Source organism: Streptomyces sp. BRA346, from assembly GCF_052851135.1.
The window spans coordinates 1-112,912 of the sequence record NZ_JAIWIH010000016.1 but is presented as its reverse complement, the minus strand read 5'-3'; the positions used below and the strand labels follow the sequence as shown (position 1 = coordinate 112,912).

Annotated in this window: 117 protein-coding genes and 2 pseudogenes; 73 read left to right on the top strand and 46 right to left on the bottom strand. The window is 69.5% G+C overall.

Annotated features, from left to right (window positions below):
- Positions 1–162 precede the first annotated feature (162 nt).
- Together LCH29_RS20650 and LCH29_RS20645 are read left to right on the top strand one after the other, a co-directional pair.
- Entirely contained in the window at positions 163–471 is a 309-nt protein-coding gene (locus LCH29_RS20650; RefSeq protein WP_446463224.1) for a transposase, read from the top strand.
- Positions 468–1,388 (top strand): IS3 family transposase, encoded by a 921-nt coding sequence (locus tag LCH29_RS20645; RefSeq protein ID WP_446463223.1) that lies wholly within the window; start codon positions 468–470, stop codon positions 1,386–1,388. The genes LCH29_RS20650 and LCH29_RS20645 overlap by 4 nt, the downstream gene beginning before the upstream one ends.
- 243 nt (positions 1,389–1,631) lie before the next feature.
- On the opposite strand, the gene LCH29_RS20640 is transcribed toward LCH29_RS20645, so the two are convergent.
- Positions 1,632–1,898: a hypothetical protein gene (locus LCH29_RS20640; RefSeq protein WP_446463222.1), complete on the bottom strand. Its 267-nt coding sequence runs from the start codon at positions 1,896–1,898 to the stop codon at positions 1,632–1,634.
- Between the two features lie 261 nt (positions 1,899–2,159).
- On the opposite strand from LCH29_RS20640, the gene LCH29_RS20635 reads away from it, so the two are divergent.
- Complete coding sequence (locus LCH29_RS20635) at positions 2,160–2,429, top strand: hypothetical protein (RefSeq protein ID WP_446463221.1); 270 nt, start codon at positions 2,160–2,162, stop codon at positions 2,427–2,429.
- A gap of 453 nt (positions 2,430–2,882) precedes the next feature.
- Positions 2,883–4,430 carry a PIN domain-containing protein gene (locus LCH29_RS20630; protein ID WP_446463220.1) on the top strand — a complete coding sequence of 516 codons (1,548 nt, stop codon included), beginning with the start codon at positions 2,883–2,885 and terminating at the stop codon, positions 4,428–4,430.
- A gap of 68 nt (positions 4,431–4,498) precedes the next feature.
- Here LCH29_RS20630 and LCH29_RS20625 read toward each other — a convergent pair whose 3' ends face one another.
- The 12 genes from LCH29_RS20625 to LCH29_RS20570 form a co-directional block, all read right to left on the bottom strand.
- Positions 4,499–5,161: a hypothetical protein gene (locus LCH29_RS20625; protein ID WP_446463219.1), complete on the bottom strand. Its 663-nt coding sequence runs from the start codon at positions 5,159–5,161 to the stop codon at positions 4,499–4,501.
- Positions 5,162–5,300: 139 nt separating this feature from the next.
- Positions 5,301–5,720: a hypothetical protein gene (locus LCH29_RS20620; RefSeq protein WP_446463218.1), complete on the bottom strand. Its 420-nt coding sequence runs from the start codon at positions 5,718–5,720 to the stop codon at positions 5,301–5,303.
- Positions 5,721–6,178: 458 nt separating this feature from the next.
- Positions 6,179–6,667, bottom strand: a complete 489-nt coding sequence (locus LCH29_RS20615; RefSeq protein WP_446463217.1) for a GNAT family N-acetyltransferase — start codon at positions 6,665–6,667, stop codon at positions 6,179–6,181.
- Positions 6,661–7,545 carry a protein kinase domain-containing protein gene (locus tag LCH29_RS20610; protein WP_446463216.1) on the bottom strand — a complete coding sequence of 295 codons (885 nt, stop codon included), beginning with the start codon at positions 7,543–7,545 and terminating at the stop codon, positions 6,661–6,663. The genes LCH29_RS20615 and LCH29_RS20610 overlap by 7 nt, the downstream gene beginning before the upstream one ends.
- Positions 7,461–8,159, bottom strand: a complete 699-nt coding sequence (locus LCH29_RS20605; protein ID WP_446463215.1) for a DUF6875 domain-containing protein — start codon at positions 8,157–8,159, stop codon at positions 7,461–7,463. Before LCH29_RS20605 ends, LCH29_RS20610 begins: the two co-directional genes overlap by 85 nt.
- Positions 8,156–8,563 (bottom strand): hypothetical protein, encoded by a 408-nt coding sequence (locus LCH29_RS20600; protein WP_446463214.1) that lies wholly within the window; start codon positions 8,561–8,563, stop codon positions 8,156–8,158. The genes LCH29_RS20605 and LCH29_RS20600 overlap by 4 nt, the downstream gene beginning before the upstream one ends.
- Before the next feature lie 78 nt (positions 8,564–8,641).
- Positions 8,642–9,094, bottom strand: a complete 453-nt coding sequence (locus tag LCH29_RS20595; protein ID WP_446463213.1) for a restriction endonuclease — start codon at positions 9,092–9,094, stop codon at positions 8,642–8,644.
- Between the two features lie 97 nt (positions 9,095–9,191).
- Positions 9,192–10,040 carry a helix-turn-helix domain-containing protein gene (locus tag LCH29_RS20590; RefSeq protein WP_446463212.1) on the bottom strand — a complete coding sequence of 283 codons (849 nt, stop codon included), beginning with the start codon at positions 10,038–10,040 and terminating at the stop codon, positions 9,192–9,194.
- A gap of 15 nt (positions 10,041–10,055) precedes the next feature.
- A complete protein-coding gene (locus LCH29_RS20585; protein WP_446463211.1) occupies positions 10,056–10,586 on the bottom strand; it encodes a DUF6879 family protein in 531 nt (176 codons plus the stop codon).
- Positions 10,558–10,821, bottom strand: a complete 264-nt coding sequence (locus LCH29_RS20580; RefSeq protein ID WP_446463210.1) for a hypothetical protein — start codon at positions 10,819–10,821, stop codon at positions 10,558–10,560. The genes LCH29_RS20585 and LCH29_RS20580 overlap by 29 nt, the downstream gene beginning before the upstream one ends.
- A 756-nt stretch (positions 10,822–11,577) precedes the next feature.
- Positions 11,578–12,387 carry a conjugal transfer protein gene (locus LCH29_RS20575; RefSeq protein WP_446463209.1) on the bottom strand — a complete coding sequence of 270 codons (810 nt, stop codon included), beginning with the start codon at positions 12,385–12,387 and terminating at the stop codon, positions 11,578–11,580.
- A gap of 660 nt (positions 12,388–13,047) precedes the next feature.
- Entirely contained in the window at positions 13,048–13,323 is a 276-nt protein-coding gene (locus LCH29_RS20570; protein ID WP_446463208.1) for a hypothetical protein, read from the bottom strand.
- Positions 13,324–13,561: 238 nt separating this feature from the next.
- On the opposite strand from LCH29_RS20570, the gene LCH29_RS20565 reads away from it, so the two are divergent.
- The 4 genes from LCH29_RS20565 to LCH29_RS20550 all read left to right on the top strand — a co-directional run bounded on the left by LCH29_RS20565 (position 13,562) and on the right by LCH29_RS20550 (position 16,509).
- Positions 13,562–15,106 carry a helix-turn-helix transcriptional regulator gene (locus tag LCH29_RS20565; RefSeq protein WP_446463207.1) on the top strand — a complete coding sequence of 515 codons (1,545 nt, stop codon included), beginning with the start codon at positions 13,562–13,564 and terminating at the stop codon, positions 15,104–15,106.
- Positions 15,106–15,690: a transcriptional regulator gene (locus LCH29_RS20560; RefSeq protein WP_446463206.1), complete on the top strand. Its 585-nt coding sequence runs from the start codon at positions 15,106–15,108 to the stop codon at positions 15,688–15,690. Before LCH29_RS20565 ends, LCH29_RS20560 begins: the two co-directional genes overlap by 1 nt.
- A gap of 206 nt (positions 15,691–15,896) precedes the next feature.
- Entirely contained in the window at positions 15,897–16,184 is a 288-nt protein-coding gene (locus LCH29_RS20555) for a GNAT family N-acetyltransferase (protein WP_446463205.1), read from the top strand.
- Between the two features lie 121 nt (positions 16,185–16,305).
- Positions 16,306–16,509 (top strand): DUF6207 family protein, encoded by a 204-nt coding sequence (locus LCH29_RS20550; RefSeq protein ID WP_446463204.1) that lies wholly within the window; start codon positions 16,306–16,308, stop codon positions 16,507–16,509.
- A gap of 140 nt (positions 16,510–16,649) precedes the next feature.
- Here the strand turns inward: LCH29_RS20550 and LCH29_RS20545 are convergent, their stop codons facing one another.
- From LCH29_RS20545 to LCH29_RS20535, 3 genes are read right to left on the bottom strand one after another with little or no spacing between them, the layout of a single operon-like run.
- On the bottom strand, positions 16,650–17,051 hold the full coding sequence (locus LCH29_RS20545) for a DUF6009 family protein (protein WP_446463203.1): 402 nt from the start codon (positions 17,049–17,051) through the stop codon (positions 16,650–16,652).
- Complete coding sequence (locus LCH29_RS20540) at positions 17,048–18,562, bottom strand: DNA primase family protein (RefSeq protein ID WP_446463202.1); 1,515 nt, start codon at positions 18,560–18,562, stop codon at positions 17,048–17,050. The genes LCH29_RS20545 and LCH29_RS20540 overlap by 4 nt, the downstream gene beginning before the upstream one ends.
- Complete coding sequence (locus LCH29_RS20535) at positions 18,559–19,590, bottom strand: bifunctional DNA primase/polymerase (RefSeq protein WP_446463201.1); 1,032 nt, start codon at positions 19,588–19,590, stop codon at positions 18,559–18,561. Before LCH29_RS20535 ends, LCH29_RS20540 begins: the two co-directional genes overlap by 4 nt.
- A 653-nt stretch (positions 19,591–20,243) precedes the next feature.
- Between LCH29_RS20535 and LCH29_RS20530 the strand changes: the two genes are divergently transcribed.
- The 3 genes from LCH29_RS20530 (at position 20,244) to LCH29_RS20520 (ending at position 23,295) form a co-directional block, all read left to right on the top strand.
- A complete protein-coding gene (locus tag LCH29_RS20530) occupies positions 20,244–22,184 on the top strand; it encodes a UvrD-helicase domain-containing protein (protein ID WP_446463200.1) in 1,941 nt (646 codons plus the stop codon).
- A gap of 533 nt (positions 22,185–22,717) precedes the next feature.
- The gene (locus LCH29_RS20525) at positions 22,718–23,005 is read left to right on the top strand and encodes a hypothetical protein (protein WP_446463199.1); all 288 of its coding nucleotides are present in this window, start codon (positions 22,718–22,720) and stop codon (positions 23,003–23,005) included.
- Complete coding sequence (locus LCH29_RS20520) at positions 23,002–23,295, top strand: hypothetical protein (protein ID WP_446463198.1); 294 nt, start codon at positions 23,002–23,004, stop codon at positions 23,293–23,295. Before LCH29_RS20525 ends, LCH29_RS20520 begins: the two co-directional genes overlap by 4 nt.
- A 367-nt stretch (positions 23,296–23,662) precedes the next feature.
- Here LCH29_RS20520 and LCH29_RS20515 read toward each other — a convergent pair whose 3' ends face one another.
- Both LCH29_RS20515 and LCH29_RS20510 read right to left on the bottom strand, forming a co-directional pair.
- The gene (locus LCH29_RS20515; protein ID WP_446463197.1) at positions 23,663–24,787 is read right to left on the bottom strand and encodes a methyltransferase domain-containing protein; all 1,125 of its coding nucleotides are present in this window, start codon (positions 24,785–24,787) and stop codon (positions 23,663–23,665) included.
- Positions 24,788–25,078: 291 nt separating this feature from the next.
- Positions 25,079–26,353: an exonuclease domain-containing protein gene (locus LCH29_RS20510; protein ID WP_446463196.1), complete on the bottom strand. Its 1,275-nt coding sequence runs from the start codon at positions 26,351–26,353 to the stop codon at positions 25,079–25,081.
- A gap of 73 nt (positions 26,354–26,426) precedes the next feature.
- Between LCH29_RS20510 and LCH29_RS20505 the strand changes: the two genes are divergently transcribed.
- The 7 genes and pseudogenes from LCH29_RS20505 (at position 26,427) to LCH29_RS20475 (ending at position 32,865) form a co-directional block, all read left to right on the top strand.
- Entirely contained in the window at positions 26,427–26,951 is a 525-nt protein-coding gene (locus LCH29_RS20505; RefSeq protein WP_446463195.1) for a Tn3 family transposase, read from the top strand.
- 603 nt (positions 26,952–27,554) lie between these two features.
- Entirely contained in the window at positions 27,555–27,767 is a 213-nt protein-coding gene (locus tag LCH29_RS20500) for a hypothetical protein (RefSeq protein ID WP_446463194.1), read from the top strand.
- 266 nt (positions 27,768–28,033) lie between these two features.
- The gene (locus LCH29_RS20495; protein ID WP_446463193.1) at positions 28,034–28,687 is read left to right on the top strand and encodes a sigma-70 family RNA polymerase sigma factor; all 654 of its coding nucleotides are present in this window, start codon (positions 28,034–28,036) and stop codon (positions 28,685–28,687) included.
- The gene (locus LCH29_RS20490; protein WP_446463192.1) at positions 28,684–29,514 is read left to right on the top strand and encodes a hypothetical protein; all 831 of its coding nucleotides are present in this window, start codon (positions 28,684–28,686) and stop codon (positions 29,512–29,514) included. The genes LCH29_RS20495 and LCH29_RS20490 overlap by 4 nt, the downstream gene beginning before the upstream one ends.
- Positions 29,515–31,019: 1,505 nt before the next feature.
- Positions 31,020–31,730, top strand: a pseudogene (locus LCH29_RS20485) (PP2C family protein-serine/threonine phosphatase); the annotation flags it as partial.
- Positions 31,731–31,925: 195 nt separating this feature from the next.
- The gene (locus tag LCH29_RS20480) at positions 31,926–32,069 is read left to right on the top strand and encodes a hypothetical protein (RefSeq protein ID WP_446463191.1); all 144 of its coding nucleotides are present in this window, start codon (positions 31,926–31,928) and stop codon (positions 32,067–32,069) included.
- Positions 32,070–32,193: 124 nt separating this feature from the next.
- Positions 32,194–32,865 carry an HNH endonuclease family protein gene (locus LCH29_RS20475; protein WP_446463232.1) on the top strand — a complete coding sequence of 224 codons (672 nt, stop codon included), beginning with the start codon at positions 32,194–32,196 and terminating at the stop codon, positions 32,863–32,865.
- Positions 32,866–33,071: 206 nt separating this feature from the next.
- Here LCH29_RS20475 and LCH29_RS20470 read toward each other — a convergent pair whose 3' ends face one another.
- Complete coding sequence (locus tag LCH29_RS20470) at positions 33,072–34,496, bottom strand: transcriptional regulator (RefSeq protein WP_446463190.1); 1,425 nt, start codon at positions 34,494–34,496, stop codon at positions 33,072–33,074.
- A gap of 473 nt (positions 34,497–34,969) precedes the next feature.
- On the opposite strand from LCH29_RS20470, the gene LCH29_RS20465 reads away from it, so the two are divergent.
- The 7 genes from LCH29_RS20465 to LCH29_RS20435 all read left to right on the top strand — a co-directional run bounded on the left by LCH29_RS20465 (position 34,970) and on the right by LCH29_RS20435 (position 41,626).
- Entirely contained in the window at positions 34,970–36,289 is a 1,320-nt protein-coding gene (locus tag LCH29_RS20465; protein ID WP_446463189.1) for a UDP-N-acetylglucosamine 1-carboxyvinyltransferase, read from the top strand.
- The gene (locus LCH29_RS20460; RefSeq protein ID WP_446463188.1) at positions 36,286–37,506 is read left to right on the top strand and encodes a bifunctional metallophosphatase/5'-nucleotidase; all 1,221 of its coding nucleotides are present in this window, start codon (positions 36,286–36,288) and stop codon (positions 37,504–37,506) included. Before LCH29_RS20465 ends, LCH29_RS20460 begins: the two co-directional genes overlap by 4 nt.
- Positions 37,503–38,045 (top strand): dCTP deaminase, encoded by a 543-nt coding sequence (gene dcd, locus LCH29_RS20455; protein ID WP_446463187.1) that lies wholly within the window; start codon positions 37,503–37,505, stop codon positions 38,043–38,045. Before LCH29_RS20460 ends, dcd begins: the two co-directional genes overlap by 4 nt.
- Entirely contained in the window at positions 38,042–38,578 is a 537-nt protein-coding gene (locus LCH29_RS20450) for a dCTP deaminase (RefSeq protein WP_446463186.1), read from the top strand. Before dcd ends, LCH29_RS20450 begins: the two co-directional genes overlap by 4 nt.
- A complete protein-coding gene (locus LCH29_RS20445; protein ID WP_446463185.1) occupies positions 38,575–39,693 on the top strand; it encodes a glycosyltransferase family 4 protein in 1,119 nt (372 codons plus the stop codon). The genes LCH29_RS20450 and LCH29_RS20445 overlap by 4 nt, the downstream gene beginning before the upstream one ends.
- 172 nt (positions 39,694–39,865) lie before the next feature.
- Positions 39,866–40,909 carry a serine hydrolase domain-containing protein gene (locus tag LCH29_RS20440; protein WP_446463184.1) on the top strand — a complete coding sequence of 348 codons (1,044 nt, stop codon included), beginning with the start codon at positions 39,866–39,868 and terminating at the stop codon, positions 40,907–40,909.
- A gap of 81 nt (positions 40,910–40,990) precedes the next feature.
- Positions 40,991–41,626 (top strand): NUDIX domain-containing protein, encoded by a 636-nt coding sequence (locus LCH29_RS20435; protein WP_446463183.1) that lies wholly within the window; start codon positions 40,991–40,993, stop codon positions 41,624–41,626.
- Positions 41,627–41,899: 273 nt separating this feature from the next.
- Here LCH29_RS20435 and LCH29_RS20430 read toward each other — a convergent pair whose 3' ends face one another.
- The 3 genes from LCH29_RS20430 to LCH29_RS20420 form a co-directional block, all read right to left on the bottom strand.
- Positions 41,900–42,913: a transcriptional regulator gene (locus LCH29_RS20430; protein WP_446463182.1), complete on the bottom strand. Its 1,014-nt coding sequence runs from the start codon at positions 42,911–42,913 to the stop codon at positions 41,900–41,902.
- Positions 42,914–43,419: 506 nt separating this feature from the next.
- Positions 43,420–44,460 (bottom strand): NUDIX hydrolase, encoded by a 1,041-nt coding sequence (locus LCH29_RS20425; protein ID WP_446463181.1) that lies wholly within the window; start codon positions 44,458–44,460, stop codon positions 43,420–43,422.
- Complete coding sequence (locus LCH29_RS20420) at positions 44,457–44,861, bottom strand: hypothetical protein (protein ID WP_446463180.1); 405 nt, start codon at positions 44,859–44,861, stop codon at positions 44,457–44,459. Before LCH29_RS20420 ends, LCH29_RS20425 begins: the two co-directional genes overlap by 4 nt.
- A 195-nt stretch (positions 44,862–45,056) precedes the next feature.
- On the opposite strand from LCH29_RS20420, the gene LCH29_RS20415 reads away from it, so the two are divergent.
- Entirely contained in the window at positions 45,057–46,400 is a 1,344-nt protein-coding gene (locus LCH29_RS20415; protein ID WP_446463179.1) for a hypothetical protein, read from the top strand.
- A gap of 100 nt (positions 46,401–46,500) precedes the next feature.
- Here LCH29_RS20415 and LCH29_RS20410 read toward each other — a convergent pair whose 3' ends face one another.
- The 5 genes from LCH29_RS20410 to LCH29_RS20390 all read right to left on the bottom strand — a co-directional run bounded on the left by LCH29_RS20410 (position 46,501) and on the right by LCH29_RS20390 (position 54,016).
- Positions 46,501–47,733 (bottom strand): hypothetical protein, encoded by a 1,233-nt coding sequence (locus tag LCH29_RS20410; RefSeq protein WP_446463178.1) that lies wholly within the window; start codon positions 47,731–47,733, stop codon positions 46,501–46,503.
- Positions 47,733–51,965 (bottom strand): SNF2-related protein, encoded by a 4,233-nt coding sequence (locus LCH29_RS20405; protein ID WP_446463177.1) that lies wholly within the window; start codon positions 51,963–51,965, stop codon positions 47,733–47,735. The genes LCH29_RS20410 and LCH29_RS20405 overlap by 1 nt, the downstream gene beginning before the upstream one ends.
- A 96-nt stretch (positions 51,966–52,061) precedes the next feature.
- On the bottom strand, positions 52,062–52,889 hold the full coding sequence (locus LCH29_RS20400) for a DUF6042 family protein (protein WP_446463176.1): 828 nt from the start codon (positions 52,887–52,889) through the stop codon (positions 52,062–52,064).
- 260 nt (positions 52,890–53,149) lie between these two features.
- Complete coding sequence (locus LCH29_RS20395; RefSeq protein ID WP_446463175.1) at positions 53,150–53,488, bottom strand: DUF6247 family protein; 339 nt, start codon at positions 53,486–53,488, stop codon at positions 53,150–53,152.
- 372 nt (positions 53,489–53,860) lie between these two features.
- The gene (locus LCH29_RS20390; protein ID WP_446463174.1) at positions 53,861–54,016 is read right to left on the bottom strand and encodes a hypothetical protein; all 156 of its coding nucleotides are present in this window, start codon (positions 54,014–54,016) and stop codon (positions 53,861–53,863) included.
- A gap of 101 nt (positions 54,017–54,117) precedes the next feature.
- Between LCH29_RS20390 and LCH29_RS20385 the strand changes: the two genes are divergently transcribed.
- The 5 genes from LCH29_RS20385 (at position 54,118) to LCH29_RS20365 (ending at position 59,106) form a co-directional block, all read left to right on the top strand.
- A complete protein-coding gene (locus tag LCH29_RS20385; RefSeq protein ID WP_446463173.1) occupies positions 54,118–54,786 on the top strand; it encodes a hypothetical protein in 669 nt (222 codons plus the stop codon).
- Between the two features lie 112 nt (positions 54,787–54,898).
- The gene (locus tag LCH29_RS20380; RefSeq protein ID WP_446463172.1) at positions 54,899–55,807 is read left to right on the top strand and encodes a hypothetical protein; all 909 of its coding nucleotides are present in this window, start codon (positions 54,899–54,901) and stop codon (positions 55,805–55,807) included.
- Positions 55,808–55,989: 182 nt separating this feature from the next.
- The gene (locus tag LCH29_RS20375; RefSeq protein WP_446463171.1) at positions 55,990–56,307 is read left to right on the top strand and encodes a hypothetical protein; all 318 of its coding nucleotides are present in this window, start codon (positions 55,990–55,992) and stop codon (positions 56,305–56,307) included.
- 37 nt (positions 56,308–56,344) lie between these two features.
- Positions 56,345–57,541 carry a hypothetical protein gene (locus LCH29_RS20370; protein ID WP_446463170.1) on the top strand — a complete coding sequence of 399 codons (1,197 nt, stop codon included), beginning with the start codon at positions 56,345–56,347 and terminating at the stop codon, positions 57,539–57,541.
- A gap of 686 nt (positions 57,542–58,227) precedes the next feature.
- Entirely contained in the window at positions 58,228–59,106 is an 879-nt protein-coding gene (locus tag LCH29_RS20365; protein ID WP_446463169.1) for a nucleoside-diphosphate kinase, read from the top strand.
- Between the two features lie 8 nt (positions 59,107–59,114).
- Here the strand turns inward: LCH29_RS20365 and trpD are convergent, their stop codons facing one another.
- A complete protein-coding gene (trpD, locus tag LCH29_RS20360; protein ID WP_446463168.1) occupies positions 59,115–60,185 on the bottom strand; it encodes an anthranilate phosphoribosyltransferase in 1,071 nt (356 codons plus the stop codon).
- A 119-nt stretch (positions 60,186–60,304) separates the two neighbouring features.
- Between trpD and LCH29_RS20355 the strand changes: the two genes are divergently transcribed.
- The 6 genes from LCH29_RS20355 (at position 60,305) to LCH29_RS20330 (ending at position 66,553) form a co-directional block, all read left to right on the top strand.
- Positions 60,305–61,246: an ADP-dependent NAD(P)H-hydrate dehydratase gene (locus LCH29_RS20355; protein WP_446463167.1), complete on the top strand. Its 942-nt coding sequence runs from the start codon at positions 60,305–60,307 to the stop codon at positions 61,244–61,246.
- A 61-nt stretch (positions 61,247–61,307) separates the two neighbouring features.
- The gene (locus LCH29_RS20350) at positions 61,308–62,447 is read left to right on the top strand and encodes a hypothetical protein (RefSeq protein ID WP_446463166.1); all 1,140 of its coding nucleotides are present in this window, start codon (positions 61,308–61,310) and stop codon (positions 62,445–62,447) included.
- Complete coding sequence (locus LCH29_RS20345; RefSeq protein WP_446463165.1) at positions 62,447–63,994, top strand: AMP-binding protein; 1,548 nt, start codon at positions 62,447–62,449, stop codon at positions 63,992–63,994. Before LCH29_RS20350 ends, LCH29_RS20345 begins: the two co-directional genes overlap by 1 nt.
- Positions 63,981–64,613: a hypothetical protein gene (locus LCH29_RS20340; protein WP_446463164.1), complete on the top strand. Its 633-nt coding sequence runs from the start codon at positions 63,981–63,983 to the stop codon at positions 64,611–64,613. Before LCH29_RS20345 ends, LCH29_RS20340 begins: the two co-directional genes overlap by 14 nt.
- 39 nt (positions 64,614–64,652) lie before the next feature.
- Positions 64,653–65,564, top strand: coding sequence for an NAD-dependent epimerase/dehydratase family protein (locus LCH29_RS20335; protein ID WP_446463163.1), 912 nt, complete (start codon positions 64,653–64,655; stop codon positions 65,562–65,564).
- The gene (locus tag LCH29_RS20330; RefSeq protein WP_446463162.1) at positions 65,561–66,553 is read left to right on the top strand and encodes an aldo/keto reductase; all 993 of its coding nucleotides are present in this window, start codon (positions 65,561–65,563) and stop codon (positions 66,551–66,553) included. Before LCH29_RS20335 ends, LCH29_RS20330 begins: the two co-directional genes overlap by 4 nt.
- A 41-nt stretch (positions 66,554–66,594) precedes the next feature.
- On the opposite strand, the gene LCH29_RS20325 is transcribed toward LCH29_RS20330, so the two are convergent.
- Positions 66,595–67,668: a hypothetical protein gene (locus tag LCH29_RS20325; protein WP_446463161.1), complete on the bottom strand. Its 1,074-nt coding sequence runs from the start codon at positions 67,666–67,668 to the stop codon at positions 66,595–66,597.
- Between the two features lie 83 nt (positions 67,669–67,751).
- Between LCH29_RS20325 and LCH29_RS20320 the strand changes: the two genes are divergently transcribed.
- Positions 67,752–68,441 (top strand): PIG-L deacetylase family protein, encoded by a 690-nt coding sequence (locus LCH29_RS20320; protein ID WP_446463160.1) that lies wholly within the window; start codon positions 67,752–67,754, stop codon positions 68,439–68,441.
- Here LCH29_RS20320 and LCH29_RS20315 read toward each other — a convergent pair.
- Positions 68,428–68,907, bottom strand: coding sequence for an NUDIX hydrolase (locus LCH29_RS20315; RefSeq protein WP_446463159.1), 480 nt, complete (start codon positions 68,905–68,907; stop codon positions 68,428–68,430). The two genes, LCH29_RS20320 and LCH29_RS20315, sit on opposite strands and share 14 nt — an antisense overlap.
- Positions 68,908–69,119: 212 nt before the next feature.
- On the opposite strand from LCH29_RS20315, the gene LCH29_RS20310 reads away from it, so the two are divergent.
- A complete protein-coding gene (locus tag LCH29_RS20310; protein WP_446463158.1) occupies positions 69,120–70,535 on the top strand; it encodes a hypothetical protein in 1,416 nt (471 codons plus the stop codon).
- A complete protein-coding gene (locus tag LCH29_RS20305; RefSeq protein WP_446463157.1) occupies positions 70,532–71,041 on the top strand; it encodes a GNAT family N-acetyltransferase in 510 nt (169 codons plus the stop codon). Before LCH29_RS20310 ends, LCH29_RS20305 begins: the two co-directional genes overlap by 4 nt.
- A gap of 235 nt (positions 71,042–71,276) precedes the next feature.
- Here LCH29_RS20305 and LCH29_RS20300 read toward each other — a convergent pair whose 3' ends face one another.
- Positions 71,277–71,909 (bottom strand): hypothetical protein, encoded by a 633-nt coding sequence (locus LCH29_RS20300; RefSeq protein WP_446463156.1) that lies wholly within the window; start codon positions 71,907–71,909, stop codon positions 71,277–71,279.
- 122 nt (positions 71,910–72,031) lie between these two features.
- Between LCH29_RS20300 and LCH29_RS20295 the strand changes: the two genes are divergently transcribed.
- Both LCH29_RS20295 and LCH29_RS20290 read left to right on the top strand, forming a co-directional pair.
- Positions 72,032–72,890, top strand: a protein-coding gene (locus LCH29_RS20295; RefSeq protein WP_446463231.1) for an IS5 family transposase whose coding sequence is annotated in 2 segments (ribosomal slippage) — positions 72,032–72,385 and positions 72,387–72,890 — 858 coding nt in all. Because the reading frame shifts where the segments join, the coding sequence is not laid out codon by codon here.
- Positions 72,891–72,920: 30 nt separating this feature from the next.
- A complete protein-coding gene (locus LCH29_RS20290) occupies positions 72,921–73,595 on the top strand; it encodes a hypothetical protein (RefSeq protein WP_446463155.1) in 675 nt (224 codons plus the stop codon).
- A 78-nt stretch (positions 73,596–73,673) separates the two neighbouring features.
- Here the strand turns inward: LCH29_RS20290 and LCH29_RS20285 are convergent, their stop codons facing one another.
- The 3 genes from LCH29_RS20285 to ku form a co-directional block, all read right to left on the bottom strand.
- Positions 73,674–73,922, bottom strand: a complete 249-nt coding sequence (locus LCH29_RS20285; RefSeq protein ID WP_446463154.1) for a hypothetical protein — start codon at positions 73,920–73,922, stop codon at positions 73,674–73,676.
- Positions 73,923–74,104: 182 nt separating this feature from the next.
- On the bottom strand, positions 74,105–74,272 hold the full coding sequence (locus LCH29_RS20280) for a hypothetical protein (protein WP_446463153.1): 168 nt from the start codon (positions 74,270–74,272) through the stop codon (positions 74,105–74,107).
- Between the two features lie 148 nt (positions 74,273–74,420).
- Positions 74,421–75,314: a non-homologous end joining protein Ku gene (ku, locus tag LCH29_RS20275; RefSeq protein WP_446463152.1), complete on the bottom strand. Its 894-nt coding sequence runs from the start codon at positions 75,312–75,314 to the stop codon at positions 74,421–74,423.
- Between the two features lie 105 nt (positions 75,315–75,419).
- Here ku and LCH29_RS20270 point away from each other — a divergent pair, with 105 nt between their 5' ends.
- A complete protein-coding gene (locus tag LCH29_RS20270; protein ID WP_446463151.1) occupies positions 75,420–75,893 on the top strand; it encodes a DUF6233 domain-containing protein in 474 nt (157 codons plus the stop codon).
- Between the two features lie 297 nt (positions 75,894–76,190).
- Positions 76,191–76,397, top strand: coding sequence for a hypothetical protein (locus LCH29_RS20265; RefSeq protein WP_446463150.1), 207 nt, complete (start codon positions 76,191–76,193; stop codon positions 76,395–76,397).
- Between the two features lie 128 nt (positions 76,398–76,525).
- Here the strand turns inward: LCH29_RS20265 and LCH29_RS20260 are convergent, their stop codons facing one another.
- Positions 76,526–77,017 carry a hypothetical protein gene (locus LCH29_RS20260; RefSeq protein ID WP_446463149.1) on the bottom strand — a complete coding sequence of 164 codons (492 nt, stop codon included), beginning with the start codon at positions 77,015–77,017 and terminating at the stop codon, positions 76,526–76,528.
- A gap of 196 nt (positions 77,018–77,213) precedes the next feature.
- Between LCH29_RS20260 and LCH29_RS20255 the strand changes: the two genes are divergently transcribed.
- On the top strand, positions 77,214–77,840 hold the full coding sequence (locus LCH29_RS20255; protein ID WP_446463148.1) for a hypothetical protein: 627 nt from the start codon (positions 77,214–77,216) through the stop codon (positions 77,838–77,840).
- Positions 77,841–78,115: 275 nt separating this feature from the next.
- On the opposite strand, the gene LCH29_RS20250 is transcribed toward LCH29_RS20255, so the two are convergent.
- The 3 genes from LCH29_RS20250 to LCH29_RS20240 form a co-directional block, all read right to left on the bottom strand.
- Positions 78,116–78,814 carry a hypothetical protein gene (locus LCH29_RS20250; protein WP_446463147.1) on the bottom strand — a complete coding sequence of 233 codons (699 nt, stop codon included), beginning with the start codon at positions 78,812–78,814 and terminating at the stop codon, positions 78,116–78,118.
- Between the two features lie 117 nt (positions 78,815–78,931).
- The gene (locus tag LCH29_RS20245) at positions 78,932–79,618 is read right to left on the bottom strand and encodes a DciA family protein (RefSeq protein ID WP_446463146.1); all 687 of its coding nucleotides are present in this window, start codon (positions 79,616–79,618) and stop codon (positions 78,932–78,934) included.
- Positions 79,615–80,673, bottom strand: a complete 1,059-nt coding sequence (locus LCH29_RS20240; RefSeq protein ID WP_446463230.1) for a DUF6083 domain-containing protein — start codon at positions 80,671–80,673, stop codon at positions 79,615–79,617. Before LCH29_RS20240 ends, LCH29_RS20245 begins: the two co-directional genes overlap by 4 nt.
- 434 nt (positions 80,674–81,107) lie before the next feature.
- Between LCH29_RS20240 and LCH29_RS20235 the strand changes: the two are divergent.
- Positions 81,108–81,410, top strand: a pseudogene (locus tag LCH29_RS20235) (GntR family transcriptional regulator); the annotation flags it as partial.
- A gap of 180 nt (positions 81,411–81,590) precedes the next feature.
- On the opposite strand, the gene LCH29_RS20230 reads toward LCH29_RS20235, so the two are convergent.
- Positions 81,591–81,968: a fic family toxin-antitoxin system, toxin component gene (locus LCH29_RS20230; RefSeq protein ID WP_446463145.1), complete on the bottom strand. Its 378-nt coding sequence runs from the start codon at positions 81,966–81,968 to the stop codon at positions 81,591–81,593.
- Complete coding sequence (locus LCH29_RS20225; RefSeq protein WP_446463144.1) at positions 81,965–82,213, bottom strand: hypothetical protein; 249 nt, start codon at positions 82,211–82,213, stop codon at positions 81,965–81,967. Before LCH29_RS20225 ends, LCH29_RS20230 begins: the two co-directional genes overlap by 4 nt.
- A gap of 606 nt (positions 82,214–82,819) precedes the next feature.
- Between LCH29_RS20225 and tcmP the strand changes: the two genes are divergently transcribed.
- Positions 82,820–83,971, top strand: a complete 1,152-nt coding sequence (gene tcmP / locus LCH29_RS20220; RefSeq protein ID WP_446463143.1) for a three-Cys-motif partner protein TcmP — start codon at positions 82,820–82,822, stop codon at positions 83,969–83,971.
- Positions 83,972–84,017: 46 nt separating this feature from the next.
- Here tcmP and LCH29_RS20215 read toward each other — a convergent pair whose 3' ends face one another.
- From LCH29_RS20215 to LCH29_RS20205, 3 genes are all read right to left on the bottom strand, one after another.
- Positions 84,018–84,764, bottom strand: coding sequence for a DUF5131 family protein (locus LCH29_RS20215; RefSeq protein ID WP_446463142.1), 747 nt, complete (start codon positions 84,762–84,764; stop codon positions 84,018–84,020).
- A 144-nt stretch (positions 84,765–84,908) separates the two neighbouring features.
- Positions 84,909–85,760, bottom strand: coding sequence for a DciA family protein (locus tag LCH29_RS20210; protein ID WP_446463141.1), 852 nt, complete (start codon positions 85,758–85,760; stop codon positions 84,909–84,911).
- Between the two features lie 8 nt (positions 85,761–85,768).
- Positions 85,769–87,301, bottom strand: coding sequence for a transcriptional regulator (locus tag LCH29_RS20205; RefSeq protein WP_446463140.1), 1,533 nt, complete (start codon positions 87,299–87,301; stop codon positions 85,769–85,771).
- Between the two features lie 865 nt (positions 87,302–88,166).
- Here LCH29_RS20205 and LCH29_RS20200 point away from each other — a divergent pair.
- On the top strand, positions 88,167–88,805 hold the full coding sequence (locus LCH29_RS20200; protein ID WP_446463139.1) for a hypothetical protein: 639 nt from the start codon (positions 88,167–88,169) through the stop codon (positions 88,803–88,805).
- Positions 88,806–89,000: 195 nt separating this feature from the next.
- Here LCH29_RS20200 and LCH29_RS20195 read toward each other — a convergent pair whose 3' ends face one another.
- Both LCH29_RS20195 and LCH29_RS20190 read right to left on the bottom strand, forming a co-directional pair.
- The gene (locus LCH29_RS20195) at positions 89,001–90,176 is read right to left on the bottom strand and encodes a helix-turn-helix domain-containing protein (protein ID WP_446463138.1); all 1,176 of its coding nucleotides are present in this window, start codon (positions 90,174–90,176) and stop codon (positions 89,001–89,003) included.
- 35 nt (positions 90,177–90,211) lie between these two features.
- Entirely contained in the window at positions 90,212–91,645 is a 1,434-nt protein-coding gene (locus tag LCH29_RS20190; RefSeq protein ID WP_446463137.1) for a helix-turn-helix domain-containing protein, read from the bottom strand.
- 242 nt (positions 91,646–91,887) lie between these two features.
- Here LCH29_RS20190 and LCH29_RS20185 point away from each other — a divergent pair, with 242 nt between their 5' ends.
- Positions 91,888–92,142, top strand: a complete 255-nt coding sequence (locus LCH29_RS20185) for a hypothetical protein (RefSeq protein ID WP_446463136.1) — start codon at positions 91,888–91,890, stop codon at positions 92,140–92,142.
- 79 nt (positions 92,143–92,221) lie between these two features.
- Here LCH29_RS20185 and LCH29_RS20180 read toward each other — a convergent pair whose 3' ends face one another.
- On the bottom strand, positions 92,222–92,980 hold the full coding sequence (locus tag LCH29_RS20180) for a GntR family transcriptional regulator (protein WP_446463135.1): 759 nt from the start codon (positions 92,978–92,980) through the stop codon (positions 92,222–92,224).
- A gap of 495 nt (positions 92,981–93,475) precedes the next feature.
- On the opposite strand from LCH29_RS20180, the gene LCH29_RS20175 reads away from it, so the two are divergent.
- The 24 genes from LCH29_RS20175 (at position 93,476) to LCH29_RS20060 (ending at position 112,787) form a co-directional block, all read left to right on the top strand.
- Positions 93,476–94,156: a hypothetical protein gene (locus LCH29_RS20175; protein ID WP_446463134.1), complete on the top strand. Its 681-nt coding sequence runs from the start codon at positions 93,476–93,478 to the stop codon at positions 94,154–94,156.
- 221 nt (positions 94,157–94,377) lie between these two features.
- Positions 94,378–94,866 carry an ATP-binding protein gene (locus LCH29_RS20170; protein ID WP_446463133.1) on the top strand — a complete coding sequence of 163 codons (489 nt, stop codon included), beginning with the start codon at positions 94,378–94,380 and terminating at the stop codon, positions 94,864–94,866.
- 358 nt (positions 94,867–95,224) lie between these two features.
- A complete protein-coding gene (locus tag LCH29_RS20165; RefSeq protein ID WP_446463132.1) occupies positions 95,225–95,509 on the top strand; it encodes a hypothetical protein in 285 nt (94 codons plus the stop codon).
- Between the two features lie 283 nt (positions 95,510–95,792).
- Positions 95,793–96,050 (top strand): WhiB family transcriptional regulator, encoded by a 258-nt coding sequence (locus LCH29_RS20160; RefSeq protein ID WP_446463131.1) that lies wholly within the window; start codon positions 95,793–95,795, stop codon positions 96,048–96,050.
- 157 nt (positions 96,051–96,207) lie between these two features.
- Complete coding sequence (locus tag LCH29_RS20155; RefSeq protein ID WP_446463130.1) at positions 96,208–96,375, top strand: DUF5999 family protein; 168 nt, start codon at positions 96,208–96,210, stop codon at positions 96,373–96,375.
- A gap of 100 nt (positions 96,376–96,475) precedes the next feature.
- Positions 96,476–96,865, top strand: a complete 390-nt coding sequence (locus LCH29_RS20150; RefSeq protein WP_446463129.1) for a hypothetical protein — start codon at positions 96,476–96,478, stop codon at positions 96,863–96,865.
- A gap of 400 nt (positions 96,866–97,265) precedes the next feature.
- Positions 97,266–98,930 carry a DUF2637 domain-containing protein gene (locus tag LCH29_RS20145; RefSeq protein ID WP_446463128.1) on the top strand — a complete coding sequence of 555 codons (1,665 nt, stop codon included), beginning with the start codon at positions 97,266–97,268 and terminating at the stop codon, positions 98,928–98,930.
- A gap of 241 nt (positions 98,931–99,171) precedes the next feature.
- Entirely contained in the window at positions 99,172–99,543 is a 372-nt protein-coding gene (locus tag LCH29_RS20140) for a hypothetical protein (protein ID WP_446463127.1), read from the top strand.
- A 1,122-nt stretch (positions 99,544–100,665) separates the two neighbouring features.
- Positions 100,666–101,094 (top strand): hypothetical protein, encoded by a 429-nt coding sequence (locus LCH29_RS20135; RefSeq protein WP_446463126.1) that lies wholly within the window; start codon positions 100,666–100,668, stop codon positions 101,092–101,094.
- A 2-nt stretch (positions 101,095–101,096) separates the two neighbouring features.
- On the top strand, positions 101,097–101,489 hold the full coding sequence (locus LCH29_RS20130; RefSeq protein WP_446463125.1) for a hypothetical protein: 393 nt from the start codon (positions 101,097–101,099) through the stop codon (positions 101,487–101,489).
- Between the two features lie 84 nt (positions 101,490–101,573).
- Positions 101,574–104,150, top strand: a complete 2,577-nt coding sequence (locus tag LCH29_RS20125; protein ID WP_446463124.1) for a hypothetical protein — start codon at positions 101,574–101,576, stop codon at positions 104,148–104,150.
- A gap of 43 nt (positions 104,151–104,193) precedes the next feature.
- Positions 104,194–104,427, top strand: coding sequence for a hypothetical protein (locus LCH29_RS20120; RefSeq protein WP_446463123.1), 234 nt, complete (start codon positions 104,194–104,196; stop codon positions 104,425–104,427).
- 95 nt (positions 104,428–104,522) lie between these two features.
- A complete protein-coding gene (locus LCH29_RS20115) occupies positions 104,523–105,044 on the top strand; it encodes a hypothetical protein (RefSeq protein WP_446463122.1) in 522 nt (173 codons plus the stop codon).
- Positions 105,045–105,173: 129 nt separating this feature from the next.
- Positions 105,174–105,527 (top strand): hypothetical protein, encoded by a 354-nt coding sequence (locus tag LCH29_RS20110; protein ID WP_446463121.1) that lies wholly within the window; start codon positions 105,174–105,176, stop codon positions 105,525–105,527.
- Positions 105,520–105,864 carry a hypothetical protein gene (locus tag LCH29_RS20105; protein ID WP_446463120.1) on the top strand — a complete coding sequence of 115 codons (345 nt, stop codon included), beginning with the start codon at positions 105,520–105,522 and terminating at the stop codon, positions 105,862–105,864. Before LCH29_RS20110 ends, LCH29_RS20105 begins: the two co-directional genes overlap by 8 nt.
- A gap of 42 nt (positions 105,865–105,906) precedes the next feature.
- Complete coding sequence (locus LCH29_RS20100; protein WP_446463119.1) at positions 105,907–106,590, top strand: hypothetical protein; 684 nt, start codon at positions 105,907–105,909, stop codon at positions 106,588–106,590.
- A gap of 195 nt (positions 106,591–106,785) precedes the next feature.
- Entirely contained in the window at positions 106,786–107,136 is a 351-nt protein-coding gene (locus LCH29_RS20095) for a hypothetical protein (protein ID WP_446463118.1), read from the top strand.
- Positions 107,133–107,486: a hypothetical protein gene (locus tag LCH29_RS20090; RefSeq protein WP_446463117.1), complete on the top strand. Its 354-nt coding sequence runs from the start codon at positions 107,133–107,135 to the stop codon at positions 107,484–107,486. The genes LCH29_RS20095 and LCH29_RS20090 overlap by 4 nt, the downstream gene beginning before the upstream one ends.
- 44 nt (positions 107,487–107,530) lie before the next feature.
- Complete coding sequence (locus LCH29_RS20085) at positions 107,531–108,145, top strand: hypothetical protein (protein WP_446463116.1); 615 nt, start codon at positions 107,531–107,533, stop codon at positions 108,143–108,145.
- A 236-nt stretch (positions 108,146–108,381) separates the two neighbouring features.
- Positions 108,382–108,612, top strand: a complete 231-nt coding sequence (locus LCH29_RS20080; protein WP_446463115.1) for a hypothetical protein — start codon at positions 108,382–108,384, stop codon at positions 108,610–108,612.
- Positions 108,609–109,103, top strand: a complete 495-nt coding sequence (locus tag LCH29_RS20075; protein ID WP_446463114.1) for a Pycsar system effector family protein — start codon at positions 108,609–108,611, stop codon at positions 109,101–109,103. Before LCH29_RS20080 ends, LCH29_RS20075 begins: the two co-directional genes overlap by 4 nt.
- Before the next feature lie 88 nt (positions 109,104–109,191).
- Complete coding sequence (locus tag LCH29_RS20070; RefSeq protein WP_446463229.1) at positions 109,192–111,798, top strand: DNA translocase FtsK 4TM domain-containing protein; 2,607 nt, start codon at positions 109,192–109,194, stop codon at positions 111,796–111,798.
- Positions 111,799–111,885: 87 nt separating this feature from the next.
- Positions 111,886–112,269 carry a RapZ C-terminal domain-containing protein gene (locus LCH29_RS20065; protein ID WP_446463113.1) on the top strand — a complete coding sequence of 128 codons (384 nt, stop codon included), beginning with the start codon at positions 111,886–111,888 and terminating at the stop codon, positions 112,267–112,269.
- 104 nt (positions 112,270–112,373) lie between these two features.
- Entirely contained in the window at positions 112,374–112,787 is a 414-nt protein-coding gene (locus tag LCH29_RS20060) for a hypothetical protein (protein ID WP_446463112.1), read from the top strand.
- Positions 112,788–112,912 lie beyond the last annotated feature (125 nt).

The window sequence follows — 112,912 nt, the reverse complement described above, 5'->3', positions numbered from 1 at the left end:
CCAGTCGCTGATGCGCATATGCAGCGGGCCGCAGGCGGAGCGGTTGGGATCAAGGTCTGTGAGCGTCTTGTACGGGTTCCGGCTGTAGGCCCCTGAGCTTCCCCCGAGATGCGGGGAGTGGTGACAGCAGGTCAGATGGGTCGCACGAGAGGAGACCAGACGATGCCTGCCCCGAGGAAATATCCACTGGAGTTGCGCGACCGTGCGGTCCGCATGTATCGCGCCGCCGAGCCGAAGCCCGTCATCCGCCGTATGGCCGAGGAACTCGGGGTGCATCACGAGGCCCTGCGCAACTGGATCCGGCAGGCCGAGGCCGACGCCGGCGAACGGGAAGACCTGCTGACCACCGAGGAGAAGGAAGAGCTCGTGCAGTTGCGGCGCGAGGTGCGGGAACTACGCCGGGCGAACGAGGTCCTGCGGACAGCCTCGGCTTTTTTCGCGGCCCAGCTCGACCCGACCCGGCCCAGGTGAGAGCGCTCATCGACGAGCACCCGCACCTGGGGGTCGAGCCCGTACTCCGGGAACTGGACATCCCCTCCTCCACCTACTACCGCTGGCGACGCGCCGAGAAGGAGCCGTGCGAACGGCGCCGCCAGGACGCCGACCTGACAATCAGGATCCGTCAGGTTCACGCCGACTCCGGCGGCATCTACGGCTCACCACGCGTGCACGCCGTCCTCAAGCGTGAGGGCGTCCACGTCGGCAGGAAACGAGTCGAACGGCTCATGCGCCAGGCCGGCCTGACCGGGATCAGCCCCCGCGGAAGCAAGGGCTTCACCCGCCGCGACCCGGACGCCGACCTTGCTCCTGACCTGGTGCAACGCGACTTCACGGCGCCCGCGCCGAACCGATTGTGGGTGACCGACCTGACCATGATCCCCACCAAGGAGGGGCCCCTGTGGCTGTCGGCCATCCGGGACGCGTTCTCCCGCAGGGTCGTGGCCTGGGAGACCTCCGCCCACGCGGACGCAGACCTGGTCCTGTCGTCGCTGGAGTATGCCCTCACCAGCCGCGAGGTCGCCCCCGGCGAGCTCGTTCACCATGCCGACCACGGCACGCAATACACCTCCATCAAGCTCACGACACGCCTGGTCAGAGCAGGGATCCAGGCGTCCATGGGCTCGGTCGGCGACTCGTTCGACAACGCCCTGGCGGAGAACCTGTGGATACTGGTCAAAACCGAGTGCATCCGCGGCCGCGTCTTCGCGACCAGGGCCGAGGCGAACCTCGCGCTCTTCGAGTACATCGACGGCTTCTATAACCCCCGCCGCATCCAGAAACGGCTCGGCTACCTCAGCCCGATCGAGTTCGAGGAAAAGCACTACGCCGACCAGGCAGCGGCCGAACCAGTGAACCTGAAACCACGCCAACCCGCCCTGACCAGCTAATCAGCCACACCCGCACAGCGGGGGAATCTCACCTTCCCAGAGGCGCTCCAGAATGGTCACCAAGTTGTCGCCTGATACCTCGATGGTCTGCATCCCGTTGTCCTGCTTGGTGATGCGGCCAGGGGCGAGGTTGGGTTCCTTTGTGAACCCCGCCGACGTGGAGGGGCCGGGTAGCTCCGATTCGGAGACGCTGGTGAGCCACTCCGGTGACCATGTGCCAAAGGCCCTTCGGGCGAGGAACGTTTAGGTGTCCTCGTGGCAGGTCAGCGAGACGTAGGAGATGGTCGCGGCCTTCTGCATCACCCGCAGGTGGGCCTGGTAGATGGTGCGGTATGTCTCTTCGGAGCGCGCTGTTTCTGCCTCTTTCCTCTCTCGTTCTGCGGCTTCCCGTGCCCGGCTCTCTTGCCGGTCTTCCTCTCGCCATTGCTTCTCCTGTTCCCATCGTTCAGCCGCGATGGCTCGCTTCTGCTCCTGGTTTGCCTTCCACTGCTCAAGCAGAGTCTTGAACACTCCTGCCCTCCCATAGGGGGTGCGCGTCGATATTTCCGTCTCGTGACTGCTCAGCAGACCTGTTGAGGAAACTCCCGGGTTGAGTTCCGGCCATTCGACGGCATGGTTGTCTCAAATGAATGCCGGGACGCACCGCCACGACGCCCGTGTCCGCGGGTGCCGGGCCTTTAGCGTGCGGCTCATGGAATCCACCCCGATGCCCGAGCCGCTGCGGCGGGCGATTCACCAGCTGGTCTCCGAGCGGTACAGCACTGCCAGGAGGTGCTGCGCTACACCGAGCCCGACCAGGCGCACACGTGGAAATGGTGGCGCTCAGTGTCCCAGAGCGAGACCGGCCGCCACCGCGATGCTTCGGATCTTCCGGCGCATCATTCGCTCCCCTTTGCGTCAGCTGCCGTGGTTGTCCGTTGGCCCGCCAGAGCGCGGGAGCGCATCGGCCGCGCGGTGGACGTGCTGCTGCTGGAAGCCCCCGGCGACTGGCCGCCGCTGCAACGTGCCGCCCTGGTGCTAGCCCGGGTGTGGGATTGCTGACCTGATCATGTACGCGGCAGAGTTGTCCGCCGTGGACGCGCTCCCCGCCCCTTGGTTGTGGCAGGTGGCCGGAGCCGACCATCTCTGTGCCAGCGCGCGAGTCCCCGTTCCGGGATGCGACCTGCTGGTGTGGGCCAAGGTCGACCGGCGGCCGTTCGACGGGTGCCCGCTGTGGAGCCAGGCCGCGGCCGTCGGGCTGTGGGATGGTCGCTCGGCTGGCAACGCGCGGACGGCTCGCCCGTGCGCTACAAGGCAGGCCGTGCCGCGAGTACGGCCGCCGCACGCCGACAAGCCCAGCGGGCAGCGCAGAAGCTACTCGCCGACCCATATCGGGCCAAGAGCCCCGTGACGGGCGATCCGCTGATCACTCCACACTGAAAACGAGGGTGCCGAACGGACGGCCCCGTGTGCCTGGTTGAGATACTTCCTCCTCAATGAGACGGGGAGGCTCAATTGATCATCTTTGATACGAACGCAGTGCACCTTCTGCCGGCCGAGGGGCAGCGCGCTGACATCATCCGGAAGTTGCGGCAGTCGGGGCACCACAAGGTCGCCGTGCCGTGGATGGTGCTGGAGGAGATGGCCGCCCACCAGACGCGGTCGTACCCCGGCAAGTACGAGAAGGTCACGGAGGCTCTGGCGACGCTGCGTGATCTTGTTCCCTGGGAGCTGGAGAGCTCGCTGGAATCGCTGGACATGGAGCGTTTCCTTGATTACTGGCGAGGCGTCTACGAAGAGATCTTCGAGGTGATCGAGACCAGCGACGCCGCCCTCCGCAAGGGGTACCAGCGGGAGGCCCAGGCCCTTCCGCCCGCGAAGCGCTCCCGGGACCTGTCCGTGGGCGGGCGCGATGTGGCGATCTGGTTCTCCATCCTGGAGTTCCTCGAGCAGAACCCCGAGGAACACGTCTACTTCGTCACGAACAACACCAGCGACTTCGGCAACGGGTCCAGCTGGCCGTACCCGATGAACGAAGACATCCGCGGTCTGGAAGACCGGCTGACCCTGCTGACGGACTTCGAGCAGGTCGTCGCCCAGTTCACCACGGAGGTGTCCGGAAAGGACGCGGAGGACGCCGCAGCCGAGCTGCTGGCGTCGCCGTCCGTCCGGGACGGCGTGGCGGAGGCGGCGAGAGGACTGAGCACGCCCACCGGTTACGCCGGCCTCGGCGACGGCGACGTGCCGGAACGGTGGTGCGCGTGGTCCGGCACGCCCGAGGTCGAACTGCTCGCTGTCACAGACGTCACCGGCCACGCGATCGAGGGCGACGTCTGGTACACGGCCCACGCCCAGTGGCTGCTGTACGGCCTCGCGGTCGACGAGGTGGAGGCTCTTGCCGGGTACATCGCCTGCGTCTGGGAGACAAAGATCCTTTTCTCCGCGAGCGACGATAAGACGCTGACACTGCTCGCGTGGGGCGAGCCGACCGCTCCGGACGCTGGTGACGAGTCGTGCATGAAGATTCTGCAAGATCTCAGGAAGCGGGTAGCCGCCCTCGCGGCAGCCGCCAAGCGCAGCGTCCTCGCGGCCCGGACATCGGCAGAGCGCTTGGTCGCCAGCCAGCTCGCCCCTGCTCTCTCGGGGCTTGACGTGGCCAATGTCCGGCTCACCCGGCAGGCAGCGCTCATCGATGGACCGATGCAGGACCTCGCCCGCAAGATCGCCGCGGACCAATCGAAATTGCTCAACGGTCCCGTACAACAGATAGCACGACAGATCACGCAGCAGGTGGCAGCCAACCGCGTTGCTCTGGATGCAGTGTTCAACGCTCCCGGGCGGCGTCTCGCCCGGCAGATCGTTACTATGCCCCGGCTCGACATCGCCGTACCCCGACTCGACATCACCGGCTACACGCACCAGCCACGTCGTGGTGGTGAAGACGTGCGCAGGGACGGTGCTGGACAGGATGAGCAGTCGGAGGCCGCCGCCCCCGACACCCACGAAGCCGAGTCAGACGACATCGACGGAACAGCTGCGGACGATGGACGTCCGAGTGAGTGACCCAGGCGCCACCGGCCTGGCCTGTCAGTGCAGGCCGGTGGCGACAGCGCCGCGGGGTCGCATCTCGATCAGTCCAGGTCGGCGCTGGCCAGCGTGACCGCGAGCGCGATGTGGGGGACAGCGCTCAGGCAGAGCTCCGCCGCCGTGCTCGGATCGGACGCGGTGCGCGCCTCCTGTAACGCCAACAGACCGGTCAGCACCACGGAGTCGACCGCCTCGTCGAGAACCTCGTCCGCGGCGAGCTCGCCGCGGGCCACCAGCTCGCGCACCAAGGCGGCCGCCTCCTCCGGATCGGTCAGCCACTGCGCTGCGACCTCGTCGCCGGCGCTCACCAGGTCCGTCGCGGCGGACTGCTCCACCGTCGGCAGCGGCACACCACGCTCACCTGGCGGGCCGGCCTGCTCCGCGAGCTCCTGGGCCTCCGCCACCGCGCACCGCGCGGCGTACGTCCGCCGGGCCTCCTTCCCCTCCCACGCCACGGCGGTCGGCCACCGGGCATCGTCCTCGGCGCGGGCCCGGTCCAGCAGAGTGGCGGCAGTGAGGGTGACCTGGATGCACGGCAAGAGGGCCACCTCCACGGCCTCCTGGCCGGGTGGAGCAGCGGCGATCGGCTCGTACACCGCGCCCGCCGCTTCGGCACAGGCGCCAATCAGTCTCGTCAGGGCGGCGATCAACCGCGCGTGGCGGCGTCGGCGAGAGGGCAGGTCCAGGCAGTCCGGTGTCACGGTCACCCCCCGCACTATGCCGCGCGGCGGCCCGCGATGCGCCCAAGCGCGACCGCACTGGCGCACCAACCAGTGACGGACGCCCTCGCCCCCGACAGTGGCCTGCGCACGAGCTCACGCCGGTTCAGGGCCACCCATGGTGTGGCTATTCGGCGGTGTGGCCAGGGTCGGGGAGTTCTGGCGGGAAGTGCCGTTCCAGGATCTCCGCCCAGCGGTGCAGAGCGACGAAGCCGGTGAGGTTGTCCGCCTGAGCCTGGACCAGCTCGGTCAACGCGGCGACAAAGGGCTGAGCAGCGGTGTCGCCGGGCATTGCGGCGGCGGTTTGCTTGAGCCGCTCGTGGGCGGCAGGGAAGACGCCCTTGGCCCAGGCGTCCTGTTCCAGGACTCGCTGGTGCCCTTCCTCAAGGTTGATCTGCATGATCGTGAGCTCTGGACAGTCCGGCGTGTGCCAGGTCTCGTGAATCCCACCCTCTTTCATCACGTACGCGATGCGGGTGTTCTCGGGGTCCGGCTGGGCGAAGCAGTCGGTGCATTCCTTGCGTTCCGTCTCCGGCTTCTCGGTCATCGCGGCACTCCCCTCCTGGAGGCAGAGCCTGCCATCCGAGTCACCGGACGACCAGAGTTCCCTCGATCCAGACTGGGCCAAGCGGCAGCGCTCCGCTCACCCGGGTTTCTTCACCGCCCACCATCACGAGCCCGCCGCAGCGTGACAACGACGGGTGACGCCCGGTTTCAGACCCTGACGCGGCCCGTACCCTGGTCCTCGCCCGCGGCCCCATAGGCAGCGCCGACCTCGTGACGGTTCTCGCCGTCCAGGTGGGCATACTCGCCGGGGTCATCGCCGGACCGCTCAGCACCCCCGAGACTGTGTACACAAAGCTGGTCCGCGAACACGTCGACCATGCACGCCAGCAACGGGACGCGCGGAGAAACGCCTCCAAGTAGCCGGGCCCCGCGGGCCCGCTCAGACGACGGGCCCGGCCTCCGTGGGAGGCCGGGCCCGTGGCGTGCGCACTGCGGATTCTACGAGTGGTTCAAGGCGTACACCTGGAACGGCACGGCGGTTCCGTCCTCGCTGCGTCGATCGGATGTGCCGGTGCGGGTGAACCCGCTTTTGACCAGGACGCGGCCGGAGGCCGGGTTGGCGGGATGGTGCATGGCCTCCAGACGGGCCAGGTCGGCGGTACTGAAGGCGAACTGGACGACGCGGTTGGCGGCTTCGGTGGCGTAGCCGTTGCCCCAGGTGTCCTCGCGGAAGATGTAGCTGAGGCTGGCCACGACCGGGGCCCTTCGGCGCAGGGCGATCCGGCCGATCAGCTCGCCGTCGACGGCGATCCCCCACGTCCACTGCTGACAGGGGTTCTCGGCCGCCCTTGCGAGGGCCGTACGGATCTTGTCTTGGGCTTCGCCGAGCGTGCATGCCCTGCCGGTGGTGTAGCGGACCGAGCCGCCGCTGTAGATGCGCTGGAGAGCCGGGGCGTCCTCGAGGATCAGGTCTCGCAGGGTCACCATCCGGCGGCCAGTTCCTCGGCGGTGGGCCTGTCCGCGGGGTCTGCGGACAGGCAGGCGGTGATGGCTTCTTCGAAGGCGGGGAATGGCCACGGCCGGACATCGCTGATGGGCGTGGTACTGCCCTTGGCAATGGCACGCAGCTTCTGAAGCCGGTCGACGTCATCGTCGTAGTCGACGGGCCGGCGGCCGGTCCAGCACCAGAACAGGGAGGCGCCCAGGCTCCAGATGTCGGCGGCCGGCTGCGCCTGGATGTGGGTGTCCGAACCGGTGGTGAGGATGGCAGTGGCGATCTCGGGGGCGGTGGTGTGGGTGAGCGCGCCCCGGTACGGGACGCGGGGGCCGTCGTGGGGGCCGCAGGCGAGGGCGTAGTCGATGACCACGGCGCGGCCGTCGCCTGTGACGAGGGTGTTGGTGGGCTGGACGTCGGCGTGAGCCCAGCCGACGGTGTGCATCCGGGCGAGGTGCTCCGTCCAGGTGCGGGCGATTCCCAGGAGCCAGGGGCGTAGCGAAGCGCGGTCTCCTTCGGGTCCTCGGGCGAGGGCCAGGGCTCGCCACAGCGGCGTGCCGTCGACCCAGCGCACGGCCAGCCACTGGCCGCTCTCCCATGCCCCGGCATCGACTCGGTAGCCGGGGCTGAGGGCGCCCGCCTCGGTGAGACGGAGAAGGTGGTCGTCTTCCTGCGCCATCTCGGCGGCCTTGTCGCGGGCGTCGTCGCTGTCGGGGCTGTTGGCCTTCAGCGCGACCGCGCCCAGTGGCCCTTGGATTTTCCAGGCCCGCGAGCCGCGTCGGTCGCTCAGCAGCTGTGTCGAGGTGGGCTCACCGATCTGTGCGGTGAGGATGTCGATGGCTTCACCGGGGGGCGAAGGCGTCTGGCCCATGTGCGGATCTCCTTCCACTGGGCGGGGATGTGCTCGAACACGTCACGGCCGTCGTCGGCGGCCGCAGCGAGTGCGGCGGCCAGGTCCGGGGTCGCGCGCAGGAAGTGCGGATCGCGGCGAGGGACGGCGGCCCTCACGGGGAGGAACGAGGCGGGGGCGGCCGGGACCCGGGCGCCGACCTCGGTGACTTCCTCTTCTCCTGCGTAGAACTTGCCGAACATGACCCCGACCGGCCCATACAGGTGCTTCAGGGCCCAGTGCGGCCATGCCATCAACTCGCGGTGCCGTGCGTTGGGGACCTCGCTCAGGAGGACGATGTTCTCGCACCGCAGGAGGCCGTGCGGCCGGTTCAGCAAAGGCCGCAGCCACTCCGCGGCCTGGACGCCCGCGTGGAAGAGCTCCGCCTGGACTGCGTCGGCGTTGCCGTCGGCGCGGTAGACCGTCCAGGTCGTCAGGCCCTGGCGCAGTGACGGGGCGAGGTAGGGGCAGTGGGCGGTCATCTGCTGCGCGTAGTCGCTGATGTCGACGGTCGTCGGCCGGGTGGTGCTGGCTTCGACGAGGCGAAACGCCCCGGCGGTGGGCCGGGGCGCTGCCGTGGTGCGTGGAGTGGTCACCGGCGGCCGGTCTCCGGCCGGTCGGGCGCGACTTCGTCGCCGTCCCCGCCGGCGTCCGGGGAGCAGTCCCACTCGGCCACCACCGTGCCGGTGGAGCGGTAGCGGGCGATCGCCTCCTGGTCGACGTTGCCCTCGGCGTCGGTGAACCAGATCTGCGGCAGCGGTCCGTACGCCTCCTCGTAGGCGGTCACCCAGGCGATCGGGCCGTGGCCGTTGTTGGCAACGTGGCCGATCATCTGGCCGGCGGTCTCCTGGCAAAGGGCCGCGTACTGGGGGGTGCCGAGCATCTCGTGCCAGGCCGCGTCCACGGCCGGAGAGAACATCTCCGGCACGGACTGGCCGTTCTTCAGGCGCTGGCCGGTGATCGTCAGGAATCGGCGCAGCTCGGTCGTTGCGGTGCTCACGATGGTGCCCCTCTCGGTGTCGAGTGGTGCTGCTCCGCGAACCCAGGGACCGTGGTCGTGTCCGGGTACGCGGCCGTTTCACGAAGCGCCGACGGCAGTGGGCGAGGCTTGCGTGAGGCGGTCCAGCCGCCCGTACAGCTCCCGCACCAGCTGGGCGCGGTTCTTCGCGCACTGGGCGGTTGCCTCCAGCGGGACGGACAGCCGCTGCTCGGCCTGGTCGAGGAAGACTTCGGCGAGGGCTCGGCGGCCGTTGTCCTTGGCCAGGTGGGCGGCGCGGCGCTGGATGTCGGCGGCCACCGCGCGGGCGTGGCCGGTCAGTTGCAGGGCGATCTGTGCGTAGTCGCAGGGCTGAAGCTTGGGGGCCTTCCAGGCGAGCACGGCCGTGACGAGTGCCTCGTAGGGGGCGCGGTCCAGTGGGAGGGTCGCCTCGATCCGGCCCTGGGGGTCGTACAGGGTCGTGTGCGTGCTGGGCTGGAGGCCGGGCTTGTCCGGCTCGGTGCCGGCCGTGGAGATGTTCGCGGGTGCGCCCATGGGGACTGGCCCCTCCCCTGCTGGTGGCGTCGGTGGTCTTTGACGCTACGGACGGCCGGTCAGAGCGCTCAACGAAATTGCGGAGTATTGCGCGGATTCACTCCAAGGCGTCGATCGCGGAGTGGATGAGCGCGCGGGCGGTGTCGCCGTGGACGGCCATCGCCGACAAGCCGGTGAAGGCTCGGGTGTAGTCGGCGATCTCGCGGGGCTGGCGGACGTTGATGCCGGCGGTCAGGGTCTCGATCACCGTGTGCTGGTCGTCGTAGAGGTAGAACGCCTCCAGCGGCCACACGGTGCGGGGGGTGGTCAGGGGGATGATGCCGAGGGAGACCGAGGGCAGGGGCATCACGGTGAGCAGGTGGGCGAGCTGGCCGGCCATCGTCTCGGCCGTGCCGATCCGGGAGCGCAGCACCCATTCCTCGATCAGGACGACGAAGCGGTGGTTGCCCTCGTACAGGAAGCGGCTGCGGGCCAGGCGTGCGATGACCGCTTCGGGGATGTCGTCGGGGGTGCCCTGGAAGCCGGTGATGCTGCGCATCAGCGCCTCCGCGTACGGGGCGGTCTGGAAGAAGCCGGGGATGACGTTGGAGACGTAGGCCCGGCATACCCGGGCGGCGGCGTTGCGGGCGAAGACGTCCTGCTGGGCGCGGCGCATGCCGTCGCGGTGCTGGCGGCGCCACTCCAGGTACATCGACTCCACGGCGCGGGCGGTGGCGATGAGGTCGGCGGCCTGGTCCTGGGCCCCGCACGCGGTGCACCAGGCGCGGATGTCGTCGTCGGAGGGAACGGCCTTCGCGCTCAGGATGCGGGAGGTCTTGGCCGGGTGCCAGCCGCAGCGGGCCGACAGCTCACGTCCGTTGAGGCGGGCGTCCTTGACCAGGTGGGCCAGGCGGGAGGCGAGGGCTTCGCGGGCGGCCTGGGCGCTGGACGAGGGAGAAGCGGGCATGAGCTGTCGTGCCGGTCAGACGCTGTACTTCTCGTGTGGGATCGCGCGCTCCCACACCTTCTCGAACGCGGCGGCGCACAAGGCGGCCACGGCCGGGTCGTCGGTGCGCTCCTTGCCGTGCTCGGCCCAGTCGCCGGTGCCGGTGAAGTGGTGGAACTGCACGATCCGCCCGTCCAGGAGCCAGAAGTCGTTGCCGGGCAGGGGGATGTCGCTGGCGTGGCGGCGAGGTAGCCAGCGCACGTCTTCACCCGCCTGGAGGTTCACCGGTGTGATGGCGTGCTCGTAGCGGATGTAGTCGGTGACCGGTTCGGAGACGATCCTCGCGCGGCGCATCACCACCCCGCGGGCGACCGCGTCGGTGACCAGCGGCAGCCACTGGGGCCAAAAGGAGCGGGTGGGGTCGGTGTTCGCGGTGCCGCTGCGCAGGAAGGTCTCGAAGTCCTCGGCCTCGTCGCCGATCCCGTAGCTGTCGCGCATCTCCAGATGGACGGCGCTGTGGCGGGTGGCGGCCAGCAGTTCAGCGAAGGTCGCGGTGTTCAGCGACATCGCACGCCTCCCTCAAGATCGGCACCATGCGGGCCGGGATCCGGATCACACGCTCATGCGCGGGCGTCCCGACCTTGTGGCCGGGCACCCACTCGGTAGTGCCGACCAGCTCCCGGAGAAGTTCGTCGGCCTCCTCCCCTTGGAGGATCAGGTCGGCCGTCTCCTCCTCCACCCACACCGTGGGTGATCCCTCGCCGCCGGTGTTCGGATCCATCCCGACGAACCGTAACGTCATCGCGGTCTCCCCTGTCGAGTCAGTTGCGCACAATTGCGCCACTGCGCCAAGACCGTCCCGCGGGCTGGGCCCGGCGGTCAAGAGGCTTGGTCGGGTGCCGGATCGACACCAGCCTCGCCTCGCTGAAGACGCCGTCGGCGAAGGCGCTCACCGACGCAGCACTGAGCATGAAGTGGCAGACGAGCTTCCTGTCCTGGTCGACGCCGTGCACGGCGAGGCCGCCGGCACGGCCGGGGGGCCTCTTGCTGATCGGCCGCAGCCCCCTGTGTGTCAGGGAGAGGGGCGGCGTTTGCTGGCGTGTCCGAGCCGGATCACTTCTCCCCGCTCTCCGTGGGGGTGGCCCACGCCGCAGCTTCGGCGTCGGTCAAGTACAGCACCTGCCTGGGGCGGGCGTTGAAACCCTGGACGATGTGGACGCGGCCCCGGGCCGACTGCTCTTCGGGACGGGACCGATCTGCGGGGCGAGCCGACCCCAGGCGCCGGTGGGCCCCGCCCGAGGACCACGGTGGAGAACTGCTCGTGCCCTCCCGGACCGACGGCCCTGCCGGTGGCCTGGCCGTCGAAGAGGACATGGATGCGCGCCAGGCAGCCGGCGAAGAGGAGCTCGTGAAGGGCATCGACGGCCGGGGACGTCTTCGGGTCGCCCGTCTGCCGGACCGTGGCCCAGTAGCGGGCCAGCCCGCGCACGGTGTAGTCGGCGACCTCGAACACCACCGCCAGGCGCGGCAGGTCGTCGGTGTCACGGCGGCACGCCGTTCACCGAGCACCGCCCCAAGCCCACACGGGCTGGCCCTCGTCCGTGTCCCCGACCGACCGGCCAGGACCAGCAGCGCGAGGAACCTGCGTCTCGAAGTCCGACGCCCCGCCGCCGTCTGCCGAAGTGATCTCCCAGCGTCCGGCGCGAGTCGAGATCTGCAGGCGGTAGACCAGCGGCCACGCGGCCCGCTCGTCAACGGCCCTCAGCCGTACCTGGATTCGTGTCTTGACTCCGTCGTGCGGCACTGGGCCTGTCGCGATCGGGTCATCGGCCGAGATCTGTTCGGCCTTCACGCGCTCGTACACAGGTCCGTCGACTGGCGCCAGCTGCACTCCTGGCGCGAGATACCGCTCGACCTTACCGGCGTCGGTCTTCGTCAGGTACGCCGAGAGGAACTTCTCTGCCGTCTGGCCCGTCTCGCTGGTCTCCGGTACCGGGTAGCGGTACGCCGAGTCGGGCACTTTCAGTGTTGCCGGGCCGGCGACCCGGGACGGGCCCGCGGTCACCGCGATCTCCTCGGCCCCGTCGGTGTCAGCCGTCAGCAGGGGAACGGCGAAGTAGGACAACCGACCGCCGGTCGTTTGCACAGCCACCGTGACTGTCCAGGAGCCGTCCGGTCGGTGCACGCTGCGCACCGCGGTCACCCGGGCCGCGTCCGGCTGCGCACCTTCGCTGGGCTCAGGCAGGTTCACTCCCGGGGCCATCGCACGGAGCCTGCGCACCACCGCGCCCTCGCCGCGGGCGTCGCTGCGCAGCCACAGCGTCATGAATAGCTCGGCGTATCCCGAGGGGGCGCCGACGTTCTCCATCTGCCGGGGTGGCGGCGTCCCCCGGGACGTCAGGACGCCCGGGGAGAGATTGACAAGGAGCAGCAGTGCGGCCGGGCCGGCGACGAGCGCGCCCCACGCCGCGATCCGGCTCGGCCGGGCCCATCGCCGAAACCGCTGCGGCCGGGCCGGGCCTGCTGCGCCGGAAGGCGGCTGGCCATCGTCCGGCGATACCCCATCAGGTGGGAACTCAGACATGACGAACTCCAGGTCAGAAGGGAAAAGCCGATACCTGGAGACAACTCCGCTCGTGTGACCGGTCCGCTGGCCAGCCGCCGCTGGCCATGGTCACGACTGCGTCACATCCACCTGACCGCGCCATGGTCAACCAACCGGTCACCCTCCACCACCCCATTTCTCGCAACGCCGTGCGCGACGAACGGCTTCTCCCCGAGGCACTGTTGCCGCGCAGGACGACCAGCCGGGGCTACCATCATCTTCAGTGCCCACCATCACGGCGGTCACGCCACCGACGGCCAGTGACAAGTGCGGGGGCGTTGCGGGACGGCGTAGGCGTCGCTCTGACGGCGGTCGGCCCCGCATCCGGCCCGGCCCGTGGTTATCGCGCGAGGGTCGCCGTGCAAGGGTCCCATCTTCGCGGTGCCGCGCCGGTCTGCCCTATCCGGCTTCCCGGTGCTGTGGTCAGGGAGTGTCGCCCGACCAGCTGAAGCGACCCGGGTCGCCGGGGCGCGGGTCGTACAACGCGCGGCCGCCGGGGAACTGCCCGAGTTCGGTGGGCAGGGCGCCGCCGGTGGCAATCTCGTCCGCCGTCCAGCCGGTGACGTCCAGGAGCAGCCCGTCCAGCGGGCCGCCGGTGAGTTCGACGTAGGTGTGCCCCGGCCGCGGGCTCGGGTTGGGGTCGTCGTGGTCGTGGCCGTAGACCCGGCCGCGCAGCAGCTGCTCGTCATCACCGTTCATCCGTTCAGCGTTCCAGCCGTCACTGACAGCGCGGGCTCGTTCAAGGCTTCCCCACAGCGGGTGGGCGTCAGTGGAATCGCGGAGTGGATGTCCTGGTAGCGCGTGGAGGACGAGGCTGTGGTCGCTGTCATGGGACGCCCAGGAAGCTGTGGTTATACGGCTAGCAATCTGTTATTTAATGACTAGCGATTGTCCAATTCCTTGCCGATCTACGCCTAGTGGAATGTAGTCTGGAGGTATGAGTGATGAGCAAATCGACAGCGTGGAAGCGTTGCTGGAGGAAGCGCGGCTCACGGCACGCATGCCGAAGCCGGCCGAGCGCCTGCGCCTGCGCCAGGCGGCCGGGCTCTCGCGCGCTCAGGTAGCCGCAGCAGTGGGCGTGGGACGGCAGACGGTCACCAACTGGGAGGACGGCACAACCGACCCGCAACCGCCGGGTCGTTTCAAGTACTTGCGCCTGCTGGAGGGCCTCGCCCAAATCCATCCCGCTCCGGCCCAAGCGCCCGCTGAGACCGCCGAGACCGCTACCCCAGACATGGCCTCGTCCGTCGAATCTCAGACCGCGTGGGGCCCCGACGGACTGGCCGTTCAGGGCGAGCCCGGCCCCTGCATCCGCTGCGGCGTCATGACGCCCTACAAGGCCACTGACGGCCGTTCCCTGCACCCCGGCGCCATGTGCCAACCCCCCGCCGCCGCAGCCCCTCAGGCCGCCGCAGCGTCCGCTCCTGCTCCGGTCGCTGCGCCGTCACCTGCTCCGGCGCCGGTTCCCTCGCGGCCGCAGCGGCGGGCGAAGTCCGCGGCCCGCGCCCAGGCGGAGACCGCCGGCCTCATCGGCCAGGCCGTGCACGAGGAGCTGGAGCGTGCCGAAGGCGACACCGACGCCGCGCTCAAGGCCTTGATCAAGCGCGCCATCCCCGACGTCATGCGCCTGTTCGAGGACACCCGCGCCACCGCCCGCTACGCCTACACCGCCTACCCGGCCCTGCCCGACGTCCTGAAGAAGCCCTCGAAGAAGGAGCCGGACCAGATCTGGGAGGCCCGCCCCAACTTCCACCACCCCGACTACTCCCTCAAGAGCCCGGGAAGTGTCGCGGTCACCGCTCTGGACGTCAACGCGGCCTACCTCTCCGCCCTGAAGTCGTGGTTGCCGATCGGGAAGCTGGAGCACTCCACCGGCACCGGCGGTGTGGACCCCAAGCGCTCCGGAGTCCACCTGATCACCCCCGCCCCCTGGCACCACCCGCACCTGCCAGACCCTCTCGGCGACCGCGACCAGCCCGGCCCGGTCTGGGTCACCAACGCCACCCTGCGCCTCCTGCTGCGCCTCTCCACGCCGAAATACGGGCTCCTTGAGCCGCCTGTGGTGCACGAGTCGTGGACGTCCGGAGCGACGGAGAATTTCCTGGACGCTCTGCGCAAGACGCTGACCGCCGCGCGGGAGACGGCTATCGCCGAGGACGACACCATCACCTTGGAGTACATCAAGGCGATGTATTCGAAGTTCATCTCCACGATGGGCGAGTCGATCCATAACCGGGAAATGGTGCGCCCGGACTGGATGCACATCATCCACAGCCAGGCGTACGCCAATCTCTGGGGCAAGGCGTACAAGGCCCACCAGGCGGGCCTGGAGGTCATCGCCATGATGGGCACCGACGAGCTGCACGTCACCGGCGACTGGCGCCAGGTCTTCCCCGAGGGACGGGGCGTCGCCCAGATGAAGATCAAGCACAGCGACGCCAAGGCCTCCGGTGAGTACACCATCGGCAAGGTGGCCCGCTGATGGCCAGCGGCAGCCGCTGGAGGAACCTGGGAGACTTCCGCGCCCGAGGCATCCGTGGAGGGGCGGCCCTGGGCGAAGGCATCGACCGGATGGTCACCGGCATCGAGTCACCCGCCGACTCTGAGCGCGGCCTGGCCGCTCGCCTGCGCTACCTCACCGCCAGCGATGCCGGCTACGAGGCCATGGACCGCGCCGGGGTACACGTCCGGCCCCGCACTCTCATCGCCTGGCTGGCCGAGGAACAGACCCCCACCAGGGCCAACTTGGCCCGTCTGGACGCCGCGTACTGGGACCTGCGCCGCCGCAATGTGGCCGCCGACCTCAAGCGCCGGCTCAACAACCGCGGCCGCGGAACCCGCATCGAGATCGACCCCGTCGACCAGACCGCCGTCGAACGCAAGCACCAGCGCGATCTGGAGACCCGCAACGTCAGCGTGCGCGGCGTGTGGGACCGCGCCGTCGACGCCTGGATCGCCGAAGACACCGACGAGCTCGAAGCCGTCTGGGACGACATCATCCAAAGTACTCTCGGCACCGACTGGGACTCCTACACCCACGTCTCCTCCATCGGCTGGGCCGCCTGACCAACGGTGGCGGCTGAATCCGGCTGGCCCCCGGAGACGATGTGGCCGGGCGAACTGGCCGTCGTGACGACGAAGTCGCCCATCGCGTGGCGGAGGCTGGCCTACCAGGTGGCACGGATGCCGCAAAGGGAGAACCACTACGACTTCCGCTCGTGGTCCCACCTGTGCGAGCCTGAGGTGACCCCCGATAACTGCGGGCATACCTGTTGGAATCGAACGGGTACGTCATCGGCTACCTGGCAGCCCACGACACCAGCGACCACCGACACTGGGATCTGATCGACGGGTCACGGTACGGCGGCAGGGACGACACGCTGCGGCCGCGTATCAACCTCGTCTGGGTAGCGAATGCCTACCGCCGCCAGGGCGTCGGCGCCGCGCTCGTGCAGGCACTCGGGTGTGAGCTCTCAGATGTGTCCTGGTCGACACCGATCAGTGACGCGGGCCTGCGCCTCGCGCGCCGGATCTCGCCCGAAGGCATCTGGACCAGCTGAATCAGCGCCGCTCCGTGCGTATGCGGCACCGTGGCCACCGGGCGCCGGTACGAGATACCTCATCCGGGTGACGTGCGTGCCGTCGGCGAACCGGTCCAGGGCCGGTGACGTCGCGAGGGACATGGATCGTATTGATGAGGTGCATGTGTCCGAGCCGGGCCTGGTGGTCGTGGACATCGCAGCCCTGGACGAGGAGACCGCGGGGGCGGTGATGTCGAGGCTGGACGATCTGTGGGCGACGTCCGGCATCGGCCGGGTACGACGGGTCGCGGGGGAACCGGGGGTGCGGGCCCGCTTGTACGCGGACATCCGACGGCCCGGCTGACATCGTCCTGAGGAGCGTCCCCGGCTCTGCCTTCCATTGCCACGGCCGTCCGGTAGGCGAGCTGGTCCGACGCACAGCTGCGTCGGGAAGGTGGTCAGCCGAATGCCACCGGCGCCTCGCGCAGCAGGGGGCGGCTTGGGTCAGAGGGGAAGCGTTATGCCGAGTTCCTGCATGGCGGTGGAGGGGGGCCCGCCTTCGGAGCGTTCGGTTTTGTAGCCCTTGGTTCGTGCTTCCAGGGTTCGGGGGTCGACGGCTTCGGCGGGGGCTCCCTTGGCGTAGAGGCCGTCGGGGTCGGTGTCCCGGTCGTGGGGCAGCAGCCAGAAGACGCGGCGGCGGAAGGTGCCGGAGGATCGGGAGGCCTTGGCCTGGGGGCCGAGGAGGGCGTAGCCGACCATTCTGCCGGGGCGGTGGTAGGGGGGCTTGCCGCGGCGGGAGGGGAGACGGTCGAGGCTCTGGCGCACGTAGTCGAGGTGCGTGATGTCCTCCAGCCAGACGATCTCGGCTTCGTGGCTGATCTCGTTCTCGGTGATCAAGGAGCTCATGTCCTCTCCTCACCCTCCTGGTCTGCGAGCAGTCCGATGCCCGGGTAGTACTTGCGCTGGTTGGACGTCATCATCTGCTTGGGCGAGGCCAGTCCCACCAGTTCCCGGGTCCGGGCGGCGAACGCCCGGGAGGACATTGCCGGTGCGCCCTCATTCTGGCACCAGGACTTGTAGGCGCTGTAGAGGCTGGCCTGTTCGGCGCGCAGGTCGGTGCTGAGAGTGCAGCACTCGTCGTAGAAGCGTCCGGTGTGGTCTTCGGTTTCTGCGTAGGCGGTGGTGGCGATACGAACGCGCTCGGGACCAGTGAGATCGCGGTCGCCGACGAAGTAGCGGCGGGCGCCGTCGATGAGCCAGACGAGGATGCCGGGGCCTTCTTCGGTGACCAGGATGTCGGCGAGATTGTCGATCTTACGGTCGTCGGGGACGGTGTAGAGGAACGGGATCAGGCGCATGCGGCGCCAGAAGGCGAAGCCGCCGGTGCCGACTTCGGGCCGGTGGTTGCCCAGCAGCCAGAGCTTGTGGGTTGGCTCGAAGCTGAAGAAGTTCTGTCGCATTCGGCGGGCCTTGATGCGGTCTCCACCGGTGAGGTGTTTGACGCGGGCTTCGTCGAATTTGTCCCCGTGCTTGACTTCGGAGCAGACGACGACTCGGCGGCCGTGGAGTTCGGCGAGGTCGGTGGGGTGGCCTTCGTAGAGGCGGGCCATGAGGAAGCCGGGCGGGGCGGCGTCCGCGTAGTCGCCGAGCAGTTTCATCATAACGTCCAGCAGGACGCTCTTGCCGTTCTTTCCGGCGCCGAAGAGGAAGGGCAGAACCTGCGCGCCGACGTCGCCGGTGATGGAGTAGCCGAGGAGCAATTGCAGGAAGTCGATCATTTCACGGCCTTCGGCATCGTCGCCGAAGGTGTCGGTCAGGAAGCGGACCCAGCGCGGGGTGGGCATTCGCCGGGGGCCGACGGTGGTGGAGCGGGAGTGGAAGTCTTTGCTGGGGTCCGGGGTCTTCAACAGGCCGGTGCGCAGGTCCACGATGCCGTCCGGAGTGCACAGGGCATAGGGGTCGGCGTCCAGGCGGACGGCGTTGAGGACCATGCCCGGGGCTGCCTTGGCCTGGGTGAGCATGGCTTTCTGGCCCGGGGTGGCCAGCGCCCGCTCGCGGTGGCGCTCGAGTTTGTGTGTGGTGAACTTGCCGCGGGGGTCGATGGTGGCGAGGCTTTCGGCGAGGTCGCCGGCGGCCCATAGGACCGTGTCGTCCTCATCGATCTGCCAGCGGTTGCCGTCCCACCGGTACCAGCCGATGCCCGGGACGTGGCGGTAGTCGTTGGCGTAGAGCTTGACGAACAGTTTGGCGTTGCCGCGGTCGGTGAGGGTGTCGGGCAGCAGTCCGTTTTCTGTGGCCGCCGAGCTGGGCGCGCTTGCTTGGGTGGGCAGGGTGAGGTCGGGCTGGCTGCGAATCTGGTCGGCTACGGCCTGAGCGTCGAAGTCGAACAGGAGGTTGTCGTTTCCGGGGGAGGTCATGGGCGGCTCCCGTCGTGCAGGGGGCGCTTGAGCCCGGCGGCCATGCCACTGCTGATGATCTGTTCGGCGCGGCGTTCCTGGCCGGGGCGGGCTGCGGCCGCGGCCTCCCGGAGTTCCTGGGCGTCTTCTGGGAGCAGGCGTCCGGCGGCGACGAGTCCGCCGAGGGTGTATGCGGCGCGGTTGAGGGTGTCGGAGAATCCGGCGCCTTCGGCGACTTGGCCGCAGGCTTCGACGGGGGCCAGTACGGCAGCAAGGATGTGGTGGCGGCCGCCGCCCGCCGCGAGGACGGCGTGTCGCGCTCGCGGTGGCACGGGGCGGATGGTGGGGCTGTGGGGCGCGGGCAGGTGGCCGGTGCGTTCGAGTTCTTGTGCGAGCCAGGTGGGCAGGACAGCGGGTTGGCGGCTCTTCCCGATCGGTGTGTACGTCCCCGCGCTGGTGGTGGTTCCGGGGGCGATGATGTAGCCGCCGTGGGCGCGGACATCGACTTGCCAGGCGAGCGCGCGGCTGGGGCTGGAGCCGCTTGAGCACTGCCAACGGCGGCTGTCCGCCGCTGTGTACCACACGTGCAGGCCTCCGGACGGCGTGCGCACGCGCAGCGTGGACTCGTCCTCGGCTGGATTGGGGGCGTCTCGCAGGGCTGCCAGGACCGCGAGGGTGTGGAAGCCCGTGGACAGACCGGTGAGGTCGATGTGGTTCCCGATGGGGATGCCCGGCAGGAGTCGATCGCGGCCGGGGGGCTGGGCCGCATGGGCATCGATGTCGATGACGACCAGGCGGGCGGGGCCGCAGGCCACTCCTACTCCGAGTTGAGGATTGGTGCCCCACCACTGGTCGATACGTCGCCGGTCGAGGGTGGCGGCGTGAAATCCGTGGCACCAGCGGCCTGCGGGCAGGCATCCACAATCGGTGTGGGTGTGTCCGGGTAGGCGGCAGTTCTCGCAGTTCGCCGCCGGCGTCTTCCGCCCTGGTGCCAGAGGGTGCACCGGCCAGCCTTGGCGGGCGCACCATCGTGCCGTGGTCAGCGGCATTCCAGCGACTGGGAGATCAGGGGTGTCCTGCTCTGAGTCGCTGCGAGAACAGTGCAGCTCAGCAGGCATGGATGCCACCTATCAGCGACCGAAGCGACTCAACGACGGACACACCTTAGCGAACACAGGAGTGGCGGGTGAGGAGCAGGCAGCAAGCGGCTGTTCCCGTGTCGGCGCAGCGACTGAGCACCCGGGGCAGCGACTGAACACCCCCGTGACCGCCGCCCGTTGGTTTCGAGAAAAGCGCAGGTCACGGTCCTGTGATCGCGGAAATCAGCGACTGAAGCGACTCAAGTTCTCTATCTATGACGCGCACGCGCACCTGCCAATGGCTTCATATATGTCGGGGCTGAGTCGCTTCGGTCGCTGATGCGGAAGCCTGATGCGTTGACCTGCGGTTTTTCAGGGTCAGTGGGAGCGACCGACCAGTCGCTTGGTCGCTGGCTTTCAGTCGCTGTGTCCGTCCCGGCCCAGCGACCCAAGCGACTGGAGCGACCCACCCAGCGACCCAGCCTCCTGGTGCACGGCTGCGACAGGCCTTTCGGCCTTGAGTCGCTGAGCGGTTTTACCCGAAGCTCATCCGCATCGCTATCCTGTGCATTCCTAACGATATGATCCGTGTTGCCCGACTCTGTGAGAGAAGGAGAACACGGGTGAGCAGCCAGCCGTCGCGCCAGCGGGCCATGCCCGGGCGGGAGCCGGACCAGATGGCCTTGTTCGCTGGCGCGCAGCCCACGCCGAAGACGAAGCGGCGGAACGCGGCCCCGCCTTCGCCCAGCAGGATGCTGAGCAGATCGGTTGCAGAGATCACTCGGGCGTCGGGTCTGAGTTACGCCGAAGTCAACCGCCGCCTCAACCGCCGCCTCGGCGTTGCCACCCGCTCCGGGGCATCGGACGCCCTGATCGAAAGAGGCGTCGCGCTCGCGGAGGAATGGCTTGACTCGCTCGTCAGGCCCGAAAGGCCACGAGAGAGCCGCACAGCCGCAGCGTCTGGACCGCCGCGGATTCGTCGCCCCAGCACAGGTGCCTCCCGCGGCGGGCCTCCGCCCACCGCCGAGCAGGAACGGGGACTTGACGCCAAGAGGAGGGGCGAGCACTTCGTTCTTCAGGCAGGTGCCGGCACGGGGAAGACGACCACTTTGGCCATGCTGGCGCACAGCGATCCCAGACGAGGGGTCTTCCTCGCCTTCAACAGGTCTGTCGTCAACGATGCCGCCCGGAAGTTCCCGGGGAACGTCCAATGCCTCACCGGGCACTCCCTCGCGATGCGAGCGGTAGGGCAGGAGTACGGCCCCCGCATGAACGCACCGCGCGAGCCGGGCTGGAAGGCCGGCGCCCGGCTCGGCATCGCCGTGCACATGAGCATCAGGCTCGGCGAGCGCAAACTCACCAACAAGACCCTGTCATATGCCGCACTGGGCACCGTGACGAAGTTCTGCGAATCGGCAGACACCGAAGTCCTGCCACGACACGTCCCCCGGATCCGCGGCCTCGCCGACCAGTACCACGATCAGTTGGCACAGATCGTTCTCCCCTACGCACGACGGGCATGGGAAGACCTCCAGGACCCACGGGGCGGCCGGGTGCGCTTCAACCCGAACCACGCGCTGAAGATCTGGGCACTGAGCAAACCGGTCATCCGTGCCGATTTCCTGCTCCTGGACGAAGCTCAGGACACCAACCCCGTCCTTGAGGAAGTCTTCAACGCCCAGCGCTCTCATGCGCAGCTCATCATGGTCGGGGACTCGGCCCAGGCCATCTACGGCTGGCGCGGCGCACGGGACGTCATGAGCGACTTCGACGGGCGCCAGCTCACCCTGTCACAGTCCTTCCGGTTCGGACCCGCTCTCGCCGAAGAGGCGAACCGGTGGCTCAACATCGTCGAATCCCCGCTCCGGCTGAGGGGCACGCCAGCGATCAACACGAAGATCGGCCCCCTTGACCAGCCCGACGCCATCCTGTGCCGTACCAACGCTGGCACGATCACCGAGATCCTTCGGCTCCTGGAACAGAAGAAGCGCGTGGCCCTGGTCGGGGGAGGCAAATCCCTTGAAGAACTCGCCCGCGCAGCCGGTGACCTCAAAGCGGGCCGACGCGCAAGCCACCCAGAACTCGTCCTGTTCCAGACCTGGGGCGAACTTCAGGACTACGCCAACCACGACCCCGCAGGAGGCGACCTGCTCCCCCTGGTGGAAATCATCGACGAGTACGGCGTCGAGCTGGTCCTGGACGCCGTACGCCGACTGGACTCCGAAGACGAGGCAGAGGTGACCATCTCCACCGCTCATAAGGCCAAAGGCCGAGAGTGGCCCACCGTCCGCATCGCCGCCGACTTCGTACCTGCGCCCAGCGATGAAGTAGATCTCGACGGGCAGCCCATCCCACGGGCGCTGAACCTGGCCGAGGCCCGACTCGCCTACGTAGCCGTCACCCGGGCACGCCACCAGCTCGACCCTTACGGCCTGTCCTGGATCAACGACCACCCCGACGGCCGTCCCGGGAACCCCTCGTACGAACAGAGCCCACCGCAGACCCCATCGGTACTCAGCGAACCCTCGCCCTGGGATCGGCTGGGACCACCCCCGAAAGCGTGAGTGCCTGCTTCTCAACTGCCCTCGCGGCCCTTGGACAGCTCCAGCCCCGACGACCTCATCCGAGGATCCCCGCACTGGCCCGCCGGAGCGGCGGCTGACGGGACTGCCGGGACTGTGAGATGGGATCTGATCTGGGGATGGACGGGATCGACACTCCACCATCGGTCTCAGTCCCGTCAGTCCCGCAGCGCGAAAAGTCCAGCTCAGAGCGCATGCGCTGGCCAAACAGCGGGACTGACGGGACTCATTTCTCCGGACCACGTCGCGAGAAGATCATCTGACGCCGGTATCAACGTTGAACCGGCAGACATCAAGCTCAGCTGCCGCCTGCCTGCCTGCCTGCCGCCGTGGCCTTGGAGTCCTAGCGTGGTGGCCAGGCGCAGCCTGCGGCTTTTGGCAATCGCCTTAGGAAGGCGCGACAGGAACAGGAATGGGCGAGCGTCCTGGGTATCTGTCGGACAGACGAGACCATGCGAGCTGGTCTGGCCGGTAGGCTCGGAAGCAGACTGCTTCCCGACCTTGAGGAGACGTGTGTGAGCGCGCAGCCTGAACACCCCGTCGATTACAAGGTCCCGGCGATCCCGTACAGCATCGACGCGATCGGCCAGGCGTTGCCTGACCGATCGCGGACCACGTTCTACACCCAGGTCCTGGCTGCCGAGGGAAGCGAGGCCATCGGCGCGGTCATGGAGCAATGGTGGCAGGAGGCCATGCTGGATCGGGTCCCTGGCGCTGATGCAAGCCGGGCTAACGCAGGTGCCGGCCGACAGCTTGTCCCCGTCGAGGACCTGATTGCGAAGCTTGAGCGAGCCGCCGGGTGAGTAGCGAGCGCCCTCGTCCCGCGTGGGCGGCGTTCGTCGAAGACGGGACTGCTGCGTCGGCCATTTTGACCATGCCGCCGGACTTGGCGAAGAAGGTCGCCAATTTCATTGCCGCCCTTGCTATCGAGGCCGGAGGCGCGGTGGACAAGGATCGACTGCCGCCGGGCATTCCGATGAGTGGCCACGCACGGTTCAGCGTCCATATCCCCGGCGAACCTGTCATTGTTGAGTACACCGTCCACCAGGACCTCCGCGCGATCCGGATCCCGGTCGTGGTCTGGATCGACTGACATCTCAGATCCCCGTGCCGTCCTGTTCCTCTGTCCTGGGGATCGGACGAGCGTTACATCCGCCCTCTGGGCGTCTGGATGATTCATCGCTGTGCGGATGACTGCCTGGTCGGTACCGGGGCCACTTCGGGCTGGAGCCGCCATAGCGGAAGCGGCGTCACGCGGGTGCCGAGGTTGCGCGCTTCCTGTGCGAGTGGCGGCGCGAAGGAGGTTCCCCAGCGGACAGGCCTCCGGCCGTCCGCTGGAGCGGACGGCCGGAGGCAGACCTGCTCGTGCAGCTGGTGCACACCGCCGTCGATGCGCCGCGGCTCCGGCGCACGCTCGATCGTCTCCGCGCCCCCCGATCGCGGACCAACCGCTGCCCCGATCAGCCGAAGAGCGGCCAGGATGGTCCGCTCTCCTGAGTGCCGAGCCATGCGGTGTGCTCACCTGAGGAGACAGTGAGACCGAAGTCGTGCACGCGCGGACGTCCAGCTTCCTCCCACCAAGCTGATTCTGCCGATACTTCACCGAACAGATCTCGTGGACCCCATTGATGCACCGTGTCATCGTCGATGAGCGCCCATGAATCGTCGCTGCACAGCCAATGACCCGTACCCGCTTGCTGCCAGGAGTGCACACCCGGCAGGCGCAGACCCAGGGCGAACCGGGCATCGGCATCGTCCAGGACGGCGGGCCGGGCACCGAGATCTTGATGCCGGGCTTCCTCCCATGCCTCGTCGGTGAACATCTCCGCGAGGTGCGCTCGGTGCCGTTGTCCGCGCATCGTCATAAAAGTCACCGGCGTGCTGAACCGGCCCGACGCCCGCCCGCCGTGCACGGTGAGCCGCACCATGCCGTGCGGGCACATCGCGGTCTCCCACGGAGCGACGATCAACCCGCCCTCCACCGTCTGCTCGACCAGGTCGTACGGGAGCCGCAGCATGGAGGCGGTAGCCAAGACGCGATCGTAGGGCGCATACGAGGGCGCCCCTCCCTCTCCGTCTGCGCAGATGACGCGCACGTGGCAGTCGGCAGCGGCAAGGGACGCGCGGGCGTGGACGGTGATCTGCGGATCGATCTCCACGCTGGTGACGTTCGGTTCGCCAACCAGCTGGCCCACGAGCGCGGCGTTATATCCGGTGCCCGTGCCGACCTCCAGGACTCGCTGCCCGGGGCGGAGGTCGGTGGCGGTCAGCATGAGGGCGACCACGCTCGGCCGGGAGGCTGAGGACGTGGGGGTGGTCCAGTGGTCGTCCAGCGGGTCTGGTCCGCCGTCGTCGATCTGGGTGACCACGGAGACATCGCTGTAGGCGGCGGTCCACCAGCGGTCCGGATCGCGGTCACGATCCACTTGTGCGTAGCCCGTGCTTGAGGTGGCGTCGTCCAGCCAAACGCGGTCGGGCAGGAACAGGTGGCGCGGCACCGCCTCGAATGCGTCTCGCAACGGGCCGTCTTCCAGGTAGCCGTCTGCGGCGAGCGTGGAGACCAGCCGTGCCTGGCTGGCCTCCACGCTAGCTTGGGTGATCACTTGTTATCGCCGTTCCCGCCGCCGTGTTTCGGGCCGGGCGCTGGTCCGCTGCCGTCTGGGGAGGGCTTCGGTCCGATGACCGGCCCTCCCGGCTTTGCATGCCCGCTCCTGCTGTGCTGTTGGACCCGCACTACCTCCCCTTCCCCCAGATGAGTTCGATGAGAACGCAGGGATCAGTCTGAAGGAGCCCGACTACGCATGTAAGGGCGCATTCCGGGCGCGAAGCTCGAGCCCGCTCCGGTACCGTTCCGGACGCACCATCCGCGAGTTCAGCTACGAGACCCCTTCGGAAAGCTCGAACCCACGACCTTTCGCCATATCCCGCAGTCGCTCCACCACCGCACGGCAGTCCGAAACCGCCCGATGGTCTCCTCCGCGCAGCGGTTGCCAGGCGTAGTCGCCCCAGTAGTCGGACAGGGCCCCGTACCAGTCCGAGTACGGCACCATCGCGTCCTCGCACCGCATCTTGCCGAGCCAGGTGGCGGCGGCCGCTTCGGGGTCTTCGTGGTCGGCCTGCCGGTAGTGCACGGTCAGTTCGTGTCGGATCCTGGCGACGTCGAACGCCTTGTTGTAGATGATGCAGCGGCGGCCGTGCAGTACCGTGGCGAGCTGGTCGAGGACGACCCCGAACTCGGGCGCCTCGGTTACCTGGGCGTCGGTGATGCCGTGGATGTCGGTCGCGTCGGGCGGAATCGGCTCGCCGGGGTTGATGAGTGTGTCCACCAGGACTTCCCCGGCCGCGCTGATGACCCCGAGGTCTACGATGCGGGCCTCGTCGTGGAGGCCCGTGGTCTCCGTGTCCAGGATCACCGTGGCCGGGTCGGCTAGTACGTTCCGCGCCCACTCCTCGAGCGCTGCGACCTCCCGCCGCCGGGCTTCGACCGCGCGCTCCTCGGCCTCCCGCCGTTCCCGTTCCCGCTCAACCCGCTCACGCTCGTCCCGCGCAGCGCACGGCGAGCACCAGCGCGGTCCGTGCCAGGTCCCGGCGGTCCGCTCAGTGGCGGTCTCCTCGTCCGTGGCCGTCTGGACCGTGCAGTCCCGCCCCGGGCACGTACGACGCCACGCAGCCCGCCGCTCATCGTCGAACTGCTTCCGGATGATGCGGCGGAGCCAGCACGGCACGCACTCGCCACTCCGCCCCTCCCGGTCCTTCGATGACGGGTGCGGTGCGAGAGATACCCGACGGCACCACGCGCAAGTACGCCGCTGGAGTTCCAACCACCGCTGCTGCTCCTGGTCCGCGCACTCCTGGCACCTGCGGTGCACCACGTAGCCCCGGAGGTTCTTGCACTCCGGGCACGTGCGCCGAGCTGCCATCGCCGCCCGCTGCTTCGCCGACAGGGGCCGCATCTTCGCGGCGTCGGCCGGGTCGTACAGGGAGAACTCGCCCCACCCATGGCCGCGCCTGTACTTCCGCAGCAGCGCGACCGGCTTCTGCCCTTCGGCCGGCTTGAGACGCTGCTCCTTCAGCTGCGTCATCGTGCGCAGATGGTCCGGCACTTCCTTGGACTTGTAGACGGGCAGGCTGGGCTGGGTGGATGTGGTCACGGAAGCCTCCACGGGGCAGGAGCGAAAGGATGCGATTCCAGGACACACCACAGCACTGACAACGGTTTGAACGGTGGACGCTTTGGGTCGAGAGGTACGACGCTCCGGCCAGATCCGCAGCACGACATCCGATCACCACGTTCGTCAAGGGCACGAACATGACGTACGCCGAGGCCGCCCAGCACATCGCCGGGGTGAGCGCGCACGAGCGGTCGCATCCCGCCGCCACACCACGGTGGCCAAGCTGAACGAGGCGCTCATGGACGTAGTGAACGCGCACGCCAAGCTGGACATGACTCGCGCGTGGGGCAACGGCGCCACCGCGGCGGCCGACGGCACCCACATGGACACCTACCTGGACAACCTGCTCGCCGAGACGAGCGTTTTCCAGGCGCCCGGGCGGGGGCCGTCACGCTCCCCGTTCGGGCGCCTGGAGCGTTCGGCCCGGCGTCCGCCGGGCGCCAGGCAGGATCAGGGCAGGAAGTTCTGCTGCCACTCCGGTGACGGCCTCGTCAGTGCGGCGTCGGCGAGGGCCTTCGCCGAGGGCGTCTTGAGTGAGGCGAGGCTGGTGTCGATCCAGTTCTGGGTGAGGCTGTAGCCCTGTTCCCGGTACTCGACGGAGAGCGTGAGCAGTTGGAGATCTATGGCGTCCCCGGTTTCTCACAGCGAGCCCTGGCCATCGGGGACCGCGTCGCGGCACCGGGGGTCCTTGAAGCTCATGCTGTCGCTCCGGTCCAGCGTGAACACAGGAGAGCCTTCCTCCGCCCCCTCGTACCGGAGTGGGCAGGTTTCGCTCGTCCGGCCGATTCAACGGCCGGACGAGCGTCGTGCACCCTCTCTGATCGGCATGAGGGAGCACGGCCTTCCGGACAGGAAGGTCCGACGCCAGTGGCGCCTGCAATCCCATTGAGGGGGTGGCGGGGCCCCTGGCGCAAGGAGAACGGGGAACCTTGCCCTCTAAAGAAGACGGATTTGCCATGATCTGCCACCGCTGCTCATGAGCCGGACCGTACTCCTGTCCCTTGCGCCCCAGCTCTAATGTTCCGACCCGCAGCCTAATGTTCCGTGATCCGATGATCACGTGGCGTGTTCGATTAACTAACGGTCATGCTGACGTCTCAGCTTCCCCGATGGCGGGTCGGCACCGCCCCGAGGGAGCCCTTCCGGACACGCATTTACCCCCTCGACTGGGAAGGTCCCGATGTACAGCAGGCAGGTGCTGACCGCCATCACCTTGTTGGCGGTCCTCTCGTGGAGCGTGGTGATGGCCGCGCTCGGGTACGTCGCCGCGATCGCGGCCCTGGTCCCCTCCCTCGGGCTGCTCGTCCAGCAGATCGTCAACGCCCTCACCAGACCGCCACATGCCGACGTGCCCCCGCGCGTAGCGGCACAGGATGAAGGGCACGCCCGGTGAGCCCACGGTCCGCGCTCTCACCGCAACCTGACGGGGAGCCTCCAGGTAGGCGGGGCCGCAAGCTGGGCCCGATCGCCGATCGCGTCGGAGCCGCGCACCGCGCCTGGCTGGAGCCCCTGCGCGCCAGGTTTTTCGACAGCGGCCTGACGATCGGCGAGCTGAGCGCCCGGACCGGGTACGCGAAGTCGAAGATCTCGGAACTGCTCCGTGGCGCCGGCCTCTACCCGCGGTGGGAGATCACGCACCATGTCCTCCATGTTCTGCGCGTGCCGACCTGGCCCATGCGGCGACTGTGGATGGCCGCAGCAGCCGAGGCGCACAAGAAACCCAACTGGATCACCGGCTGTATAGAGACGGTCGCGCTCTCCACCGGTCCGGCCAGGCCGCCCGTGGACCATCAGGCATTCGTCCAGATGAATCGCGTGCGCTACACCCGCTACGCCCAGACGTTCCTCACCAGCCAGCAGGCCAGCGCGGTGGTGAGTGAAACGTTCGACATCCTGTGGCTGCGGTGGGACGAGACGCTGAGGAGCGCTGACGTGCAGAAGTTTGCCTGGTTCGTCCTGCGCAGAGGCGTCATGGCGCGCACTCCCCACATCGACGGCTGTCCCGAGCTGACACCCGCGGCCTTCAACACCGTCGCCCTCCGCATGACCGAGCCCCCGGCGCTGTTCGACCAGATCGAGGAATCCCTACGCCTGTTCAGAGCCCTGAGCCGTCTGCCCGAGCACCAGCTCGACGTCATGGTCCTCAAGTACCTGCGCCGCATGGACGACACCACCATCGCCGATGTCCTGGGCGTGCCACTCGTCTCGGTGCGAACCGCGGACCGCTACGCCAAGCAAGCCCTGGAAGGAATCTTCGAGCCCAACGATCCGTCCGAGGATTCCAACGACTCACCGGAAGGGACATCCCAGTGACCACCATCGAGGAACTGCTGAGCCGAGCACTACTCCTAGAAGAACCCCGCGTTCCACGCGACATCGTTCCGCCGTCGGATACCGAATCGCCGACCCTGCTGGACGCCTCGGCGCTCAGCGACGAGCCGGTATCGCTGAGCCATTCGGCGGCGTACGACCTACAGACCCTCTGCGAGGCCGTCGTGACCCACATGGCAGCCACCTCGCTGCGGCACTTCATCACCGAACAACTGCCGGAACCCTCGGGCGCACGAGTCCTGGGCTGCATTCTGCAGCTGACCGATGCCGAAGACGGCGCCCGCTTCTGGTGGCAGTACGCCGCCGGTGCCGGAGACGATGCGGCGTCCTACTGCCTGTACCTGTACCACCTGTCGCTCGGGGAGACCCGCTTGGCCGATTGGTGGCGCGAGCAGACCCGCATCAACACGCGCCCCACACCGGAGACCGTGACGCTCCCCTGCGACTTCGAGCAGACCAAGGAGATCGTGGTCGACTTCGACTCCAGCACCCCAACCGTGCTGCGTGTCCTCGGCCAGCTCCTCGCCAGAGCCGACCGGCCCCGCCCCGAAGTCTTCGACGCGGTACTCGCCTACGTTCCCGGCGCGGTCACCATCGGCTACCTCGCCAACCCTGAGTTCGAAATTCCGCTCCCCGGCACCGACTTCGCAGCCCGCATCGAAGACATCCTCACCCGAACGTCCCGGCCCCATGCCGGCACCCCCCGGGCGCAGCGCAGGCCCAGCACAGGGCCCAAGCTTCCCGGGCGGCACCAGCACGCACACGCGAACCCATCTCTGTGCAAACAGCCAGTGCGAGGGCACCGATGATCGACCAGCAGAACCGGCAGCTGGGCGCCAGCTCATCGGTCGACCGCAGAGAGAGCCGCAAAGCACAGAGTGAGGCACGCGGCGAACGTGACGCCGCTGCGAGTGAAGGCCGCTGGGACCGTGGCACCGTCCCACCAGGCGAGGGCGAAGGCGATCGCCGCGGCGACGATGGAGAACAGAACGGCCACGGCCAAGACGAGGAATAAGAAGGCCGGAGAGGTGTGGTCCACGAGTGCACCGCCTGGATCGTGTGTTGTATCGGTGGAGGATGACCACGATCCCCGGGCAGAACATGCGGGCGAGCCGGTTGGATGGTTCTTCGGTGACAACGAGGGGTTGTCCGCCGAACAACCAAGGGGGGAAGGCAAGTGGGTGGCGGGAGGAACCGACCGGGACGACCGTGGGCACCGCCGCGGGGGTCCTGCAACGAGATCAATCAGCTTGTCGAGCTGGTGCGATCCTGGATCGATGAGTCATCAGTTCCGGTGAGCCAGCTGCACCAGCGGCTCACACCGGACCATTTCGTGGCCCGAGCTGTGCCTGAGCTGCGCCGACTGCGTGACCTGCTGGCCGGTGACGGGCTGGAGTGGGACGTGGTCGAGGCGATGGCCGACGTGTGCTTTCCGGACGACTCCAGCGACCGGTGCAAGCCGCGTCTCGAGGCGGCAAGAGCGTTATGGGACCGGGCGCAGAGCAGCCCCACACCGCTCGCGGGGGCGCAGGAGCTGGCGCTCGCCAGGGAGCTGCTGGCGGCCAAGGACCGCACGATCGAGATCTACCAGGAGATGCAGCGACTCCAGACGGCCTACGAGGCGAGCGAACGGGGCCGGTTCCAGGCGCTGCAGATCGCCACACTGCTGTTCGCCATGCTCGGCCAGACCCAGGCTAAGGTCACGGAACTGAAGCGCCGAGCCGATGCCCTGCGCTCGCTGTCGGCCCGGCGTCCGGAGGGGAACACGCCACTGGAGCGACGTCTATCTCGGGCGCAGCGACAGCAGGCGGAGCTGAGCGAACAGCTCCTCCGCGCCGAACAGGAGCGGGACATCGCCCAGCAGGTCGCCGACCATGCGGCCCGCCGGATCCAGATCCTCGAAGGTGAGCTTGCCGAGCTGCGCTTCCGGATGGCAGATGATGACCTCGCGCTACCGGGTAGTCCGGACCCACAGATACCTCAGCACGGTCTCGACGACACTGATCACGACGATGCGGCCCTCGAGGACGTAGACCGTGCGCTGGAGAAGGTGCGCGCCGTCCTCGATGAGGAACACGCAGCCGTTCAGCAAGCGGCCGACGACGTTGGCTACCGGGCGCAGGCAGACCGTACGCCCCCACACGCTGACGCTTCCCGGACGAAGACCATCGCCGGCCGAGTAGAACCTGCGCCTGAACTTCGGGTTCCCTCCAGCGCGGAGGAGTCCCAGGGTGCCGTGGGGTTGTCCGGGACAACCTCGAACAACTTCTGGCAGTTTGCTGACGGCGTCACCAAGCCGGTGCAGAGCGGTGATCCGATGCGCTTCGACCTGCGCGAGCGCATCCGAGTGCAGAGCAAGTTGCCCGCCCTGCCGCGCGGCTGGCACCGCGAGATGGCGATCCGCCCGGCGCCCGGCAGTTCCTTCTCCGGTGACTTCGTCGTCGCGGCCCGCACGAACAGCGGCCACAGACTGGAGGTGGTCCTGACGGATGTCTCCGGCAAGGGCAAGGAAGCGGGCTCCCGGGCCCTCCTGCTGTCCGGCGCCTTCGACGGCCTGCTGGGCTCGCTTCCGCCTCGAGAGTTCCTTCCGGCAGCGAACAACTACCTCCTGAGACAGGACTGGGACGAGGCATTCGCAACCTCGATCCACCTGGCCCTGGACCTGGACTCCGGCGACTACGAGCTGTTCGCCGCCGGCCATTTGCCGGCCCTGCAACTCAGCACCGAGCATGACCGCTGGCAGGAGAAGTCCGCAGACGGCCCGGGCCTCGGGCTGTACGACGGTGCCCGGTTTGACCCGGTCCAGGGCTCCCTCCGCCCCGGTGACGTCCTGCTGCTTTTCACAGACGGTCTGATTGAGGCCTCGGTACGCGATCTCACCGATGGCATCGACCGACTCGTCGGTGAGGCCGACCGCTACATGACCGACGGCTTCCGCGGCGCGGCCTGGCATCTCATCGGGGCTGTAACGGGGCATGCCGACGACGACCGGGCTCTCCTCCTGGTCGGCCGCGATGGTGAGTGAGCCGTCGCTGCTACTCGTCGCGCAGTGGGCCGAACGCCACGGTGTCGATGCCGCCCGCCGCCTGGCCGAGGCCGAGCACCTGGCTGACGGCGCCCGCGAGGCGCCCACCACGGTCCACAAATGCCGCGCGACGCCGATCCGGTCGACGGGGCGGTCCGGGACCCGGCAGACTCTGGGACAGATGGAAGGGGCAGCTTGAGTGCACAGCCGATTCACCCGCACCCGGAGCCGGACCGGGTGCCGCGGAACGCCGAGGGCATCGCGGCCGCTGAGCACCACCGGCGCGCACCGCTCGCTCGTGTCGCCCATGACCCGGCCAACGAGCCCACCGGGTCATGACGCCGATGTGTCTGCTCAGCACACCGGACTTGAGAGCGTCTGGAGACAGCCACCCGCACGGGTGAATCCCGCTGAGCTGACGGCCCGCGGTGGCTGGGCCCGGCCACGGTGGTGAGCCATGACGATGATGATGCGCCGCTGGGCCACTGCCGTGGCCACCGTGCTGGCCACGAGCAGCCTCCTCGCCTTCGGCTCACCGAGCTGGGCCGCCCCCAGCACCCCCTCCTCGGCCGCCGCTTCCGGCGAGCTCCCTGAACCCCCGGCCGCCGACGAAGCACGGGCGGAACTGGCCGAGTTGACCGTCGCGCCCGAGACGGACATTCCCGGCTACAGCCGAGCGAAGTTCCCCCACTGGATCATCCAGCAGGGCACCTGCGACACCCGCGAGACCGTCCTCGCCCGGGACGGCGAAGACATCGCCCAGGACGACCAGTGCCGCGCGGTGTCCGGGCACTGGGTCTCGCCGTACGACGGCGTGACGGCCGACACGGCCGCTCAGCTCGACGTCGACCACGTTGTCCCCCTCAAAGAGGCATGGCGGTCCGGCGCGGCGCAGTGGAGTACCCAGGACCGCCGCGCATTCGCCAACGACCTCACTCACTCGCAGTTGGTCGCGGTCTCTGCCCGCTCCAACAGGTCGAAAGCTGACAAGGACCCCGCACACTGGCAGCCTCCGCTCGGCGACTACCGCTGCACCTACGGCCGCGCCTGGATCTCGGTCAAGCACGTCTACAGCCTCACCATCGACACCGCCGAGCACTCGGCACTGGAAGGAATGCTCGACACCTGTACCTGAGAAACACCTCCCGGCGCGCTGAACCCTCGGTGCGCCAGGAGCACGCCACCGCGTGGATCAGATTGATCCAGTACGGTGCCCCAGACGGCGGGAACGCGCTGACCGAGTTCGTGTACCGGGTACGCCATCAGCAGACGCGCGGCGGCATCTTGAGTGGCATGGCCGAGACCTCCCCGCGCCCATGAGCCGAGCGATGTGCGGAACCCTCAGTGGTGGTCCCCCGTCGCAAGGAGCTGTTCGCGCAGGTCGCGTACCGCGGCGCTGTCGTGGCCTTCTGCTTCGCGGGCGAGGTCTCGGAAGCGTCTGCGGATGCGGGCGGAGTCCACGGTGGTGCCCACGCTGAGGGCCTGATGGCCGGAGGCGCAGGCGGCTTCGTAGTCGCCGACGACGAGCAGGGCGCGGGCTGAGGCGACGGCGTCGAAGGTGCGGCTGCGGGCGCGGGCGGCGTCGCGCTGGGCGGCGGCGGTGTTGAGCATTCCGACAGCGGTGGCCGCGTGTGGTGCGTGGCGGGCAGCCCTGGCGAGGAAGAGCATCACCTCGCCGAGGGTGCTGGAGAGTTCGGCCCAGTCGAGGTAGGTGCCGTAGGGCGGCAGCTCGTCAGCGGCTTCTTCGTGGAAGATCTCCTGTGCCTGGTGGACGTTGCGCAGGGCGTCCGTGCTGCGGTTGCGCAGGGCGTCGAAGCGGGCTGCGAGGGCATAGAGCCCGGCGCGGAGGACGGGGTGGGCGGTGTTGCGGGTGCCGTAGATGGCCAGGGCGATGCAGTCGGCGGCGAGGTCGGGCCGGTTGAGGTATCCCCAGATACGGGCGAGGCATTGCAGGAGGTGGGCGGTGAGGTTGGGGTCACCGCTTTCCCGGGCTGCGTGGACGGCCAGGGTCAGGTAGCGGATCGCGGCTGGCCATTGGGCGGCATCGTGGCTCATCCAGCCGACGCATCCGGCGAGGTCGGCCAGCTCGCGCCATAGGGCCCGGCCATCCGGTTCGGTGTACCGGCCGTGGCGGAGGAGATTGGTGGCCCAGACCAGCTGGGCCGTGGCCGGGTGGAGGGTGGCGCCGCCGCCGTGCTTGTTGTCCAGTTCGCGGAAGTGGCGGGTGTAGTCAGCGATACGGATTACGTCGGTGCGGCCGAGGCGTCTTCCCGCCGTGCTGGTGGTGCCGGGGAGGACGTGTTTTTGCGCGTAGGCCCAGGAGTCCAGTGCGAGCAGCAGCCGCTCAGATGCGTACGGGGCTATGGGGGGCGTCTGATCGCCGGTTGAATCCCCTGCGCTGGTTTGACGTGCAAGACCGGTGGTGGAGGCACGGCCGAGGTCGGCCAGGGTCTCGACGGGGCCGCGGTAGTGAGTGAGGTCATCGGGCTCGGGGGCGGCCAGGCCGAGGTCGGCGGCGCTGAGGGTGCGGCCGATGCGCTCGGATAGTACGGCTGCCAGCAGGTCCGGCCGTTTTGGCTGTTCGCCGCTGAGCCAGCCCCGGACCCGGGATCCGTCCGGTCGGTAGTCCGGGTAGCCGTTGGCTGCTGCCTTTTTGGTGACGGCGAGCGCGAGTCCCCTTTTAGTAAAACCGGATATACGGAACCAATACCCTAAAGCAGATTCTTTGGGCTGCTGAGGAACTTCAGATGCGGGCTCGGGCGACATGGCGGCCTCCATCACCGGACGAACGCGTCCATCACCGAGAGTAGTTCACGGGGAACGCATCGCGCTGCCCTGCGGCAAGTTCACTCCCCTGCACTCCCCCTGGCGCACCACGCCGCGCGCCATCGAGGCGCCAGGGGCGCACCCTCTCCCGCCGCTCCCCCGACAGGACACAGAATTCTGCCGACACGCGAACGGAACACCTTCGGAACCTCTTGTTCCAAGAGAAGACACATGCGTATTGACCTACTCGATTGCACCGCCTACGAGCCGCTCGCCGTCATCACCGGCCAGCCGCCTGCCTGAGCGGTGCGGCCGGAGCCGCATCACATCGCTACCGGTTTGCCGGAAGAGGCGTGCGGCGGGCGCCGCCGTTGCTCCTCCGGGGCGGTGCCGTTCGCGGGTCCGGCCGCTGCCAAGCAGTCGGACCATCCCTGGACCAGTGACTCGTTCTTGCACACCCCTGGAGGTATTCGATGACGCTCACACCCCTGAGCGTGTCGGGCGCCGAGGCCGTCGTTGTCCGGCCGAGTCGCCCGCTATGCGGCGCGGTGCGGGTGGACGGCTCGAAGAATGCGGCCCTGCCACTGCTGGCCGCCGCCGCTTCGCTACGCCGCAGCGTGCACTTGTCCGCTGTCCCTGCCAGTACGGACGTCCAGCTCATGCTCGGCCTGTTGCAGCGCAGTGGCTACCGTGTCGCCCATCCGGTCGACGCCCCCCGGGCCGTGGTCATCGACCCGCAGGCCGGCGGCATCGCGGCGGGCTACCTGGGGGACGCCGCCCGCATCCGGGCCTCCTACTACCTGGTGACACCGCTGCTGGCCGCGTATGGGCGGGCCGAACTCCCCTGGCCGGGCGGCTGCCAGATCGGCCAGCGCGGGATGGACCTGCACTTCACGGTGTACCGGCTGTTCGGTGACACCGTCACCCTCGGCGAGGGGGGCTACCGTGTCCGGGCCGGTTCCCGCCGCGACAAGGTCGCCCTGACCCTGCCGTTTCGCTCGCGTGGCGCGAGCATCGCCGCGATTCTCCGGGCCGTCGTCGCGGGCAGCCGCCTGGAGCTGGGCAACCCGAACCTGTCCCCGGAGACCACCGGGGTACTGGCCGCCGTGCGTGCGGCGGGCTGGCAGACCCACGCGAGCGAGGAGAAGATCACCCTGGCGCCGCCGTCCGGCGGCCCGGATGGCGCGGCCCCCTTATCCCTCGTCGTGCCAGGCGACAAGATCGAGGCTGGCACCCTGGCCTGCGCGATCGCGGCCAGCGGCGGTGAGGGCCGGATCGAGGGTATCCACGGCCCGGATGTCCAAGCGCTGACCGAATTGCTGGCCGGGGTCGGCGTCCCCGTCACCCTCGACCGCGACGCCCTCACCGTGCACCGCGCCGTCAAGCCCACCGGACGGCCGCTTCGAGCCCTGGCCTCCCTGGCCCCCGACGGCCTGGACGCCGACTTCGAACCGCCCCTGATGGCTCTGGCGCTGACTCTGCCCGGCACCCACCAGTTCGCCGACGCCATCAACCCCGGGCGCCACAACAACCTTCTCCCCCAACTCGCCGCGCTCGGCGCCGACATCGAGGAGATCACCCCTACCCAGTGCCGCCTCACGGGGCCGCAGCAGCTGACCGGCGGCACAGTGCGGGCGACCGACATCCGCACCGGCTCCGCTCTGCTGATCGCCGCCCTGAGCGCCCGTGGCACCACCACCGTGACCGGCCTGGACCAGCTGCGGCGCGGGCACGCCGCCCTGCCTGCCAAACTCCGCGCGCTCGGAGCCGACATCGCCGCGGGCCAGCGATGAGCACACGGACCTTCCACCAGGTCGTGGCCACCACCGACGTGCACTCCGCTCTGGGCCGGGCCGATGGCCTGCTGTCTCACCTTCATCAGCTGCGGGAGACGTCCTTGCTGGCCGACTGCGGGGACTTCTTCGAAGGCACCGGGTACTACCGGCTCGGCGGCGGCCACGTCGAACGGGAGATCCTCACCACGCTCTACGACGTCCTCGCTCCGGGCAACCACGGCTGGCCCCACTACTTCGAGTCCGGCCTGTACGAGATGACGGTGTGCGCGAACACCGTGGACGCCGACAGCGGCACACCGCTGTTCGACCGGCTGCGCATCGTGGATGTGCACGGCCGCCGCGTCGCCGTCACCGCGGTCATGGGGCCGCAGGCGTTTCACAGCATCCCCGCCCACCAGCGAGCCGGACACCGTGTCATCGGCCCGGCCTCGGCCCTGCGCGAGCTGATGCTGGAACACCATCATCACGTGGATTCCTGGATGGTGCTGTCGCACTCCGGCTTCGCCGAGGATCTGGGCCTGGCCATGGCCTGTCCGTTCCTTGACGTCGTCTTCGCCGGGCACTGCCACAGTGACAGCTACGGCCCCGTCCCGGTCGGTGACACCCTCGTGCTCAAGGGCGGCGAGCTCGGCGCGGGATACGCCGTCGCCGAACCGGCCGATGTCGGCTGGGCCGCCCGCACTGCCGCCTTCCCCATCGCCGGCCTCCTGCCGGGAGCCCTCGTCGCCTTGGACGAGCAGATCACCGCTCTGGGCCAACGGCTCGCCGAACCGCTCGGCACCGTCAACGGGCCCTACCGCAACGCCGAGCTGGACCGTCACCGTCTGCTGGCCGATCTCGTCACCCGCCTCCACACCGGACTCGGGGCCGCCGTCATCCTGAACGAGACGGCACTGCGCACCACCGTCCTGGGTGACGTGCTCACTCTGGCCGACCTGATGGCCATCGAGCCGTTCGACAACCAGCTCGTCCGCGCCGACCTCCGCGCACCGTACGACTGCGATCCGGCCCGACTGATGGCCGATCTGGCCGAGCAGACCGGCCCTGTGACCTCCGCGCCCCACCCGCTGCCCGCACATCTGGTCAGCGTGCTGACCACGGACTACCTCGCCGACACCTACCTCAGAGGACACACCCGCCAGACCGGACTCACGCTCGGCGGATGCGTCCGCCTCGCCCTCACCATCGCGCAGCCTGAAAGGGAACGCCGATGATTCTCACCGGCCCCGAGATCACCACTGCCGTTTGCGACGGACGATTAACGATCAGCCCGTTCGAGTCCAACCAGGTCAACCCCAACAGCTACAACGTCCGGCTCGGCTCGACCCTGCTGACCTACACCGCCGATGTGATCGACGCTCACCAGCCCAACCCCACCCGCACGGTCGAGATCGGCCCGGAGGGCTACGTGCTGCAGCCCGGCGAGCTCTACCTCGGCCACACCCTCGAAGCGGTCGGCTCCGACACCTTCGTGCCGCTGCTTTTCGGCCGCTCCTCGGTCGGCCGGCTCGGCCTGTTCGTCGAGATCACGGCCCCGATCGGCGACATCGGCTTCCTGGGCCAGTGGACGCTCATGCTCTCCCCCATCCGCCCGCTGCGGGTGTACGCGGGGATGAAGATCGGACAGATCATGTTCTTCCTCTCGTGCGGCGGCGTCGACCTCTACCGCGGCAAGTACCAGGCCGCCCAGGGCCCGCAGCCCTCCCGCTACTGGCGCGACGCCGCCCCGATCCAGGCGGTGGTGGCCTCGTGATCCTCACCGGGCCTGCGATCGCCGCCGCCGTCGCCGCGGGCGAGATCACCATCGACCCGTACGACCCGGCCCGCCTTTCGCCGAACGCCTACGACTGGCGGCTGGGCGACACGATCCGCGTCTGTGACGGCAGCCTGGACGCCGCCGCCCCCACCGCGTTCACCGAACAGGTGATTCCCGACCACGGCCTGAGCCTCGTGCCCGGCCTGCTCTACCTGGGCGTCACCCTGGAGAAGACCGGATCGGAGCGGTACGCACAGCTGCTCAATGGTGATCGCACCACCGGCTGCCTGGGGATCTGGGTGCACGTCTCCGCACCGCTGGGCCATCAGGGGCACGCGATCCGCTGGACGCTGGAGATCCGCGCAGCCAAGCCGGTGCGGATCTATCCGGGCATGACCCTCGGCAAGCTGGTCTTCCTCACCGCCTTCGGCGCCGCCGACAGCTACCAGCAGCGGGCCGCGAAGTACGCGGCCACGGACGGCATCGACATCTCCCGCCTGTACGAGGAGATCGCAGGAGGCCCCCGATGAGCCCCCTCGCCACTGCGCCGTCCGGGCCGCTGACCGCGACCTGCCTGGACCTTCCTGCCGGCAGTCCCGGCGGCAGCGTCGAACTCTTCCTCGACCTCTACACCGGCGACCGCCCGCTCATCCCGGCCCGGGCGTTCATGCTCGCCCCCAGCGGCGCCCGCCCCCGCCTTCCCGCCGGGCTGGAGGTGCTGTCCGTCGCGGGCAAGTGCCTGGAAGGCCCCGCCTTCGGGCAGTACGTCGCCGACCTCCGCGAGGCCCTCACCGCAGCCCTCGGCCCGGCCCGCATCGGGGTCCTGCATCTGCAGCATCTCGCCTTCGGCGCCACCCCGGCCCTGATGAAGGCCCTGCCCGACCACCCGCGGATCGCCCTGGTCCACGGCACGGACCTGCTCTTCGCCGAGGCCCATTTCGACCAGTTGCAGATCCTGCACGAGAGCACCCGCGCGGCCGACGCCATCGTGGTGCCCACGCACGCCATGGCCGACCGGCTGCTCACGCTCTCCCCGCAGATGGACCGCCGCAAGATCGTTCACATCCCGTGGGGCATCCCCGACCACCTGCTGGCCGCCCCATCGCCCCGGACGCCCCGCATGGCGATGAGCCACCTGCGGCTGCTGTATGCGGGACGGCTGACAGCCGAGAAAGGCGCCGAACGCCTGGTCGAGACCCTGGCCGCCATTCCGAGCGTTGAGCTGAGCATCGCCGCCCCCCGGACCGAGTTCGCAGCGCTCGCTCCGCTGCTACGACGGGCCGGAGCGCGGGCCCGCTACCTCGGCTGGCTCCACCGCCCCCAGCTGTGGCAGGTGTTCGGCGAGCACGACGTGCTGGTGATGCCCTCGACCACCCTGGAGGCCATGGGCCTGGTAGCCCTCGAAGCCCAAGCCTGCGGTCTGCCCGTGCTCTACCAGCCGGTTCCCGGTCTCAACGAGGCCCTGGCCGACTCCGCAGCAGCAACCGACTTCGCCCGCCCCGCCGTGCTCGCCCGCGACATCGAGCGGCTGCGATCCGATCCCGGCTTGCTGCCCGCCCTGCGCCAGGCCGGGCGCGCGAACGCCGCCCGCTACCCCCTCTCAGTGACCGCCCAGTCCCTGGCCGACCTCGGACGCCAGCTGTAGCCAAGCCCTCTGGTCACGAGGCTGGGTCTGGTTACACAGAGCGGGCTCCAGCACCGCTCAAGCGGTGTCTCCAGCGGTCACAGCTGCCGGGGACACCGCGCCACTGCACGTGACGGCCCGTCAGCATCATTAGGCTGCCCAGCGGGACACCGACGGCGAACAGGACGAGACCATGACGTACCGCACCGACCGCATCGAAGCTCTGCTGGACGAGGGTGTCCGGGAGAAGGTCTACCCCGGCGCCGTATGGGCCGTCGGCGACGCCGCCCGCATCCACGCCTCCGGGACGACAGGTGTCTTAGACCCGGATGAGCCGGAGGTGAAGATGCGGCTCGACACCACCTTCGACGCCGCCAGCCTCACCAAGATCCTCGCCGTGTGGTCATCCATCGGCGCCCTGTGGGAGGACGGTGTCCTCGACCTCGACACCCCGCTCGGCACCTTCTGGAACGAAGTCGTTGACCACCCGCTCGGCGCGGTGACCGCCCGCCAGCTCCTGACCCACACCGCCGGCGTGCCGCTGCGGTCCCAGCTGAAGCACCTCTACGGCACAGACCCGCACACGATCCGGGCCGGTGTGCTGCACGAAGCCCTTCACCGGCCGCCCGGCGAAGCCGTCGAATACACCGACCGGGCCGCTCTCATCCTCGGCTATCTCGCCGAACACCTCTCCGGAAAGAGCCTGGACCAGCTCGCCACGGAGCAGACCTGGCGCCCGCTGGGGATGAACGCCACCAGGTTCGGCCCCCTGCCCCCCGCGGTCGCCGCGACGTGCGCACCGACCGAACTCGACCAGGACACCAACGCCCATCTCAAAGGCACGGCCCACGACTTCTCCGCCCGTCTGCTGGGCGGAGTGTGCGGTATCGCCGGCGCCTTCACCACCGTCTCCGACCTCGCGGTCTTCCTGCGCTACATGCTCGACGCCTCGACCACCTCAGCCGGGGCCGGATTCGGCCCCAAATGGACCGACTACTCGCTGGGCATCCACACCGGCGACCTCCAGCCCGAGCGCGGCCTGTTCTGGCACCCGGCACCCGGCATCCCCCACGACGAAGATGTGTGGGTCCACTACGGCTTCACCGGTACCGGCATGTGGATCTCCCCCTCCAAGAACCGGTGGGCCGTCCTGCTGACCAACAAGCTCTACTACACCCGCGACCGGCAGCCACTGACCGACATCCGTAACAACTTCCGCGCACTGGCCTTCGTATAACGGCAGCCCAGGGCGGTCCGGCTCCGAGCACCGACGGACCAGCCAGCTCTGCCCACCCCGCTCACAGCGAGGAGACACATCGTGAACCGTGACCTCTCGCCCGCCGCAGAGATCGGCACGACAGCATCGGCCGGGCCACCGGACGCGCGCCTGGCCACACCCGCCGAGGCCGACGGCATCGTCAGCCCGGGCGCACGGAGTGAGCGGGCGGGCGGCCCTTCCTGGGTTCCGCCCGAGCAGTACGCCGAGACGGTGATGAAAGCCACCGGCTTCGCATGCGTCTACTTCACCAATGAGGAAGACCATCCGCTCCAGTTGCGCTCCGTCTACTCCTCCGCTCATCCGTGGCAGCTGGTGGGCGGCACGATGGAGCACGGCGAGCGACCATGGCAGACGGCGGTCCGCGAATGCCAGGAGGAAACCGGCTTCACGCTGGCCGGACCGCCGCGCCTCCTGGCGACGGTGTTCGGGCTACCTGGAACGGAATGGCCCTACAGCACGATGGGGGTGATCTTCGAAGGAGGCCGACTCACCGACGCACAGATCCACAGCATCACTTTGGACGCGGACGAGCACAACGAGGTCCGCATCCTGCCTCTGCAGGAATGGAAACAGCTGATGCCGTCCCGTGATTTCGCACGCTTGATCACCGTGGCGGAGGCCCGCCGCACTGGCGTGGCCGCGTACTTCGACAGCCAAGACGGGGAGACCGAGTGAGCGGCGCAGCTCGTCTGTACTGCCTCATGACGACTTTGCGGGCGCTGGGCGTATCCGCTCGCTGGGCGGCCCTCATGCCCTGCCGCCTCACCCGCGGCCGCCGCCCTCGCTGTTCGGGCGGATCCGCCCGAACAGCGAGCACCTGACCTGCACGAGAACTACCGAGCAGCCGATGTCGGAGGCTGATGCGGCACGTGCTCCGCCCCAGCGGTGACGCTCTGAAGCCGATGCTGCACCGCCAGGGCCATCGCCCCTCTGGGGGCATTCGTGGGGTCAAGCTGCCAGCACGGTTCGGACTCGGTCGCGGTATTCCTGTGCTGCGGGCACTGTGTAAGCGGCGAGCTGTTCAGCCAGGTCGAGTAGCGGGCCGGTGGTCCGTTGGGAGCTGATGGTCTCGGTCAGGTCCAGTGCATCGTGTGCTGTTGCGCATGCCTGTTCTACCTGCTGCTGTGCGAGCTGGGCGTCTGCCTGCCTGGACAGGTACAGGGCGTGTGTACGGACGCATGGGTGACTGGTGGCGTAGAGAGCGTGGGCCTGGGCGAACGCGTCAGCCGCGGGACCGGGCTGGTTCCGGTCCCGGTGGCTGGAGGCGCGGGCTCCGAGGAGTTCGGCCGAGTCGAACCAGTACGCCCAGTCGGGGTCCTTGTGGCCGGGCGCCTGGGCGAGAAGCCCTTCGGCCCGGTCGAAATCGGACCAGCAGCGCTCATCGCCCAGATGCGCGCGGGCGCGCCCGCGGCGAGAGGTCAGCATGGCTTCGACGCGGGGAGTTGTGCGGCCGCGTACGGCGGCGAGTCCGGTGTCGGCCATCGCTACGGCGTCCCGCAGCCGACCGGTGTTGTAGGCGGAGACGCACCAGAAGGCGAGGGCATTGGCGCCGAGCGCGTCGTCTCCGGCGACCTTGGCCAGGCGAAGGGCGGTTTCGAACGCTGTGTCCGCGCATTGGCCGTTGACGTCGAAGAGAGCGGCGGCGCGTTGCCGTGCGAGGTCGCTGGCGGTGGCGTAGAGACGGGTGCGGTGCGCGCTGCTGGAGGAGCGGTGGAGAATCATCCCTTTGACCAGAGCCAGGGCGCTGGATGTCTCAGCGAGGAGGGACCCGCCGCCATCTTCGTCGTCCATGTGCCTGAGCATCCGGGCACGCTCTTCGACCTTGGCGACAGCTGCTTCTCCGATGCGCTGGCCGGTGGCGATCTGGTCGGCGGCTACCGGGTCGGCGGTCAGCCACGATAACAGCGCGGTAGTGAGCGTGCTTCCGGCGATGAGGACGAGTTCCCTGCGTGTGGCCTCCACGGCGCCCCCTGCGAGATCGGTGAGTGACTGGGTGGCGTCGCGCAGGGTCCATGGCCGCAGCGTGGGCCGCTGGGCGGGGTCGTCGGCGAGCCACTCCGGCCATTTGGTCGCTCATCTACGGTAACCAGCTGCCCCGGCGTGGGCACGGTCGCGGCGTCAGATATGGTCCGGCAGCCACGGCTCCACGTCCATTGTGGTCCGGATCAGCCGGGTCAGGGTGTCCTGGGATCTGGCGGTGATGCCAGCGAGGTGTGATGCGGCTGCTGTTCGGTAGCCGCCCGCGTACCAGACGGCCAGCTGTCCGCGGGTGAGCCGGACGTCGCCGTGGCGATCTGCTGGACGCGGTAGGCGTCCGCCAGGGTCAGTTCTGGGTAGCGCCCAGACAGCAGCGGGGCGGGAACATCGGTCCGTTCTGCCTGGGTCAGTTCCTGGGCCAGCCGGACGAGAAGCGCCTCGCTTGCCCCTGCGGGCGGGTGTTCGGCGGCACCTTGGCTCGTGGGCATCGGCTACCGCCCGCAGCCGGGCCGACCGGCTGCGTGTGCCCCGGAGTACAAGGTGGCCAGCACGGGCAGGAAGTCGGCCGCAGGACCGCCGAGCCCGGCGACGTCGGACTCGGACCGGATGAAGTCGATCTTGTCCAGTTCGGGGACGCGGCCCCGCTCGATCTCGCTGGAGGCGAGCGCCGCGTAGGCGTCCTTGAGCGTGTCGGTCGGCCGGGCAGGCGCCCGGAAATGGATACCGATGTTGCCCCAGTTCCCGCGCGTCACCGTCCACAGCTCCAGGTCGCAGCGCGCAACGTCGAGTCCGATCTCCTCGGCGAGCTCCCGGGCGGCATGCCCAGCCAGCGCGTCCGCGTCCAGCCCGTTGCCGTCCGTGGGCGGCTCGATCGTGCCGCCGGGCAGCTGCCAGCGCCCGGAACTGACGGTCGACGCCGCCATGCGCCCCACCAAAAGGTGACCGTCATTGGTCGGCTGGGCGACGGAAACAAACAGCGAGGGCGCCGGCACAGCGTGATCAGGGTCCAGGCGGAGGGCCAGGAGCCGGTAGGTGGCGCGGCACCATGACAAGACCATCGTCCCCGGGTCTGTCCACTCCACTCCGGTGCACACCGCCACGGGCCCGTCGAAAAGCGCCGGGTTGGCCGTGGTCATCTCCTCCCACTTGCCGTTCATCGCAGTCTTCTGGGCGTCCGTGAGTTCCGGCGGCGCCGTCTCCACCAGACGAAGGTCCGGGGCACCGAGGAGTTCGACGGCGGCGGGGTCGGACAGGTTGGTGGTCAACGTGGTCTCCACTTCGGGCCCGCACTCGCGGGCTGTTCGAATGCTCGGCATGGTGTCTGGCGTGAGGGACATGGGGTTGGCGAGCGCTCCCAGGTCCGTAGTCCACTCCACCCCACCGCCTGCCGGCAGCAACCATGCCACGGGACGCGGCTGGTCGATGTCCGGGGCGATGGCGCGCAGAATTCCCCGACGACCGCTTGCCGTGTCTTCGACGTCTCGCCCGATCCAGGGGTGATCGTGGTGCATCAGGCTGCGCGCGGTGCTCACTTGACCTCACCGCCGCCCGCCAGCGGTTCCCAGGAGTACCGCACCTGCACGCCGCGGCCTTGTAGCCAGGTGATCTCGCGGTACCTGAGTTCGTGTGCGGGCTCGGGGGCGATGCACGCGGGCCACCGCACGATCACGACGGCGACCGCGCCGGACTCCGCCAGCTCCCGCACCCGCATCCACCCCTTGCGGTGACAAGGGTCCGGTTCGCCGTACGGATCTGTGATCACTTCTGTGATCGTCAGTCCGCGCACCTCGGCGAAATCGTGCCCTTCGGCCTCGGCGCGGTCGGCTGCGAGCGTGGGGGTGAGCGTGCTTCGGTCAGCGCACACGTACAGCACGGCGGCGGTGGCAGGAGCAGCGACTGCGGTGGTCTCCGGGGTATCAGGCGTCCTGGTCATTGTGGTGGGCCTTTTCGTCGTCCTGGGCGCTCGGTCTGCCGAACCCATAGGAGGGTTCGGCAGACCGAGCAGTTGACGGTCGTACGGGTGCGATCACCGAACGGCCGGTAATCACTCAACTCTCCTGCGCGACGCCGGGTAAGGGAGCAGAGTGGAGGTCCGGTTGAACTGGTTGAACGCACTCGGGGGTCATCGATGGCACGTCGACCGCGTACACCGAATACAGCCCTATCGGCTTTGATGCAGTCGGGAGGAATTGGAAACGCGCAGCTCGCCCGCAGGGTGAATGCCGCCGGCCGCGAGCTCGGGCTCGGGCTGCACTACGACAAGACGAGCGTGTCTCACTGGCTCGCGGGATCCGTCCCGAAGCCCGAGGCGCGGCCCGCCATCACCGAGGCGCTCTCGCGGCTGCTGGAACGGCCCGTAACGTGCGGGGAAATCGGCTGGCCGACTGAGGCGGGACCGGCCGCAGACCGCGACGCCGTGACGGGAGTGATTGACCTGAGCCGAGCAGACATGGATCCCTCGCGCCGGGGGGTGCTGAAGACCGGCATGTACGCCGCAGCTCTGGCCGTACCGCGGTTCGAGGACGTGGCGGGCCGGATGGACGCGGCGACGGCGGGACGGACGGTGCACATCGGCCGCTCCGACGTCGAAACCGTCCGCACCATGACCGACAAGGTCGCCGACATCCTGGACCAGGTCGGAGCCGGGCACGCCCGCCCGATGGCCGCTGCCTTCCTGGTCAACACCGCCGGCCCCTACCTGCGGGCGAGCGGAACGGACCAGGTCACCCGCGACATGCGGGCCGCCGTCGCAGACTTCGTGTACCTCACGGGCTGGATGGCCATGTACGAAAACCAGCAGGCCACCGGCCAGAAGTACTACCTGCGCGCGCTCGAACTCGCCGGCGCCGCCGAGGACCACGTCACCTACTGTCGCACCCTGCGCGGCATGAGCCTGCAAGCGTCCCACTTGGGGCACGGCCCGAAGGCTCTCGAACTGGCCGACGCGGCGGCTGAGGCCGCGCCCGCCGCCGGCCCCCGTCTGGTCGCGTTCCTGCGCGGTCAACAGGCCGCTGCCGCCGCGATGACCGGCACCCACCGGCACACCGCGCTGACCCGGTTGCGTGAAACGGAGACCGCGCTCTCACGTGCCGACGACCGGAGGGACGCCGTCGGCGGCTACGACCAGGCCGCCTACTTCTTCCACGAAGCGCACGTACGCTGGCACTTGGGCGACCAGGCTGGCTCCATCACCTCTCTGCGTCGTTCGAACCAGGCCCGGGACCCCCTGGAGCGGCAAGGCGGCCTGCACTGCCTCGGTGTCATCGCCGAACGACAGTTCCGTATGCGGCACATCGAGGCCGCCTGCCAGACCTGGAACACCTTCCTCGATGAGCACGTGACACTCTCCTCCGCCCGGGGCGACGAGCACCTGAAGACCATGCTCAAGGCGCTCCCCGCCTACCGCGGCGTCGCCGGAGTCAGCGATTTGGAGGAACGTGCCCGGCACGTCGCCGCTCACAAAGCAGCCTGATCTGAACGACGCCACTGGCCCGCACCGCAGAGGGCGGGCCATCTTGGCACAGGACAACAGCCAAGACGGGGAAACCGAGTGCGCGTCATGTCCTCGTGGTTCATTTATGTCCGAGGCGTTGGCGTTGTGCGGCGCGGGCGGCCTTGTAGGCGGTGGCCGGGTCGGGGCCGGGGCCGGGGGTGGGGTGCCAGGAACCGAAGTGGGTGATGTAGGGATACCAGCGGTTGTCGGGGCCGCGTCGGATCTGGACGCGGGCGGCGGTGTCGGTGATCTGGTTGTGCTCGCGCTCCAGGGGAGCGAGCGGGGCTGGCCGGAAGGGCTGAATGGCTGCTTCGGCTTGGGCGAGGTGCTCTGGGTCTGCCGGCTGGGGGTGCAGGTACGTCAGGGCTCCGGCCGGGCCGCCGTAGTCGAAAGCGGCGACCAGCTGGCGCATCCCGAGAAGGGGGAGGTTGAGGTGGGCCGCGGCGTGCTCGAGATGGGGTTGGCCGTGCTCGGTCGCGACGAGGCGGGCGAGATCGCTTTCCGGATCGGGGCACAGGGCGGGCTGCTCTCCGTTCAGGTAGGCGGCGGCGCGGTGGGCTGCGTCAGTGACGAGCGTGTTCAGCGTCGTGAGGGTCGGGGCGGGTGAGGGCGGCTCCGTCGCGGCGTTGAACCCGGCCTGGGCGACATTGCTGGCGATGGCGGGGATCGGAGGCAGCGTGCCGCCGGGGAAAAGCGGCTGGACCGGGATGAACGGGGCGGGGCTGGGCCGAGGGGGCACTGAAGAGGGTGGGGTGGTCCGAAGACCGGCTGGTTGCGGCGCGGGGCCGGGCTGCGGGGTGGATCGCAGGAATTTCTTCAGGTGGTGGTGTGCGCGGCCGCGCAGGGTCAGCAGTGCGGCGGGGGCGGTGCGGATGCGCTGGGCGAGCAGGTGTCCGACGGCCGCGGTGTGGGGGCAGACGCCGGGACCGGTGCGGCAGGGGCAGGTGAAGCTGATGTCGTCCGCGGTGGGGACGAGGGGGATTCCGGCGGTGCGCCGGGGGTCGGCCAGGAGGTCGGTGATGTTGGCGCGGGAGACGGCGGGGACGAGGTCGGGGTCGTGGGCGATGGCGGTGTAGGCGCGGTCCCACTGGGCGGGGGTGAGCTCGGTGACCTGGAGGCGCGGCCGGAGGACGGTGCGGTCGGGGAGGGTGAACTTGGTGGTGGCGAAGCCCTGGTTGACGTTCAGTGCGCCGGCCGAGTTGAGGAGGCTGTGGCCGTGGGTGAGGGTGTGGGGCTGGTTGGCGGCTGCTTCGAATACCGCGGTGAAGGCGCGGGCCCATCCGGCGGTGGTGTGCTGGTGGGTGGTGGTCATCACAGGACGGCTTTCAGGCTCACGAGGTCGGCGAGTTCGGTGTCGGTCAGCTCGGTCAGGGCTGCCTCGCCGGTGCCCAGTACGGCGTCGGCCAGTTCCGCTTTCGCCTTGAGCAGGTGGGCGATGCGGTCCTCGATGGTGCCTTCGGAGATGAGCCGGTGGACCTGCACGGGACGGGTCTGGCCGATGCGGTAGGCGCGGTCGGTGGCCTGGGCCTCGACGGCCGGGTTCCACCAGCGGTCGTAGTGCACGACGTGGCCCGCCCGGGTGAGGTTCAGGCCGGTTCCGGCCGCTTTCAGCGACAGCAGGAACACCGGTACTTCGCCCGCCTGGAAGCGGTCGACCATTTTCTGCCGCCGGGAGACGGGAGTGCCTCCGTGCAGGGTCTGGCTGAGGATGCCGCGTGCCGCGAGGTGCCGGGAGAGCAGGTGGGCCATCTCCACATACTGGGTGAAGACCAGGGCGGCGTCGCCTTCGGCGGTGATGGCGGAGGTGAGTTCGTCGAGCAGTTCCAGCTTGCCGGAGCGGCCGGCGGTGCGCGGTTCGCCGGGCTCCTTGAGGTAGTGGGCGGGGTGATTGCAGATCTGCTTGAGGGCGGTGAGGAGCTTGACGACCAGGCCGCGCCGGGCGATGCCGCGGCTGGAGCGGATCTGCGCCATCGCCTCGCGGACCACCGCCTCGTACAGTGCTGCCTGCTCGGGGGTGAGCGCGACGGGCCGGTCGGTTTCGGTCTTGCGCGGCAGTTCCGGAGCGATGCCGGGGTCGGACTTGCGGCGGCGCAGCAGGAACGGGCGCACGAGCCGGGCGAGGTGTTCAGCGGCAGCTGGGTGTCGGCTGTCGTCCGCGGTGGGGGCGTAGCGGGAGCGGAAGGTCTTCAGGTCACCGAGCAGGCCGGGGGTGGTCCAGTCCAGCAGCGCCCACAGGTCGGTGACGCTGTTTTCGACCGGGGTGCCGGTGAGTGCGATGCGAGTGTCGGCGGGGAGGGTGCGCAGGGCGTGCGCGGTCTGGGAGTGCGGGTTCTTGACGTGCTGTGCTTCGTCGGCGACCACGATGCCCCACGGTCCCGCCTCGGCCAGGGAAGCGGCGTCGAGCCGCATGGTGCCGTAGGTGGTGAGCACGAATTCCCCGGGGGCCAGGGTGGTCAGGCTGCGGGAGGCGCCGTGGTAGCGGCGTACCGGGGTGCCGGGGGCGAAGGTTTCGATCTCGCGTTGCCAGTTGCCCAGGAGGGAGGCCGGGCAGACCACCAACGTGGGTCCGGCGGTGTCACCCTGATGCAGGCGGAGAGCGATCAGGGTGATGGTCTTGCCCAGGCCCATGTCGTCGGCGAGGCAGGCTCCGAACCCGATGCTGGTGGTGCGGGCCAGCCACGTCAGCGCCTGGCGCTGGTAGCCGCGGAGCTGGGCGTTCAGGCTTGGCGGGACCGGGACCTGCGGGTCGGTGGTCCCGGCCCGCAGGGTGGTGATCACATGGTTCAGGGCGTGGACGCTCTCGCAGGCGACCTCGGTCCCGTCGACGGTGATCGTGCCGGTCAGCGCGGCTCCCAGAGCGTCGCTGCCGGACACCGGCGGCAGCTGGCGGTGTCCGGCGCGGTAGGCGGTGGGTCCGTCGAGCAGCACCCATTGGCCCCGGATCCGTACCAGGGGCCGGGCGGCTTCGGCGAGCGCGTCCATCTCGGCTTCGCTCAGCACCTGGTCGCCCAGGACGAGTTGCCAGCGGAAGTCCAGCAGGTCGTGCAGGCTGAACCGCGGCGCCGTCTCGCGTTCCGTGGCGGGGGTGCCGATCACCGTGCGGCTGCTGAGGGCGGTGCGGAGCTGCTGCGGCCAGCGCACCGTGACGCCCTGGGCGGCCAGGGCCTCCTCGGTGTCCCGGTCCAGCAACGTGTTGATGGCCGCGGAGAGCAGAGTGAGGCCGGTGGGGGCGGGCTGGGCGGCGAGCGGGGCGAGTTCCGCGTAGACGCCGGCGGCCCGCCGCAGGGCGCGCCGTACCCGCGGCTGGAGATGGCGCCGCTCGTGCCCGGGGAGCTGTGCGGTGCTGGACCAGACGTCGGCGGCCGGCACCGTCGCGGTCTGCGGAGACTGCTCGCGGGCGTCGGGGGCGAGGAGCAGGCGGGCGGTGAGGTGCCCGGCGCGGGCCTGGTCCTCGGTGGGGGCGGCGATGTCCAGGATCAGTCCGGGCGGCGGGCCGCCGTCGACGCGGTCTTCGATGCTGTCCAGCCAAGGCCGCAGCGCCCGCACCTGGTGGGCGGTCAGCAGCTCGGCGTGGCGGTGGGTGTAGGGGGCGGGGCCGAAGACCGCGGCGGCGGGGGTGCGCACCAGGGCATCGGCCAGCGCATCGCAGAACTCCTCGATGGTCTCCTGCGCCGATTTCATGCGGCCGTGGTGCACCACGTTGTGCGCGTGCCCGGGCATCGCCGCGGACAGCTGTTCCATGGCCTCCCGTGCCGGGTCGGGCAGCGGCCCCGTACGCCAGACGGCGCGGTGGTCCTCGGTGAGCGCCGGGTAGACCAGACGGGATGCGACCAGTTGCAGAGCGATCCGCGCGGCGTGCTCCCAGGCCTGGACCGAGAGGTGCGGAGTGCGCTCGCGGGCCGCGGTCATCAGGACGGGGACGGCCTCGCCCAGGGGCAGCAGCCACCCCTCCGCCTGGGTCGCCCGCGGACCCGTGGGGGTGTCCAGCACCAGTTCTTCGCGCACCGTGGCCAGCGGGGAGGGCTGCGGGCCGAGCAGCGAGCCGCCGTCGACGCGGTAGATCAGCATCGCGGCCGGGCGTTCGCCGCGCGCGGGCACAAAGGCCATCGCGCAGGACGGTGTGAGCGCCTCGACGGCCACGTCCACCAGCGGCCGGTCCGCCGGAGCCGAGGGCACGGGTGGGGGGTGGTGTGGCGCGGCCGCGGGCCCGGGAGATGAGGGTGGCGCCGGAGCTGGGGGACGGGGAGAGCCCGTTGCCGGGCCGGTCGGGCTGGTGTCGAGGGTGTGGAGTTTCCGCAGCAGCAACGTGGCCGCGGCACGGCGGGCCTCCTGCACCGAGGGGCCGGTCGCCGACGTCCGCACTTCCTGCCCGCTGGCGCGGTGCCGGCACGTATACGAGCAGGTGATCCCCTTGCCGTGGTTCTGGATCGTCGCGGACGGTTTGCTGATCAACTCAAGCTGGGTGTACTTGTTCAGATACTTCAGCGGATCCACTCCGGACGGCGGCATCGCGATCCGCACAGCCTCGGGCGCCTTGTCCGGAACCGTGACGCGCGGCTCGGTCAGCCCGCACACCGACGCCAGCAGACTGACCGCGGCGTAGTGCCGCGCGGTCTTCCGCGACATGGCGCTGCGCGGCTGCCCGACCACCGGTTCGCCGATCTCCAGCCGGGCTGTCGCCGTGTGCGGGTCCTCCCCCGCCGCGGGCACCTCCTCATACGACAGGCAGGCGCCATCGCCGATCTGCTCGGCCCGCCAGTGCAGCAGCGTCGCGGCCGTCGGCGGCATGAGCGCGGCCCGCTCCAGCGCGACCTCCCGGACCCGCTGCCACGCGGGCCCGTCGACGTCGAACAGCAGGCGCTGCATGTCACGGTGGCGCAGCCGCCCCGCACCGGCCCGCCGCAGGATCTCCTCCTCCAGCCCCTCCCCCGGCCCGCCGCCCGCCGCGATGCGGGCCATCAGCCGAGCCTCGAACACCTCGCTGCTCACCCCGGGCAGCGCCAGCCGTTCCGCCCGGGCCGCCGGCACCACACCCGCGGGCGTCTCGGCGACACCGGCCACTTGCGCCAGCAGGGCGAACTCGGCCTGCTGGCGGGCCACCTTGAGGGTCATCGCGCGTCGGACCGGTCCGGCGACCTGTTGGCCTGACGGACCGATCCGGGCGGTCACCTCATGCAGCATCCCGCCCTGCGGGGCCCGGCACGTCTGTTCCTCGTGGGCGGGAGGCGGCCACACCTCGACCTGGGTCTGCATCAGCAGGATCTTCCGCACCTGGTCCGGCTGCTCGGCCAGGACGTGAAGGGCGGCCTGCCGGGCGGGCAGCCAGCCCGGATGGTCTCCGGTGACGATGAGCAGCAGCCGCAGATCCCGCAGGGACAACCGGCCCATCCGGGCCCGGTTCACCGCGTCCTCGGCGAGTTCCTCGGCATAGGTCTCGGCTCCGACGGCTTCCTTCAGCGCCTCGTGCCACTCGGCCGCGTCAAGGTGCGCGACCTGCGAACTCGTTGCCGGGCCGCCGAGGGCAGTGCTGCTCCCGAGCTCCAACGCCCCTCCTGCTTTCACCGATACGCGCCGTCTGCCGCTCGCCCTGCTGTTCCGCGGTGCGGCGACTTCCAGCGTATGGACGGTCTCGCCTACCTCTTATACCGCCGGCAGTGGCTCTGCCACGCTGTCGGCGTCCTCGGGCAGGGTGGCGAGGATGCGTCCATCCTCGTCCATGCCGTGGAGGGTGATCCGGCCGGTGTCGAAGGCGGCCCAGTCGCAGCGGAGCTGGAAGACCTTGTGCGGGGGCAGGTCGGTGGGGTCCAGGCTGGAAGTGAAGTCGCCGTCGCTCAACAGCAGCTGCACGGCCTGGCGGGCGTCGTGCGGGTTGCCGTCAATGGCGCGTGCCAGGCGTTCGAGGCTGGTGGTGATCTCCTCGTGCCGCTCGCCCTCGGGGTCGAACAGGTTCATGATCCGGTAGGAGGCGTCTTCGTAGGTGGCCCGCAGTTGCAGGTCGCGCTGGATGGCGCGTTCGTCCTCGTCCAGCGGGAAGACATCGGCCGGTACGGGGAGCGGCTGGGCGGGATGCAGCCGCGGCACGCCCGTGGAGTCGGGGATCTCGTGCACCACGCCAGCGGCGACCAGCAGGTTGATGACGTCGTTGACGGTCTGCAGCGGCGGCAGGCCGTAGTGGGCCGCGTACCGGACCGCGGTGGCCTTGTGTTCCGGCAGCGCGTCCAGTTCGGCGTCGTCCAGGAGGGAGTCGTCCTCCCAGCAGGACTGCTCCAGACTGTCCTGCGGATCGATCGAGCGGCGTCCGAACGGGGCGATGTCTTCGCGAGTTCCCGGCGCGTCACCTGCGACGAGTCCGATCAGCAGCAGAAACATCAGATGCGGACGCATACGTGTCCAGCCGCCCACCGTTGCCTGGTGGGCATGGAGTTCGCGGTTCTGCGGTGACCAGTCGGTCAACGGTTCGCTCTGCATCGGACGATTCTCCCCTCGCTTGTGTGTGTGGACGCTACCGCTTACGCCCACATTGCATCCGGAATGCCTGGAAATTGGTGTGGCGCGCAGCGCGCCTCCCCGTACCGTCGCGGAGATCACCCGCAGCCGAGCAGCGACCCTGGACAGGCCGCACCAGCGGGGCTGGATTCCACGACGCTCGCCTGTCTGACCGCCTCGGCCGAGGACCGGTGACCGCCATGAAGGCCGCCGACAAGTGCCTGCGCGACGAGGCCCCTCGGTCACCTGGCGGTACGCCTGCCAAATCCGGCTTCGGCTGCCGCACACGCGTGGATGGCCGCTACCTCGGCGGCGATAGCACGTCCCTCGGCCAGATCCTCCACCTGTCCCGCACGAGCTTCCAACTCGCGCAGGCGCACAGCTCGCGCAGGAACACGCTCGATTGCCACGGTGAGCGCCCAGTGCCGCAGACACCGGCGCAGGGGAGCCGCGTCGACCTGGCCGCGGGCCGCCTCCACCGCCGCCGTCCACTCGGTGTCGAACGCGGCCAGCTGGTTCGGTGAGGCGTGGGCCAGAGCCGCGCGCAGGTACTCCGCAGCGTCTGGAGTTGGTTCGCTCATGCCGCCGCGCTCCCTGTGTTCCCAGTGGGGGCTGCGGTGATCCGCAGTTCGACACGCGTCTCGGCCCGCAGCGGCACCTTACACAGCAGCGCGAACCCGAGAACGAGTACGAGCGCCAGATCAGCATCATCGCCGGGGGCGCCGGATTCCGCGCGAGGCGAAACACCGTGCGGACACGGAAGACCCGCACCAGTTGTTCAGGATGCCGACCGCTTCCGAGCCGCCTTCTTCACAGGGGCCTTCTTCGCTGGAGTCTTTCTCCCGCTGACCTTCTTGGCGGCCGCCCTCTTTCTCCGGGCTGCATCTCGCGCACGTCAGCGTCACCGGCTTCTTCGCCGCGGGCGGCGCGCACGCTGTCTTTCAGGGCGGCCATCAGATCCACCACCCCTCCGGCTGGCTTGGCTGGCGCCTCCACCTCGGGGGTTCGCGGCCATCGAGCTTGGCGGAGATGACGGCTTCGACAGCTGCCCGATACTCGTCGCGGTACTGGGCGATGTCGGTGGAGCCGATGATCTCCATCAGCTCCATCGCCTCGTCGACCTCAGCATCCGATTAGTGGGTACTTGAGTAGACACTCCAATACCGTTGTGGGTACCTTAGTACCCACAACGGTATTGGGAGGGGAGCCCATGGCCCTCGACTTCGACACGGTCTACCAGCTGGACCAGGTACCCGACCTTGAAGACGCCAAGGTCACAACCTCGTACGAGTGGGAAGGCGTCACCTACGAACTGCGCAACCACATCGACGGCTGGCTGGTCGTCATTCGCTCCGCGTCGCCTTCCGCGACCATCTATCCCAGCCACGTGGACGGCGAGTACACCTTCGGTCGCGTCATCGTCAACGCGCTGTTGAGCACTGCCGGCACTCGGGTCGGATGGAACGAGCAGAACCAGGCAGGGGTCACCTGCGACAGCAACGGCACCCGCTGGGCTGTCGCCTGGCTGCAGGCCGGCCAACCGCATTTCCACGACTTCGACGATTGGCGCAGCGCGCATACCGCCCTCGCTGACACGCTCGAAGCCATGGCCAAGCAGCCGGTATACACCGGAAGCAACATGGAGGACGAAATCCTCCAAGCCTACCTTCGCCTCGCCGCCAGCAGCATGCGAGCCACCGTCGACCGCGCACACCTCGGAGACACCCTCCGAGAGTGGCAACCCCACATGCAAGCCGACCGACGCGTCGCCGACATCGCCAAACACCTCGACGTTGATCGAAAGTTCCTCTACCGCGTGTTCGACGGCACCGAATGGTGCCCTCGCTACACGCCAGCTGGAACCGCACCAGTGAGCTGATGGCCCATCTCAACCGCGGACGCGACGCACCCCCGCATCTCGGCTGAAACACCAGGTCGCAGGCCCCTTGAGCGAAAGGACGACATGGCGGACTCTGGAGACGGAGGCCGTCATGCCGAACAAACGTCCCCGCGGGCCGCAGCCGCACTGGCGGCCCAAACGGGAGACCCTCCGGGTACTGAGCGCGGTCGACGCTGTCCTCGACCGCTACCGCGACCACCTGCCCGTCTCGCTTCGCCAGCTGTTCTACGTGCTCCTAAGCGACGGCGTGCTGGAGAAGACGGAGCGCGACTACAAACGGATGTGTGAGTACGTCGGTATGGCCCGCCGCTCCGGCCGGATCCCCTGGGACATGATCCGCGACGACACCCAGCTCGCCGTGAACGCTCCTCCCTCCTTCGCCGGACTCGAGGACTTCTGGATGGCCGTCGACGCGGCGGTCGACGACTACCGCGTCGACCGCCAGGTCGGCCAGCCCGTCCGGCTGGAACTGTGGTGCGAGACGGCCGGCATGGTCCCCCAGCTGGTACGGATCGGCGAGGAGTTCGGAATCGCCTGCTTCTCCGGGGGCGGGTTCGACGGCCTGGCCGGCAAGCACGACGCGGCTGTCCGGACGATGTCAGAAGGCCGGAAAACCCGGATTTTGCACCTGGGCGACTACGACCAGAGCGGCGAGCACATGTTCAGCTCGCTGGCCGAGGACGTGATCGCGTTCGCCGAGGCCGCGGGCGGCGAGGTCGAGTTCGAGCGGGTCGCGGTCACCCCCGAGCAGATCATCACCTACAACCTGCCGACCGCCCCGCCGAAGGCGACCGACCGGCGCTCGTTCTCGGGCATCACCACAACCCAGGCCGAGGCCCTGCCGCCTGACATTCTGGCCGCGATCGTCCGCCAGGCCATCGAAGCCCACCGTGACCCCGAGGTCCATCGGCAGGTGCTCGCCCGCGAGCAAGCCGAACAACGCGCCATCCGCGAGCGCCTGAGCCAGCGGCCCGGAGCCGGTCAGCCTCCCCGTGGGTGAATCTTCCGTCGAGGTTCGTGCACCACACCTGTTGCACACGCTATGGTCGCACCGACTGCTTCTGAGCTGCGAGAACTCGAACCGCACGCTCGCGGCGCCCCGGAGAAACGTCGGCGACTTCGACGCCTCGGGCGCCGATATCGAGCGGGACTGGGTGGCCCCGCACTGCCTGCTGGAGTCACGTGGAACGCGTCCTGCTCACGTACGACCAGGTGCGCGAGCACGAGCTCCCTGCGGCCGCGGGGAGGGCTGGCGATCCGCGTTGGGCAGGATTCGCACGCCGATACGGGCTCGACCCTGGCCAGCCGGTGCAGTGGGAGGTCGAGGCGCTTGACCCGCTCGAGCTTCAGCGCCTGGTCCTCGCCGCCGTCGCCCCGTACCTCGACGAGGCTGTTCTCGGCGAGCGGATCGCGGAGGAAGAACGGCAGCGGGGGCAGCTCAGAGCGTTCGCCTCTGGGTGGCCCTCCAGCCAGGCGACGGCTACTCCAGACGGGGATTGAGCAGTAACCTCGGTCCTCATGGCGCGTTGGGGGTGTCGTGCCACAGCCTGCGTCCAGCTCCAGCAAGCCCACCGCCGCCCCGGCGGGCAAGGCCCAGCCACTGCCCTTCCTGCTGACCACCCAGCAAGGCGAAGCGGCTCGCACGCTGCTGAGCTACGTGGCCTCACTGCCGCTGCCCGGGCCCGACCCGCAGCTTCTAGCCGTCGTGGTGGCCATCAGGGCCGCACGCGGCGGCGTCGGCAACGTCACCGGAACGGACCTGTCTGCTCTGCGGCTGGGCGATCCACGACAAGCCGTTGAAGCCCTTCGTTTTCTGGGCTGGCAGATGGATGACGCGGTCTTCGACAGCGACCCCGCCGCGCCGCCGGTCCCCGTCACCGTCCCCGAGCTGGCCCGCGAGACGGACCACCCCCTGCCCTTCGGGAAGAACACGCGCTCGCGCGTGTCCGGATGGACCACGCGGGCCCTGTCCGCCAAGCCGGTCAAGAAGCTCCCGCCCGCCGCCCGGCTGGCCGGCCTGTTCCTCGCCGCGCACAGCACCTCCACGCTCCTCGGGCAGATCCCGCCCGGCTTCCCCGAAGCCTGCCGGACCGCTCTGCCGGACCTTCTGCGCAAGGACTTCCTCGCCGAACTCTCCGGCGACCAGTACCGCCTGGACCCGCAAGTACGCCACCTGTCAGGCATGCGCCCACCAACCGACGAGGAGACCGCGGCAGAGCCCCCGAAGACCCGGGCCAAGCCCATCGCCACGGTGACTCCAGGGTTCGAGTTCAGCGCCGACACCTGGGCGCAGTGGAAGAACGCGGCCACACCCGCGCTGTGTCGACATGTGGAGAGCGTCGAGCACTGCACCCTGTGCGCACTGCCCCCGGAACGGATTGCGGAGGCGTTCATGCCTCCCGCCCGGCCCCAGTTCTTCTCCAAGGCCACCCTGATCGCCTACGGCCAGTGGAAGGACGCGCACCCGGACCGCGGTCCGCAGGCTGCCACGTTCACCGTGGCGTTCCGCACCGAACACGGACACGGCCCTTCGTTCAGGCAACTGTGCGAGGGCCTGGGCTGGAACAAGATCAGCCGCCCGGTACGCGGCTTCGTCGTGCAACGCCTGCTGTCGAACGGATGGCTGACCACCACCGGCAAGGTGCCCTGGACTCTCCGCCCGGGGCCAACCGCACAGGAACAGGGCATCACTCTGCCCAGAGCACGGAGCTCAGCGGCCGCCGCTAGGCAATGACCCAGGTGCGGACCCGCTCCGAGAACGAACGGCTGGTGACGAGGCCGAGCGGCTGCACTGGCGCCGTGGCGGGCGTACAGACCTCTGCAGCAAGGCGGCTGACGGTCTCACGCTACTCAACATGAGACCGAGCTCTCGGCGACAGGAAATACGCGACACCGCAACACGCGAGCCCACCAGTCCGGTCCCCTCGACTGGTGCACCAGCACGGTCAACGCCCAGCCCGCTCCCCGGCCTGGGCGACCTACGCGACCGCGGCGCACTCGGATCACCGGGGAGAAACGAGCGATGGGCAGCTCCGCTGGGCTCCGGCCCCCGGCCCGACAAGCCGACGCTGTCGCCCATCGGTGACAGCCGCGAGCGCGCCCATACAGGTTGCGGCGCGGGGCCGACAATGAGCCGCCCGGCAGGGATGGCGAATCACGGGGTAGGAGCACACCGTTCGCACGGGCGGTAGTAGCGGCCCCCTCGGGGTCGATGGTGTGCCCACCCGCAACCGCGCCGAGAATCGTCGCCGCACTGGACCGACTCGGCGGTCCGGTCACGGTCCATCAGGGTTTCACGCCACTTCACGATCCCGCGCGCAGTTCACGCCTCTTCACGCTGGTGGCCTCTGTGCCGTTCCTCCCGGCCGCGGTGTGCTGGTCGGGCTTGAGGAATCCGTGCACGACGGGGAGGTCGTTGCAGTGACTGCGCGTGTGCAGGAGACCAGCGCGGCCGGCGGGGTCGGCACGTGGGGCGACATGCCGGAGGCCCCGGCCCATCAGCTCACGAAGGAACCGACGAAGGCGCTGCTCTACGTCGCTGACCCGATGGTGCGTGAGGGGTGGGCGACGCTGGTGGGAGTGCTTGGGGCCACTGAGGCCCTGCGCTTCGCCTCCGAGACGGCCCTGCTGTGGCTGCGACCTGACGCCGTCGCCGCCGGAGCGACGGGCGAGGTGCTCAACCGGATCGCCGAGGACGGCTTCGTGCCGGTCGGCGCGAACACAGCCCACTTGGACCGGGGTGGGGTGCGAGCGCTGTGGTGGTGGCAGCTGAAGCGGGCGACCGCCGAGCGCCTGCTGCTCCTTGAGGCCGTGGCGGCGTTGGGGCCCGGACTGCTGGTCCTCTATCGCCACCCGGATGGCGACCCGGCGCGTCGGCTGACCCGGCTCAAGGGCGGTAACGATCCCGTGGGTCGGCCCGCAGACTCGCTGCGGTCGGTGGCGGGCAGCCCCAACCGGCTGCTGACGATGGTGCACACCAGCGACGACCCGCTCGACGTCGTCCGGGAGCTCGCGGTGTTCCTTCCGTGGCGGGAGCGGGCGGAGCTGGTGGCGTCAGCCTGGGCCAGCAGCCGGGACGGGGCGCCGGTGCTGGAGGCACCGCTCGCGGCGGTGCAGGCGGCCTACCCCGGGTGCTCCGCGGACCCGACCGGGGCCGTCGGGCGGGTGCCGGAGCAGCGGGGGGAGGCGTTCGCGGCGCTGGTGCGCGATGCGGCCGACCCGCGCCTGGCGCAGCGGTGGGCCGCGGTCAGTGCCTGGTCGCGCCGGGCCCCGCTGCTGAACGACGGGTCGGTGCGATGAGCCGGGTGTCAGCGGGGCTCGGCCAGCGCGGTGGCCAGCTTGACCCACCGCTCCAGCAGCGTGGCGGCGGCGCCGCTGTCCACCGCGGCGCGCGCCCGGTCCAGGCCGTCGGCGAAGGCGTCCTCGAACACCGCGGCGTCGGTGACGACGCCGCGGTGAGCGACCAGGGCGCCGGCGGCGTTGGCGAGGACCGCGTCGCGGGCCGCGCCGGGAGCACCGGAGAGCATGGTGTGCACGGCTGCCGCGTTGTAGGCGGCGTCGCCGCCGCGCAGCGCGTCTTCGGCGGGTCGGCTCAGCCCGAAGCGCAGGGTGTCGAACGAGGTGCGGACCACGTCGCCCGGCGCCGTGGTGTTCCACACGTCGGTGGGGGCGGCGGTGGTGATCTCGTCCAGACCGTCGTGGCCGCGGACCACCAGCGCGCTCGCGCCGCGGTCGGCGAGCACCGAGGCGAGGACGGGGGCCAGCGAGAGGTTCGAGCAGCCGACCAGGGCCGAGCCGGGGCGGGCCGGGTTGGTCAGCGGGGCGAGGTAGTTGATCGCGGTGGGCACGCCCAGGGTGCGCCTGACGGGAGAGGCGTGCTTGAGGCCCTGGTGGAAGGCCGGGGCGAAGGTGAAGGCGATACCCAGGTCGGTGACGCACCGGGCGACCTGCTCGGAGCCCAGGTACAAGGGGATGCCGAGGGCCTCCAGCACGTCGGCGGAGCCGGCTTTGCTGGAGACGGAGCGTCCGCCGTTCTTGACCACTGGCGCGCCGGCGGCGGCCGCGACGATCGCGGCCATGGTGGAGATGTTCACGGTGTGCGCGCCGTCGCCGCCGGTGCCGACGATGTCGACGACATCGCGGCCGTCGACCGGCAGGGGCACGACCCGGTCCATCAGGGCGTCCAGGAGGCCGGAGATCTCGGCGGCGGTCTCGCCCTTGGCGCGCAGCGCGACGAGGAACCCGGCGAAGGACACGGGCTCGTGGGCGTCGTTCATGACCTCGCCCATGGCCCATCGGGTGTCGTCCGCGGTCAGGTCTTCGCCACGCAGGAGCGTGGCGAGGAGCTGCGGCCAGGTGCGGGCGGCGGGTGCGGTCACAGGGGTCTCCTCGGTGCGGCCCGCGGGCGTACGCCACACCGGGCCGGTCTGCTTCGGGCCTCGAGCCTAGCGAGTTGCGGGCGCGCGCACCCGCCGTTGGCCGGGGTGGGGGCGATGTCGTGGACGCGGTGATCGTGGACCAGGCCGCCGCGCGGGCGGCCGCTCAGCGCGCGGCCGCGGCGGCCGACGGCGGGGTGAAGGGCGACGGCGGGCTGGTGCTCGTGATCGGCGGCTCGCGCACCTACACCGCGCCGCCGTTCCTGGCCGGGGTGGCCGCGCGCCGCACTGGGGTGCACGGTGTGCGGATCGCCGCGCCGCCGGGCCCGGCTGCCGGGCACGTCGTGCTGGAAGCGCACCTGATCGAGGTGCCGGGGCCGGAGCTGGGCGCCGCCACCGTGGCAACGGTCGCCGAGCAGTCGGCCCGTATCGGCGAACGCATGAGGGCGGACGGCGCCCGCGGCCGACTGGTGTGGCTGGTCGGCCCGGGCCTGGGCGGCAGCCCGCAGGCCGGCCAAGTCCTCGACGCCCTGGTCCGGGCCCGTCGGCAGGACCGGTCTGCGGCGCTGGTGGTCGACGGGTCGCTCGGCGGCGGCCCCGCAGCGCGGCGCCATATCCGGGCGCTGGGCGCCGACTTGGTCCTTCTCAACCGGCACGAGGCCCGGGCACTGCTGCCCGAGGCCCGCCCGCCCGGCCGCGAAGACGTACTCGATGCCGCGGAGTTGGCCGCGCTGGCCCGCGAGCTCGAGGCGGTGGTGGTGGCCAAGGGGGACGTGGACCGGATCACCGACGGCACCCGGGCCTGGCAGGTGCCGGCCGGGCACCCGGGGCTGGCCCGCCACGGGACCGGCGACGTACTGGCCGGTGTCGCGGCCGGCCTGCTCGCCCAGACGCTCCCGGCCCCGGACGCGGCGGCGTTGGCCTGCCACCTGGTGGGCACCGCCGGCGCCGAGCTGGCCGCCAGCACCGGCCCGGGCTGGCTCTCCCAGGACCTGCTCGGCGCGGTCGCCGCCGCCCTGCGGGACCTGCTCACCACCACCGGCGCGCCCCACCGCCCGGCCTGACCGCGGCTCCGGCCCGGCCCCCACACCCGTTCGTCGTTCCAGATTCCGAGTGGAGATCGTGATGACCGCTGTCCAAGAACACCCCGCCCAGGCCGGGGAGCAGACCCTGGAAGAGCTCTGCCGTCTGGCTGCCGAGCACCGCGAGCACGGGGAGCACCGCGGCACGCTGCACCCGATGGTGTGGCGGGCGGTGGAGGAATCCGTGCTGCCGCGCGTCGCGGTGCCCGCCCAGTGCGCCGGGCTGGAGTGGCCGGTGCCGCGCATCCTGGACGCGGTGCGCCGGGTCGCCGCCGCCGACCCGGCGGCCGGGTGGGTCGCCGCCATCCACGCCCCGGCCGGCGCGTTCCTCTCCCGCCTCGACCTCGCGATCGCCCTCGGCCTGGCCGGTCCCCGCCCGGTGATCGCCGGATCCTCCCTGCCCGCCGGTTCCACCGAGCAGCACCAGGCGGGCGTCCGCCTCACCGGGCACTGGCCGCTGGTCACCGGGGCCCCGGCGATGACGCTGGCCGCGCTCGCCGCCCCGGTCCACGGCCCCGACGGGGTAGCGGCCACCCGCTGGTGGCTGGTCCCGCGCCGCCAGCTGACAATCGAGGAGGACTGGGACGCCCTGGGCCTGCGCGGCTCCGCGTCGTTCACCGTGGCGTGCGAGACCGACGTCCCCTTCGAACACGGCATCTGCCTGACCGACCCGCCGCGCCTGGACGCGCCGTTGTTCCGCTACCCGCTCTACGGACTGATGGCCGGGTGCATCGCCGCGGTGGCGCAGGCGACCGGCGAGCGGGCCCTGGCCGCGTTCTCCCGGCTGGCCGCTCGCACCCGCACCCGGCACGCGGCCGGCGCACTCTCCGAACAACCCACGGCCCAGGCGGCGTTCGCCCGCGCGGACGGCCGGCTGCGCGCCGCGACCGCCCTGCTGGACAGCGCCACCGCAGCGGCGTGGAACAGTGCCCTGGCCGGGCAGGTGCCCGACGCCGAGCGGGCGCTGCTGCGCTCGGCCTGCTGCCAGATGGCCGAGGCCGCCGAGGACGTGTGCCGGGAGTTGTTCGACGCCGCTGGCACCGCGGCTGTCCACCGCGCCAGCGGCCTGGAGGGCTGCTGGCGCGACGCCGTGACGATCTCCCGCCACGCCCTGGTCGCTCACCGGGGCCGCCAGCTCGCCGGCGCATACGAGCTGACCACGGTCTCGGCGAAGGACCTGTGATGGCCGACCGGATCCTTCAGTGCTTCCTCGGCCAGCCCGGCGAGCAGCCCGCCACTGTCGACCTCGACGGCACCGTCTGGTCCTTCGACCAGGTCCTCGGCCGCGCCCTGGCGGTGGCCCAGCTCTTGCGTGCCCGCGCCCAGGTGGCCGGCCGCGTGGTGCTGCTGCGCACCGGGCCGACCCCGCTGTTCAGCGTCGCCGATCTTGCGGTCCTCCTTGCCGGAGGCGTGCCCGCGGTCCTTCCCGACCTCACCGGGCAGCAACTGGCCGCGGTGTGGCGAGTCCTCGACCCGGCGGCTGTCATCGACACCACCGCCCCCACCACTGACATGGCGGACAGCGGCTCGCTCGCCGACGCCGTCCGGCACGCCGTCTTCACGCCCCTGCTGCGGGTGGACGAGGACGTCTGCCGCCCGACGGGCACGCCCGTGCAGTGGCGGGCGGTCGCCCGCCGACGGGCCGCAGCCCGGCTGGAACAGGCTGGTGCGGTCGTCTTCACCTCCGGTACCACCGGCACCCCCCGCGCGGCTGTCCTCAGCGACGCGGCGCTGGTGCGCGGCGTGCGCGCCTGGAGCGCGCAGTGGAACCACCGGCCAGCTCGCACCCTGGCCTACCTGCCGGTCTCCCACGTTGCCCAAAGGATCATGGGGCACACCCTGATGTGCCTGTACGGCACCACCGTGGTGGCCTCCATCCCCGACCGCATCGCCGAGGACCTGGTCACTCACCGGCCGGACACGCTGCTGGGCGTCCCCCATGTCTGGGCCCGCCTGGCCGCTGGCGCGCACGGCGTCGACCTGCGTACGGCGCTGTCCGGCGTGCACGCTGCGGTCAACGGCGCCGCCGCCCTGGACCGGACGGTCGCCGCCGAGCTCAAGCGGCACACCGGGCTGCGGATCATGGGCGCCTACGGGGCCACGGAGACCACCGCTCCCGCCTTCCACCAGCGCGACGCGACGCTACCGGGCCTGGGCTGGCCAGTCGGCGTCGACTTCCACCTGACCGCCGAAGGTGAGCTGCGGCTGCGCGGGCCGAACCTGGCGATGGGTTACGTCGACTGCTGGCCGCACCTGCGGCCGGTCACCGACCGCGATGGCTGGCTGCGCACGGGCGACCTCGTCCGCGCCACCGGCGACGGAGAACTCCACCTCGCCGGCCGCCTCTCCTCCTCGTTCAAGACGGCCCGCGGCGAGATGGTCAGCCCCGAACCGGTGGAGGCGCACCTGCTCACCCACCCGGACGTGACCGCCGCGTGCCTGCTCGGCCCCGGCCTGCCGCGCGCCGTCGCCCTGGTCTGCGCCCCCCGCACCGCCGCCTGGGCTCCCCAGCGGATTGCCGCGCTCGAAGACGACCTCTTCACCCGCGCCGAGGCAGCCCGGCGCCGCGGCGAGGTGCCCTGGTCCGACCTGGCGGCCGTCCGCGTCCTGTCCGACTCCTGGACCGACCTCGGGCTGGTCACCAGCACCCGCAAACCGCGCCGTACGGCGATCGCCGACCGCTACCGCCACCTCCTCACACTCCCGGAGCTCCCCCGTGTCCCCGCATGACGCCCGTCCCGAACGGCCCGTCCTGTGCATCGACATGGGCGGTGTCTTCTTCCGCTACAGCTTCCTGTCCGCCCTCGCCGCCTGGGCGGATGCCGCCGGCACCGACGCCGACCGACTGCGGGAGCGCTGGCAGATCGACGGGCCCTTCGACGCCTTCGAACGCGGCGAGATCACCCCCGCCGACTACCTCGGCCACCTGCGCCACCTCCTGGGCCTGCACCGCTTGAGCGACGAGCAGATCGCCGCCGGCTGGAACGCCATCTACGGCGCGGTCAACACCGACCTGGTCCAGCTGCTCGGCCGCGCCGAGGTCCGCGCCCGCTTCCACCGCGTGGTCGGCGTCTCCAACACCAACACCCTGCACGCCGCCTTCTGGCGCGAGCTGTACCGCGACCAGCTCCCGGTCCTGGACACCGTGCACTGCTCCCACGAGATCGGCGCGACCAAGCCGAACCCGGCCTTCTTCGACCACGTCGCCGCCCAGTACGGCGTCGCCCGCAGCCGGCTCGTGCTGGTCGACGACATCGTCGAGGTCACCACCGCCGCGACCGAACTGGGCCTGCGCGCCCACCACTACCTGAGCGCCGCCGACCTCGCGGCCTTCCTGAACACCCTCTGATGCTTCCGCTTCCGCCCCATGCCAAGGGAGAACCCTGCTGTGGAACTGCTGATCACCGGAGCCGCCGGCTTCATCGGCTCCGCCCTCACCGAAGCGCTGCGCAGCGCCGGGCACGCCGTCACCGCGGTCGACGACCTGTCGGTCACCTCGCCGCGCCCGCAGCCCGCGGACCTCCAGGTCCGCGACGTCCGCCACCTGACCCCGGCCGACCTCGACGGTTGCGACACCGTCGTTCACCTGGCCGCGCGCAAGTCGGTACCCGCGAGCTTCCAGGTCGGCGGGTTCGAGCACAACGTCGCCGTCGACCGGCACCTCATCCACGCCTTCGCCGCCTCGCGCGCCCGGCGCCTGCTGCTGGCCTCCTCCTGCGAGGTCTACGGCCAGCAGACCGGCCCGCTCGCCGAGCACGCCCCACACGCCCCCCGCTCCCCATACGCCGCCGGGAAGGCGGCCACCGAGCACCTGGCCGACATCTACCGCCCCCGCCTGGAGGCCGGACGCCAGCTGGGGATCGTGCGGTTCTTCAACACCTTCGGCCCTCACGAGGACCCCGACGCTGTCGTCCCCGCCTTCCTCGACGCGGCCGCCGCCGACCGGCCGCTGACGATCGAGGGCGACGGCGCCCAGGCGAGGGACCTCACCCACATCGACGACGCAGTCACCATCCTGGCCCGCATCCTGGCCGGACCGACGCTTCTGCCGGTCGTCAACTGCGGCTCCGGACAAGCGATCTCGGTCCGCGACCTCGCCCAGGCCGTCATCCGCGCCGCCGGACGCGGCAGGGTGACCCACACCGCCGCCCGCCCCAACGAGATCGCCTCCTTCACCGCGGACATGAGCCTGTTCACCCGCGTGTACGGGCCCGCCCGACACCGGCCACTGGAGCAGGCCCTGGCCCACACTCTGAAGGAGCGCCAGCGCACCTGGACCACCGCCGGAGTCTCCCGATGACCCTCCGCCCCGCCGCCCCACCGGCGAACTCCGCGACACCGGCGGCCGCCCGCACGCCGCTGCACGCGGTCAGCGGCCCGGCGGCCCTGGGCACCTTCGAGTTCGGCACCCCCGCTCTGACCACCGCCCGCGCCTACGAACTCCTGGACACCTACTACGAGCTTGGCGGCCGGCTGATCGACACCGCGCCCACCTACGGACCGGCCGACGGAGGCTTCCACGCCGAACCGCTGATCGCCCACTGGCTGTGTACCACCGAACCCGACGGCGTGCACGTCATCACCAAGGCCGGGCTGGACCCGGCCCGCCCCCAGCACGGCAACCTGCGCCCCGAGACGATCCTCGACCAGGCCCGCCGCAGCGCCGAGCGCCTCGGGGTCCCCTTCACCCTGGTCCTGCACCGCGACGACCCCGGCATCGGCGTCGACGAGATCGCCGACGCCGCCGACCGTGCGGTCCGCGACGGCTACGCCACCCGCGTCGGCGCCTCCAACTGGACCACCAGCCGCCTGGAGCAGTGGGCCGTCCACGCCCACCAGGCCGGGCTGGCCGTGCCGGAGGTCACCGCGCCGCTGTGGAGCCTGGCCCGGCGCGCCGAGCCGCCCCCGGAGCCCTGGCTGGTCGAGGCCGACGGGGACCACCTTCACCTGGCCTTCCGGCACGCGATGACCGTCACCCCCTACCGCACGCTGGCGGCCGGGTTCCTCACCGCCCAGCACACCGGACGCCATGCCCACCACCACGCCACGACCTACGACACCCCCCAAGCGCGGGCGCGGCGCGCGCGGCTCGCCGAGGCCGCCACCGCGCTGCGGATGACGCCGCACGGGCTGGCTCTGGCCTACCTGCGGGCCGCCGGCCGCCCGGCTGGGGTGGTCCCGGTCGTCGGGGCCCGTACCGTCGGGCAGCTGCGCGAGAGCATGGCGGGCGCCGCCGCGTCCGCCCGCGTCACCCCCGAGCTGGCCACCTACCTCGAAGGCCGCCCGTGACCGGCCAGTTCCTGCCGCCCGGCTTCGGCCGAGCGGCAGGGTCAGTCCAGCAGCCGGGCGAACCGCCCGGGCAGCAAGCCGCGGCTGTTGCCCGCGTACGGGAACAGCCACGTCGCCCGGCGCAGGAAGTCCCGCAGATCATGGCCGAGGTCGTCCAGCACGCCGCGCACGGTCAGCGGTTCGGCGAAGTCGAACACCGCCGAGGCGTCCGCGCCGTTGCGGCTGACCTCGGCGACGCCGGGAAGCTCCCCGTCCTGCGGGTGCCAGACCACCTGCCAGCACCGGTCCGAGCCGGTCACCTGCCAGCGCAAGGTTGCCCCTTGGGCGCCCATCGCCTCGACTGTCAGCCCCTTGAACCGCAGGCGCTGCGTCCAGGACTCCAGCAGGCCGGCGACCGCCTCGCGCCGTGCGGCCGCATCCAGTGCCACCGGCTCCAGCGCACGCTTCACCTCGGCGGGCACCCCGGCCGCCAGCACCCCGGCGGGCAGCGACCGGGTCACGGTGGCCGTCGCGGCCACCACCGTGCCCGCACCCACACTCACCCCGGGCAGCAGCACCGCGCGGAACCCCAACCAGGCCCCGTCCCCGACCTCCACGCCCCCGAACGCGGCCCCGTGACCGTCGCGGACCGAATGCCCGGCGTGGTAGCCGTGGGTGAAGACCGCCACCTCGGCGCTGATCCCCACCCCGTCCCCGATCACCACCGGCATGGTCGGGTTCACCGTCACATCCGGCGCGATCTGGCACCGGTGCCCGATCCGCACCACCGAGTTCTCCTCCATCGACGCCCCGGCACCGATACGCAGACGCTGCCCGAAGTAGCTGCCCTCGCCCACCGACCACAGCCGGCACACCACGTCCGCGCCCGCGTCCACCACCGTGCCCACGCCCAGCACGGCCTCGTCCGCCACCAGCCACCGGCTGTCCGCGCCCACCTGCCCGCCCGCTCCCACCTCCAGGCGCGCCGAGCGCAGGTCGCAGCCCGGCCCGATCACCGCGCCGTCGCCCAGCACCAGGTCGTCGGCCACGATCACCGTGCCCGCGCCGATCCGCACTCCCTCGCCGACCCGCACCCGCCGCGCCCGCAGCTCCACCCCGGGAAAGTCCGTCGCCACCACCGCGTCCTCCTTCATATGCACCACGGCCCGCGGCCAATGCCGCAGGCTGATCCGGTCCGATTCCGCACGTCAGGAGCACCATGACCTCCACCTCGCGCAGCGTTCTGGCCGTCGCGGCCCACGCCGACGACGAAGTCCTCGGGGCCGGCGGCACACTGGCCGCCCACGTCCACGCCGGCGACCACGTCCACCTGTTGGTCCTCAGCGCCAGCGCCACCAGCCGCCAGGGCGAGGACCACGACCAGGTCCGCGCCCACCGCGCCGCCTGCGTGGAGAAGGCCGCCGCGCTCTACGACGCCCAGGTGCAGATCGCCGATTTCCCCGACAACGCCTTCGACACCGCGCCCCGCCTGGGGATCACCCAGACCGTCGAGGCCGCCGTGTCCCGCTTCAAGCCGCAGATCCTCTACACCCACAGCACCGCCGACCTCTCCCTCGACCACCGCATCACCGCCGAGGCCGTCGCGGCCGCCACCCGGCCCCAGCCCGGCAGCACCGTGGCCACGGTCCTGGCCTGGGAAGTGCGCTCCGCCACCGAGTGGGGAACCGGCGGTCCATTCCGGCCGACCTGGTTCCAGCCCCTGACCGACCAAGACCTGGCCGTCAAGGAGCAAGCGCTGGAGGTGTACGCCAGCGAGATGCGCCCCTGGCCCCACACCCGCTCGGTCCGGGCCGTGCTCGCCGCGGCCCGCGTGCGCGGAGCCCAGGTAGGACACGAAGCCGCCGAGGCGTTCGAGGTGGTCAGGCACACGGTCCTCACGCCAGCGTGAAGAAGGCACGCTGCTCGGGCGCCAGGGCCAGCGCGATGCGCTCGCTGACGCTGGCCCGCACCGGCGGCAGGCCATCCAGCGCGAACCAGCCCACCTCCAGCGACTCGTCATCCGCTGCCCGCGCCACCTGACCCGGTTCGGCAGGCCGGCACGCGAAGACCAACTCCAGGTACTGGGCGCGGTCACCGCCCGGGTGCCGGACTTCCGGTGAAACGGTGACCGCCGCCAGGCGCTCGACCACCACCCGGAGCCCGGTCTCCTCCTCCACCTCCCGCACCACCCCGGCGGCCGGCTGTTCACCCGGCTCCAGGATGCCGCTGAGCAAGGACCACTCCCCGGTGTCGGACCGCCGGTGCAGCAGCACCCGCCCCGCGGCGTCGCGCACGATCGCGTTCACCCCCGTCAGCCACAGCAGATGGTCCGGGCCGACCACGGCCCGCAACGCGGCGACGAAGTCCGGGATCACAACAACCACCTCGGGCGCGAAGGAGCAGGTCATGGGAAGGGCCGGATGCCGCCACGGTGCCCTCACGAGCGGCCCCGGCCCCACCCCAGCCCACCAGCCGGCAACCTGGCGCGCCCAGGTCCCACCAGCGTGAACCCCGTGAACTGCGAAGGCAGAAGCGTGAAATCCCATGAAATCCACCACACGACGACTCTGTGACGTAGCGTCAGCGCGTGGCGACTGAAAGCCTCCCCGCACGTCCACACCCCGCCGTGCTCCAGGACGCGCTCACCCGCGCCAACTGGTCGGCCCGGCAACTGGTCAAGACCGTCAACCCCCGCCTCAACGCGATGGGCCACCCCACCGTTGACATCACCGCGGGCTACAAATGGCTGCGCGGACATGTCCCCCGCTCCGCAGCGGTCCGGGACGTCGTCGTGGTCGTCCTGTCCGAGGCGACCGGCCACCGCTACACCTCAACCGAAATGTGGGGCAGCGCCTACCCCTCTGCGGAAGCCACACAGCCAGGGGAGACCGAAGAACTACTCGGCCCTCTCCCCCTGGAAGCGGTCTTGCGGACCGCGTCCGCCTGGACCAGCGGCACCGTCGAACCCGCCCTCGTGCAGTCCACCACCGACGAGAAGCTGACCGCTGCGGTCTGGGACGCCACCCGCCAAGCCCCCGCCCGACTGCTCACCGGGCGCAGGAACGGAGAGGTCGTCGCACCGGAGTTCGTCGACATGCTCTTCGAACAACTCGCCGCCTTACGACGCCTCGACGACCGCACCGGCGGCGGGCCGCTCAGCCAGCGTCAGGCCCGCCATGCCCTCCACGACTCCCTCGGCCTCATCCACGACGGCCAGTACACCGCCGCCACCGGCACCCGCCTTCTGCAGTGCGCCGCCGGAGCCGCCCAACTCGCCGGATTGATGAGCTTCGACGCTGGCCTCGCCCCGGCATCCCACCGGTACCAGCTCCTGGCCATCCGCATCGCCCGCGCCGTCGGCGATACCACCACCGTCTCCAACGCCCTGGGCATGCTCGCCTACCAGCACGCAGCCGACGGCAACCCGAACCTGGCCCTGCGGTTCGCGTACGCCGCCGTCGAACACGCCAGGGGAGCCCTGCCCCTGGTCCAGGCCCGGGCCTGGGCGCGCCTGGCCACCGCACAAGCCGCCGCCGGCAACCTCGACGGCTTCCGCCGCGCGACCGACCAGAGCCGGCGCCTGATCCAAAACCGCCACGCCGACGATCCGCCCTCGCTGTACTACCTCACCCCCCAGCAGATCAACGCCGAGTCCGGCCAGGCCCTCGTCGACCTCGCCGCCCACATCCCCGGCAAACGCACCCTCCTGCTACGCGAGGCCGCCGCCCTCCTCAGCCCCATCGCCGACCAAGGCCCTACCACCGGCTTCCGCCGCTCCGGCATCCTCCACGGCATCCACCTCGTCCGCGCCAGCATCGGCGCCCGCGACCCGGAAGCGACCGCCCACTGGATCACCGCGCTGGCCGACCACGTCCCCCACATCCAATCCATCCGGTGCCGCACCCTCCTGACGGCGGTGCGCACCAGGGCCAGCAACCCGCTGCGCACCGCCGGCCGCACTGATGCACTCGAAGCCATCAGCAAGGCACTATCAAGTGCATGACCCACCTGTTGCCGACCGCGGACCGAGCGTGGACGATCACCGCCGTCTCCTACGACGGCCCCGACGCCTGCGGACTCACCCAGGCCCTCCACCATGAGCAGATAGCGACCTACGGCCGAGCCGACGATCCCGAAGCCACCGACCCCGCCGAATTCGACCCTCCGAACGGCGCGTTCCTCCTGGCCACCCGCGCGGACGGCACCGCCTTGGCCTGCGGCGGCTGGCGCACCGCCGCACCCACCACCGCCGAGATCAAACGCATGTACGTCTCCCCGGCAGCCCGCGGCCACGGCCTCGGACGACAGATCCTTAAGTCCCTGGAGGACGACGCCCGGTGGCAGGGCATGAGCGCGGTGATCCTGGAGACTGGCGTCAGCAATCTCGCCGCGCTCGCTCTCTACACCAACTGTGGGTACGCCTTGATCGCCCCCTACGTCGCGGGCCGCGACCCCCGCATCAACCGAGCACTGGGCAAAGCCCTGGGGCCGTCGGCCGAAGGACCGTAGTCCGGCGTTACCCCCCAGGTGGTGGGGTTGCCGAAGACAAACTTGCTGCCGGGCGCGTCCTTTCCGAAGCCGCACGGCGGGGCTGGGGGCTCGTGGGGCTGAGCGAGTAACCTCGCGCGGCGCTCGCCTACATGCTCGCCGCTGCACCACGGTGCGGCCGTGCGGGGCTGCGTGATGTGATCGGTGAGCTGCTCCAACCGTGAGCCGTCCGACGCCCACCCACTAGGGTCCGTCTTCAAACGACTCTTGCCTGGCTGGAGGCGAACCTGTCGTCGATGTCTGGGATCCAGAAGCAGATCTCCAACGTCTTCAAGCGGTCCCAGTGCCGCACACGGCGCCCGTGCCTAGCTGCGGCGGTTAGGCTTGCGAGGAGCAGTGTCGCGCAGCTGCCCGCAAGCACACGATCGGGTCCTACGGCGAGTTCGATCACTGCGACGACGCATGCGAACATAAGCCCGAGGGCCGAGTTCCGCAGCATCAACGCGACGCCTTGCAAACGAGTGATCTCGCCCGCTGCTTCCTTGTCGTGGAGTTCCACCGCCGCTAGCAACAGCGACGTATCAACGTGCACGAAAGTTCGGTCCCGGGCCTCGGGCACTCTGGTCACGAAGTCGAGCCGAGCGTGATCGACACTCCAGTTCCAACGCGGTGCCACCTTGTCCAGGAGGGCGCTCAAGGGATAGGCGAGGTGCCCCAGCAGGTAACTGGCAGCGGCGGCTCCGACCACCTGCAGCACTGACGGTGCCGAGGCCAGACTTGCGAAATCGATGACGTCCAAGCGTGCGAGCACGTAAATGATCAGGGACAGATGCAGTGCTCCAGGTATCCCATAGGTGAACAGATCGAAGATGCCCACAGCAAAGGTCACGTTGCTCCTCCTGGCTCGCCAAGGACTCTGACTCTAGTGAGCTCTAAACGGTCAGGCATGCCACCCCATCGCGGACATTCTCAACAAATCACCTAGATTGGATGGTGGATCATGGTTGAGTGATACGCCGTCATGAACTGACCGACAGTGAATGGGAGTTGCTCGCTCCACTGATCCCGCGGGCTGCGACGGGTCGGCCGCGGATGGAGGACCGCCGGGTGATCAACGGCATGGTCTACAAGATCCGGACCGGCATCTCCTGGCGGGACCTGCCCGAACGCTACGGACTGTGGAAGACGGTCTACACCCGCTTCCGCCGTTACGCGCTCGACGGGGTCTTCACCCGGGCCCTGCAAGAGATGCAGGCCCGGGCGGATGCGATCGGGGACATCGACTGGCTGGTCCAGATCGACTCCACCATCGTCCGCGCCCACCAGCACGCCGCCGCCACGGGCCGAAAAAGGGGACCTTCGGCCGTACGAACCGGACGATCACGCCCTCGGCCGGTCCCGAGGCGGACTCACAACGAAGATCCACCTTGCCTGCGACGGCCGGGGACGGCCGCTGGCCGTCCTGCTCACAGCCGGTCAGCGTCATGACAGCGTCTGCGCCCGCCCGTTGCTCGAGCGCATCCGGGTGCCCCGCCTCGGGCGGGGCCGGCCGCGCTGCCGCCCGGATCATGTGATCGCGGACAAGGCTTACGCCTCCCGCGGGTTCCGCGCCTACCTGCGCAAGCGCGGTATAGGCCACACCATTCCGGAGAAGCAGGACCAAGAACGCCACCGCCGCAGGAAGGGACGTCGCGGTGGCAGGCCGCCCGCATTCGACCGGGAGGTCTACCGCCGACGCAACGTCGTCGAACGCTGCTTCAACCGGCTCAAGGGCTTTCGAGGCATCGCGACCAGGTACGACAAGACCGCCACCTCCTACGAAGCAGCGGTCGCTCTTGCCTCGTTCCTGCTCTGGGCAAGATCCGTTTGAAGACGGACCCTAGATCCCAAGGAACCACGTATGAGCGACCTGTCAGCCGGCACCGACCACAAGAGCGCCCCGGACCCCCTGCCCAACGTGTACCTGCGGCTGGTCGCCGAGGAATCGATACCCGAGGAAGCACGAGGGCAGTTCAACTACCTGCAACCACTGGCCACGGACCTCCTGGCGGGCATCGCCCTCGACACCCCTGACAACGTCCGTGTCCTCAGCGACCCCGACGTGGCCCTCGTCGAGTGGGACACGCTCGCTGCCGCCGCGCGTACCAACTTGCTCAGCGAGCCGGTCAACTACGACACCGTCGACCTCCCTGGTGGCGCGGTCCTCCACATCCTCGGCCACCCGGAGTCGGTGTTCGCGGCCAGCAAGGTGCTCGTCTTCGAAGAGGCGGTGCGGGCCACCGACGGACCCGAGATACCGGACGAGGGTGTGCTGCTAGTCGTCCCGAACCGGCACAACCTCGCGTTCTACCCGCTCACCGACAAGCACGTGGCCGAGGCCGTCAACGCCTTGGCAGAGTTCGGGCAGGGCGCCTACGAGGATGGCCCCGGACGCCTCTCCCCCCGGGTGTTCTGGTGGCGCGCCGGCACCCTGACATCGATCACGCTCTTCGACCAGGAAAATCGGACGATGAGGATCTCCCCGCCCGACGAACTCATGACGATCATGCGTCGCCTGGTCGGCACCGCTGGCTGAGAGCAGCCACCCGCATTTCGACCTGACGGCTGTTGACCTGTTGATACAGGGTTCAGTAACAGGCACTGATCTTGACGTTTAACCTCGGCGTGAGGCGAGACGCGCGAGCGTTTCTGTGGGCCAGCAGAACCATTCGAGAAGGCGGCTGGTGATCACGAAGTAGTGGACGCTGACCCAGCCCCGCTCCTTGTCCAGGATTCTGCGGGGCCCATCCGCGTAGACGTAGCGGAGGTATCGGCGGCGGATCGACGTTCCGGCTATCAGCAGCACCGGTGAGGAGATGAGCATGGTCACCGGGACCAGGGCCCTCACGACCGTGAGCTTCATCCTCTCCTCATAACGCATGTGCTCAGTGTGCTGACCTTCATGTTGCTTGTCAGCCTGCCCTGCGGGGTTTGGTGCCGACCTTGAGGCCCCGTTCGGGTAGCGCGCGGTGGTCCCCTCCCCATGTTCTGTCTATGAGGAGGGGACCGTTGGAAAGTGCTCGAGGGCGGTCCCGTGTGCCGACGTCAGCTGCCAATTCCGATGAGGTCTTCGAGCTGGTGGGCGAGCTGCGGGCTGGGCTGCGGGATGGCGCCGAGGTATTCGACGCGCTCGAAGCTCAGGTCCTCCAAGATGGCGTCCTTGACCGCGATCTCGGGGACGGTTTCGATGTCGTCGGCCAGGTCGATGCGCACCGCGACGCCGACCGCCGGTGCGGCCCCCTGGCCCGCGAGCAGCCCGGGCTGACACCGGAGCCCCGGCTGCTCGAGCCGCCTCGCCAGCTCATTCCCGCGCAGCCCGGCAAGGCCCGCCAGCCCGTGCCGGACGCCCGGACCGCGGCCATCAGGATGCCGACCGCTTCCTGTCCGTCTTCTTCGCCGGGGCCTTCTTGGCGGCCTTCTTCTTGCCCGCGGTCTTCTTGGTGGGCATCGCGTGCACCTCGGCCTCCGCTTCCTCCCCGCGGGCCTTCTTGGCGGCCTGAACGCTGTCACGAAGGGCGGCCATCAGGTCCACGACCCTGCCCGCGGGCTCGGCTGGCGCCTCGGTTTCCGGCGGTGCATGCCCCGCGGCCTTGGCCTCGATGACGGCCTCGACCGCGTCCCGGTACTGGTCGCGGTACTGGCTGATGTCGGCGGGGCCGATGGCCTCCATGAGCGCCATGGCCTCGCCGACCTCGCTGTCGGAGATCTCCACCCCCGTGGGCGCGAGCCCTTCGGCGGAGCGGATCTCATCGTCCCAGTGGAGGACCTGGAGGACGATGGCGTCGCCGACGACCCGCAGCGCGCCCAGCCGCTCCCGGTTGTGCCAGGAGAACTTCGCGACCGCGATCTTGTCGCTGCGCTGGAGCGCTTCCCGCAGCAGCACGTACGGCTTGGACGCCACCGCCCCATCAGCCTGAAGGAAATAGGGGCGGCCGAACCGGATGGGATCGAGAAGCTCGGAGGGGACGAACGCCTCCACACCGATGGCCTTGGCAGTGGGCAGCGGCAGCTCGTCGAGCTCCTGGTCGCTGACCGGGACGAGTTGGTCTTTCGACTGCTCGTAGGCCCGCCCGATCTCGTCCTGCTCCAGGACCTGGCCGTCGATCTCGCAGACCTTCCGGTACCGGATGCGGCCGGAGTCGACGGTGTGGATCTGCCTGAAAGTGATCGAGTGGTCCTCGGTAGCGGGCAAGACCTTGATCGGAATGGTCACGAGCCCGAAGCTCACGGCCCCTGACCACACTGGACGCGGCATGACGTACCTCCCAGGCGCCCCCCTGGGTTCGGCTCCAGCCTAGGCCAGCCCCGGAGGAATGCGCCTGGCCAGCCCACATGCAGTATTAGAACTAGAATCCGAATCATGGACGCGAAGGAGGAATGGCGAGCCAAGGCCGGACCGTGGGCCAGGGCCACGCTCGCGGACGGCCAGCAGCTGGACGTCGTGGTCGTCAGCCGCACCCGCACCGCGGACGGCCGCTGGTGGTACGAGTGCGAGGCCATCCTCCCCGCCCGGCACGAAGGTCCTGACGGCACCACCAAGGCCATCGGCGCGCCCACCCCGATCAGCGTCGAAGCTGATGACATCGCGCAGATTCCGGGCGAGGACTACTCGCTGGTGCCGACGGAGGGTGCTATCGCGGGCAGGCAATGGGTGGTTGAAAAACTCCACCAGTGCGGGCCCGATGATCCCGCTCGCCGCTTGCATCGCCGCGACTGCTGGCAGGCCCGGCACAGCGACGAGCGCATCACCACCGAGGACGCCGTCGACCGGCTCGCACGCAAGGCCATTGCATGGTGCGATGTGTGCCGGCCCGATCGGGCTCTCCGCTGCTGACCGCCGGAGTGCCTGGGTACCCGCTCAGGGTCGGCGACCGCGGCACGGGCGATGACCGGATGCCGCCGGAATGACACGGTAGCCAGCACCGTAGGCGGCGCTGACCGGCCGGTGCACCCTCACCGGCGGGCGCTGGTACTCCTGGTACGACGACCGGGAAGTCGCCGGAGCCCGTGGCCTCGACATCGACCACCTCGCCCACTCGCCGAGGCGTGGGACTCGGGCGCCTCGGCCTGGAGCGGCAAGCGGCGCGAGCGGTACGCCAACGACCTGGGCGACTCGCGCGCCCTGGTCGCGGTGACCGCACGGTCCAACCGCCAGAAGTCCGATCAGGACGTGACCGAGTGGCTGCCCGACGAGGCGATGGTGTGCCGGTACGTGGCCGACTGGACGGCGATCAAACTCCGCTGGAATCTCACCCTCGACCCGGTCGAACAGCAGACCCTGACCGGTCTCGCCGCCAACTGCCCGAACCCACCGGTCACCGTCACCACCGCCGACTGATCCCGGCCGCCCGCCGCCCGGCACCGCGCTCGGCGGCGGGCGCGGCCGTCAGCCAGGATGGGGATGGCTGAGGTTTGCGAGGACCGCTTCGTTACTCGCCGTCTGGTGCCAGGAAGAGGGTGGCAGGCTCAGCGACTACAGAGTACGCAGCTGTCCCAGTGCGGGAGGGCATTCAGGACACGGTGCCGTGCACATGAGGCCATGGCGGCGTCGTCAGGCCCGGGGAAGCCAGGGAATCCTGGGTCCGGCGTGGCCGTCGCCGGGGGGAATGCCTCCACCATGCTCTTGAACTGCTGCAGGTAGCGCTGCGCAAAGGGTGGGTCGTATGGCAACTCGTCCCAGCGGTGCCGTTGCAGAGCAAGATCAATCACCCGCAGCACGAACTCCTTGTTACGGGCTTGCTGGGCATCGTCATGCCCCCAGTCGATCTCCTCCAGCTCGAAACCGACAACGCCCCGTCCCACGACGCTCTGGTCCTGCTGGGTGAGAAGTCCTGCGAACTGGTAGTCCCACGGTTCTTGGACAAGGTCGGACACTGCCAGCGTCAGTATCTCGACAAATACCGCGGTTCCCCCGTTGGTCAGCTCCAGCTCCTGGCCCGCGCCGCTGAAGACGTTCACACAAGTCACGCTACTCCGAAGCAGGCACTGAGCATGCCGCAGCCGTGCGATGCTGGTATTCCGCCCCGGTGGTTCTCCCCCGTACCACCGGGGCGGTTCGTCTTCGAGGGGTTCTCCGAGGGTCGGCTGGGGTGCTCAGTCGGGCAGGCCGCTCGGCCGAGGCCGGGCCCGGGCGAACGCTGCATAAGCTGCCGTCATGGGACTGAATCTCACCGTACTCATGGCCAGCTGGGAACGGTTGCGCGAGATTCCCGTCGAGGACCGTACCGAGGCACTGGATGACGCGGTCTGGCCGATGGGTCTCGACGACGAGTACTGCAGCACGTATGGCGGGGCCAAGAGCTGGGTGTGGCCACCGGAGCAGGATTCGGCGTGGTGCGCCGAGTACCACTTCGTCAGCACCACCGGCTCTTACACGTGGCACTCCCGTGCAGGCGATGCCTGGGACGACATGCGCGCGCTCGCCGACACGTCCCTGCGCGAGGCGATGGACCACGTGTTGGACGGTCTGATCTGGAACGAGGATCCGGCCGAAGATCCCACGCTGACCGGTGGCGGGGGCATGTTCCCGCCCGTCACCGACCGCTGGCGGCCCGGCCTGCTCCTCGTCTGCCCGCCGGAGACGACGCTCGGCAAGGCCCGCTCCTGGGAACGGGCCTTGCCGCACCTGGAGAGGCTGCGCGAGCCCTTCGCCGCGGAGTGCGAGGGCTGGGCCGGACGCTCCGAGTCATTTGAGGAGTTCGTGACCCTCGTCCGCGAATGGGGCGATGTGATAACAGAGGCCGCCCGTCGCGGCTGGGGCCTGGTCGGCCTGCAGTCCTGAGCCCGCGTGGGCTGGACGATGTCTTCGTCGGTCAAGGGGGCGGGCACGAGGCGATCGGCGACGCCGGGTGGCGATCCATTCCGCGGCCGCGGCCGACGCCCGGAAAGGCGGCCGGTACTGCTGCGGGTGGCCCGCCGAGTTGGAGGTCACCCAACACAGCATTCAGCCGACGGCGGCCCGGACGATGCGCCGCGCCATTGAGGGGACGCCACAATCACCGAGGAGCAGCCGGGAATCATCCCCGATGAGGGACAAGGCGGCTCGGGTTCGCAGGTTCACGGGGCAGGAGCGCACCGTTCGCACCGGCGGTAATGGCGGCCTCCCTTGGGGCCGGTGTTGTCGTTCATCCATGCTCGCGTTTCTTCTGCCGTCATCGCGTGGAACTGGACGTGGTAGTTCAGCGGCACGAGGTCGGCCAGGGGCCGGTCATAGAAGCGGTAGCCCATCTTGCGGTGGGCGTATGAGCGCAGGGCTTCGGCATCCTCGGCGGACGGTGGGCTGAACGTTTCGGGCATGGCTCGGTACACCACCGAACAGCCGACCTCGTGGAGTCCCTTCGTATTGCCGGTGGCGTAGGGGTACTGCTCGGGCAGGGTCCAGCGGCGCCACCGCTCGGCCGCGAGGGTGAGGGAGGCGGCGAAGGCGTCCTTGTGCCGGTCGCAGATCCGGCAGGTGCCGTCTCGTCGGCACCAGGCGAGCTTGTCCTCGTCGTCTTCGTGCCGAAAGCAGCCCGCTGGTTCGTACATGTGGTCGACGGCGCGCAGCAGGAGGTTTTTGACGTACCTGGCGTCGAGCACGCCGTCGTCGACGGCGGTGAGCAGGTCGAGGACGGCCGGGAGTTCGATGTCGAATCCGTATCCCTCGCGGAACGTGCGCCCGCGAGGCTGTGGGAACGAGCTTCCGAAGGTGAAGTCGACCTCTAGGAGTTCCACGCCGGGGGCGGGCCTCATGGTGATCTTGTGTGAGGACGGCATGGTGCGTCTCCTCGGGACTGCTGGGCGTGGGCGGACCCTACCGTCTGCGGACGCCCGAATAGCTCACCGACCGGCTGGGGGCTTTCGTGTCCGCGCTGCGACGGGTCCGGGGCGCCGTCAGGGCTGGTCTGGGCTGTGGATTTCCCGCACGGGGATCTGTACGGCGCGGGCGTGGCGAATATCGGCATCGAGGTCGGCGGATCCTGGCGGGATGAGCGCCAGGATGATGTCCGCGCCGTGATCGATCATCTGCTGGTTCAGTCGGCGTCCGGCGGTTGGGCAGTATGGCGTTCCGTCTGGCCGCAGCTGCCGGTGGTTGGGATCGGCAGGGCAGTCCGGCCCGCAGATGTCCCATTCCGGAGTGTGGGACTCGGAGGCAACGCCGGCATGCTGCGTCCAGGCGGCGAGGGTGGATCCGAGCTCGCCGTCGAGGCCGTGGACGATCACAAGCGGCTGATGCGGGCCGTGTATCTGGGTCACGTCGTGCCAGGCATCCTCCAGCGCCGGGGACAACAACTCCTGGTGCTGCCACTTTGGGGGCCCGATAACCAACAGGCGGGCGGGCGACAGCACGACGGTGAGCCCCGCGACGCCTGATTCCGGTCTGATGGCCGTCAGCCGATCGGCCACCTGTCGGCTGAGTTGCCGCATCTGGGTTGCCCACGCTGGGATCAAGCACCGTACGTGCAGCTGCCCGCTGGTATCGAGCCGGACCGGGCGTGCCTGCTCGGCCACCTCCTCACCCACGGCCTGGAGCCACCAAGCATGCAGGTCAGCCGAACCCGCAACCGGGCTTGTGGTCATCGGTACGCCTTCCTCACAGCGGTGCTTCCGCTACTCCCCCGCCGATCCTCCCCGGAGGGGTCTCCCTCGTGTGCTTCCCCTTGCCAGCGCTGGTGTGTGGCTTGCCGGCGCTTCTCCTGCCGGACGCATTGGTAGCACTTCCATCCCTTCTCGACGACCGACACGGTGCCGTTGCCGCATCCCTCGGTGGCACAGATCTGGCGAGAAGGGGTGGCGAGATCGAAGACCAGGGACGGCTCGTTCTGCGGCGCGTCGTAGCCATCGGGGGCACGGTCGAGGATGAAGTCGCCGTGCCGCATGGAGTCGAAGGCCACGAGTTCCATGTCGCACGCTTCGCGCGCGCGTTCGTCGGCGTGCTCTGGGCAGCGCTGAAGCAGGCAGCGGCGGGCGTCCATGAAATCGGGGCTGGTGAGATCCCAGACCCACATCTGTCCGCCGGTCACGTTCAGGATCTGCTGGTGGGCGCGGCCGGGGGCGTAGGGGATGTCGGTCTCGATCCAGCGCCCTTCGGTGATGTCGATGATGAGGTTCGGGCAGCGCCGTCCTTCGGCCCCGGCCGCGATGCACTGAAGCTCCTCCAGCGTGCCAGGCGCGATCCGTAAGAGCCCGCCGCGGTGGATCACGTGGCGTACGCCGCCGGTGCCGGCCGCTGTCGGGGGATCGGGTTCCTGGACTTCGGCCTCGCTCCTGGGCGCCGCCGGGGCGGGGACGAAGGCGCCGGAGTGGATCATCTGCCGCATGCGGACGCCGAGCTTGCGGAGGATGCTTTCCATGGCCGGGTCGAGGTCGTCGTGCGGCACGGCGGGGCATACCGAGGAGTGCTTGATGCGGCAATATCCGTAGTCGCGCGGGTTCGCCCCCAGACAGGCGATGCCGTTGTCCAGGTGCCATCGGTACCGGGGCGGGACGGCTCTGGTCGGGAACTCCACCGGGATAAGCGGGACCCTGATCGCCTCGAACGACTCGCGCCACTCCACTGGGTTCCCGCACCACGAACACCGGTCCTGGATGTCCCGCACGGGCTTCTTCGACGCGCTGCTGTTCCAGATGCGCATCGCCACGGCAAGGGCCTCCTGGAATCATCCGGCCCTCTACACGAACTGGGCGTATATGGAGAAAACTGGACGCCAGTTTGCCTCGATGCGACTCCCGGTAGCGGAATGTTTCGGGCGAAACTCCTTAAAGTTCGCGTAGATGGATGAAGCTATGAAATACGCCTGCTCTGCCGCAGGAGCAACTCGCCCCGGGCATCGCCGCGTCGCCCCACAGCCGCGCCCCACGGTGCGCCGCGCCGTGGGGCTGATGCCACCCGCCCCCGCCCGCGTACGTCACGGTTGAAACGCACCTGCTCACAGCCCAGACACAACCCGCCCGGGGTCAACCGCCGGACGTACTTCCCACAGCCCGCGCAAACCGGACCGTCATCGGCTGCGGGCCCAGACGTCGTACGGGTCGCCGCCTCCAGCTCGGCGATACGGGTGGCCAGCAGATGCTCCGCAGTCCGCTGCCGAGCCTGCTCGGCAGCCTGCGCGGCCGCGGCCTTTGCCAGGTCCTCGGGCGTGTCGAAGGGCTGGTTACGCAGGGCTGCCCCGGCACCCGGCTGCCCTCCTACCGGAGCCTCGCCCACGACCTGGGTATCTCCCGCAATACCGTTGCTGAGGCATATGCCGACCTCGTCGAGGAGGGCTGGCTCTCCGCCCGGCAGGGCTCCGGCACCCGGGTCGCCCGGCGCACCGCACCGCTCCATGGGGACCAAGCTCGCCGCCTACAGCGCCGGACCCACCGCCGCGTCCTGGTACGACCTGCTGCCCAGCTCCCCTGACGCGGCCGCCCGCGGCAGAGGGACCTGACCAGCCGTCATGAGACATGAGCTGCGGTCCCGGCAACGGAGCTGCCCTACGCCCTGGCCGGTGACATGACGACTTCCTAGCGGTGCCCTACCGGCGGAGAAAGGGCGGGCGCGTCGCCCTTTTCAGCTGTCCGCCGTCCATGTCCGCAGGACGGAGGCGATGTCTCGGACGGGGAGCTGGCCGGTCGCGGTTTGCTCGATCAGGTCTATCGCCTGGTCGGCGCGCAATTTCACCGTGCGGCCGCTGGCGTGGAGGAACGCCGCGGCTACGCTCGCCGCGTACAGCTCGTTGGAGTGCTCCAGAGCGGGCAGCCGGACAAGGGACTGCAGAAGTGCTGCGGCCCGGTGGTGCGGTTCCGGATAGACCAGATTTCCCAGCACCACGGCGCAGTGGCGGGCCCGGGCCGCCTCAAGCGCGCCATAGTCGACAACGTCCGGATCACCGGACAGTTTCTCCTGAGCGACCTGCAGCAGCCAGCCCAGGTTGATGGTTAAGATCACGCGGCCTGGCCTCCAGCCGGGCGAGGGCCAAATCGTTCAGCGAATGCGATGCCGTGCTCGGCGATGAAGTTCTCGGCACCTTCGAGGAATCGCGCGTGGGCCACATCGTCAGCGAGCATGCGCGCAGCGTACTCCTCGGCAGGCACCTGGATGCGGGCAGCGAGAATTTGAATCTGGTCGTAGACGTCCTCGGTGACGTTGATGCGCAGTTCACGACCGTTGGTGTCCGAAGTTTGAGCAGTCATGGCAATCTCCTGGCGGGTGGAGAACAACAACGCCTGGAAGCTGAGGTGGCGAACCGTGAATCCAGGCGGGCGTGGCGGTTTGTCGGACGCGTCCGGGTTTGGCGGTTTCCCCGGACGTGCAAATCTCGTGTCTCCTACCGTAGCGAAAGCCCACTCCTGTGAGATTTCGCGCCGCAGAAACGGCACTTGCCACAGGCAATTGCCTCTGCCGGTCACGAGGCGGATAGCACCTACCGGCCCCAGGGGGCAGGACGCCCGGTCGCAACCAGTGTGAAGGGGGTTCTTTCGGGAGGCCCTGCGACCAGTGCTGAGGGGTAGCTCAATCAGCCCGCGCTGATCAGTCCAGCCGCGCTGCAGTCGCGGTCCCGGGGTGACGCGGCAGACCTACGCCCTGGCTGGCGACAGCCTCCTACCGGCGCTGCCCGTCCGCTTTGAGGGCTCGATAGTGCGGGGCGATCCGCCACCCGGAGGCCCTTCAGGGGCCTTTTCGTCTGTCCCGTTTCGGGCTCTTGCTCGGTTCCTCCCGGTGCTTCACCATCTGTGGTCATACGAATACGGCGGATGGCGGGGGTGGCAATGTCGTCGAGTACGGGCGGGGACTACTGGGTGGACAAGGCTCTGCCCAGCGTGTTCAAGCACGATCTCCTCAAGCGGTATCTACCGCAGTTCGGGGGGATGACAGGCACTCAGTCACGCAACAAGCGCGTGGTCTACCTCGACGGGTACGCGGGAGAGGGCCGCTACGAGAACGGGGATCCGGCGTCCGCGGAGATCGCGCTGAGGGTCGCCTCGTACCTGGGCGGCAGGCCGGGGCTGACGCTGGAGTGCTTCTTCTCGGAGCCTCAGGCGAAGTCCTTTGCCCGGTTACAGGAGGTCGTCCAGCAATACCTGACTCGCGGCGTGCAGGCGCACGCTCATCGCGGTGAGGTCGACGGCGTTCTCGACCAGGTCGTCGCGCGGGCTGTCCGGGAGCCCTTGTTCCTCTTCCTGGATCCATGCGGGCTTGTCCTGCCGCAGGACCGCCTCGTCAACGTCCTCGCGCACAGGCGCCCACAGAAGAAATGGCCGCCGACCGAGCTGCTGATGAACTTCAGCATGATGGCCGTGTGGCGCCTGGGCGGGCACGTCCGTTCGCCGAAGGGTAACGAGAAGTCGCTGCAGCGGTTCGATGACGTGTGCGGCGGGACCTGGTGGCGGGAGTACTTCGCCGACGCGGTGGCCTCTCGAGGCAAGGAAGGCGCGGTCGAGGACGCGATCGAGGCCGTGGCAGCCGAGTACGCGCGCCGTCTGGTGCAACGCACAGGAATGCTCGTGCAGTCGGTTCCGGTGTCGCACTCGCCACGCAAGCGGGCTGTGTATCGGCTGGTGTTCGCCACCCGCAGCCCGTATGGCCTGTGGGTTTTCGGCGACACCGTTGCCCGGGCCCGGACAACCTGGTGGGAGACGCTGGAGGAACGTGAGGACGACGCGCTGTTCTCCATGACCTCGCTGACGCGCCCGGACCCGAAAGAGGTGGAGGCCAAGGCGGTGCCGGAGATCGCCGAGAACCTCGCGAAACTGCTGGCGCGGACCCGGCGGCCGGTCAGGCTCGTCGACCACACGCTGGAGGTTTTCGGGTCCTTCTACGGGCAGGTCACCGAGCCGGTGGTGCGCCAGGCCGTACGGCTTCTGCATGAACAGGGCAGGACGCTCAGCAACGGGGTGGGCGTGAAGAAGACCCGGGAGATCACTCTCCTCCCCGGCAACCTCGCAGCCTGACGTATGTGGCCGGGCCTGGGTGGCCCGGCCACAACGCGCAGGTCAGTCAGGCCGCGACCGGCATCGGCATCTGGTCCCAGGTCCGGCCCTCCAGCAGGCGGCCGCCGGCCTTCGGGGTGCGGCCGCCCCACTGCTTGAAGAAGAAGGCGACGTCCGCGTCTTGGCAGGTGTCGCGGATACCGGTCACCCAGGCCGCGTCCAGCGGGCGGTGGCGCGGGCCAGACTCCCCACCGGCGATGACCCAGTGGATACCGTCCAGGTCCAGCCCGGGCAGCGGGCCCAGCAGCGGCTCGCAGGACAGGAACCGCACCGCGGCCGGGACCTGGCGCAGATCATCGATGCGGGGCAGCTCGGTCTCCGATTCGACCGAGACGCCCATCCACACGTTTGGCGGCCAGTCCAGCTTCGGAGCGAGCTGGCGCAGGCGCCGGGCCCGCTTGGTCAGGATCTGGTAGGTGTGCTGCGGGGTGGCGGCCATGACCTCGAAGACCTGCCGCACGAACGCCAGCGGCACGCGCGCGTGAAACAGGTCGGACATGGAATTGACGAACACCACCCGCGGGCTCTTCCACTCATACGGGGTGTCCAACGAGTCCGGGTGCAGCGTGACACCGAATCCAGGACCGGAGGTCCGCGAGTCGCCGTCCCTCTGGTACTTCGCCGCGCCCATAGCCTTGAGCCGCTTGGCCAGCGCGAGGGCGTAGCAGTTGGTACAGCCCTCCGAAACGCGGTCGCACCCCGTAGTGGGATTCCACGTCGCCTCGGTCCACTCAATCGCGCTTCGATCGCTCACCGGCTACCTCCCCCTCGCTTCACTGCTCCACCAGTCACGCACGGCATGCTCAACGACCCCGTACCGGCGCCGACACCCGGCCATCCAATCACCTCAACACCTCCGATATCACCGGCCTGTAGACACTTCCCGTACGCACAGTCATCACGCGATACGGACCTCCCCCTGCGCAGTGGCAGTCACCGATCCGGTCCGCTCGGCCCGCGCTCGGCGCAGCGCGCGAGCGCGACTGCTGTCGGCGGCCGCGGTCCGGGCCGCCTTGGCCTGCAGCGCCTCGACCGCAGCTTGCCCGTCGCCGAACGCCTCCTCCGGCTCCCGCATCCCACGGCTTGTGTTCTGCCGCTCGATGGCCGCCGCGATCTGCGGGTCGACGGCGCGCTCCGGCCTGCCGGCCTGGAGGGCGGCCAGCGCCCGCTGATAGCCCGGCGACACGGTCTCACGGGTACGGCCCGGCACCTCGGGCACCGGCGGGGACGCCGCGCGGTTCGTTCCGCCACTGGTGCGGGTCGAGGCGGGTGCGCCGGGGCTCAGCACGCGAATCGAGCGGACCACCTCGCGGCCGACTGCTTCGTTGGCCGCGGCCATCAACCGTGGGGTCATGAGCCGGATTTGCGTTGCGTACGCGGGCGAGTCCGCCCGCACATCCAGCTGCCCCCTGTCGGCGTCGAAGGCGACGGCCTGGACGTGCTCGGCCAAGCGCTCGGCAACCGTGGCCGTGATCCCGGGCCACCGGTCCACGACCGTGCCACCGACGGCCGGGAGGTCCCAGGCCCGGTCGGCCATCAGCCCCTGGAGCACGGCCGCGAAGCCCTGCGGATCGCGCCCGTCCCGCTGCCCTACCCGAGCGCGTCGTCGGGGCGTACGGGCCTCGGCCGTGGCGCCGCGTTTGCGCGCCGCATCCCGAGCGGCGTGCAGTGCGACACGCGCCAGGTCCACGCCGGACAGCTCCTGGCTCACGGGCCCGACCGACTCGCTGCGGGGGTTCGCCTCGATCATCGGGCCTCCTACTGGCGTCCCAGGGACATCAGCGAGCTGCGGGCGCCGCTGGTCAGCCGCATCACGCGGTGCACCAGCTCGGCCCCGTAGATGCGCTCCGCAAGAGGCCGTCCGAGCCCGTTGATGGCGCTCTCGACGAGGGTCGTATCGCCTGTCATGAACTCGTTCCAGGCCTCAATCCGGTGCTGCTGGATTTCCAACTCGGTCAGCTCCAGCGGTCCGCACGGCTCCACCGCGTCGTCGGGGGCGACGACCTGGTCCTGGTCGCGGCCGCCGAGCGCCATGTCCCTGACCTGGGCGAAAGCCGTCTCCACCTCGCGCTGAACGGCGCGGCTGGACGGGGCCTGCCAGTCGCCCTCGTACCGCTCAGCACGGGCGCGGACCTGCTGAATACGCTGGCGGCGCGCCGCTTCCTGGGCCCCGCGCCAGCTCTCCACCATCGCGGCCCGTTTCGCGGGAGTGTCCACGATCTGCTCCGCGCCCCGCAGCAGCACGGCGAGCAGACCGGAGCCGCGGCGGACCCGCGCGGCCTCGCCCCGGCAGTGCAGCCACGCGAGGACCTCGGTCCTGGTCCACCCGGCATCGGCCACGTGCCGAGCCACCCAGGCGATCCGGGGCACCGAGCAGCCCCGCAGCCAGTCCACGTCCCGGATCAGCTCAGCAGCCACCTGATAGCGGCGCCCGACCACGTTCAGCTTCCGGCGACCTCCGGACCGGCCCTTGGACTTCTTCGGGGTGGAGGACTTGCTGCCCCCGCTTGCGAGCTCGCTCTCAGGGGGGAAAGAAGTAGCACCCGCAGTAGAAGACGTATCAGCACCACCCCCCATTGGGGTGCAACGCGACCCACCCGAAACAGCCGTCACAGACGCCCCATCAGCAGCTCTGCGAGCACCCTTCATCGAGGCCTTCGAGGACGTCTTCGAGCGGGGCTTGCGCACCTTACGGGCCGCCTTCTTCCCCAGCCGCGCCATCAGCTCCCGGCCCGCATCCGCGATACCGGTGGCCGCACGGGTGTACGCGGGCGCGGTCTCATCGCGCAGCACCGTACGGATCCCCAGCGCGGAATCGAACTCGGGCGGCAGCATCCGTACGTACACCGACGCCTGCGCCCGCTCGCCACTCACCCTCGTCCCGCGCACCTCCCACGCCAACAGCCCGGTCTCCCGCAGCATTTGCAAGTGGTATTCGACTGTCCGCTCGCTCAGACCGGTGCGGCGCACCAGGTACTCGATCCCCGGACGGCACGGTGTCAGCTCGCTGAGCACCTTCGCGACGTACACCGTCGTCCGCCCGAAGCTGCGCGGCCCGTGCGACCGGTACCGCCGCGGCTCGTACAGCCCCGAGCCCGCTACCCAATGCACGCCCTGCATCCAGGAGTAACCGTCCGGCGCCACCCGGCCCAACGAGGTCGACAGCCACTGCCGTGCCACAGGAACCCATAGCTCGGGCAGCACGGCGACCGCGTCCTCGTCGGCCGACTGCCCGCGAGGGGCGGAGGTCGGCGCGGAGGTCGGCGCGGAGGTCGGCGCCACGGCGCTCACCGGGCCACCCCGCGAGCAACAGCAGGGCGGGTCGGCACAGGCGGGTTATGGATCATGTGGCGACCGTGCACGTCTGCGGGCAGAGACCAGACCGGGCTGCGGCCGCGGATGGGGGCAACGGAGCAGAGCGCGGTGGAGGGCGCGGCCAGAGCGGCAAGCGGCGCAGAAATGGAACAAACCGGATAAGTGCGGCTGTGAGATTGCACCAGGCGAGACTTCGCGGACCCGCAAACACGGATGAAACGGGCATATTCGGGCTGGCGAAAGGCAGTGTGGTCGTGCAAAATGAGCACTGCTCCTCTCCTTGCGTGAGGGCATAACGAAGCCCCTCGGGGTCTTCGTTGGTTCGGGCAGAACCAGAGATCGACCTGTTCGAAGCCGGGTGGCACCGGGTCGAACAACTCCTCCGGGAAGCTGTGGCAGGCCAACCGGAGAGCAGATGGGGCGCTACGCCGAGGTGAGTGGCATCACCCGGCGGCCCCGGGCGGCTGAGCCGCCCCCAGACCTAAGTCATCTCGACCCCCTCCACCGAGGGCTGGTCGGGGTGTGCCTGTACACAGAAAAGCCCCGCTGACATGCAGCGCGAGTGATCGCGAAGATGGCGGGGATCTTGTGTGCGGGCGAAGGCCCGCGGGTACAGTGGTGCCATGAACACCGAGAGCCTCCAATCAGGTTCTCCACTCCCCCAGGGCTTACCAGGCGCTGGGGGCTTTTCTATATTCACGTAGACCTTGATCGGACTCACCCTACCCCCTCGATCACCCTCCGCGGAGGGGGCGACGCGAGGAAGTTGACCATACGAGTGAAACAGCATCTCCCCATGCTCGCGCCTGCGGTGACAGCCGATCAGGGCATGATGAACGCCATGCCTAACTCCTCTGCGACGGATACTCCCCTGGCCACGTACGCGACGGCCGCGCAGCAGCGCGCCTACATCGCGGCTATGAAGAAGATCCGCGCGGCACGGAAGCCCGGCGAGCCCGTACGCGTCTACGTCTGCGCCTCCCCGCACATCGCGCGGCGCCGGCAGTGGGAGGAGCGGCTGGCGAAGATCCGCCACCGCCTCCCGGGCGTGGAGCTGGTGCAGTTCGAAGACGTCTTCACGCCGGAGAACTACACGGAGAAGTGGAAGGATCTGGCCCCGACCTTCGACGGCCTGGTCGTCGTCGGCGCCACCAAGCGCGGCCTCAAGGGCCACGTCTACCGCCTGGGTGAAGTCGCCCGGCTCGAGGTCATCGACATCGTCAAGGCAGGTAAGCCGGTCCTCCTCCACGCCCGCAAGTTCGGTCTCGTGCCATTCGTCGACTGCAAGATCCACCGCGTTGGCGAGGACAGACTTCGCACGAAGGTGACCGTTCCGGACGGCTGGGACCCCGGCGACTACGAGCCGACTCTCCAAGCCGCCCTTCGCGCACTGCGACCGCGCAATGTGGAAACCGAGACCGAGCGGAACAACGACTCTCCGAGCCACCTGGCCCATCCGTTTGCTGCACCTCCCCGGTAGAGCTCTGACGCCCCTCAGCGTCGATCTGAACTGATCCTGACGGTGAAAACCAACGACTGCGGACGAACACACTGCATTTCCCGCACGACGGGCAGCCCGTTATCCTCACCTCCCGCAAGGCGGGAAACAGGAAATGGAACTAATGTGGCAGAGACTCAAGGGAGGCTGGCACTAGCCGAAGTCTGTCCAAGCGAGTTACGAGGTCTTGAGGAGTTCTGCGCGGTGCTTCCAAGCCAGGCGCAGCAAGGCTGCACCTGCTGGCTGCATCTGTTCCTGGGTGGTGAGGCGTTTGATGTGGTCGGCGCGGAAGGGGATTCCGATGGAGCGACCTGTTCCGTCTTCGACTGCCACGAGGTGGCCCTCATCGTTGGTGGCCGCGAGTTTCGAGAATGTCCTGTCGAAGAGCTGTGAGTCGGCGACGACGACGGTGAGCATGTCGCAGACGAACGTTAGCGGGTCGATGCCGAGGCCCAGCCAGGAGACACGCAGGTCACCGGACCGACGGGCCTGCTGGAGGTTCATGTTGAACGGCCAGACCTCGTAATTGATGGGGGCGCTGTCGCTGCCGTAGTCCTCGGTGGTTCCGAGGAGCTCCTCGCTGAGTTCTCGAACGATCGACCGCCAGAGGTCGAAGTCGTTCGCCGTGTTCCACGGGGCGTCGTGGGAGGGCTGGAACATGCCGACCGGCATGACCTGGTGGAGGCCGCCGCCGGTGGCCACCTTCTGAGGGTCACGCCAATGCAGGATGAACTGGGCATCGTCGGTAGTGCGGTCGTGCCGGATGGTCAGGGTGCTGATTGCGGCCATGACGGGGCGTCGGCTGAGATCTGTCGGATCGCCGATGGCTGAACGGAACGGCATTGCGGACGCGGCTGGCAGGATGCTGTTGTCGGCGGACATCAGGGAGGCGGCGGCGAACTCGTGGGCGGCCGCCTCGCAGATATTGATCACGTCGAAGTATCGGCCGCGGCCAAGGTGCAGTTGTGGCTGCGGGCGGGTGGAGTCGAGGCCCAGCAGGCGGTAGCACTGGCGGTCCTGGAACAGCTTTGGACGGGCGAGAGCCTCCACCGCATCCGCATACAACGAGTACGGGGTCCCATTCTCTCTGCACGGCCGTATGTGATCGAGTTCGGACTCTGCCCCGCTGATGGGGGTCGGCACCCGATCTTCGGACCAGGTGAGGTGCACGTCCTCCAGAGGCACCGGGGAGGCCGGAAGCCATTCGGGCTGGGCCAGCAGAGGAGTGCCTGCAACCCGAAGCTCCTCCGTGAAGCCTTCCACTGCGACCTGAGACAGATCGAAACGGTGCAGGTTGAGGTAGTCGCGAACCTGCCGCCACTGCTGCTCGCTGTCCATCACATGGGTGTTCAAGTGTGAACTCCTCGGCGTTCCATCGTTGAGACACATCAGCGGGCCAGTAGAACCTCTCGGTGCTGCCACGCCAGGGCCAAGCACGCGGCCCCAGGCGGTGCCATCGGCTCACGCTCGAGAAACTGCGTCACGTTTTGCTGGGTGAACGGGATGCCGTCTGTGGTGTCCTGCCCGTTCCAGTGGGTCACCGTGATCCCTTCGGCGTTGGATTCGGCGATTTCCCCGAAGAGCTGGTCGAACACTTCATCGTCGATGACGAGGGCGCTCGGGATCGTGGCGGCGAGGGTCAGCGCGTCCACACCGATGCCGAAACACACGACCTTGACTCGGCCCTGAGCCCGGGCCCGGTCGAGAGCCCGGAACAGCGGCCACTGCCCATCGGACAGAGACCGGCTGCTGCTCCCGTCGAACTCCGGCGCGCCCAACAGCTCCTCGTTGAGCTCACGAACGATGTTCCGCCACAGGTCAAGCTCGCCCGGAGACTGCGCAGACAGAACGCTGCCTGGCTGGAACTCGCCCGCCGGGATGGTGTCGTACAGACCGCCAGCTGTCGCCACCTTCGCCGGATCCCGCCAGTGCAGCAGGAACGTCGCCGAACCATCACGCCGCCGGCGGATCAGCAGTGTCGTGATCGCGGGCGTGACAGCCCGCACAGTCGGATCGAACGGATCATCGACCATTCGACGTAGCGGTAGAGCCCCCCACAGGCGGCGCACTGGATCGGCGCCGCCGGGGCGCTCCAGAGATGCAAAGGCGAACTCGTGGCCGATCGCCTCGCACACGTCGAGCTTGTCGAAGTAGGCGCCAAGCCCGAAGGTCAGCTGCCCCCCGCCATCCGACCATTCCACGCCGGTCAGCCGGTAACTCGGCCGGTTCTCAAACAAGGCCGGCCGGTCGATGTAGCGGATGGCCTGCGTGTACCGGTCGAATCGCGATGTGGCCGTACGGAGCGGCCGGATTGGCAGCGTCGCGGACTCGCTGCCATCCACCAAGACATCCGGAGGCTCGTCGGCCCAGACCAACCGGATGCGATCGAGCGGCACAGGCTCCGGGGGCACCCACTCAGGTGTCGTCAGCAATGGAGTACCGGCCATGCGCTGGCTGGGCTCGTACAGCTCCGCGGCAGACCGAGACAACTGCTCCCGGTGAGCGTTCAGATAGCGCCGCACCTCCCGCCATCCGTTCTGGCTATGAGCCACCTCAGACGGGAGCTCTTGACGGACCATGCCGGGGGGCAACTTGGGTTGCTGATCAGCCACGTCCGTCACACAAGTGGCCTCTGCGGAACTTTCAGAGGATGCCAGCAGAGCGAAGAACGCGTGGCGCTCTTCTTCAGAACACTGCCGCAGGGCCGTATCGAGAATTCCTTGAGTCGCCGCAACCGGGACCAGAGCAGCACCGCGTTGCTTCCACTGCGTAACCATGCTCGCACTGACTCCCAGATGCTCGGCGAACGTGCGGATGCTCATCCGCATCACAGTGCGAAGGAACGTCGCTTCCTGGCCGGTCCACTGGCGCACTGACGGCATCAGTAAATCCCCTCCACGTGACGGCGGCAGCAGGCTACGCCGCCGGGTGCAACACAAGTGGCACGCGAGTGGCACACCGCCGGTACAGCAGCAGCTCTCGCTGAGTGCCTCCAGCAAGGAAGCTGATGAACGCCCGGAACCGGTGTCATAGCAGCAGGTCGCAGAGATGAGAGAGGGACACCATGACAGCCCAAGCGCACTGGGTGATCGACGCGCATGGTCGGTCGCTCGATCTGACGTTCGCTGACTCGAGCACAAGGCGGCGCCGAGAGTGGGGCCCAGCCGTCGTCGGTATCACTGCGGTGCTGGTCGTCGGCGTGGTCGGGATGGTGCTGATCAATGGGATCCACGACGTCGCCATGACCGTCGCGAGGACCGGGATCACCGGCGTGATCGTTAAGGCCCTGCTGGCGGCGTCGAGTCGGCAGGAACGGTGAGCGCCATGGCCACCACCGAATACCGGGGCAGGCCGTGCTGCTGCCCCTACGGGGGCAGCAGCCGATGACCATCCGAGAGTCAAGCATCGAATGCGTATTCCAGGACGTACGCCGCAGAATCCATGGTCATCTCATTGACCTCGACTGCACGTCCATCGGCGTCAAGCGCCGTGCGTGCCACTTTGATCACAGATCTTTCAGAAGGAATCGCCAGGCGAGCGGCTTCCTCTCCAGAGGGCATGCGTACCCGGATCTCTTCGCGAAACCGCGCGGGGGCGTGCCCAAGGTCGGCCAGACGTGCGTAGATGCCGCCGGGGCCGGTGTCGGCTTGAGTGATCGGCGAGCCCGCCACCAACGCCTGGGGGAGATAGGACTCTGCGACCATGACCGGTCGTCCTTCCATGACGTACCGCCGACTGCGCACGCAGACGGTCTCGCCAGGCGCCAGTTCAAGCACGTCGCCGATGTGCTGAGGCGGAGCCATGTCCTGCAGCACTGTGATCTGGTCGACGTCGGGAGCACGGTTGTCGTCTGCCAACCAGATCGTTTTCCCGCTTCCCCACTGGCCACGGGCCAGCCGAGGAATGCCGCGGCGCCTGATGGGGCGGAACGAAAGGACGCGTGCGCCAGCTCCCTTCCTGCTCTCGACGAGACCTTCGGTGCGCAGGATCCTGAGCGCCCTGCGCGCGGTGAGGCTGGCGACGCCATAGTGCGCGGCCAGCGTGTTCTCTCCGGGCAGCCGATCGCCGGGTCCGTACTCACCATGTTCGATCGCCGCTTTCAGGTCATCGGCGATCTGCTGGACTTTGGTGCGCTGCGTGCCGGTCGCATCCGTCATCTGTCTCCCTACCTCGGTAGCGATCGTAGGACGGCTTGCTACCGAGGCCTCCTTGAGGGCGCAGATCGCGTCGAAAATCGCTCGCACAGGATACAGCATCGGTACCGATGCACTTGACATAGGTACCGAGGTTCGTTGTACTTGGGACGCAACCTCGTTACCGAGGTTTTTCGGGGGGCCGGAATCTCGGTCCCTGACCAGCACCACCGCAGTACGTCGTCTGCCCCTCGCGGGGTGGCCGGGGTCGAGAGCTCCATCAAACTCCCCCGGGTTCCTCGGCTGGTCTGCGTGCATGTTGCAGCGCTGATGCGCTGTCTGTCCTGCAGGGCACCCGGTTCGCCGTGTGGCCTGGAGGGCGGAGAGAGCACCGCGCCATGTCTCTGCCGCTCCGTTCGTGAGGAGTTACGTATGTCCGCTCCGGCCTCTGAACCGACCGCTCGTTTCCGTAAGTCCCGGGCCCGAAGCCGGAACATCAACCCGTGTCCGCCCCTGCGTGTGTCCACTCTCAAGCCTCACCAGTACGACTTGCGGCCCGCCTGCGCTTCCCTGATCTGCCCCGAATGCAGGACGCTGGTACCGATCACCGGCGTCCGGGCCAAGGTGCAGAAACTGGTGCCGCACGACGCCGGTACGGTCCACAAGGACGCGTCGATCCGCTGCAGGAACAGTAACCGCCGCGTCACCGTCGACGTCGCATACGAGGTGTGGCAGCGGCTGTTGGAGGACGGGGACGCGGAAACGGCCGGCCGTCGCTCCGCGCGCCAGCACCACAAGCCGATCCCGGCTCCGGCCAAGCCCGTCACCAAGATGACTCCGGCCCCGGTCAACGCCTCCGACGCGCTCACCGCCTACCGCGAGCACCTGAAGAAGTGCCGGGCCAGCAGCGCAGTCGGCCGCTGCGGCGGCACGCACCGCTGCGCGGACGGCGCTCGGCTTGCCACCTTGTACGAGCAGTTGCGGCGCACCCAGTCGTACCGCGACCGCGAGCACACGAGGGAAACCCGCGTGAACGCGCTCGTCACCCGCTACCGGGTGACCAGGGGTAAGGCGGCCAACGCAGCCGAGTGGGCGAAGCACCAGGAGGCCACGGTCGGCACCAAGACGGTCACGGCCAAGCGCAGCGGCACGCTGATCGAGGAAGCGAACAACACCTGCCGGACCCGCGTCGGCATCTGATCTGACACGAACAGCCACGGCCCTGGCCACCCGCACTGGGGTGGCCAGGGCCGTGGCTGCTCGTACGGCAGCCAGCTCGTACGGCAGTCAGCAAAGCGAGGACGGCCCCGGGATCGCACCCCGGGGCCGTCGTCGGTCGCCAACTCGCTGGAGAGGAATCGACCTTGGACATCATCATGACAGCTCCACCGCCTCCTCGCGTACGCGTCGGAGACAGCGATGTGAGCGTGCCGGAGGCGCTGCGCCGTGTCCGGCACGCTCACCAGGAGCGGCCGCAGCTTCCCACCGTTCCCGGGCTGCACCCCCGGCACCTCGTCCGCGGCTTCGTCGCCCAGATGATCGCCAACGCGGAAACCGTCAGCGCCGTACGGCGGCTAGTCGGCACGGTGCCGGTGAAGTACGGCGCCGACCAGGACACCGCCGAGACCGCGCAACTTGTGGTCTCCGAGCTGATCGGCAACGTCGTACGGGCCTGCGGTGACGGCACGGTGCTGGTAGTGGAGGCGAGTGCCACGGACACCGGTATCGAGGTGGCCGTGCACGACGCCCGCGGCGATCTGCTGCCGACCCGCCGGGAGACGGTGAACGACGACGCGGAGTGCGGGCGCGGCCTGCAACTGCTCGATGTGCTTGCCCCCGGCTGGACCGTCGAGCCCTCGCCGCTCGGCAAGGAGATCCGTTGCCAGATCGAGGGGCGGTCCGGGGGATGAGGAGGCTGGGACGGTTAGTCGTCCGCGCGGCCATCCGCGCGGCCATCCTCTCGGCGGACATCTCGTCCGGGTCATGCGGCCACTGTCATCAGCCGGTCGACGCGGTAGGCGGCGTCTACACCTGCCACAGCTGTGGCCACAACGGCTCCCTCTGATCACCCCCGCGCTACTCCTGGCCTCGCCGGGGGCAGCGCCGCACCGAAAGCAGCCTGCGCTGCCCTGGTGCCCGCCCGCGCTGGCGGCCACCAGGCGTGCGCAGGACGCACTGCCCCGCCCGGCGGGGCCCGATACGCAACGGACCCCCAGGGATGCCGCCCTGGGGGTTCCTTTCGCAGGTCAACTATCGAGAGGAACGACCGTGACCAGCATCGCAGCGCTGTCCGTGAGGTCCGTGAGGGACGAGATCGGCCCTCGTCGCCCCGGCGCCATTTATGCGACCGAGGGCGGGCGGTACGAGGTCCTGGCGCTGGTCACGGACCCGAAGAAGGCAGCCGGGCTCTTGGGTCGGGCTGCTGCGCGGTGGGCGGTGATCGTGCGCGACACGCTTCACCCTCAGGGCGAGCCTTACGCGATCGGCACGGCCTGGACCATCACCGACTACCTGATCCGCCCCGGCAAGCCCGCGTTCGCCCAGGCTGCCTGACGGGCTGATGCCACACCTCATTCAAACGGCCCGCGACACGCAGGCGGCCGCCGCCCGTGCCATCACCACACATGGCCTGGGCACTCCGACTGTCGCCACGATCCTGCGCGCAGCAGCCACGACGGCGAATGCCGCCATGGACCTCGGCTACCCCGTACGCGCTATCCACCCGCCCTGTCGTCCACACGGACGCCCAGCTCACCGGCGCCGTACCCGGCCGAACAGTGAGCCGTAGCCCACCCGCCCCGCTTCGCTCTGCACCAACGAATCAACGGAGGAACCCATGGACTGGCGTCACAACGCCGTTTGCCGCGAGGAAGACCCCGACCTGTTCTTCCCCATCGGCAACATCGGCCCTGCCCTGCTGCAGATCGAGGAAGCCAAGGCCGTCTGCCGCCGCTGCCCCGTCATGGAGCAGTGCCTGCAGTGGGCGCTCGAGTCCGGCCAGGACTCCGGCGTCTGGGGTGGACTCAGCGAGGACGAGCGCCGCGCCATGAAGCGCCGTGCCGCTCGGAACCGGGCGCGCAACGCCAGCGCCTGATCAGCCCAGCACGCGTAGCCCTGCGCTGCCCGGGCGCCACCGGACCGGTTTCTACCGGGCTCCGGTGGCGGCGGAGAACGCAGGGATCCCGCAGCTGGCCACCTTGCCCGCTGCCTTCGATCCATACCTCATCCGACACCGCTCAGGGAGTTCACCCATGACCGCGCCCTGCCCGCACACGCCCACTTGCCCGTCAGCCGACAGCCCCGACCGCGAGGCCGCACACCTCGTGGCGCACCACCCGGAGCAAGGCTGGTGTGTTAACTGCACCTTCTTGAGGTCGTTGGGCACTGCGATGTCCGACTGCCCAAGGAGTTCTGTGTGACGTCGCACCTGCGCAACCAGCTGATGGAGGGGCGGGCGGTCCTGCCCCGCGTCGGCTCGGTCGTTCAGCTGGAGACCCAGCACCCGGCGTACGCCGTATCGTGTATGAGTTCGAAGGCAAGTGGCTTCCCGAGAAGCCCCCAGTCAACATGATCACCTACCACTGCACAGCCTGTCACCAGGACACGTTCCACGACAGCGGGAAGGTCCACGAGAACAACGGCCCGCACGACCGCAGGTGGGCCGCCCGGCAGGCGCGGCAGCACATCGTCAGCGCCGCCCGCCACGGAGTGAACCGCGACGGCAACTCGCAGTGCCGCCCCTTCGACCCGGCAATGTTGAAGGCCGTCAACGCCGTCGCGCGGCAAAACCTCGGCATGACGCACAACCCACTGCCCGACGACGACGCCGCGTACTGCGCGACCAAGGGCCCCTGCTCGATCATCCGCGAGCTCCGCGCCGGCGTCCGCCCGCCTGTCTACCGCGCCTGAGCCCAACGACCACTGCACCGCCCTGCCCCACCCGGCGCCACGTCCCTGACGACGAGATCGACCACGACGCTGCACCCGGGCGGCACTCCTCTGATCACGACTCCCGGCCAAGGGAGTGGCCGCCCGGATCCGGGCGGCGCTCGCTGGTCAAGTGCTGGGTCGTCCCGCTGTTGGTACCTCGAACCTGAGCACAGGATCCACAGCCTCTAGACCGTTTCTTGACCTCTTCCGTCTGTCGGTTGCCTCCTCCACCCGTCTCGTAGCGGCGGGGCGAGTGGAGCCGGACAGATGCTCCGCGTGGGCCGCCCCTCTCGGGGATGGCCCTCTTTCCTGTTCACGTCCACGATCCGCGCTGCTGCGGGCGGGGGCGCTTGCCAAAGGAGGAACGATGAATTCCCTCGTGGCCGCAGCCGAGTGGCTGGCCGGGCGATGGCAGATCAGCGTCGGCACCACGGTCGTGGCCGGGGGTTCGCTGCTGATCTACCGCGCGAAGCGAAGGTCGGAAGCTCCGCCGTGGGCGCACCGGGAGCTGGACGATGAGGTGCGTACGGAGCGGCGCGAGCGTCGTGGTCGGCGGGCCGAGGACTTGATGACGCTGGTAGTGGCCGCCGCGGCCGCATACCTGTCGTCCACGGGTCTGCGGAAGTTTGGCCGCGATGTGATGGGCCTCGCCAGTCCCTGGGACTGGCTGCCCTTCGTCGGCCTGGATGTTGCCGCGCTCGTCTGTGGACTGCGGGCTCGCCGGCGTGCCCGCAAGGGCGATGGGTCCGGGCTGTCCGGGACGCTGTTCTGGTTGCTGATCGGCATCAGCGCGCTCTTCTCCGCTACTGAAGCCGACACGTTCATCGGTAGCGTGGCCCGGGCGGCATGGCCGCTGATTTCCGGCGTGCTCTTCGAGCTCGGCAGCCTGGAAGAGCGACTCGCCGCCCGCGAGAAGATGAAGCGTGATCTCGGGCTGTGGCTGGAGCGCAAGGTCGCCGCAGTCCGGATGCTGCACCCGGTCGAATGGGTGCGGGTACAGCTGAAGCTTGCCGCCGACGAGACGATCAGTCAGGAGGAGTCCACCCGGCAGGTCCGTATCGAACGCGCCGGCTACTGGCTCTACCGGCTGCGCCGCCTGCAGGACCGCGGAAACGCCCGCAGGTGGCAGCCAATCCTCTCGCTGCGTCTGGCCGGGGCTGACCGGCGGGCCCAGACCGCCCAGGCCCGTGTCGACATCAACGACTTCGGCCTGGTGCTGGAAGCGGTACAGCGCCGGGTACGCACCCGCGAGTTCGCCGGACTGAACTACAACACCCCGCTCGCGGCCGAGAAGGCATTGGCCAACCTCATCGGTACGCGCGGTCGTACCGGTACGGACCGCTGTACCGGTACCGCCGTACCGGAGCGGATCGGTACGAGCAGTACTCCCGCCGACCGCCGTACCGGTACAGCGGCCTGCAACCCGCACGGTCGTACCGGTACGGAAGAGTCGGATCGAGCCGCCCGTACCGGTACGGAAACGGATCACCGTACCGCCGCACCGGTACACGGTGCGGGCAGCGGCATGGACCATACCGGTACACCGAAGGCACCCCGTACTGGCGCTGACGACCACGAGCGGTACGGCCGTACCGTCCAGGTAGAAGCCGGTACGGCATGCATCAGCGGTACAGACGCGACCCCCAACGGTACGAACAAGCAAGGATCCGGTACGGACGAGGGGGCGACCCGGTGCGGCTGGTCCGGCGATGACACGGACGCCGGTACGGGCGAGCAGAACGGCAAGCGGTACAGCGACGAGGAAGTGGTACGCGCGCTCCGAGCCGACCTCACTGCGGATGGCGCCTTCGGTACGGGCGGCATCCATAAGATCCGCGAGCGCTTCAACATGGGCGTCGCGCGCGCCAAGCGGCTGATCGGGAAGGCCAAGGATCTCGGGCCGCTCATCGACGAGTCCGTGGAAGTGGAGGCCGAGGACCTCGCCGAGGGCGACCAGGCGCCTCGGGTGACCTTTGACGTCGAGGACGTCCTCGCGCAGGCCCGACAGGTTGCCGGCCTGCTCGCCACGGGCGACAGGTCCTGATCTGCAAGAACGAGCTGCTCGACGGCTCCACCGGCCCCCGAGATGCCGTCAACACCTCGGGGACGCGGTGAAGGCGCCGAAGCGCCGGGTCCCACCCTCTCACCCAACCTGCCCGCCAGGAAGGTGATCCGGGAGGTGACCAGCACAAACAGCGGCCGGGTGATCAGGCATCGCAGCCTGCGAGCCGCCCGGCCCTCTTGGCCCCGCCTGACCCAGCGATCGAAGGGAGGAATACGGAAACGTGGGGGGAACCGCGTACTGGGCAAAACAGATAAAACGGGCGGACGGGCGGTCGCCCAAGGAGGGCGCGACCTGGCGCATAGACCGGCTGCGCGGACTGCTGAAGGACACCGATCCGGCAGTCGCCGACCGCGTCTGGAAGGAGGTCAACGACACCCTCCAGCGGACCACCGACCGTCACTCGAAACGCGGATCCGCGTACTGGACCAACGAGATCAAACAGGCCGACAAACGGTCGTCCAAGGAGGGTGCGAGCAAGCGGCTGGACCGGCTGCGCGGCGTGTTGCAGAGGGTCGATCCGGTGGTTGCCAACCGCGCCTGGCGCGAGGTGAGCGACACCCTCCAGCAGATCACTGTTCGTCACACACGGTGATCGTTCACCCATTCATTCACCCGGGAGAGAGATGAACTCGACCCGCCCCTACACGCGTACGTACGCGCACGAGGGCAGGTGTTCACTCCCCCGGTTGCAAACCGTGAGGGGAAAGCGATGGAAGTTCTGCTTCTCGCGGCGTGCGCATGGCTCGTGCACACGGCCGGCGCGCAGAGCGAGCAGGCAAAGGTCGGGCTGTCCCCGGCGCAGCGGGACATCCTGAGGGAGCGGACGCGGCACGAGAAGGCCGTGCAGAAGATCGCGGACAAGCACGGGGTCTCCGCGCCGGCCGAGCCCAGGGCCAGCGTGTCGCCCTGGAAGGATCTGCCGGCCTCGGAGCGCGATCCGGTGCTCTCGCTGCCGGAGGCGTTCCGTTCGGGCTACCGCGGGCACACCCGCGTCGAGCGTCTGGCGACCCCGATGGGCCGCCGCGCCGGGAGGTGGGCCGCACAGGGTGTGGCCTGGGGCCAGGACACTGGCCGGGGCCTGGTGCGGGAATACCGCAAGCGTCGCCGAGCCGCTGGCCATGATGATCCGGCGCCGGTGCTCGAGCCCGTGCCCCTGCCGCCGGACGCACCGCCCGTGCCCTCCGGCCCGCCGCCGGCCGCGGGAACCGACAGCGGCGACGGCAAGAAGGGCGTCTCACTGGAGAGGCCCAAGGAGGGAGCCGAGGCCACCAAGCCGGAAGGCTCCGAGAAGCCCCCTGAGGGGGTCGCAGAGCCCCCCGCAGGTGCCGATGGCTCCCCGGGGGCCCGTGGGGCCTCAACGGGCCCTGAAGCGCCGCCAGATGGAGCCGGGGCGGCTCCGGTGGAGGAGCCCGCGGCTCCCGCCCCGGAGGCCTCACCAGGTCCGGAGGAGGCTGTGGCGGGGCCCGAGTCCGCCGCCGAAACCAAGGACACCGCGGAGCCGAAGAGCTTCGAGGAGCCCTCCGGCGCTGCCGAAACGGAACCCGCCCCGGCTCCGGCCGAGCCGGAAGCCACCCCGGCGGCACCCGAAAACTCGGCGGCCGGGCCCGAAACCCCGGCCGCTGAACCCGAAAGCCCGGCTGCGGCGTCCGAGGGCGCTGCGTCGGGACCGATCCGAGACAGTGAACCGGCTGCCGCCGGTGAAGGAGTTGGGCGTATGGCAGCAGAGGTCACGTACGAATCCGTCGCGGAGGAAAGCGACGAGCTCTCCCTGATGTGCAAGGAGGACTCGCAGAGCTGCGACCGGATCAAGAACCGCGCCGACCGCGAAGTCGGGCGCGGCGACACCCTGCTCGCGGAGATGGAGGCGACCGGCTTCGGTCAGTCCCTCCGGGCCTGGGTCACCCGCTGCCAGGAGGACTACCAGGGGATGGGCACCCACCTCAACGATCTGAAGAAGAACACGATCGCCCAGGACGAGGCCGTGGTCAGGGCCAAGGGCCACCTGATCGCGGGCCAGGGCGTCTACTACGACATCGCCCTGGACATGGAGAAGGTCGCCGAACGCGAGGCCTACATCAGCGACGCGGTCGACTCCGAGGACACCTCCGCACACACCGAGGTCTACGAGACGAGGGGAGCCTGACCATGAGCGTAGGAAAGGCTGTTGGTTCGTTCGTCACCGTCGCCGCCATCCTGGCCAGGGCGACGGCGTACGGAGTCCGGGCCGCCCTCACCAAGCGGGCCGTCGAGCGGCTGGAGAAGCGCTACCACGACCGCGCCGACTCGGCCCGGTACCTGTCCGAGGCGATGGGCAAGCTGGACGTCGACGAGCCGACCACGACCGCCTACATGGAGGTCTCCACCCTGTCCGAGGCCATGGCGGCCAACGTCGCCGGCATCGTCGGTCGCGCCGACTCCCTGCAGGCCAACGCCCAGGGCCTGTCGGAGGCGACCGAGGCCGAGCACGGCCGGATGAGGGACGCCAACCGCACCCACACCGTGCCGATGGCTCAGGCGAAGTTCATCCAGCCCCGCTAGACACCCACACCACCCCCACCTCGAAGGGCGGGACCGCAATCCGCGGTCCCGCCCTTCGTCTTCGCTGAAAACGGAGAAGACCGGATGGCCACGACCACACCCACCACGGAAGAGACCGAAGAGACCGCTCCCCAGGAGCTGACCGGACTGCGCGCGCGGATGGCCCAGACGCACAACCCTGGCCTCTACCTCGGCTCCGGACTCGGCATCGCCTCCGGCTGGCTGTCCGGTGACCCGCTGCTGTACACCACTCTCGGCACCACCGGCGTCGCGGCCGGCTGGGCCGCGCTCGGTATGCACCCGGGCCCGTGGCGCTGGCTGCCCGGCCAGGGCGAGCCGTGGGAATGGATGGCCCGCAGCAGCCGGCGCGGCTACCGGCGTCGGGTCCGCCGCATGCGCCGCCGCCTCGGCCTCGACCACGCCTACGGTCCCGCCGTCGGATCCGACGGCCTGCTCGTGCCGACCATCGGCCTCGCCGACGGCTGGCGCCACCGCGACGACCGTGCCGCCCTGGTCCGCGCGGCGAAAGCCGACGCCTACCGCAAGCGTTCCGCGACGCTGCGCGCCATCTGGGCCAAGGGCCTTCCCGACTGGGAGCGCGCCTGGTGGCGCCGCTACAGCCCGACGGAGATGGCGCTGCGGGCCGGCCCGCTCGCGGCGATCCCCGCCAGCAGCTACATCGACGTGCCCTGGTGGGCCCGCCTCGTCGTCGCCTCCACCGCGGCGACCTGGGGAGCGCGGATGTGGGCCCTGCCGGACTCGGCGACGCCCGCGGCCGCCGCACACCCGGACGGCATCGACTGGTACCTGGCCCGCTGGGCTGAGTGGATCGCCTGCGACCAGGGCCCGCTGCCCGCGTCCACGCTCACCGACGTCCGGCTGGACGAGGACCGGCTGACCGCGATCATCGTCTCCACCACCGCCCGGCCCGCCCTCGGCGTCGCCCAGGACTCCGTGTCGATCGCGTTCGAGGTCCCGCCGCGGGCCGTCAACATCTACCGCCCCGACGACATGGCCGCCTCCCGCGCCAAGCTCACCGTCAAACTGCGCAACAGGACTGGCGAGCTGGACATGAATGACCTGTCGGCCGTGTGGGAGGAGTACAGCCCCTACCACGGCAGCGAGCTGTACGACGCGGAGGAGACCGAGTTCGGCCGGCGCTTCAAGCTGCTGATGCCGCGCCGGGGTTCCTCGGTCGCCGACGTGCAGCCCCTCGCCATCGCCCAGGCCCTCGACATGGACGGTGAGGACGCCGTCTCCCACCTGCACCTGCGGGTGATCGACGCCCGCCGCGTCGAGGTCAACGAGATGTCCATCAACCCGCTCCAGGACGGCGTCCCCCTGGACCCGCAGGCGCTGGTCATGGACGACCGCGGCTACGTCACGGTCGGAAAGAACATTTACGGCGATGCTGCCCGGTGGCGCCTGATGATCCCTAACGAGGGGAAATTCGGGCTCACCGGCCAGCAGGGCATGTCCGCCGTGCACTCCTTCTCCTCCGGCACCACCGGCTCCGGCAAGAGCAGCCTGGAGGAGACCCTCCTGATCGCCCAGATGATCAACGGGATCGTCGGATGGCTGGCCGACGGCAAGTATGGCGCCGGCTTCGCCTCCTGGACCCACGAGCTCGACTGGATGGTCAAGAGCCACTACGGCGCCATGCTCATGGGCCAGGCCGCCGTCGACCTCGGCAAGTTCCGCTTCTCGACCCAGATGAAAATGCAGTGGCAGGACGCCGACGGCTACGTCATGAACGGCCGCAGCTTCTTCGTCCCCGGCGAGCCCTTCGCCCCGATGCAGGTCACCTGGGACGAGTTCAACGAGATGGTGATGGACCCGGTCAAGGACCACGTCAACCCGCTCCTGGCTGCCGTGTCCAACCTGGGCCGCCAGACACGGTCCGCCGGCATCGGCGCCCGGACCTACGTCCAGATCCCCAACCTCGACTCCATCGGAACCAACAAGCACGCCAACGCCATCCGCGACATGCTCCAGTCCGGCAACATCGCCCTGTTCCGCACCGCACGCGCGGACATCGACGTGATGTCGCTCGGCTCCAGGACACCGAAGTTCCGCCTGGAGCCGATCCCGGAAACCTTCCCCAACGGCTCCGGCACCGGCGGCCTGGGCTACATCGCCGACGGCGCCGACCAGTACACCCAGTCCCGCATGATGTTCCACCCCAACCCGGTGCGCGTCGCCCGCGAACTGCCCCGGCCGACCCTCACTACCGCCGAAGCAGACGCAATAGCCGACATGAGCCCCGCCGGCATCGCCTACCTGCGGCGGGACGAGTACCGGCACATGGACGCCGGCGAGGAAGAGGTCTTCCTGCGCGACCTGGTCAAGCAGGAAGACGCCAAGCGCGGCAAGAACACGACCGTCGTCGACCTCGCCCCCGTGCCGGCCATCCCCGGCGGCACGGACGTCGTCCTCTACGACGAAGACGAGGACGAGGACCTGGACGCGCTGGTGCCACCCAGCCGCTCCGAGCTCGTCTGGCACGCCGTCGACCGCGGAGCCCGACGCAACCGCGAGATCTCCAAGGTCACCGCCCTGAAGCCGCCCAACGTCGCAGGCGCCACGAAGCGGCTGGAACGCCTCGGAAAGCTCACCAAGATCGACCGCGACTGGCACACCGTCGAGCCGATCGACGCCTGACCCCCTGCCCCTTCCCCCCCTTCACAGAAATCGGAGATCAGCCATGACGTTCGCTCTCACCTCCTCCGGACTCGCCCTGCTCGTCGCCATCGGCATCGCCATCTGGATGAAGAAGGACAGCAGCTTCCGCAAGCGCGAGGTCGCCGCCGTCTCGGTGTTCTGGATCCTCGTGATGATGACGCCCCTCGGCACGTCAACCGTCGAGAAGGTCCAGGAGATGTTCGGCCACGGAGCGGCCGGGTTCAGCGAGACCGTCAACAACGTCTCCTCCAAGTAAGACGACGCCCGGCAGGGAGGCGGCCCGCTTGATGCGGCGGGCCGCCTCCCTGCGTCTTTCCACGCCTTCGGCTTCACAGCAAGGAGTCACACCCCATGGACGACCACCGCGAACACGGGCGGGAGCTGACCGCTCAGGAGGAGTTCGAGTCGATCAGACTGATCGCCGAGGGATACAGCAGCACCACCCCCATCGCCACCCGGTACAAGGACATCGTTCCCGCACCGGCCCAACCCACCGCGGGAGATGCCGCGCCCTTCGCCCAGCACGGACGACCCCCCATGTCCCAGAAGACCACCGACCACGCCACCCTCGTGATCGTCTACACCTGGGGGGCGCTGCCGGTCGGCGGCGCCATCTCCCTGGTGCTGTGGCAGCTGTCCAGCGTCAGCCCGATGCAGCTGATCCTCGCCGGCCTGGGTGCCGCAGGAGTGTTCATCGCGATCGGCGCCGCCGCCCGCATGATCGGGCGAGCCTTCCGAGACGGCGCCTCCGCCCTGCCTGACCTCACGGTCACCCAGTACACCGGCACCGTCTACGTGCAGCACACCGAACTGCACACCAACACCCGCGGATTCGGGCGGACCAACAACCAGCTCACCGACGGCCAGCAGTAGCCAGCCCGCCGGACACCACCAGCTCACTACGCGCTGACGCCTGCCTGTCCACCCTCCGACCCCCGCCACGAGGGGGGCGGGGGCGGGCAGGGAGCCGGACCAGCCCCCGCCGACGGGATGAGGATGCACATGGACCCAACGGATCCATCCGAGGACGAGACCGCGGCTGTGACCGCGCTCCTCCTGACACGCCACCTGCCAGCAACCTTCGACACGACCGGCGCCGTCGCCACAGCAGGATTTCTCTGCTCCCCTGGCGCACCCGGCTCCGCGCAGACTCGCGTCTGCCACCGCGCCCCGTTCCCCAGCGCCTTCAACGGCCGCTCCTTCGCCGACGTCGAGGCTGAGGAACACGTTCTCGTCGCCACCTACGCAGACCTGCTGCGCAAAGACGGCTGGACGGTCACCGAGCGTCCTTCCGGCCGCCCCGGACTCCTCGTCTCGAAGAACACCGTCGTCGCCGGGGAACTGCTCCATGGCTGACCACGACCCGCACCCGTTCAACTGCCCTGACTGCGCCGCCGCGCCGGGGCAACTGCACGAAGAGGGCTGCGACCACGCGCACTGCCCGGACACCGGCCGTCAGCGCGCGGTATGCGAACACGCCGGCGCGTGCGCCAGCCGCTGGAGCGGCGAGTTTGTCGGAGCCGCTGAATGCCGTGAGTGGGACTGGTGGCTCATCGAGGACCCCGAGCTCGGTCTCATCCCGTGCCCCGCCGGCACCAAGGACGCCATCGAAGACTTCAACCGGCTGCTCACCCACGCCCGCTGGGACGCCGTTCTGCAGCGCTACGTCCGCACCGACCTCACGACCACCTGATTCCGCGCCGTCGTGCGCTTCGTGAAGAGAGGGACACCCACCATGACCACCAACCCCGACGGCGGGAACAGTCGCCACGAGCGTGCGCCCCGGTGGCACCGCTTACAGCAGGTCCGCGGCTGGGTGACCGGCCGGGCCCGCCAGGGCTGGGCGCACCTGCCGAAGCTGTGGCGGCACGAAACCGTCCGCCACATGGCCTTCAGCGCCGGGATCATCCTCGTGGGTGCCTGGCTGCTGGGCCAGGTCGTGCCCCACGTCCCCGGATGGGCCGCGACCATCGACGGGACGCTGGCCACCATCGACCAGCCGGTGCGACACTACCTCCTCACCCACACGCAGGCGCTGCCCATCACCGCCGGCGCCACCTACAGCGTCTGGCAGGCCGTTGGCTTCGCCTCATTCGTCACCGGGGTCTTCTACAACGGCCCCGCACGGCTCACCTGGACGATGTGGGGCGCCACTACCGTGATCATGGTGTGGATCGGAACCCCCGATCCCGGACGCCAAGTCGCTGCCGGACTCGCCCTCCTCGCCTGGGTCGCCCTGTCCGGCCTTGCGCTGCGCGGCCTGCGCCTGCGCCCGGCCGCCTTCGTCCAGGTCGACGTGTACAACGAGGCGCCGCCCCCGCCCGAGGTCGAGGTCCGCGCGGAGATCCACACGCCGCAGCCCGAGCAGCCCCGGTACCTGCCCTACGTCCTCCCGTACCTGCCGCCGTCGCCGAACTGACGCCTGCCTGTCCGCCCCTCGACCCCCGCCACCACGGGGGCCGGGGGCGGGCAGGGAGCCGGAACAGCCAACGCGCCGCTGCCCTCCCAGCCACTTCGCCTGCCGGCCGTCTCCGCCGCCCGCCCCTGCCCACGACCGGTTCGGGCGAACAGCGTGGGGCGCCGGGCACCCTGTCCGGAAAGGACTTCCTCGACCATGACCCTCGGACCCGACGCCGAGTCGTACGTCCTCGACTCCGCACGCGACGCCCACCGCATCCTCGCCGGAATGGACGGCGATGGCGCCTACGCGGTCGACACGCTCATCCGCGAGTACCTGGAGTTGCGCGACCGCGTCCAGCAGCTCAAGGAGGGGCTGCCCCAACACCACACCGACCCCGAACTGTGCCCCGCCTGCGAGTCGTTGGAACAGCCGTGCCCCTACCACTTGGGACGGGCCGAGGGGTGGATCGAGCTCTCCAAGGCGGTACGCCTCCTGGGCGGTGGCGACTCCACCTACGCCACGCTCGTCCTGGAGCACGCGGACGCGGCCGGCGACGACGTATGACGGTCGCCACCGACACCGCGCTCGCAGCGGTCACGGCCGTGGACATGCTCCAGGACGACACCGTCCACGACGTCGATGCCGCGATCACCGCACCAAAGGCCGCAGGGAACGCGGCCTTGGCCGCCGTAGGCACCGGGAACCGCGAAGCCGCCCATCGGATCATCGCCGAGATGCGCCCCGACGAGCGCGCCGACCTGGCCGACCACCTTGAGGAACTCCGCAAGCTGCTCGGACCGGCCTGCGCCGCGTGCGGTGCCCTCACCGAGCTGGGCACCTGCACCACCGATACCTCCAGTGCGGAGTGCCGCTTCCTCTGCAGCCGCTGCATGGCCGCCCGCCGCACCCGCTGAACGACCCCACCGGCCAGCCGCATCAGGCCTCACCGGGCCACTGCGTGCTGTCATCCCGCCTCGACAAGGAGTCCAAGCCCATGGTCCTCGCGCTGTTCAACCGCACCCGTCGCGCGTCCGCTGAGCCGCCCCCGGTCATCGAGCCGAGGGCGGAGATCGGCGAGACCTGGACGCCTGAAGGCGTCACCGTCGTCGAGCGGCACTGGAACCAGGCGATGAGCGCGATCGTCCTCGTCTACTCCGCTGGCGAGAGCAGCTGTCACGTCGTGGCCTGCCTCGGTTGCCACTTCAGCGTCGCGCAGAGCCCGGACCGCATCGTCTTCGGCGGTTTGAAGCTGCCGGACGCGAACCGCATCGCCACCGAGCACGCCACCAGCTGCCGGGCACTGTCCCGCGCCATCCCGGACCGCCCGGACGACGACAGCGCCCGCGAACAGTTACGCAAGTGGGTGCTCAGCTGGCAGCGCAGGGCCGACAGGGTCCAGATCCTGGTCAGCTACCTCGACGTTCACCGCCTCGCCCTCCAGCGCAGCAACGAGTGGGTTGAAGCCGAGCTCCAGCATCTGGCCGTGGACCGGCCCGATGTGTTCGTCGTACAGCGCAGCGACTACGACCACACGACTCTCTACTACTACGTCGTGTCCCCGCCCGAGAGCTGACCGGCCCCTTCGCGCGGCCTCGCTCGCCGCCACCGGCAGCCCCGTGGGCCCCTGCGGGCCGCCCGACACCGTCGTCCTTCCCCGCCAGGGAGGGCGACGGTGCCGGTGCCGGCGTCCGACTCACCAACGCCTGTCCACGAATGGGACGGGCGACGGAAACACCCCACGGGCGGCGGACCCGCGAGTTCCGCGCTGGCGTCCGCCCGCTCACACTCCGATCCCCTACAGGAATCCTGATGACCAGCCACTCCGAGGCCACGGACACCACTCCGTTACCCCAGTCCAACGCCCTGCGCGCCGCCGAGAATGACCTGCAGAAGCTGCGCGGCCGTCTCCGTACGGTCGCCGAGTTCATCCACGACCAGGCCCATGACTTCGAGGCCCGCCACGCGCTCGCGCAGCGCCTGGGCCTGCCCGTGCCAGCTCCGGCGCCGGCCGCGCGGCAGACGAAGGAGACCTCCCGGTGAACCCATCTTCGACTACCACCGAGCCTGGCACTCAGCACTCGCTCGTCGACCAGAACCTCAAAGACGCACTCGCCACCGTGGCATCGGAGATCGGTCGCACCGACAACAAAACCTCCTTCCTCCTCGCTTTCAACGGCGCAGTCATCGCGGGCCTGGTGGGGTCGGCCGACAAGGATCTCCCCCTGCTGTGCCTCGTCGCGGGTGGACTCGCGGTCCTCGCTCTGGCCGCCTCCACCATCTTGCTGCTGCTCGTCGTCCTGCCCCGACTGCACTGCGCGGACCGCGCGAGCTTCCCCTACTGGGCCACGTGCGACACCCAGCAGATCCTCGCCGAGATGAGCGACGACCGCCGGGCGGACCGTGTCCGGGTCCTCTCCCAGATCGCGCTGCCCAAGTTCCAGGGGCTGGGGCGTGCCATCCGCCTTTCGCTGGCGGCCGTCGTCCTCATCGTTCTCGCCGTCCTCGCGCTCATCGTGACTGCGTTCGCCTGACAGCAGAAGACCCGGGTCAGGTGACGACGCCGGAAGACGACCGCCGTGCCCGGCCCCGTCATCCACCCCTGCACCGCCTGCCTGACCAATCTCCCTGGAGACCGCCGTGAAGAAGACCCCCGCCAAGAAGCCCGCCGCGAAGAAGCCTCTTGCGAAAAGGTCACCAGCCAAGACGACTGCCGCGAAAAGGGCCCCCGTGAAGAGGGCCGCGGCAAAAAGGTCACCGGCCAAGAAGCCCGCCGCGAAGAGGAACCCCGCCAAGAAGGCCGCACCGAAGCCGACGCCCAGCACCAGGATTGTGTACTGGTTCTTCCGCCGTATGGGGCGGGGCGCCAGGAACCTCGATCCGGCGCACCGCAAGGACGGTGTCGCGCTGCTGCTGCTCGGCAGCGCGTTGGTTGTCGCCGCGGGCACCTGGGCCGATCCGCGGGGTGCGGTCGGCGATCTCGTTGAGATCCTGGTGACCGGCTCCTTCGGCCGCCTCGACCTGCTGGTGCCGATGCTGCTCAGCGTCATCGCCGTGCGCATCATCCGGCGCACGGAGCCTGAGGGCGGCGGCCATGTCGTCATCGGGCTGTCTGCCCTGGTCATCGGTGTGCTCGGGCTGGTCCACATCGCCTGCGGCTCGCCAGCCCGCAGCGACAGCATGCAGGGCATACGGGACGCTGGCGGCCTGATCGGCTGGGGCGTCGCGGCCCCGCTGACGCACACCATGGGCGACGTGCTGGCCGTACCGCTGCTGGTGCTGCTCATCGTCTTCGGGCTGCTGGTCGTCACGGCCACCCCGGTCAACGCCGTCCCGCAGCGGCTGCGGGCGCTCGCCGCGCGCCTCGGCGTCGTCCAGGGGCAGACGGCCAACGTGTCCAGCGATGACGAGCGATGCGCGGAACAGAAGCGCGAGGCGCTGCCCACGCGCTCCAGCCGCAGTGGGTCCGCCGGGGAGGCGTACCATCCCGACGGCGTCGAGCAGGAGGCCCTCCCCCGGCGCGGGAAACTCACGGCCGCAGCAACACCGGCGCCCACCGCCACACAGCCGCACGAGAGGATGCCGTCCCCCCGGGCCGTCCCCGACCTCACCAAGGCGCCGCCTGCTGGCGAGGAGCGCGATCTTCCCGCGCGCACGGAGCAGCTCCAGCTGTCCAACGACACCACCTACTCCCTGCCGGCGCTCGACCTCCTCACGCGCGGGGGGCCCGGTAAGGCGCGCAGCGCCGCCAACGACGCGGTCGTCGCCTCGCTCTCGACCCTCTTCTCCGAGTTCAAGGTCGACGTTGCCGTCACCGGCTTCACGCGCGGGCCGACGGTCACGCGCTACGAGGTCGAGCTCGGCCCCGCCGTGAAGGTCGAGCGGATCACCGCACTGACGAAGAACATCGCGTACGCCGTCGCCAGCCCGGAGGTGCGGATCATCAGCCCGATCCCCGGCAAGTCCGCGGTCGGCATCGAGATCCCCAACACCGACCGTGAGATGGTCAACCTCGGCGACGTGCTGCGGCTGGCCGCGGCCGCCGAGGACGACCACCCGCTGCTGGTGGCGCTCGGCAAGGACGTCGAGGGCGGCTACGTCATGGCCAACCTCGCGAAGATGCCGCACATCCTGGTCGCCGGAGCCACCGGGTCCGGTAAGTCGTCGTGCATCAACTGCCTGATCACTTCCGTCATGGTGCGCGCGACCCCCGAGGAGGTGCGCATGGTCCTCGTCGACCCCAAGCGGGTCGAGCTGACCGCCTACGAGGGCATCCCGCACCTGATCACGCCGATCATCACCAACCCGAAACGGGCCGCCGAGGCGCTCCAGTGGGTCGTAGGCGAGATGGACCTGCGCTACGACGACCTCGCGGCGTACGGCTTCCGGCACATCGACGACTTCAACGCAGCCGTAAGAAGCGGCAAAGTGAAGGCGCCGACGGGCAGCGAGCGGGAGCTCCAGCCGTACCCGTACCTGCTGGTGATCGTCGACGAGCTCGCCGACCTGATGATGGTCGCCCCGCGGGATGTCGAGGACGCGATCGTGCGCATCACGCAGCTCGCGCGCGCGGCCGGCATCCACCTGGTGCTCGCCACCCAGCGGCCGTCGGTAGACGTCGTCACCGGACTGATCAAGGCGAACGTCCCCTCACGGCTCGCCTTCGCCACCTCCTCGCTCACTGACTCGCGCGTCATCCTCGACCAGCCCGGCGCGGAGAAGCTGATCGGCAAGGGCGACGGGCTGTTCCTGCCGATGGGGGCGAACACCCCTGCCCGTATGCAGGGCGCGTTCGTCACCGAGGACGAGATCGCCGCCGTCGTCCAGCACTGCAAGGACAAGACGGCGTCCGACTTCCGGGACGACGTCGTCGTGGGCACTCAGCAGAAAGAAGAGATCGACGAGGAAATCGGCGACGACCTGGACCTGCTGTGCGAGGCAGCCGAGCTGGTCGTCTCCACCCAGTTCGGTTCGACGTCCATGCTCCAGCGCAAGCTGCGTGTCGGCTTCGCCAAGGCCGGACGGCTGATGGACCTCCTGGAGTCCCGCAACATCGTCGGGCCCAGCGAGGGCTCCAAGGCGCGCGACGTCCTCGTCAAGCGCGACGAGCTGGACGGGGTGTTGGCATCGCTCCGTCCCGAACCCGACAGCGCGCAAGGCGAAGGCGCGGACACCGACAGCCTCCAAGAGCGGGTCCAAACCACAACTGGCGGAGACCGGCCGCGATGAGCCACTCCCGCTGCTGCGCGTACGCCGTGAGCCGAGCGCCAGCGCACTGACCCGTCGACCTACCCACCCTCACCGGAGACCCTCCCCATGGACATCCGCATCACCTCGTTCGGGCATCTCCACGGACCCGCCCCCACCGACGCGCATATCACCCTCGACCTGCCCCACTTCCGCGACCCGCAGGTCGACCCGAGCCTGCGCACCCTGACCGCCCGCGACCGCCGCGTCATCCGGGCCGTACGCCGCACCCCCGGCATCCGGCAGCTGCTTGCCGCCACTGTCGCCCAGGCCCAGTCCTACGCCCGTGGCCCCAGCGCCGCCCAGCATTCCCTGCACATCGCGGTCGGCAGCGCTGGCGGAAGGCACCGGGCCGGTGTCACGGCCCACCTGCTGGCCCGGCGCCTCCGCCGCCGCGGGCACCAAGTCCGCCTCCGCCACCGCGACCTGCATCGCCCAGTCGCCCACCGCTGACTCTGACGGCTTCCCGTGTCGCCCCACCACACCCGGTGGGGCGGCGCGGAGGGCCGGGCAGCCCGGCTCTTCCACCATCCCGCAGACCAGACAAGGGACCCCACATGTCACACCGCAACGCTGCCGTGTTCGCCGCCCTGCTGGGCCTGGCCCGCGCTGGCGCCAAGCTCGGCGACTTTTGGATTCAGGACTCCTTCTGCGCCCAGGTGAAGGGCGCCTCGGACGCGGCGCCCGTCACCTACGAGCACCCCGAGACCAAGGAGAAGACCACACACGGCGCGGCCGACGGCAGGAATGCGTGCTTGCACCACTGCGTGACCTACACGGCCACGCAAGCCGTCGTGGCCGGGATCGGCGCTCGCGCCCTCGGTATCCGTGTCCATCCCGGTGCCGCTGCCGCTGCTCTGGCCGTCTCGGGCATCACCCACTACATCGCGGACCGCCGCGTCCCCGGGGGCGTCCTGGAGACGCTACTGAGGTTTTCGGTTCGGGGTGACGTCATGGCAGGTCTGGGATGAGTCCGGTCTCGGCGATGAAGCCGTCAAGGACGTCTGGCCGGTACTGCAGGCGTTTGAGGCGGGTGCGGGTGAGGGCTGCGAGTTCGTCGATGGTGCACGGAGCGAGGTTGGCCAGGCTGTGCTTC

Coding starts and splice junctions, on each gene's coding strand:
- LCH29_RS20650 (WP_446463224.1), top strand. CDS start 163: ATGCCTGCCCCGAGGAAATATCCACTGGAGTTGCGCGACCGTGCGGTC.
- LCH29_RS20620 (WP_446463218.1), bottom strand. CDS start 5,720: ATGACCGAGAAGCCGGAGACGGAACGCAAGGAATGCACCGACTGCTTC.
- LCH29_RS20615 (WP_446463217.1), bottom strand. CDS start 6,667: ATGGTGACCCTGCGAGACCTGATCCTCGAGGACGCCCCGGCTCTCCAG.
- LCH29_RS20610 (WP_446463216.1), bottom strand. CDS start 7,545: ATGGGCCAGACGCCTTCGCCCCCCGGTGAAGCCATCGACATCCTCACC.
- LCH29_RS20595 (WP_446463213.1), bottom strand. CDS start 9,094: ATGGGCGCACCCGCGAACATCTCCACGGCCGGCACCGAGCCGGACAAG.
- LCH29_RS20590 (WP_446463212.1), bottom strand. CDS start 10,040: ATGCCCGCTTCTCCCTCGTCCAGCGCCCAGGCCGCCCGCGAAGCCCTC.
- LCH29_RS20585 (WP_446463211.1), bottom strand. CDS start 10,586: ATGTCGCTGAACACCGCGACCTTCGCTGAACTGCTGGCCGCCACCCGC.
- LCH29_RS20580 (WP_446463210.1), bottom strand. CDS start 10,821: ATGACGTTACGGTTCGTCGGGATGGATCCGAACACCGGCGGCGAGGGA.
- LCH29_RS20575 (WP_446463209.1), bottom strand. CDS start 12,387: ATGGAGAACGTCGGCGCCCCCTCGGGATACGCCGAGCTATTCATGACG.
- LCH29_RS20570 (WP_446463208.1), bottom strand. CDS start 13,323: ATGAACGGTGATGACGAGCAGCTGCTGCGCGGCCGGGTCTACGGCCAC.
- LCH29_RS20565 (WP_446463207.1), top strand. CDS start 13,562: ATGAGTGATGAGCAAATCGACAGCGTGGAAGCGTTGCTGGAGGAAGCG.
- LCH29_RS20560 (WP_446463206.1), top strand. CDS start 15,106: ATGGCCAGCGGCAGCCGCTGGAGGAACCTGGGAGACTTCCGCGCCCGA.
- LCH29_RS20550 (WP_446463204.1), top strand. CDS start 16,306: ATGGATCGTATTGATGAGGTGCATGTGTCCGAGCCGGGCCTGGTGGTC.
- LCH29_RS20545 (WP_446463203.1), bottom strand. CDS start 17,051: ATGAGCTCCTTGATCACCGAGAACGAGATCAGCCACGAAGCCGAGATC.
- LCH29_RS20540 (WP_446463202.1), bottom strand. CDS start 18,562: ATGACCTCCCCCGGAAACGACAACCTCCTGTTCGACTTCGACGCTCAG.
- LCH29_RS20535 (WP_446463201.1), bottom strand. CDS start 19,590: ATGCCGCTGACCACGGCACGATGGTGCGCCCGCCAAGGCTGGCCGGTG.
- LCH29_RS20500 (WP_446463194.1), top strand. CDS start 27,555: ATGTACAGCAGGCAGGTGCTGACCGCCATCACCTTGTTGGCGGTCCTC.
- LCH29_RS20475 (WP_446463232.1), top strand. CDS start 32,194: ATGATGATGCGCCGCTGGGCCACTGCCGTGGCCACCGTGCTGGCCACG.
- LCH29_RS20470 (WP_446463190.1), bottom strand. CDS start 34,496: ATGTCGCCCGAGCCCGCATCTGAAGTTCCTCAGCAGCCCAAAGAATCT.
- LCH29_RS20465 (WP_446463189.1), top strand. CDS start 34,970: ATGACGCTCACACCCCTGAGCGTGTCGGGCGCCGAGGCCGTCGTTGTC.
- LCH29_RS20460 (WP_446463188.1), top strand. CDS start 36,286: ATGAGCACACGGACCTTCCACCAGGTCGTGGCCACCACCGACGTGCAC.
- dcd (WP_446463187.1), top strand. CDS start 37,503: ATGATTCTCACCGGCCCCGAGATCACCACTGCCGTTTGCGACGGACGA.
- LCH29_RS20445 (WP_446463185.1), top strand. CDS start 38,575: ATGAGCCCCCTCGCCACTGCGCCGTCCGGGCCGCTGACCGCGACCTGC.
- LCH29_RS20440 (WP_446463184.1), top strand. CDS start 39,866: ATGACGTACCGCACCGACCGCATCGAAGCTCTGCTGGACGAGGGTGTC.
- LCH29_RS20420 (WP_446463180.1), bottom strand. CDS start 44,861: ATGACCAGGACGCCTGATACCCCGGAGACCACCGCAGTCGCTGCTCCT.
- LCH29_RS20415 (WP_446463179.1), top strand. CDS start 45,057: ATGGCACGTCGACCGCGTACACCGAATACAGCCCTATCGGCTTTGATG.
- LCH29_RS20410 (WP_446463178.1), bottom strand. CDS start 47,733: ATGACCACCACCCACCAGCACACCACCGCCGGATGGGCCCGCGCCTTC.
- LCH29_RS20400 (WP_446463176.1), bottom strand. CDS start 52,889: ATGCAGAGCGAACCGTTGACCGACTGGTCACCGCAGAACCGCGAACTC.
- LCH29_RS20395 (WP_446463175.1), bottom strand. CDS start 53,488: ATGAGCGAACCAACTCCAGACGCTGCGGAGTACCTGCGCGCGGCTCTG.
- LCH29_RS20390 (WP_446463174.1), bottom strand. CDS start 54,016: ATGGAGCTGATGGAGATCATCGGCTCCACCGACATCGCCCAGTACCGC.
- LCH29_RS20385 (WP_446463173.1), top strand. CDS start 54,118: ATGGCCCTCGACTTCGACACGGTCTACCAGCTGGACCAGGTACCCGAC.
- LCH29_RS20380 (WP_446463172.1), top strand. CDS start 54,899: ATGCCGAACAAACGTCCCCGCGGGCCGCAGCCGCACTGGCGGCCCAAA.
- LCH29_RS20350 (WP_446463166.1), top strand. CDS start 61,308: ATGACCGCTGTCCAAGAACACCCCGCCCAGGCCGGGGAGCAGACCCTG.
- LCH29_RS20345 (WP_446463165.1), top strand. CDS start 62,447: ATGGCCGACCGGATCCTTCAGTGCTTCCTCGGCCAGCCCGGCGAGCAG.
- LCH29_RS20330 (WP_446463162.1), top strand. CDS start 65,561: ATGACCCTCCGCCCCGCCGCCCCACCGGCGAACTCCGCGACACCGGCG.
- LCH29_RS20320 (WP_446463160.1), top strand. CDS start 67,752: ATGACCTCCACCTCGCGCAGCGTTCTGGCCGTCGCGGCCCACGCCGAC.
- LCH29_RS20305 (WP_446463157.1), top strand. CDS start 70,532: ATGACCCACCTGTTGCCGACCGCGGACCGAGCGTGGACGATCACCGCC.
- LCH29_RS20290 (WP_446463155.1), top strand. CDS start 72,921: ATGAGCGACCTGTCAGCCGGCACCGACCACAAGAGCGCCCCGGACCCC.
- LCH29_RS20285 (WP_446463154.1), bottom strand. CDS start 73,922: ATGAAGCTCACGGTCGTGAGGGCCCTGGTCCCGGTGACCATGCTCATC.
- ku (WP_446463152.1), bottom strand. CDS start 75,314: ATGCCGCGTCCAGTGTGGTCAGGGGCCGTGAGCTTCGGGCTCGTGACC.
- LCH29_RS20270 (WP_446463151.1), top strand. CDS start 75,420: ATGGACGCGAAGGAGGAATGGCGAGCCAAGGCCGGACCGTGGGCCAGG.
- LCH29_RS20255 (WP_446463148.1), top strand. CDS start 77,214: ATGGGACTGAATCTCACCGTACTCATGGCCAGCTGGGAACGGTTGCGC.
- LCH29_RS20250 (WP_446463147.1), bottom strand. CDS start 78,814: ATGCCGTCCTCACACAAGATCACCATGAGGCCCGCCCCCGGCGTGGAA.
- LCH29_RS20245 (WP_446463146.1), bottom strand. CDS start 79,618: ATGACCACAAGCCCGGTTGCGGGTTCGGCTGACCTGCATGCTTGGTGG.
- LCH29_RS20240 (WP_446463230.1), bottom strand. CDS start 80,673: ATGCGCATCTGGAACAGCAGCGCGTCGAAGAAGCCCGTGCGGGACATC.
- LCH29_RS20225 (WP_446463144.1), bottom strand. CDS start 82,213: ATGACTGCTCAAACTTCGGACACCAACGGTCGTGAACTGCGCATCAAC.
- LCH29_RS20210 (WP_446463141.1), bottom strand. CDS start 85,760: ATGATCGAGGCGAACCCCCGCAGCGAGTCGGTCGGGCCCGTGAGCCAG.
- LCH29_RS20200 (WP_446463139.1), top strand. CDS start 88,167: ATGCCTAACTCCTCTGCGACGGATACTCCCCTGGCCACGTACGCGACG.
- LCH29_RS20190 (WP_446463137.1), bottom strand. CDS start 91,645: ATGAGCATCCGCACGTTCGCCGAGCATCTGGGAGTCAGTGCGAGCATG.
- LCH29_RS20185 (WP_446463136.1), top strand. CDS start 91,888: ATGACAGCCCAAGCGCACTGGGTGATCGACGCGCATGGTCGGTCGCTC.
- LCH29_RS20180 (WP_446463135.1), bottom strand. CDS start 92,980: ATGACGGATGCGACCGGCACGCAGCGCACCAAAGTCCAGCAGATCGCC.
- LCH29_RS20160 (WP_446463131.1), top strand. CDS start 95,793: ATGGACTGGCGTCACAACGCCGTTTGCCGCGAGGAAGACCCCGACCTG.
- LCH29_RS20155 (WP_446463130.1), top strand. CDS start 96,208: ATGACCGCGCCCTGCCCGCACACGCCCACTTGCCCGTCAGCCGACAGC.
- LCH29_RS20135 (WP_446463126.1), top strand. CDS start 100,666: ATGGCAGCAGAGGTCACGTACGAATCCGTCGCGGAGGAAAGCGACGAG.
- LCH29_RS20130 (WP_446463125.1), top strand. CDS start 101,097: ATGAGCGTAGGAAAGGCTGTTGGTTCGTTCGTCACCGTCGCCGCCATC.
- LCH29_RS20125 (WP_446463124.1), top strand. CDS start 101,574: ATGGCCACGACCACACCCACCACGGAAGAGACCGAAGAGACCGCTCCC.
- LCH29_RS20120 (WP_446463123.1), top strand. CDS start 104,194: ATGACGTTCGCTCTCACCTCCTCCGGACTCGCCCTGCTCGTCGCCATC.
- LCH29_RS20115 (WP_446463122.1), top strand. CDS start 104,523: ATGGACGACCACCGCGAACACGGGCGGGAGCTGACCGCTCAGGAGGAG.
- LCH29_RS20110 (WP_446463121.1), top strand. CDS start 105,174: ATGGACCCAACGGATCCATCCGAGGACGAGACCGCGGCTGTGACCGCG.
- LCH29_RS20105 (WP_446463120.1), top strand. CDS start 105,520: ATGGCTGACCACGACCCGCACCCGTTCAACTGCCCTGACTGCGCCGCC.
- LCH29_RS20100 (WP_446463119.1), top strand. CDS start 105,907: ATGACCACCAACCCCGACGGCGGGAACAGTCGCCACGAGCGTGCGCCC.
- LCH29_RS20095 (WP_446463118.1), top strand. CDS start 106,786: ATGACCCTCGGACCCGACGCCGAGTCGTACGTCCTCGACTCCGCACGC.
- LCH29_RS20090 (WP_446463117.1), top strand. CDS start 107,133: ATGACGGTCGCCACCGACACCGCGCTCGCAGCGGTCACGGCCGTGGAC.
- LCH29_RS20080 (WP_446463115.1), top strand. CDS start 108,382: ATGACCAGCCACTCCGAGGCCACGGACACCACTCCGTTACCCCAGTCC.
- LCH29_RS20065 (WP_446463113.1), top strand. CDS start 111,886: ATGGACATCCGCATCACCTCGTTCGGGCATCTCCACGGACCCGCCCCC.
- LCH29_RS20060 (WP_446463112.1), top strand. CDS start 112,374: ATGTCACACCGCAACGCTGCCGTGTTCGCCGCCCTGCTGGGCCTGGCC.